This is a genomic window from Pseudomonas sp. GW821-FHT03A09 (assembly GCF_059421065.1).
Genome location: NZ_JBWKUX010000003.1, coordinates 170565 through 285907 on the forward strand (window position 1 = coordinate 170565; position 115343 = coordinate 285907).

At 60.1% G+C, this 115343-nt stretch carries 95 protein-coding genes and 4 tRNA genes (2 of these 99 cut by a window edge); 55 read left to right on the plus strand and 44 right to left on the minus strand.

Features of this window, described 5'->3' with window-relative positions; genetic code table 11:
- Positions 1-279 carry the 3' portion of a Bkd operon transcriptional regulator BkdR gene (bkdR, locus tag AC07V4_RS06085; RefSeq protein ID WP_078743488.1) on the plus strand. Its footprint begins 210 nt before the window's first position, so 279 of the gene's 489 nt are visible here — the last part of the coding sequence; its start codon lies off the left edge, out of view; it ends in the stop codon at positions 277-279.
- Between the two features lie 118 nt (positions 280-397).
- On the opposite strand, the gene AC07V4_RS06090 is transcribed toward bkdR, so the two are convergent.
- Positions 398-1261, minus strand: coding sequence for an MBL fold metallo-hydrolase (locus tag AC07V4_RS06090; protein WP_492635575.1), 864 nt, complete (start codon positions 1259-1261; stop codon positions 398-400).
- A 95-nt stretch (positions 1262-1356) separates the two neighbouring features.
- On the opposite strand from AC07V4_RS06090, the gene AC07V4_RS06095 reads away from it, so the two are divergent.
- From AC07V4_RS06095 to AC07V4_RS06125, 7 genes are all read left to right on the plus strand, one after another.
- Entirely contained in the window at positions 1357-1692 is a 336-nt protein-coding gene (locus AC07V4_RS06095; RefSeq protein WP_053256978.1) for an ArsR/SmtB family transcription factor, read from the plus strand.
- A 53-nt stretch (positions 1693-1745) separates the two neighbouring features.
- Positions 1746-2990, plus strand: coding sequence for an NAD(P)/FAD-dependent oxidoreductase (locus AC07V4_RS06100; RefSeq protein WP_492635574.1), 1245 nt, complete (start codon positions 1746-1748; stop codon positions 2988-2990).
- Positions 2991-3797 (plus strand): sulfite exporter TauE/SafE family protein, encoded by an 807-nt coding sequence (locus tag AC07V4_RS06105; protein WP_492635573.1) that lies wholly within the window; start codon positions 2991-2993, stop codon positions 3795-3797.
- Positions 3798-3935: 138 nt separating this feature from the next.
- On the plus strand, positions 3936-9230 hold the full coding sequence (locus AC07V4_RS06110; protein ID WP_492635572.1) for a YDG domain-containing protein: 5295 nt from the start codon (positions 3936-3938) through the stop codon (positions 9228-9230).
- Positions 9231-9233: 3 nt separating this feature from the next.
- A complete protein-coding gene (locus tag AC07V4_RS06115; RefSeq protein WP_492635571.1) occupies positions 9234-10895 on the plus strand; it encodes a ShlB/FhaC/HecB family hemolysin secretion/activation protein in 1662 nt (553 codons plus the stop codon).
- A gap of 114 nt (positions 10896-11009) precedes the next feature.
- Complete coding sequence (locus AC07V4_RS06120) at positions 11010-12653, plus strand: MFS transporter (RefSeq protein ID WP_492635570.1); 1644 nt, start codon at positions 11010-11012, stop codon at positions 12651-12653.
- On the plus strand, positions 12650-13795 hold the full coding sequence (locus tag AC07V4_RS06125; RefSeq protein ID WP_431752414.1) for an HlyD family secretion protein: 1146 nt from the start codon (positions 12650-12652) through the stop codon (positions 13793-13795). The genes AC07V4_RS06120 and AC07V4_RS06125 overlap by 4 nt, the downstream gene beginning before the upstream one ends.
- 67 nt (positions 13796-13862) lie before the next feature.
- Here AC07V4_RS06125 and AC07V4_RS06130 read toward each other — a convergent pair whose 3' ends face one another.
- The 7 genes from AC07V4_RS06130 to AC07V4_RS06160 form a co-directional block, all read right to left on the minus strand.
- Positions 13863-14759 (minus strand): aldose 1-epimerase, encoded by an 897-nt coding sequence (locus AC07V4_RS06130; protein ID WP_492635569.1) that lies wholly within the window; start codon positions 14757-14759, stop codon positions 13863-13865.
- A gap of 10 nt (positions 14760-14769) precedes the next feature.
- Positions 14770-15645, minus strand: a complete 876-nt coding sequence (locus tag AC07V4_RS06135) for an SMP-30/gluconolactonase/LRE family protein (RefSeq protein ID WP_492635568.1) — start codon at positions 15643-15645, stop codon at positions 14770-14772.
- A 3-nt stretch (positions 15646-15648) separates the two neighbouring features.
- Positions 15649-16467, minus strand: coding sequence for an NAD-dependent epimerase/dehydratase family protein (locus AC07V4_RS06140; protein ID WP_492635567.1), 819 nt, complete (start codon positions 16465-16467; stop codon positions 15649-15651).
- Between the two features lie 218 nt (positions 16468-16685).
- Entirely contained in the window at positions 16686-17945 is a 1260-nt protein-coding gene (locus AC07V4_RS06145) for an OprD family porin (protein ID WP_492635566.1), read from the minus strand.
- 181 nt (positions 17946-18126) lie between these two features.
- Positions 18127-18984, minus strand: coding sequence for a copper homeostasis membrane protein CopD (gene copD / locus AC07V4_RS06150; protein ID WP_492635565.1), 858 nt, complete (start codon positions 18982-18984; stop codon positions 18127-18129).
- A gap of 3 nt (positions 18985-18987) precedes the next feature.
- Entirely contained in the window at positions 18988-19353 is a 366-nt protein-coding gene (gene copC, locus AC07V4_RS06155) for a copper homeostasis periplasmic binding protein CopC (protein WP_431751270.1), read from the minus strand.
- Between the two features lie 17 nt (positions 19354-19370).
- Positions 19371-19814 carry a GNAT family N-acetyltransferase gene (locus AC07V4_RS06160; RefSeq protein WP_492635564.1) on the minus strand — a complete coding sequence of 148 codons (444 nt, stop codon included), beginning with the start codon at positions 19812-19814 and terminating at the stop codon, positions 19371-19373.
- A gap of 143 nt (positions 19815-19957) precedes the next feature.
- Between AC07V4_RS06160 and AC07V4_RS06165 the strand changes: the two genes are divergently transcribed.
- Complete coding sequence (locus AC07V4_RS06165; protein WP_431751272.1) at positions 19958-20578, plus strand: TetR/AcrR family transcriptional regulator; 621 nt, start codon at positions 19958-19960, stop codon at positions 20576-20578.
- Positions 20579-20700: 122 nt separating this feature from the next.
- On the opposite strand, the gene preA is transcribed toward AC07V4_RS06165, so the two are convergent.
- The 3 genes from preA to hydA all read right to left on the minus strand — a co-directional run bounded on the left by preA (position 20701) and on the right by hydA (position 24945).
- Entirely contained in the window at positions 20701-21975 is a 1275-nt protein-coding gene (gene preA, locus AC07V4_RS06170) for an NAD-dependent dihydropyrimidine dehydrogenase subunit PreA (protein ID WP_492635563.1), read from the minus strand.
- Entirely contained in the window at positions 21975-23342 is a 1368-nt protein-coding gene (locus AC07V4_RS06175; protein ID WP_492635562.1) for an NAD(P)-dependent oxidoreductase, read from the minus strand. The genes preA and AC07V4_RS06175 overlap by 1 nt, the downstream gene beginning before the upstream one ends.
- 163 nt (positions 23343-23505) lie before the next feature.
- Positions 23506-24945, minus strand: coding sequence for a dihydropyrimidinase (gene hydA, locus AC07V4_RS06180; protein WP_492635561.1), 1440 nt, complete (start codon positions 24943-24945; stop codon positions 23506-23508).
- A gap of 591 nt (positions 24946-25536) precedes the next feature.
- Between hydA and AC07V4_RS06185 the strand changes: the two genes are divergently transcribed.
- Positions 25537-27024 carry an NCS1 family nucleobase:cation symporter-1 gene (locus tag AC07V4_RS06185; protein ID WP_492635560.1) on the plus strand — a complete coding sequence of 496 codons (1488 nt, stop codon included), beginning with the start codon at positions 25537-25539 and terminating at the stop codon, positions 27022-27024.
- A gap of 143 nt (positions 27025-27167) precedes the next feature.
- Positions 27168-28451, plus strand: coding sequence for a Zn-dependent hydrolase (locus AC07V4_RS06190; RefSeq protein ID WP_492635559.1), 1284 nt, complete (start codon positions 27168-27170; stop codon positions 28449-28451).
- 134 nt (positions 28452-28585) lie between these two features.
- On the opposite strand, the gene AC07V4_RS06195 is transcribed toward AC07V4_RS06190, so the two are convergent.
- From AC07V4_RS06195 to AC07V4_RS06205, 3 genes are read right to left on the minus strand one after another with little or no spacing between them, the layout of a single operon-like run.
- On the minus strand, positions 28586-30004 hold the full coding sequence (locus tag AC07V4_RS06195; RefSeq protein ID WP_492635558.1) for an efflux transporter outer membrane subunit: 1419 nt from the start codon (positions 30002-30004) through the stop codon (positions 28586-28588).
- Positions 29988-31157: an efflux RND transporter periplasmic adaptor subunit gene (locus AC07V4_RS06200; RefSeq protein ID WP_492635557.1), complete on the minus strand. Its 1170-nt coding sequence runs from the start codon at positions 31155-31157 to the stop codon at positions 29988-29990. Before AC07V4_RS06200 ends, AC07V4_RS06195 begins: the two co-directional genes overlap by 17 nt.
- A complete protein-coding gene (locus AC07V4_RS06205; RefSeq protein ID WP_492635556.1) occupies positions 31147-34368 on the minus strand; it encodes an efflux RND transporter permease subunit in 3222 nt (1073 codons plus the stop codon). The genes AC07V4_RS06200 and AC07V4_RS06205 overlap by 11 nt, the downstream gene beginning before the upstream one ends.
- 219 nt (positions 34369-34587) lie before the next feature.
- Between AC07V4_RS06205 and AC07V4_RS06210 the strand changes: the two genes are divergently transcribed.
- A complete protein-coding gene (locus tag AC07V4_RS06210) occupies positions 34588-34998 on the plus strand; it encodes a PA0061/PA0062 family lipoprotein (RefSeq protein ID WP_492635555.1) in 411 nt (136 codons plus the stop codon).
- Here AC07V4_RS06210 and AC07V4_RS06215 read toward each other — a convergent pair.
- Positions 34995-35150: a hypothetical protein gene (locus AC07V4_RS06215; RefSeq protein ID WP_492635554.1), complete on the minus strand. Its 156-nt coding sequence runs from the start codon at positions 35148-35150 to the stop codon at positions 34995-34997. The two genes, AC07V4_RS06210 and AC07V4_RS06215, sit on opposite strands and share 4 nt — an antisense overlap.
- 197 nt (positions 35151-35347) lie before the next feature.
- Here AC07V4_RS06215 and AC07V4_RS06220 point away from each other — a divergent pair, with 197 nt between their 5' ends.
- The gene (locus tag AC07V4_RS06220) at positions 35348-36010 is read left to right on the plus strand and encodes a peptidase C39 family protein (protein ID WP_492635553.1); all 663 of its coding nucleotides are present in this window, start codon (positions 35348-35350) and stop codon (positions 36008-36010) included.
- 114 nt (positions 36011-36124) lie between these two features.
- On the opposite strand, the gene pbpG is transcribed toward AC07V4_RS06220, so the two are convergent.
- Positions 36125-37048, minus strand: a complete 924-nt coding sequence (gene pbpG, locus AC07V4_RS06225; RefSeq protein WP_492635552.1) for a D-alanyl-D-alanine endopeptidase — start codon at positions 37046-37048, stop codon at positions 36125-36127.
- A gap of 340 nt (positions 37049-37388) precedes the next feature.
- Between pbpG and AC07V4_RS06230 the strand changes: the two genes are divergently transcribed.
- Positions 37389-38087 carry an alpha/beta hydrolase gene (locus tag AC07V4_RS06230; protein WP_492635551.1) on the plus strand — a complete coding sequence of 233 codons (699 nt, stop codon included), beginning with the start codon at positions 37389-37391 and terminating at the stop codon, positions 38085-38087.
- Between the two features lie 81 nt (positions 38088-38168).
- Here the strand turns inward: AC07V4_RS06230 and folD are convergent, their stop codons facing one another.
- Positions 38169-39023 (minus strand): bifunctional methylenetetrahydrofolate dehydrogenase/methenyltetrahydrofolate cyclohydrolase FolD, encoded by an 855-nt coding sequence (folD, locus tag AC07V4_RS06235; RefSeq protein ID WP_492635550.1) that lies wholly within the window; start codon positions 39021-39023, stop codon positions 38169-38171.
- 275 nt (positions 39024-39298) lie between these two features.
- Here folD and AC07V4_RS06240 point away from each other — a divergent pair.
- The 10 genes from AC07V4_RS06240 (at position 39299) to AC07V4_RS06285 (ending at position 48726) form a co-directional block, all read left to right on the plus strand.
- Positions 39299-39375, plus strand: a tRNA-Arg gene (locus AC07V4_RS06240).
- 32 nt (positions 39376-39407) lie between these two features.
- Positions 39408-39483, plus strand: a tRNA-His gene (locus AC07V4_RS06245).
- Positions 39484-39539: 56 nt separating this feature from the next.
- Positions 39540-39624 (plus strand) — tRNA-Leu (locus AC07V4_RS06250).
- A gap of 79 nt (positions 39625-39703) precedes the next feature.
- Positions 39704-39779, plus strand: a tRNA-His gene (locus AC07V4_RS06255).
- Positions 39780-40180: 401 nt separating this feature from the next.
- Complete coding sequence (gene tig, locus AC07V4_RS06260) at positions 40181-41491, plus strand: trigger factor (RefSeq protein ID WP_431750989.1); 1311 nt, start codon at positions 40181-40183, stop codon at positions 41489-41491.
- A gap of 91 nt (positions 41492-41582) precedes the next feature.
- The gene (gene clpP, locus AC07V4_RS06265) at positions 41583-42218 is read left to right on the plus strand and encodes an ATP-dependent Clp endopeptidase proteolytic subunit ClpP (RefSeq protein WP_017129550.1); all 636 of its coding nucleotides are present in this window, start codon (positions 41583-41585) and stop codon (positions 42216-42218) included.
- A gap of 112 nt (positions 42219-42330) precedes the next feature.
- Positions 42331-43614, plus strand: a complete 1284-nt coding sequence (gene clpX / locus AC07V4_RS06270; RefSeq protein ID WP_003238279.1) for an ATP-dependent Clp protease ATP-binding subunit ClpX — start codon at positions 42331-42333, stop codon at positions 43612-43614.
- 189 nt (positions 43615-43803) lie between these two features.
- Positions 43804-46200, plus strand: coding sequence for an endopeptidase La (lon, locus tag AC07V4_RS06275; RefSeq protein WP_492635549.1), 2397 nt, complete (start codon positions 43804-43806; stop codon positions 46198-46200).
- A gap of 133 nt (positions 46201-46333) precedes the next feature.
- On the plus strand, positions 46334-46621 hold the full coding sequence (locus AC07V4_RS06280) for an HU family DNA-binding protein (protein ID WP_221034285.1): 288 nt from the start codon (positions 46334-46336) through the stop codon (positions 46619-46621).
- A 230-nt stretch (positions 46622-46851) separates the two neighbouring features.
- Entirely contained in the window at positions 46852-48726 is a 1875-nt protein-coding gene (locus AC07V4_RS06285; RefSeq protein ID WP_492635548.1) for a SurA N-terminal domain-containing protein, read from the plus strand.
- A gap of 68 nt (positions 48727-48794) precedes the next feature.
- Here AC07V4_RS06285 and AC07V4_RS06290 read toward each other — a convergent pair whose 3' ends face one another.
- Entirely contained in the window at positions 48795-49223 is a 429-nt protein-coding gene (locus AC07V4_RS06290) for a helix-turn-helix domain-containing protein (RefSeq protein WP_492635715.1), read from the minus strand.
- Positions 49224-49302: 79 nt separating this feature from the next.
- Between AC07V4_RS06290 and AC07V4_RS06295 the strand changes: the two genes are divergently transcribed.
- Together AC07V4_RS06295 and AC07V4_RS06300 are read left to right on the plus strand one after the other, a co-directional pair.
- A complete protein-coding gene (locus tag AC07V4_RS06295; protein ID WP_492635547.1) occupies positions 49303-49797 on the plus strand; it encodes a DUF2938 domain-containing protein in 495 nt (164 codons plus the stop codon).
- Positions 49798-49878: 81 nt separating this feature from the next.
- Complete coding sequence (locus AC07V4_RS06300; protein ID WP_495029358.1) at positions 49879-50403, plus strand: GNAT family N-acetyltransferase; 525 nt, start codon at positions 49879-49881, stop codon at positions 50401-50403.
- Here AC07V4_RS06300 and AC07V4_RS06305 read toward each other — a convergent pair.
- Positions 50379-51554 (minus strand): MFS transporter, encoded by a 1176-nt coding sequence (locus tag AC07V4_RS06305; RefSeq protein ID WP_492635545.1) that lies wholly within the window; start codon positions 51552-51554, stop codon positions 50379-50381. The two genes, AC07V4_RS06300 and AC07V4_RS06305, sit on opposite strands and share 25 nt — an antisense overlap.
- A gap of 116 nt (positions 51555-51670) precedes the next feature.
- Here AC07V4_RS06305 and AC07V4_RS06310 point away from each other — a divergent pair, with 116 nt between their 5' ends.
- Positions 51671-52570: a LysR family transcriptional regulator gene (locus AC07V4_RS06310; protein WP_431749321.1), complete on the plus strand. Its 900-nt coding sequence runs from the start codon at positions 51671-51673 to the stop codon at positions 52568-52570.
- A gap of 89 nt (positions 52571-52659) precedes the next feature.
- Complete coding sequence (locus AC07V4_RS06315) at positions 52660-53457, plus strand: DUF2242 domain-containing protein (RefSeq protein ID WP_492635544.1); 798 nt, start codon at positions 52660-52662, stop codon at positions 53455-53457.
- A gap of 254 nt (positions 53458-53711) precedes the next feature.
- On the opposite strand, the gene AC07V4_RS06320 is transcribed toward AC07V4_RS06315, so the two are convergent.
- The gene (locus tag AC07V4_RS06320; RefSeq protein ID WP_492635543.1) at positions 53712-54740 is read right to left on the minus strand and encodes an AraC family transcriptional regulator; all 1029 of its coding nucleotides are present in this window, start codon (positions 54738-54740) and stop codon (positions 53712-53714) included.
- 4 nt (positions 54741-54744) lie between these two features.
- A complete protein-coding gene (locus AC07V4_RS06325; RefSeq protein ID WP_492635542.1) occupies positions 54745-55875 on the minus strand; it encodes a carbon-nitrogen hydrolase family protein in 1131 nt (376 codons plus the stop codon).
- A gap of 212 nt (positions 55876-56087) precedes the next feature.
- Here AC07V4_RS06325 and AC07V4_RS06330 point away from each other — a divergent pair, with 212 nt between their 5' ends.
- A complete protein-coding gene (locus AC07V4_RS06330; RefSeq protein ID WP_492635541.1) occupies positions 56088-58127 on the plus strand; it encodes an oxidoreductase in 2040 nt (679 codons plus the stop codon).
- 57 nt (positions 58128-58184) lie between these two features.
- Positions 58185-59069, plus strand: a complete 885-nt coding sequence (locus AC07V4_RS06335) for a 1-aminocyclopropane-1-carboxylate deaminase/D-cysteine desulfhydrase (RefSeq protein WP_492635540.1) — start codon at positions 58185-58187, stop codon at positions 59067-59069.
- Between the two features lie 226 nt (positions 59070-59295).
- Here AC07V4_RS06335 and AC07V4_RS06340 read toward each other — a convergent pair whose 3' ends face one another.
- The 3 genes from AC07V4_RS06340 to AC07V4_RS06350 all read right to left on the minus strand — a co-directional run bounded on the left by AC07V4_RS06340 (position 59296) and on the right by AC07V4_RS06350 (position 61948).
- Positions 59296-59889, minus strand: coding sequence for a cytochrome b (locus tag AC07V4_RS06340; protein WP_492635539.1), 594 nt, complete (start codon positions 59887-59889; stop codon positions 59296-59298).
- Positions 59890-60002: 113 nt separating this feature from the next.
- On the minus strand, positions 60003-60830 hold the full coding sequence (phnX, locus tag AC07V4_RS06345; RefSeq protein ID WP_492635538.1) for a phosphonoacetaldehyde hydrolase: 828 nt from the start codon (positions 60828-60830) through the stop codon (positions 60003-60005).
- Positions 60827-61948: a 2-aminoethylphosphonate--pyruvate transaminase gene (locus tag AC07V4_RS06350; protein WP_492635537.1), complete on the minus strand. Its 1122-nt coding sequence runs from the start codon at positions 61946-61948 to the stop codon at positions 60827-60829. Before AC07V4_RS06350 ends, phnX begins: the two co-directional genes overlap by 4 nt.
- 111 nt (positions 61949-62059) lie before the next feature.
- Between AC07V4_RS06350 and AC07V4_RS06355 the strand changes: the two genes are divergently transcribed.
- Entirely contained in the window at positions 62060-62917 is an 858-nt protein-coding gene (locus tag AC07V4_RS06355; protein WP_492635536.1) for a LysR substrate-binding domain-containing protein, read from the plus strand.
- Positions 62918-63016: 99 nt separating this feature from the next.
- On the plus strand, positions 63017-63724 hold the full coding sequence (locus tag AC07V4_RS06360) for a YebC/PmpR family DNA-binding transcriptional regulator (protein WP_105695705.1): 708 nt from the start codon (positions 63017-63019) through the stop codon (positions 63722-63724).
- Positions 63725-63846: 122 nt separating this feature from the next.
- Here AC07V4_RS06360 and AC07V4_RS06365 read toward each other — a convergent pair whose 3' ends face one another.
- Positions 63847-65148 (minus strand): protein kinase, encoded by a 1302-nt coding sequence (locus AC07V4_RS06365; RefSeq protein WP_492635535.1) that lies wholly within the window; start codon positions 65146-65148, stop codon positions 63847-63849.
- A gap of 40 nt (positions 65149-65188) precedes the next feature.
- Positions 65189-66283: a cell division protein ZapE gene (gene zapE / locus AC07V4_RS06370; RefSeq protein WP_492635534.1), complete on the minus strand. Its 1095-nt coding sequence runs from the start codon at positions 66281-66283 to the stop codon at positions 65189-65191.
- A gap of 188 nt (positions 66284-66471) precedes the next feature.
- On the opposite strand from zapE, the gene AC07V4_RS06375 reads away from it, so the two are divergent.
- From AC07V4_RS06375 to AC07V4_RS06405, 7 genes are read left to right on the plus strand one after another with little or no spacing between them, the layout of a single operon-like run.
- On the plus strand, positions 66472-66999 hold the full coding sequence (locus AC07V4_RS06375; RefSeq protein ID WP_492635533.1) for a Csu type fimbrial protein: 528 nt from the start codon (positions 66472-66474) through the stop codon (positions 66997-66999).
- Positions 66993-67535, plus strand: coding sequence for a Csu type fimbrial protein (locus AC07V4_RS06380; RefSeq protein WP_492635532.1), 543 nt, complete (start codon positions 66993-66995; stop codon positions 67533-67535). Before AC07V4_RS06375 ends, AC07V4_RS06380 begins: the two co-directional genes overlap by 7 nt.
- Before the next feature lie 17 nt (positions 67536-67552).
- On the plus strand, positions 67553-68086 hold the full coding sequence (locus AC07V4_RS06385; protein WP_431751450.1) for a Csu type fimbrial protein: 534 nt from the start codon (positions 67553-67555) through the stop codon (positions 68084-68086).
- A 5-nt stretch (positions 68087-68091) separates the two neighbouring features.
- On the plus strand, positions 68092-68592 hold the full coding sequence (locus tag AC07V4_RS06390) for a Csu type fimbrial protein (RefSeq protein ID WP_492635531.1): 501 nt from the start codon (positions 68092-68094) through the stop codon (positions 68590-68592).
- Positions 68593-68618: 26 nt separating this feature from the next.
- The gene (locus tag AC07V4_RS06395) at positions 68619-69404 is read left to right on the plus strand and encodes a fimbrial biogenesis chaperone (protein ID WP_492635530.1); all 786 of its coding nucleotides are present in this window, start codon (positions 68619-68621) and stop codon (positions 69402-69404) included.
- 42 nt (positions 69405-69446) lie between these two features.
- Positions 69447-71843: a fimbria/pilus outer membrane usher protein gene (locus tag AC07V4_RS06400; protein WP_492635529.1), complete on the plus strand. Its 2397-nt coding sequence runs from the start codon at positions 69447-69449 to the stop codon at positions 71841-71843.
- Positions 71844-71859: 16 nt separating this feature from the next.
- On the plus strand, positions 71860-72840 hold the full coding sequence (locus AC07V4_RS06405) for a Csu type fimbrial protein (protein WP_492635528.1): 981 nt from the start codon (positions 71860-71862) through the stop codon (positions 72838-72840).
- Here the strand turns inward: AC07V4_RS06405 and AC07V4_RS06410 are convergent.
- Positions 72837-73574 carry an anti-sigma factor family protein gene (locus AC07V4_RS06410; RefSeq protein WP_492635527.1) on the minus strand — a complete coding sequence of 246 codons (738 nt, stop codon included), beginning with the start codon at positions 73572-73574 and terminating at the stop codon, positions 72837-72839. The genes AC07V4_RS06405 and AC07V4_RS06410 overlap by 4 nt on opposite strands.
- The gene (locus tag AC07V4_RS06415; protein WP_492635526.1) at positions 73571-74077 is read right to left on the minus strand and encodes a sigma-70 family RNA polymerase sigma factor; all 507 of its coding nucleotides are present in this window, start codon (positions 74075-74077) and stop codon (positions 73571-73573) included. The genes AC07V4_RS06410 and AC07V4_RS06415 overlap by 4 nt, the downstream gene beginning before the upstream one ends.
- Positions 74078-74244: 167 nt before the next feature.
- Here AC07V4_RS06415 and AC07V4_RS06420 point away from each other — a divergent pair, with 167 nt between their 5' ends.
- Together AC07V4_RS06420 and AC07V4_RS06425 are read left to right on the plus strand one after the other, a co-directional pair.
- Positions 74245-75327, plus strand: coding sequence for a catalase family peroxidase (locus tag AC07V4_RS06420; RefSeq protein WP_492635525.1), 1083 nt, complete (start codon positions 74245-74247; stop codon positions 75325-75327).
- Entirely contained in the window at positions 75324-75863 is a 540-nt protein-coding gene (locus tag AC07V4_RS06425; RefSeq protein ID WP_492635524.1) for a cytochrome b, read from the plus strand. The genes AC07V4_RS06420 and AC07V4_RS06425 overlap by 4 nt, the downstream gene beginning before the upstream one ends.
- 18 nt (positions 75864-75881) lie before the next feature.
- Here AC07V4_RS06425 and AC07V4_RS06430 read toward each other — a convergent pair whose 3' ends face one another.
- Positions 75882-77033: a M14 family metallopeptidase gene (locus AC07V4_RS06430; protein WP_492635523.1), complete on the minus strand. Its 1152-nt coding sequence runs from the start codon at positions 77031-77033 to the stop codon at positions 75882-75884.
- 463 nt (positions 77034-77496) lie between these two features.
- Positions 77497-77847 carry a DUF6124 family protein gene (locus AC07V4_RS06435; protein ID WP_492635522.1) on the minus strand — a complete coding sequence of 117 codons (351 nt, stop codon included), beginning with the start codon at positions 77845-77847 and terminating at the stop codon, positions 77497-77499.
- Positions 77848-77978: 131 nt separating this feature from the next.
- On the opposite strand from AC07V4_RS06435, the gene AC07V4_RS06440 reads away from it, so the two are divergent.
- Positions 77979-78617 (plus strand): LexA family protein, encoded by a 639-nt coding sequence (locus tag AC07V4_RS06440; protein ID WP_492635521.1) that lies wholly within the window; start codon positions 77979-77981, stop codon positions 78615-78617.
- Here the strand turns inward: AC07V4_RS06440 and AC07V4_RS06445 are convergent.
- From AC07V4_RS06445 to AC07V4_RS06460, 4 genes are read right to left on the minus strand one after another with little or no spacing between them, the layout of a single operon-like run.
- Positions 78614-80539 carry an acetyl/propionyl/methylcrotonyl-CoA carboxylase subunit alpha gene (locus AC07V4_RS06445; protein ID WP_492635520.1) on the minus strand — a complete coding sequence of 642 codons (1926 nt, stop codon included), beginning with the start codon at positions 80537-80539 and terminating at the stop codon, positions 78614-78616. The two genes, AC07V4_RS06440 and AC07V4_RS06445, sit on opposite strands and share 4 nt — an antisense overlap.
- Positions 80536-81342, minus strand: coding sequence for a gamma-carboxygeranoyl-CoA hydratase (locus tag AC07V4_RS06450; RefSeq protein ID WP_492635519.1), 807 nt, complete (start codon positions 81340-81342; stop codon positions 80536-80538). The genes AC07V4_RS06445 and AC07V4_RS06450 overlap by 4 nt, the downstream gene beginning before the upstream one ends.
- A gap of 15 nt (positions 81343-81357) precedes the next feature.
- On the minus strand, positions 81358-82965 hold the full coding sequence (locus AC07V4_RS06455) for a carboxyl transferase domain-containing protein (protein ID WP_492635518.1): 1608 nt from the start codon (positions 82963-82965) through the stop codon (positions 81358-81360).
- Between the two features lie 11 nt (positions 82966-82976).
- Positions 82977-84140 carry an isovaleryl-CoA dehydrogenase gene (locus tag AC07V4_RS06460; protein ID WP_492635517.1) on the minus strand — a complete coding sequence of 388 codons (1164 nt, stop codon included), beginning with the start codon at positions 84138-84140 and terminating at the stop codon, positions 82977-82979.
- Between the two features lie 158 nt (positions 84141-84298).
- Between AC07V4_RS06460 and AC07V4_RS06465 the strand changes: the two genes are divergently transcribed.
- The gene (locus tag AC07V4_RS06465; protein WP_492635714.1) at positions 84299-85924 is read left to right on the plus strand and encodes an AMP-binding protein; all 1626 of its coding nucleotides are present in this window, start codon (positions 84299-84301) and stop codon (positions 85922-85924) included.
- A 368-nt stretch (positions 85925-86292) separates the two neighbouring features.
- Entirely contained in the window at positions 86293-91173 is a 4881-nt protein-coding gene (locus AC07V4_RS06470; RefSeq protein ID WP_492635713.1) for an NEL-type E3 ubiquitin ligase domain-containing protein, read from the plus strand.
- 548 nt (positions 91174-91721) lie between these two features.
- Here the strand turns inward: AC07V4_RS06470 and AC07V4_RS06475 are convergent.
- The 3 genes from AC07V4_RS06475 to AC07V4_RS06485 all read right to left on the minus strand — a co-directional run bounded on the left by AC07V4_RS06475 (position 91722) and on the right by AC07V4_RS06485 (position 94035).
- On the minus strand, positions 91722-92621 hold the full coding sequence (locus AC07V4_RS06475; RefSeq protein WP_492635516.1) for a hydroxymethylglutaryl-CoA lyase: 900 nt from the start codon (positions 92619-92621) through the stop codon (positions 91722-91724).
- Positions 92622-92637: 16 nt separating this feature from the next.
- On the minus strand, positions 92638-93030 hold the full coding sequence (locus tag AC07V4_RS06480) for a MerR family transcriptional regulator (RefSeq protein WP_176998861.1): 393 nt from the start codon (positions 93028-93030) through the stop codon (positions 92638-92640).
- 69 nt (positions 93031-93099) lie between these two features.
- A complete protein-coding gene (locus AC07V4_RS06485; protein WP_431750946.1) occupies positions 93100-94035 on the minus strand; it encodes a LysR family transcriptional regulator in 936 nt (311 codons plus the stop codon).
- 166 nt (positions 94036-94201) lie between these two features.
- On the opposite strand from AC07V4_RS06485, the gene AC07V4_RS06490 reads away from it, so the two are divergent.
- The gene (locus tag AC07V4_RS06490) at positions 94202-95431 is read left to right on the plus strand and encodes an acyl-CoA dehydrogenase (protein WP_492635515.1); all 1230 of its coding nucleotides are present in this window, start codon (positions 94202-94204) and stop codon (positions 95429-95431) included.
- 125 nt (positions 95432-95556) lie between these two features.
- Here the strand turns inward: AC07V4_RS06490 and AC07V4_RS06495 are convergent, their stop codons facing one another.
- Together AC07V4_RS06495 and xthA are read right to left on the minus strand one after the other, a co-directional pair.
- A complete protein-coding gene (locus tag AC07V4_RS06495; RefSeq protein ID WP_492635514.1) occupies positions 95557-96888 on the minus strand; it encodes a substrate-binding domain-containing protein in 1332 nt (443 codons plus the stop codon).
- 213 nt (positions 96889-97101) lie between these two features.
- Entirely contained in the window at positions 97102-97914 is an 813-nt protein-coding gene (gene xthA / locus AC07V4_RS06500) for an exodeoxyribonuclease III (RefSeq protein WP_492635513.1), read from the minus strand.
- Positions 97915-98081: 167 nt separating this feature from the next.
- Between xthA and AC07V4_RS06505 the strand changes: the two genes are divergently transcribed.
- The 7 genes from AC07V4_RS06505 (at position 98082) to AC07V4_RS06535 (ending at position 109058) form a co-directional block, all read left to right on the plus strand.
- Entirely contained in the window at positions 98082-98723 is a 642-nt protein-coding gene (locus tag AC07V4_RS06505) for a GNAT family N-acetyltransferase (protein ID WP_492635512.1), read from the plus strand.
- Positions 98724-98787: 64 nt separating this feature from the next.
- On the plus strand, positions 98788-100515 hold the full coding sequence (locus AC07V4_RS06510; RefSeq protein ID WP_431749384.1) for an autotransporter assembly complex protein TamA: 1728 nt from the start codon (positions 98788-98790) through the stop codon (positions 100513-100515).
- Positions 100515-104186: a translocation/assembly module TamB domain-containing protein gene (locus AC07V4_RS06515; protein ID WP_492635511.1), complete on the plus strand. Its 3672-nt coding sequence runs from the start codon at positions 100515-100517 to the stop codon at positions 104184-104186. The genes AC07V4_RS06510 and AC07V4_RS06515 overlap by 1 nt, the downstream gene beginning before the upstream one ends.
- Positions 104187-104392: 206 nt before the next feature.
- Positions 104393-104866: a MarR family winged helix-turn-helix transcriptional regulator gene (locus AC07V4_RS06520; RefSeq protein WP_431752761.1), complete on the plus strand. Its 474-nt coding sequence runs from the start codon at positions 104393-104395 to the stop codon at positions 104864-104866.
- Positions 104863-106314, plus strand: coding sequence for an efflux transporter outer membrane subunit (locus AC07V4_RS06525; RefSeq protein ID WP_492635510.1), 1452 nt, complete (start codon positions 104863-104865; stop codon positions 106312-106314). The genes AC07V4_RS06520 and AC07V4_RS06525 overlap by 4 nt, the downstream gene beginning before the upstream one ends.
- A 15-nt stretch (positions 106315-106329) precedes the next feature.
- On the plus strand, positions 106330-107529 hold the full coding sequence (locus AC07V4_RS06530) for an HlyD family secretion protein (protein WP_492635509.1): 1200 nt from the start codon (positions 106330-106332) through the stop codon (positions 107527-107529).
- The gene (locus AC07V4_RS06535) at positions 107529-109058 is read left to right on the plus strand and encodes a DHA2 family efflux MFS transporter permease subunit (protein WP_492635508.1); all 1530 of its coding nucleotides are present in this window, start codon (positions 107529-107531) and stop codon (positions 109056-109058) included. The genes AC07V4_RS06530 and AC07V4_RS06535 overlap by 1 nt, the downstream gene beginning before the upstream one ends.
- Before the next feature lie 129 nt (positions 109059-109187).
- Here the strand turns inward: AC07V4_RS06535 and lpxH are convergent, their stop codons facing one another.
- Entirely contained in the window at positions 109188-109937 is a 750-nt protein-coding gene (lpxH, locus tag AC07V4_RS06540; RefSeq protein WP_492635507.1) for a UDP-2,3-diacylglucosamine diphosphatase, read from the minus strand.
- Complete coding sequence (locus AC07V4_RS06545) at positions 109934-110437, minus strand: peptidylprolyl isomerase (RefSeq protein WP_233891269.1); 504 nt, start codon at positions 110435-110437, stop codon at positions 109934-109936. Before AC07V4_RS06545 ends, lpxH begins: the two co-directional genes overlap by 4 nt.
- A 249-nt stretch (positions 110438-110686) precedes the next feature.
- Between AC07V4_RS06545 and AC07V4_RS06550 the strand changes: the two genes are divergently transcribed.
- Both AC07V4_RS06550 and cysS read left to right on the plus strand, forming a co-directional pair.
- A complete protein-coding gene (locus AC07V4_RS06550; RefSeq protein ID WP_492635506.1) occupies positions 110687-112387 on the plus strand; it encodes a glutamine--tRNA ligase/YqeY domain fusion protein in 1701 nt (566 codons plus the stop codon).
- A gap of 19 nt (positions 112388-112406) precedes the next feature.
- Positions 112407-113795, plus strand: a complete 1389-nt coding sequence (cysS, locus tag AC07V4_RS06555) for a cysteine--tRNA ligase (protein ID WP_492635505.1) — start codon at positions 112407-112409, stop codon at positions 113793-113795.
- On the opposite strand, the gene AC07V4_RS06560 is transcribed toward cysS, so the two are convergent.
- The gene (locus AC07V4_RS06560) at positions 113786-114163 is read right to left on the minus strand and encodes a hypothetical protein (protein WP_492635504.1); all 378 of its coding nucleotides are present in this window, start codon (positions 114161-114163) and stop codon (positions 113786-113788) included. The two genes, cysS and AC07V4_RS06560, sit on opposite strands and share 10 nt — an antisense overlap.
- A gap of 104 nt (positions 114164-114267) precedes the next feature.
- On the opposite strand from AC07V4_RS06560, the gene AC07V4_RS06565 reads away from it, so the two are divergent.
- Positions 114268-114726 carry an HIT family protein gene (locus AC07V4_RS06565; protein ID WP_492635503.1) on the plus strand — a complete coding sequence of 153 codons (459 nt, stop codon included), beginning with the start codon at positions 114268-114270 and terminating at the stop codon, positions 114724-114726.
- Positions 114727-114853: 127 nt separating this feature from the next.
- Here AC07V4_RS06565 and AC07V4_RS06570 read toward each other — a convergent pair whose 3' ends face one another.
- Together AC07V4_RS06570 and AC07V4_RS06575 are read right to left on the minus strand one after the other, a co-directional pair.
- Positions 114854-115192, minus strand: coding sequence for a Na+/H+ antiporter subunit G (locus AC07V4_RS06570; protein WP_492635502.1), 339 nt, complete (start codon positions 115190-115192; stop codon positions 114854-114856).
- Positions 115189-115343, minus strand: partial view of a K+/H+ antiporter subunit F gene (locus tag AC07V4_RS06575; protein ID WP_492635501.1) — the 3' portion only. 124 nt of this gene lie beyond the right edge of the window; 155 of the gene's 279 nt are visible here — the last part of the coding sequence; the start codon falls outside the window, past its right edge; it ends in the stop codon at positions 115189-115191. Before AC07V4_RS06575 ends, AC07V4_RS06570 begins: the two co-directional genes overlap by 4 nt.

The window sequence follows — 115343 nt, forward strand, 5'->3', positions numbered from 1 at the left end:
CATGTGAGCCTGGAAAAGCAGAACGAGTTGGCCTTGCAGCAATTCGAAGGGGCGATTTCGGACCGGCCAGAAGTGATGGAGTGTTACCTGATGGCAGGTGATCCAGACTATTTGATCCGAGTGCTGGTGCCGACGATCCAGTCGCTGGAGCGTTTCATGATGGATTTTCTGACCAAGGTACCGGGTGTGGCGAACATCCGGTCGAGCTTTGCGTTGAAGCAAGTGCGTTATAAAACCGCATTGCCGCTACCGGCCAACGGCATCAACCTGGGCACTTGATTCAACACCCTCCAAATGTGGGAGCTGACTTGCCTGCGATAGCGGATTGCCGGCTACCAATAATATTGCCTGATACACCGCCATCGCAGGCAAGCCAGCTCCCACAGGGTTCAGCATTTCAGAGTTGGTTCAGAGGGATTTTCAGGTAGGTCACCCCGTTTTCTTCCGCCGGCGGCATATTCCCCGCCCGCACATTTACCTGGATTGCCGGCAACAATAGCGTCGGCATTCCCAGGCCAGCGTCACGTTTGGTGCGCATCTCCACGAACGTCGTCTCATCCACGCCGTCATGCACATGAATATTCGCCGCCCGTTGCTCCGCCACGGTCGTCAGGCATTTCGCCTCGCGCCCTTCAGGCGGGTAGTCATGGCACACGTACAGTTCGGTTTCCAACGGAAAGGCCAGCAGCTTGCGCATCGACGCATACAGCTGCCGCGCATCTCCACCGGGGAAGTCGCAACGGGCCGTGCCGACATCCGGCATGAACAGCGTGTCGCCCACCAGAATCAAGCGATCGTCGATCAAGTACGCCATATCTGCCGGGGTATGCCCGGGTACATGCAGCGCCTGGGCCTTCAAGTTGCCGATATGAAAGATCTCATCCGGCGCGAACAGGTGATCGAACTGCGAGCCGTCCACGCGAAATTCCGGCTCCAGGTTGAACAGGTTCTTGAATACACCCTGCACCTTGCTGATGGATTGGCCAATGGCGATCTTGCCGCCCAAGGTGCGCCGCAAGTAGGGCGCAGCGGACAGGTGATCGGCGTGAGCGTGGGTTTCCAGCAACCACTGCACCTGCAAGTCGTGCTCACGCACAAACTCGATCACCTTGTCGGCCTGGGTGGTATCGGTACGCCCGGAAGCCGGGTCGTAGTTGAGTACCGAGTCGACGATGGCGCACGGGCCGCCGTCGGTTTCATAGATGACGTAGGTGTAGGTCGACGATGCCTCGTCCAGAAAGGCTTGAATCAACGCTGGCATGGCGGCTGTCCCCAGTGGCGAAAAAAAGTGGTTACAATCAGTTTACGTTTACACATAATGTTTTGAGCTTAAGTGACACAAAGGACCCGAAGCAAATGGAATCTACTCTGAGTGAAGGCGAAGTCGCCCAGTTGCGGGCCTCGGCGTCCAAGGCGTGTTCCTTGCTCAAGGCCCTGGCCAACGAGGACCGTTTGTTGATCCTGTGCCAGTTGACCCAGGGCGAACGCAACGTCGGCGAACTGGAAACCATGACCGGCGTACGCCAGCCCACCTTGTCGCAACAGTTGGGCATCCTGCGTGACGAAGGGCTGGTCGCTACCCGTCGGGAAGGCAAATACATTTTCTACGGCCTGGCCAGCCACGAAGTGATTCAAGTGATGAAGACCTTGTCCGGTTTGTACTGCGGCGCGGTCATGAAAAGCTGGGCGTGACGCCGTACGGCAACGACCCTTGTGTGCATTGACCATAAGAAAGGCGATTGACCATGAATGACCAACACTGGGGACCGACCATCAGTGGCGATATCGTAGTCATCGGCGGCGGCTCGGCAGGCATTGGCCTGCTGGCCAGTCTGCTCAAGCGCGACCCGCAGTTGAATATCACCCTGATCGAACCGAGCGAATACCACTGTTACCAACCGGCCTGGACACTGGTCGGCGGCGGTGCCTACGACGTGAAAAAGACCCGTCGCCGTTTAGCCGATGTGCTGCCCAACGGCGTCACCTGGGTGCAGGCTGCCGTCACTGAATTACTGCCCGATGAGCAGACCCTGGTGCTCGACAGCGGCCAGCGTATGACCTGGAACAACCTGATCGTCTGTCCCGGCCTGCGCCTGGCCTGGGAGAAAATCGAGGGCCTGCAAGACACTCTCGGCCACAACGGTGTCACGTCCAACTACAGCTACGAGCACGCCACTTACACGTGGCAATTGGTGCAGCAACTCAAGGGCGGCAAGGCGATCTTCACCCAGCCGGCCATGCCGATCAAATGTGCCGGCGCGCCGCAAAAGGCCATGTACCTGTCCTGTGATCACTGGCTCAAGCAAGGCCATCTGAAAAATATCGACGTCGAATTCAACCTGGCCGGTGCCGCGTTGTTTGGCGTGGCGACCTTTGTGCCGCCGCTGATGAAATACATCGAGAAGTACCAGGCGCGGCTGGCGTTCAATTCCAACCTGATCAAGGTCGACGGCCCGGCGCGCAAAGCCTGGTTCGAAGTGAAGGACGCCGAGGGCAACGTCAAGGTCGAAGAAAAATCCTTTGATGTGCTGCACGTGGTCCCACCGCAAGTTTCCCCTGGCTTTATCCACCAAAGCGCGCTGGCCGATGCAGCCGGTTGGTGCGAGGTCAATCCCCAAAGCCTGCAACACGTGCGTTACCCGCATATCTTCGGCCTGGGCGACGTGTGCTCCACCACCAACGCCAAGACCGCCGCGGCCGTGCGCAAGCAGATCGTGGTGGTCGCCGAAAATCTGTTGGCCCTGCGCAAACAGGCGCCGCTGCCGCTCAAGTACGACGGCTATGGTTCCTGCCCGCTGACGGTAGAGAAAGGCAAGGTGGTGCTGGCCGAGTTCGGCTACGGCGGCAAGCTGCTGCCGACCTTTCCCCTCGACCCGACCCAGGCGCGGCGTTCGATGTGGTTCCTCAAGGCTACGTTACTGCCGTGGTTCTACTGGAACGGCATGCTCAAAGGTCGTGAGTGGCTGACCCGCCTGAGCAAGGTGGACTGAATGCTGCTGGCGAGTGTGTTGGGTGTGTTGATGGGCCTGGTCATGGGCCTTACCGGCGCCGGTGGCGGCATCCTTGGAGTGCCGGCGTTGGTGCTGGGGCTGGGCTTGAGCATGACCCAGGCGGCGCCGGTTTCGTTATTCGCCGTGGGTGCGGCGGCGGCGGTGGGTGCGATCGATGGTTTGCGCCATGGGCTGGTGCGTTATCGCGCCGCGCTGTTGATCGCTTTGCTCGGTGCGTTGTTCTCACCCTTGGGCGTGTTCTTTGCCCACCAGTTACCGGAAAACCTGCTGATGGGCCTGTTCAGTGCACTGATGGTGCTAGTGGCCTGGCGCATGTTGCAGCGCGAAAAGGTCGAGCCCGGGCCCAGCGACCATGGCGCCGCGTCCTGGGGCCAGAAGAACTGCATGCTCAATCAACAGACCGGACGCCTGGCCTGGACCGCCAAATGCAGCGCCACCCTGGCTGCGCTGGGAGCCGTGACCGGCGCCGTGTCGGGCCTGCTTGGCGTGGGCGGCGGCTTCCTGATCGTGCCGGCGTTCAAGCAACTGACCGATGTGCAGATGCGCGGCATCGTCGCCACCTCGTTGATGGTGATCAGCCTGATCTCGCTGATTGGTGTAGCAGGTGCGATGCATGCCGGTGTCAGCATCGAGCCCATGGGCTGGGTGTTTATCGGTGCGAGCATCGTCGGCATGTTGGCCGGCCGGCGCCTGTGCGCACAGGTTCGTGCGCGAACCTTGCAAGTCGGGTTTGCCAGCCTGTGCGTGCTGGTGGCCGCTGGCATGTTGCTGCGGGCGCTGGCCTGAAGCTGGCAGCCGCGTCGGTAACGTAACGGTGCTGAAATATTTTTCCCTGGGGCGCATACAAATGCGTTTGGGCAAGGCAAAATCGCGCCTGAATTGATGGCACGGTGCCATTTTGAGCCTCCAGGGACGATTTGCTCTATGAACCGCATTTTCAGTGTGATCTGGAATCACAGCCTTAACGCATGGGTAGTTGCCAGCGAAAACGCTAGCCGACAGGGCAAGCGCGGCACTGTCGGCGCCATTTCAGACACTGAGAATACGCAGGGTAAAGGCCGCTTGCAGCGGCTGTCGGTGGCCATCGCGTTGACGCTCGGCGGCGGGTTGCTGGCGCCCATGCCGGCCCTGGCGGTGGACTTGCCCAGCGGTGGCAAAGTGGTACTCGGCAACGGCCAGATCCTCACGCCTGACCAGCAGAAAATGATCATCAACCAGTCCTCGCAAAAGCTCGCCATTGACTGGCAGAGCTTCAACATTGGCGCGGACAAGTCAGTCACCTTCGTGCAGCCGGGCAAGGACTCGGTCGCGCTGAACCGTGTGGTCGGCAGTGACGGTTCGAAGATCATGGGCCAGTTGAATGCCAACGGTCAGGTGTTCCTGGTCAACCCCAACGGCGTGTTGTTCGGTAAAGGCGCGTCGGTGGATGTCGGCGGGTTGGTGGCCTCGACCCTGGATATCTCCAACAAGGATTTCGCGGCAGGCAACTACCAGTTCAAGGGCCAGGGCGAGGCGGGCAATGCCGCTGTGGTCAACCAGGGAACGCTCAAGGCGGGTGATGGCGGCGCCGTAGCGTTGCTCGGCGGTACGGTCAGCAACGAAGGGGTGATTGTCGCCCGGCAAGGCAGCGTCGCCTTGGCCGCAGGCAATAAAATCAGCCTGGACTTTGTGGGCGACGGCTTGCTGAATGTGCAAGTGGACGAAGCCACCAAGAATGCCTTGGTGCAGAACAAACAACTGATCCAGGCCGACGGCGGCCAAGTGGTCATGACCGCCAAGGCCGGCGACGCGCTGCTGCAAACGGTGGTCAACAACACCGGGATCATCGAGGCCCGCACCTTGGGCGAGAAGGGCGGCAAGATCGTCCTGCTCGGCGGCTTCGAAGGCGGCACCGTGCAAGTCGCCGGCACCCTGGATGCCTCGGCCCCCACGGGTAATGGTGGCTTTATCGAGACCTCCGGCGCTCATGTGAAAGTCGCCGATTCGGCACAGATCAGCACCGCCGCCTCCAAGGGCAAGACCGGCACCTGGCGGGTAGATCCGACGGATTTCACCATTGCCGCCAGCGGTGGCGACATGTCCGGCGCCACCGTCACCCGCAACCTGCAGAGCACCAACGTGCAGATCCAGAGTGACGCCGGGAGTGTGCAGGGGCTGGGCGATATCCACGTCAATGACAGCATTACGTGGAGCGCCAACACGCTGACGTTCACGGCGCAAAACACCATCAATATCAACCGCGAACTGTTCGGCTCCGGCAGCGCCAGGCTGGTCCTGCAATATGGCCAGGGTGCGCCGGCGGCGGGCAATACCGCCAAAGTGAACGTCAAGGCCCCGGTGAACCTGGCGGCCGGCCAGAATTACAGCACGAAGCAAGGGCGCGATGGCGCTCAGGTCGACTACACCGTCATCACAGACCTGGGCGCGGCCGGCAGCACCAGTGGCGCTGATTTGCAAGGGATCAACGGTGCGCTCAATGGCCACTTTGTGCTGGGCGCCAACATTGATGCCGGTGCTACCAGCGGCTGGAACGGCGGGGCAGGTTTCGATCCTCTGGGCGGTAGTGCGGCGTTCACCGGTGTCCTTGAAGGCAACGGGCACTTTATCAAGGACCTCACCCTGAACCGTCCGGGCCAGAATGGTACGGGGCTGTTCGGTGCCATCGGCAGTACCGGGCGAGTCGGCAACCTGGGGCTCAACGGTGGCAGCGTCAACGGCGGTGCGCTCACGGGGGCCTTGGCAGGTTCCAGTGCGGGCACACTGAGCAATGTCTTTTCCAGCGCGGCGGTCTCGGGTTTATCCGGCGTGGGTGGTTTGGTCGGCGAGTTGTCCGCCGGCGGCGCCATTCGCGATGCTTACGCCAGTGGCGCAGTGAACGCCAGCCAGAACCAGGCGGGTGGCTTGGTGGGGAATCTGGCCGGTGGCCTGATCGACAAGAGCTATGCCAGTGGTGCCGTCACCGCGACCCAAGGCACAGTGGGCGGGCTGGCGGGCGGCAACGCCAACGGCCGAATCACCAACAGTTTCTGGAACATCACCGGGACCGGGTTGAGCGTTGGTACACCGAACGCAGAGGCGGGCGCGACCGGGCTGACAGATGACCAGGCCCACACCCGTGCCACCTTCGCCAATGCCGGTTGGGACATGAATGGCACGTGGGTGGTCTACGACGGTATTTCCGGCCCGTACCTGCGCAACTTCATGACGCAACTGACCTATACCGCCAACAGCGCGGCTAAAACATACGATGGCCAAGCCTATGCCGGCAGCTACAACGCTTCGGCGCAAGGCGATTCACGGTTGGTCGGCAATGTGGTGGTGGGCGGCACGGGGGCCGGGGCAATAGACGCCGGCGACTATAGTCTGCAACTGAGCGGCCTGGCCTCCACCGGCGGCCAGTATGGCTATTCGATCAACTACGTCGATGGCCGGCTTTCAGTGGGCAAGGCGCCGCTGAGCCAAGTCGGTGCGGCGGTGGCCGACAAGGTGTATGACGGCACGACCACTGCGTCGGTGAACGGTGCTGTTTTCAATGGCGTGATGGCCCGGGACGTTGGCCGCTTGACCACCACCGGGCAGTTCGACAGCAAGAACGTCGGCACCCGCATCGGCGTGACGCTGGGGCTCGGCGGTGAGGCAGCGGGTAACTATTTTCTCACACCGTCCTATGTGACCGGCAGAATCACGCCAAAGGACGTGACCGTCACCCAGGTATACGCCGACAAAGTCTATGACGGCTCCCAAGGCACTTCGGTGCACTTCGCAACCTTGCAGGGCGTGGTCAACGGTGAGCAGTTGGGGTTCACTGGTAACGGCATCTTCAATGACCGTAACGTCGGTCTGATAAAACCCCTGGTTGTCCTCAACGGCACGCTGTTCAGCACCACCGGATCAGCCTCCAACTATCGCCTTGTCACGCCTGTGGGGCTGACGTCGGCGATTACCCCAAGGCTGTTGACGGTCAGTGGGATTACGGTCAATGACAAGGTGTATGACGGCAACACCACGGGTAGCGTCAACCTGAACAACGTGCGCTTCAACAACGGTGTAGCGGGCGACTCCCTTTCGGTGGCCAACGCTATTGCGCTGTTCAGCGATAAAAATGTGGGCACCGGCAAGGCCGTCGACATCAGGGGGATCACGCTGGGCGGCCTGGACGCCGGCAACTACCAGTTGAATGCCTTGCCTGTGTTCGCAAACGCCACGATCACCGCTAAAAGCCTGGCGGTCAGCGGCATCACGGCCGCCAACAAGACCTATGACGGAAACGTCACGGCCGACCTGAATACCTTGAACCCCGTCTTTGGCGGCATCGTACCGGGTGATTCGCTCTGGATAGCCGGCGCTATTGGCCGTTTCACCGACAAAAACGCGGGCAGCGATAAAACCGTGGGTATCAGCAGCATCAGCCTCGGTGGCCAGGACCGCAACAATTATATGGTGCCCGGCAATGCCACGGCCCGCGCGAATATTTCACTCAAGAGCCTGTCCTTAAGCAACATCAGCGCTTACGACAAAATCTACGACGCCAGCACCTTTGCCTACCTGAATCTGAGCAACTACCGCCTTGACGGCCTGTTAGCAGGCGACTGGGTCGAGCTGGCCGGCGCTATCGGCAGCTTCACCGACAAGAATGTCGGCGCCGGTAAAATCATCAACGTCAGTTTCAGCCTGTTGGGCAATGGTGTGAGCAACTACCTGATCAATCCCAATGTAGTGCTCAGATCGAGCATCACGCCCAAGGAAATCACCGTTAATTCTATCTCCGCTGCCAACAAGGTTTACGACGGCACGACGCTGGCAGCGTTGGACCTGGGCACTGCAACCATTCGTGACAAGGTAAGAGGCGATGACCTCTCTGTAGGCGCCGCCACCGGTCACTTCAACGACAAGAACGCCGGCGCCAAGAACGTCACCATCAGCGATCTTTCCCTCAGTGGTGCGGATGCCGGTAACTATTGGGTGAGCGGTATTGGCGGGGCCAGTGCGTTTATCACGCCCAAAGACGTGATCGTCACGGGCATCACCGCCAACAACAAGGTCTATGACTCGCGCACGAGCGCCAGCCTGAACCTGGCCAATGCGGCTTTTAACGGCCTGGTCGCCGGGGATCAGTTGGCGGCAGATTTTGCCTCTGGCCGCTTCAGCGACAAGAATGTGGGCGTCGGCAAGACCGTCGATATCAGCAACTTCAACCTGACCGGCGCCGACGCGCGCAATTATCGGGCAAGCACCGGGCCGACGACGGCAGACATCACGCCCAAGGAAGTCAACATCTGGGGCGTGCGCGCTGCGAATAAAGTCTACGATGGGACCACGGTGGCCACCTTGAACCTTACGCGCGCAGGGGTCTATGGCGTGGAGCGGAACGATTACGTCTTTTTGACGGGGGCGACCGGCTATTTCCTTGACAAGAATGCCGAATGGTTCAAGCCTGTGGGCGCTCGTGACTTTACCCTCGGCGGCCAGGATGCGAGCAATTATACAGTCGGCGACATGATCACCCGGGTATCGGCCAATATCACACCCAAGTTTGTGACCGTCAGCGGTATCACCGCTGATAACAAGGTGTACGACACCACCTACAACACCACGCTGAACCTGGCCAATGCGCACATCAACGGCCTGGTCGAAGGTGATCATCTGGCGGTGGATTCCGCCTACGGCCGCTTCGCCAACCAGGAGGCTGGCACCGGTAAAGGTGTTCAGATCTACGAGATCAACCTGGCCGGCAGCGATTTGCGTAACTATACGGTCCATCCTTACGCCCACACGACAGCCGACATTACCAAGGCGGCGTTGACCGTCAGTGTCAACGACGCGAGCAAACTGCAAGGCCAGCCCAACCCGGTGTTCGGGGTGACCTACAAAGGTTTCCTGGGCGAGGACAGTGCCGAATGGGATTTGAACGGCCACCTGGCCTTCAGTACTGCGGCCACCGGCAGTTCCGCTGCCGGGGTGTACCGCGTCAGTGCGGCCGGCCAGTCAGCTACCAACTACGACATTGCCTACATCGATGGCCAATTGACGGTGGCCCCGCAGGTGCCCGTTCAACCGCCATTGCCGCAGCAGGTCCCTTTGGCAGAAGTCATCAGCACGGTGCGCCCGCTGCATAACCTGCCTGCGCCGGTGCTGCCGATCGCCCCGCCAGGGCCACGTCGCTCCAATGACCTCTACACCCTTATCGACCAAGGCCTGCGCCTGCCAGAAGGACTCTGATTCATGCGTTTGTGTTTAAACCCGATCACCCTTGCCTTAATGACCGTCGTGGCAGGGGCAGCCCATGGCGCCGAACGCGCCCCGGATGCCGGGCAGTCGATTCGAGAGATCCAGAACCAGCCTTTGACCCTGCCACCCCGGCAGACCCTGGAATTGAACCTGCCTGCGGCGCCAGACACTCGCGTTCAAGCCAGTGGGCCGACCCTGCAGGTCAATGCGTTCAAGCTGACCGGCAACACCGCCATTGGCAGCGACGAATTGCTGCCCCTGTTGGCCGACCTGCAAAACCGGACCGTCAGCCTCGGTGAGATCCAGGCGGGCGTAGCGCGGATCACCCAGCTGTATCGCCAGAAAGGCTACCCCTTGGCGCGTGCGTATTTGCCTGCGCAGGAAATTGACGGTGGGGTGGTCAGCGTCGCTGTGCTGGAAGGCCAGTATGGCCAGATCAAACTCAACAACCACTCCCGTGTGCGTGACTTCGCCCTGCGAGCGCCGCTCTCGGCGTTGGAACCTGGCGAAGCCGTGCGCGCCGCGCCGCTGGAGCGCAGTTTGCTTGAGCTGCAACAAACGCCGGGCGTGGCTATCCAGTCGACCTTGCAACCGGGGACGACGGTAGGCGCCACCGACCTGGTGGTCGACGTGAACTCTGCACCGCTGCTCTCCGGCCAGGTCGACCTGGACAACTACGGCAACCGCTTCACCGGCGAGTACCGCCTGGGCGGCACACTGAACCTGGCCAGCCCTTTGGGCATCGGCGACCAGGCGAGTGTGCGGGTGATGGGCAGCGATGAAGACCAGCACTACTATCGCGCCGCGTATCAGTTGCCGATCGGCCCCTGGTCGACGCAAGTGGGTGTGGCCTATTCGGACATGGACTACCAGTTGGCCAAGGACTTCAATGACCTCGACGCCAAGGGCAATGCGCGCATCGCCAGTGTGTTCGTGCAGCAGCCACTGATTCGCAGCCGCCAGTTCAGCCTGAATGCGCAATTGCAGTACGACCACAAACACCTGCGCGACGACATTGACCTGTACGACTCACAGAGTAAAAAGCAGTCGCGGGTCGTGACCGCGAGCCTCGACGGCAACCTGCGCGACACACTGTTGGGCGGCGGCGTCACTGCCTTCTCCCTGGCCTGGAGCGAGGGCAGCCTCAACCTGGATGAGGCGTTCGACAAGTTCTTCGACGGCCTCACCGCCAAAACCGCCGGGCGCTTCCAGAAGATCAACCCGAGCGTGGTTCGCCTGCAGCGCCTGAGTGACCGTTTCAGCCTGTATGGGCAAGTGCAGGGCCAGTGGGCGAACGGCAACCTGGACTCTTCCGAGAAAATCAGCCTGGGCGGTGCAACTGGGGTACGCGCCTACCCTCAGGGCGAGGCGTCCGGCGACCAGGGTTATGTGGCCAACCTTGAGCTGCGTTATGCCCTGACTGAACAGTGGAACCTGCTGACCTTTGTCGATCACGGCGCGGTGCGGCTGAACAAGGACACTTGGGCGAGCGGTGAGAACCACCGCAGCTTGTCGGCCACCGGTGTCGGCGCCAACTGGAGCCTTTCCGGCTGGCGGCTGAGCACCGTGGCGGCCTGGCGCCTGGGCAATGCCGATCCGCAGAGCGATGTGGCACGTACGCCACGGGTATGGGCGCAGGTCAGCAAGGCGTTCTGACCTTCAGTCAGGCCGGATGACCCTCGGAAACTGGCAAGATGAACTCCCCTCAGGTTTACTACTCCCTGAGTCACGGACCCACCGGCGCAAAGCGCCGGTCATCAAGGCCATCGAATGGACAAATACACCCCCCACACCTGGCAGCCCCACGAGCGACCGAGCTTGCCCGGCTCACCGTCGACGCCGCTGCATTCCACGCCCAGGCGCTGGCTGTTTGCGCTGGTCGGTGTGCTGGTGGCCATCACCGGGGGCCTGGGTAACGCGCTGGTGATCGCCAACCTGCAATACCTGCAAGGCGCACTCGGTGCGACCACCGCGGAAATGGCCTGGCTGCCTGCCGCCTATGTGATGACCAACGTGTGCATGAACCTGCTGCTGGTGAAGTTTCGCCAGCAGTTTGGCTTGCGCGCGTTTACCGAAGTGTTCCTGGTGCTGTATGCGCTGGTGACCTTCGGCCATTTATTCGTCAACGACCTCAGCTCGGCGATTGCAGTGAGGGCGGCCCACGGCATGGTGGGGGCCGCACTGAGTTCGCTGGGCTTGTACTACATGATCCAGGCGTTCCCGGCCAAATGGCGCTTGAAAGCGCTGGTGCTGGGGTTGGGCACGGCGCAACTCGCCTTGCCTCTGGCGCGGCTGTTCTCCGAGGACTTGCTGCAAATCGCCGAATGGCGCGGCCTGTACCTGTTCGAACTGGGCATGGCGCTGATCTGCCTGGGTTGCGTGTTCCTGCTCAAGTTGCCGCCGGGCGATCGCTTCAAGACCTTCGAAAAACTCGACTTCCTGACCTTCGCCATCCTCGCCACCGGCGTCGCCCTGCTGTGCGCGGTGCTGTCCCTGGGACGGATCGATTGGTGGCTGGAAGCACCGTGGGTCGGCATTGCCTCGGCCTGTTCGCTGGTGTTGATCATGGCGGGGCTGGCCATTGAGCATAACCGCGCCAACCCAATGCTGATGACCCGCTGGCTGGGCAGTGGTGTGATGATCCGCCTGGCGCTCGCGGTGGTCCTGATTCGCATGGTGCTGTCCGAGCAGTCCACCGGCGCGGTGGGGTTCATGCAGATGTTGAACATGAGCTACCAACAGATGCACACGCTCTACGTGGTGATGCTGGCCGGTGCGATCGCCGGGCTGGTGGTCAGCGCGTTGACCATCAACCCGGCGCACTTGCTGATGCCGTTGGTGATCTCCCTGGCGCTGATGGCCACGGGTTCCGTGATGGACAGTTTCTCCAGCAACCTGACCCGACCGCAAAACCTGTATATCAGCCAGTTCCTGTTGGGCTTTGGTGGCACCTTCTTCCTGGGACCGACCATGGTACTGGGCACCAAGAATGTGCTGACCAACCCACGCAACCTGGTGAGTTTTTCGGTGATGTTCGGTATTTGCCAGAACCTCGGCGGCCTGATCGGCGCGGCGTTGCTCGGTACCTTCCAGATCGTGCGCGAGAAGTACCATTCGAGCATGATCGTCGAGCACCTGACGTTGCTTGACCCGCGTGTGGCCGCGCGGGTACAGAGCGGCGGTTCGGCCTATGGCGGTATCGTCGCCGACCCGGAACTGCGCAACCTCATGGGCATTCGCAGCCTCGCCACGGCGGCGACCCGGGAAGCGAACGTAATGGCTTACAACGATGTCTTCATGCTGATCGCGATCATCGCGATGCTGACCATGATCTGGATCTTTATCCGCAGCCTATGGCTGTTAAGCACCACCAAAGCAGCCACTCCCGTTCAACCCAGCGGCGTATCTTCATGACTGAACCTTCAACGACCACCACCACTGCCATCGCCGCCACACCCGAAGGCAGCACGCCGCCCGGCGCCGTGCCCACCGAGCTGCGGCCGTTGCGGGTGCGGATTATTTCTTCCCTGGGCTTTGCCGCGATTGCCATCGTCGGCGTGCTGATCGTGCTGTATGCCTGGCAATTGCCGCCGTTCAGCAGCGCCGTGGAAACCACCGAGAATGCCTTGGTGCGCGGCCAAGTGACGATTATCGGCCCGCAACTGAGCGGCTATGTGTTTGAAGTGCCGGTGCAGGACTTTCAGTATGTGAAGACCGGCGACTTGTTGGTGCGCCTGGATGACCGCATCTACAAGCAGCGCCTCGACCAGGCGCTGGCGCAATTGGCCGTGCAGAAGGCCTCGTTGGCCAATGTGGTGCAGCAGCGCAACAGCGCCGAAGCCACCATCAAGCTGCGCCAGGCTGCGTTGGCGGACAGCGAGGCACAGTCGCGCAAGAGCACCGCGGACCTGCGTCGCAATGAAGAATTGATCAGCGACGGCTCGGTGTCCAAGCGCGAGCTGGACGTGACCCGTGCGGCGAATGCGCAGACGATTGCCTCGGTGGCCCAGGCCCAGGCCAGCCTGGAAATCGCCCGGCAGGATTTGCAAACGGTGATCGTCAATCGCGGTTCACTGGAAGCCGCCGTGGCGAGTGCCGAGGCGGCGGTGGAATTGGCGCGGATCGACCTGTCCAATACCCGCATTACCGCACCGCGTGACGGCCAGTTGGGGCAGATTGGCGTGCGCCTCGGCGCCTACGTCAATTCCGGCGCACAGCTGATGGCCCTGGTACCGCCGCAGTTGTGGGTGATCGCCAACATGAAAGAAACCCAGATGGACAATGTGCAGGTCGGCCAGCCGGTGACCTTCACCGTGGATGCGCTGAACCACCGCAAGTTTCACGGCACGGTGCAGCATATTTCCCCGGCGACCGGTTCCGAGTTCAGTTTGTTGCAGTCCGATAACGCCACCGGCAACTTCGTGAAGATCGCCCAGCGCGTGCCGGTGCGGATTACGGTAGACCCGGATCAGGCCGAAAGTGAGCGGTTGCGGCCAGGGTTGTCGGTGGTGGTGAGTATCGACACGGCAGGGCGCCTGAAAAACAGTCCGCCCTGATACACAAAGGACCAAAACTTGGGAGGGGGCTTGCCCCCCGATTGCAATAGGTCAGCCACTAATCATGTCACTGACCCACCGCTATCGGGGGCAAGCCCCCTCCCACATTTGTGGTGTATTTCAAGCTGAATTCGAGGTGGGTCGACTGGCCTTGTTCCAGTCGCTTCAAGCCTGGACGCCCAGGTAGATGGTGGGCATTCACCGGATGGCTCACCGGCTCAATGCAAAAGAACGCCAGCCCCGGTGGGCAATACAGCAGGAAGTAATCGGCGCCGGTGGCCTGGCATTCCAAGGCATACCCCAACTCCGGCTGCTCGATCAGACAGCGCCCGTCCCACTGGCAAAACCCATTATCCACCAAGCCTTCCGGCAATGCCTTGAGCTGCTGGAAATCCCAATCCACCGGAACCGGTGCCAGTCCGGTAGGCAGTTTGGACGCATCACTCATCCACACCTGCGATGCCTTGGCCTGTAACCGCGTTCCCGGCCTACGCGGCAAATAGGGATGCAAGCCCAACCCATGCCACGCTGCGTGTTCAGCCAGATGCGTCACGCTCAAGCCGATGCTCAGCTCGCCACCGTATAAGCGAAACCGCTGCTCGGCACGATAGGCAAACGGCGTGTCGCATTCCATCGCCAGCACCACTTCATCTGCCGTGTGGCTGATCACTTGCCACGCCTGTTGCCAGGCCGAGCCGTGAATCGGCAGTGGATCGGTGAGGCTGTTCGGCGTCAGTGCCAGCCAACCATCGGGGTTATCAAAGCCGCCTTGGGCAATCCGGTTTGACCAGGGCGCCAATGGAAAACATCCCAGCTTGCCTGGCAAACTGCTGCTCACCGCGTGCTCATCACTGTGACGCAACAACGGTTGCCCGGTGGCGCGCACATGCCAATTGACGATACTGCCACCTGTAGCCGGGGCCAGGGTGAGGTGGGTCAGGTGGTCTTCCAGTTCGATCAGCATGGTCATGCACCTAGAGTGCGAAGGTGGGTTCGGGCAACCCCTGGACACCGGGGTCGAGGGCGAATACACCGCCGGCCAGGGACTGCTCGCTCTGGTCATCACGGATCGACGTGACGAACAACGTGTCCAGGCGACTGCCGCCGAAAGCGCACATGGTGGGTTTCTTCACCGGCACGCTGAGGGAGCGGTCGAGGCGACCTTCTGGTGTGAAGCGGTGGACCAAACCTGCATCGTTGGCGCAGATCCAATAGCAACCGTCGGCGTCGACCGCCGCGCCGTCGGGACGGCCGGGATGCTGGTGCATATCCACAAATACGCGGCGATTGGACGGTGTACCGGTTTCGATGTCGTAGTCGAACCCCCAGATCTGTTGCACCAACGGGTGCGAGTCCGAAGCGTACATCGTGCGGCCATCGGGGCTGAAGGCCAGGCCGTTCAGGGTGATAAAACCACTCAGCAGAGCTTGGGGCGTCTTACCTGCGATGAAGCGGTACAGGCTGCCCTCGGCCGCATTCAAACCCATGTTCAGCACCATGCTGCCAGCCCAGAAACGGCCCTGGCGATCACAGCGTCCGTCGTTCAAGCGCATGTCCGCACGCGGGTGTTCGACGGTTGCCAAACGTGTGGTATCGAGGCTGCCGTCGTTGTGTGGGGTGAGTTGGAAAAAGCCGGTTTCCATGCCGGCGATCCAGTTGCCGGCATCGGTACGCGCCATGCAGGCGAGCATTTGCGGGGCTTTCCAGGCTGCGATATGCCCGGTAGTGGCGCTCCAACGTTGCAGGCCGCCGTTGGGAATGTCCACCCAGTACAGGGCATTTTCCTCGGGCACCCACACCGGGCATTCACCTACGGCATTGCGGGCATCGACGATCAATTGAGCGGTCATGGGTCAGTCACCGAACGGCCCGGCCGCGCAGAATGCACCGCCTTGGTAGACCTTGGCCGGATCGTTGTCAGCCACGGGGGGCTGGGTTTCGACTTGGGCGCGGAACACTTCGGAGCTGTCCTTGGGCACAAAACCCAAGTGCGCGGCGTAGCGGTTATCCCACCAGGTATCGAGGTTGTCCGACATGCCGTAGACCACGGTGTGGCCGACGTTGGGTGTGTACAACGCACGCTCCAGCAGTTGCGTGAGGTCGTCGAAACTCAGCCAGGTGTGCATCATCCGCCGGTTCTGCGGCTCGGGGAACGAGGAGCCGATACGGATGCTCACGGTCTCGATGCCGTAACGGTCAAAGTAAAAACTGGCCATGTCTTCGCCGTAGGATTTGGACAGACCATAGTAGCTGTCCGGGCGGCGAGGGGAGTGGGCGTCGAGGGTCTCGCCTTGTTTGTGGAAGCCGATCACATGGTTGGAGCTGGCGAAGATCACGCGTTTCACGCCATGGCGGCGGGCGGCTTCGTAGATATGGAAAATTCCGCAGATGTTGGCGCCCAGTACTTCTTCGAAGGAACGCTCTACCGACACGCCGCCGAAGTGCAGGATGGCGTCCACACCTTCCACCAACTGGTGCACGGCTTGTTTGTCGGCGAGGTCGCAAGGATGCACCTCTTCGGAGGTATCGGTGGCCGGAGCCATATTGGCGATGTCCGACAGGCGCATTACGCGGGCATAAGGGCGCAGGCGTTCACGCAGGACTTTGCCCAGGCCGCCGGCGGCGCCGGTGAGGAGCAGGCGATCAAAGGGGGCAGGCGTTGTGTTGGTCATGGGCGTTCCATTGTTGTTGTAGGTTGTCGTATGACTTAGCGAAGTATCGTTATGGATTCCCTGGATTGTCAACGTCCTTGTAGGCAGGCGAGACCAAACCTGTGGGAGGGGGTTTGCTCCCGATAGCGGTCTATCAGTAATGCATCCGGTGACTGACGCACCGTTATCGGGAGCAAGCCCCCTCCCACAAAGGATTTTTTGCGGTTGGGAACGCGATGCTACAACAGTGAAATCGGGTAGCTGATGAATATCCGGTTCTCATCGAACGCGTTATTGCTGAAATCCCGCCGCATCGTTGCGTTGCGCCAGCGCAGATTCAGATCCTTCAGTGCGCCGCTCTGCACGGTGTAGGCCAGTTCCGATTCGCGTCCCCATTCCTTGCCGTCGGTGATCGTTCCGGTGTGCACGTTATTGCCGCTGATGTAGCGGTTCATCATGGTCAAGCCGGGAATGCCGAGTACCACGAAGTTGAAGTCATGCCGCACCTGCCAGGACTTTTCCTTGGCATTGTCGTAGCTGGCGTTATAGCTGTCGTTGGCCAGGGTGCCGCCGCTGGTGCCGTTGACCTTCATCCAGGCACTGTCGCCGGTGAGCTTCTGCAGACCCACGTAGAAGGTGTTGCCGAAGTAGCGGGCCGAGAGCAGGGCGTAAGCGGTCTTGTTGTCGAGGTTGCCGGCCAAGGCGCGGCCATTTTCCTTGCCGTTGAAAAAACCGAGGTTGGCACCCAGGGTCCAGTCGCCGACCGGCTGGCTGTGGGTCAGGTTGAAAAATTGTTGCTGGTAGATATCGCTGAGTTCGGCGTACCACACACCGACTCGGGTGCGCTTGTCATTGAAGGTGTATTCGCCGCCGCCGAAGTTGAAGCGGTTCGAGGTGAACGCGGCTTTGCCGTTCATGAACATGTCTTCCATGCTCGAGTCGTTGCGCGGGCTGTTGCCGAGAAACTGCCCGCCGTAGAGGGTCAGCCCGGCGATTTCATTCGACGTGACCTGGCCGCCGCGAAAAGTCTGGGGCAGCGAACGACCATCGTCGGAGCGCAGGATTGGCAGCACCGGCATCCATTCGCCGACCTTCAGTTCGGTCTTCGACAGTCTGGTTTTCAACGCCACGCCCAGACGGCCGAAGTTGTCAGCGGGGCGCCCATCACTGTCGAGCGGCAGCAGTTGGGTGCCACCCGTACCTTTGCCGCCATCGAGCTTTTGCGAATACAGGCCGAGCACATCAAGCCCGAAACCCACGGTGCCCTGGGTGAAGCCGGATTTGGCATCGAGGATGAAGTTCTGCGTCCACTCCTGGGCCTTGGCCTGGGGAAACGTAGGGTCGGTGAAATTACGGTTGAAGTAGGCGTTGCGTAGATTGAGCGTGGCCTTGGCGTCGTCGAGAAAACCGTCGGCCTGGGCACTGAAGGGAAGCGTGAACGCCAGGCTACCGAGACCGAGAAAACCAAGACGCGAGGAATTGCGGGCGAGTGAACTCACAGTGAAGCTCCATTTTTTTGTTGTTTTTATTATTTGTTATACGTTGTCGTACAACATTGATGGAGATATTTGCGAGGTTTCTGGGGCTTGTCAACTAGAAGTTATACGATGACTTGATCGATATCGATCAAAAGTGTGGGAGGGCTTGCTTCCACATTTGAGTGCATTCCAACGTGAGGTCTTAGTTGGCAATGACCATCGGCGGGAGCGTGCCAAGCAGCGAAACGGCTGCCACCGCCGCCACGCCCAGCAACCATTCCAGCATCACACTGGCCTTTAAGCTGCCCAGGCGTTCTTCGCAGCGGTCGATACGCAAGCGGTTCAGGAGTGCCAGTGCCAACATGCCCAGCACCAACAGCACCTTGATCAACAGAATCAGCGCGAACCCACTGAACAACGGCGTAGGCCACAGCTGCCCGGTCAGCACGCGCACATTGATCAAGCCCGTGACCAGCAGACCGGCGACCAGACCATAACCCACCCCGCTGAAGCGTTTGAGAATCGCTGCCAGCGCATAGCGTTGCGGCTGCTTGAGGATCAGCACCAACAGCAACAACCCACCGAGCCAGGCGCCGACGCACATCAGGTGCACCACTTGGTTGAGGATCAGCAGTTGCCCGCTCAGGCCATTGAGCATGGCGCCATGGCCCACCGGTGCCAACGTCGCGAGCAGCAGCGCGAGGATCGGCAGGCGCATGGCCGGCCAGGGTCTACTCAGCACGACCACCAGCACAAGGTTCAGCAACAGGTGCCAGACCCACACCTGGCCAAAGAAGGTTTTACCCAGCACCAGTTGCACAGTGTCCGGTTGCAGCGCCGCGTCCCAGCTACCGGCCATGTTGGCGGTGATCAACAGCAACCAGTCCACGCCGGAGCACAACCCCAGCCAGGCGAGTACGCGGGTGAGGCGCAGCAGTTGCCGGTCGAGTGCCGGGTGCAGTTCAGTGCCCAACAGCCAGGGCCTGAAGGCACAGGCTCCGAACATCAACAGCACGACGATGAAATGCACAAAACGGCACAGGACCAGCAGCGTCGCCATGGGTTATTGGCCGACCTTGAAGCTGTATTCACCGTTGCTCTTGTGGGTATCGACCGACACCGCGTTCCACACCACTTTGTAGTTGCCGGCGGCAAGCGGTGCGGCGGGCGTGACCACCAATGTCTTCTTGTCGGCGTCGGGGGTTTCCAGGCCCTTGATCGCGACTTCGGTGCCGTCCTTGCTCAGGGAGACTTTGGTGAAGGTGGCTTCGACGCCCTCGCTGAAGGTCAGACGCAGGTCGGCGGGTGCCGCGACTGTGCTGTCGGCCGCAGGCGTCGAGCTTTTCAGGTGGGCGTGGGCGAACGCGGTAGAGGCGCCTAGCAGGGAAGCGAGCAGGGCGACGGTGGTCAGGGCTTTCTTGATCAACATTGTTCAATACCTTCAGGTTAGGAAGTCGGTAGAGCCATGTGCAGCAAGGGAAAGGGTTTGCCTTCGCCATCCAGCGGCGAGCGCGCGACCTGGATGAAACCATAGTGCAGGTAGAACCCCACGGCCTGTGGGTTTTGTTCGTTGACGTCCACCGTCAGGGTGTCATGGCGGGCGCGGGCATGGTCGAGCAATTGCCGACCGATACCCTGGCCACGACGGTCGGGGTCGATAAACAGCATTTCCACATTGTGCCCACCGGTGCCGATGAAACCGGCGATACCGTTTGGGTCTTCATACACCCACACATCCAGGGCCGGCATGGGCAGGTAAGTGTCGCGCACCAGCGGCAGCAAACGCTGGATATCATCCTCGGGGAGGAAGTCATGGGTGGCACGCACCGAGCGCTCCCACAGTGCGCCCAGCACTGCGTCGTCGGTGGCCACACGCGGTCTAATCGTCATGATCATGATCCTTCATAGGGACCGCGATGCTAACCAATCCGTTTTCCAGGGGAAAGCTTCGCGTCAGAAGTTTCATTGTGGCGTGTCGCCGCGGTCTAGAGCCGATGGTAGTCTTGGGGCCATGTTGTTGTCAGGGAGCCCTTATGGGCAATCACAAGATCGGAATTCGTCGGGTCAACGTCGAGAAAATCCTGCTGGCGGCGGAAAAAGTCTTCGCCGTGAAAGGCTATGGCAGCACCGCCATGGCCGATATCGCCGAAGAAGTGCAGCTGCCGCGTTCCAACCTGCATTACTACTTCACCACCAAGAGCGAGCTTTACAGCGCCGTACTCTTCGACCTGCTGGAGGTATGGAAGCAGGACGCCCTGAGCTTCGAAACCTTCGATGACCCGCGCGTGGTACTCAGCAGTTACATCCGCGCCAAGATGCAGCGCTCGCGGACGCGGCCCTATGGGTCGAAGGTCTGGGCCAACGAAATCATCCACGGCGCGCCGACCTTGGGTCAGGCGCTGGATGAAAGCCTGTACGACTGGGCCAAGATGAAGGAAGCGAAAATTCGCCAGTGGGTGGAAGATAAACGCATCCTGCCGGTGGAGCCGTCGAGTCTGCTGTACATGATCTGGGCGTCGACCCAGCACTATGCGGACTTTGATCACCAAGTGACGATTCTGAATGATCACCAGCCGTTGTCGGACATGCAGTTCGAGAAAGCGATCCAGACGGTGACCAGTGTGATTTTGCGGGGGATTGGGTTGGAGCCTTGAACTTTGTGGTAAGGCTGATGGCCTCATCGGGGGCAAGCCCCCTCCCACAGTTGACCGCATTTCACCTGAAGGAATACGGTCGAATGTGGGAGGGAGCTTGCCCCCGATAGCGATCTAAAGAATTACACAGCCTCCCTGTAGGGATTACGCGGGTCCTGCGTCCAATTCAAAAACGGCTTGCCCGTGTCCATCGGCACCATCTCGATACAGTCCGCCACCGGGCAGGTGATCTGGCACAGGTTGCAGCCCACACACTCATCATCGATCACCTCGTATTTATGCGTGCCATCCGCCTGTTTCAGACTCGCGATGGCTTGGTGCGATGTGTCCTCGCAAGCAATATGGCAGCGCCCGCAGCCAATACACGCCGCCTGATCAATCTTCGCGATCACCTGGTAGTTGATATCCAGGTACTTCCAGTCCGTGGTATTGCCCACCGCACGTCCGGAGAAGTCCTGCAGGCTCGTGTAGCCCTGACTGTCCATCCAACGTGACAGTCCATCCTTCATCTCTTCCACGATCCGAAACCCATGCAGCATCGCCGCCGTGCACACCTGCACCGCGCCGCAACCCAGGGCGACGAATTCCGCCGCATCGCGCCAGTTGCCGATGCCACCGATGCCGCAGATCGGCAGGCCTTGGGTTTGCGGGTCACGGGCGATTTCCGCGACCATGTTCAGGGCAATCGGCTTCACCGCTGAGCCGCAATAACCGCCGTGGGTACTTTGGCTACCGACCATCGGCAGGGCGACCATGCGTTCCAGGTCCACACTGGTGATGGAGTTGATGGTGTTGATCAGCGACACCGCATCCGCGCCACCGCGATAGGCGGCCCGCGCCGCCACACGGATGTCGGTGATGTTCGGCGTGAGCTTGACGATCACCGGCAGCGAGCAGTACGTCTTGCACCAGCGTGTCACTTGCTCCACATACTCCGGTACCTGTCCCACTGCGGCACCCATGCCGCGCTCGGGCATACCGTGGGGGCAGCCGAAGTTCAGTTCGATACCGTCGCAGCCGGTGGCCTCCACCCGGGGCAGGATGTTTTTCCAGGACTCCTCGACACAAGGCACCATCAGCGACACGATCAGCGCGCGGTCGGGCCAATCTTTTTTCACCTGGGTGATTTCCCGCAGGTTGATCTCCAGGGAGCGGTCGGTGATCAGCTCGATGTTGTTGATGCCCAACACTTCACGGTTGGCACCGTAGTGGGCCGAGTAGCGAGACGACACATTGACCGCTGCCGGGTCTTCGCCCAGGGTTTTCCACACCACGCCGCCCCAGCCGGCTTCGAAGGCGCGGACCACGTTGTAGGCTTTGTCGGTGGGCGGCGCAGAGGCCAGCCAGAACGGGTTCGGGGCTTTGATACCGGCGAACACAATCGAGAGATCGGCCATTACGCAGCCTCCACATTCAGCATGAGTTGGGCATGCATGGCCTCTGCGGCCAGCTTGCCGTGTTGCACGGCCTGCACGGTGAGGTCCTGGCCGAGGCTGACGCAATCACCGCCGGCATAGATGCCTGGAATGCTGGTACGCAGGTGTTCGTCGACGAAAATTCGCTCGCCGACGCGGCGCAGTTGCTGGGCCAGCGGGTCGTGCAGCGCCTCGCTGTCAAAACTTTGTCCGATGGCCTTGAAGATCGCATCGGCGGCCAGTTCGAAGGTTTCACCGGTGGGGTGCAGGCGGCCGTTTTCCATGCGCGTGCGCAGGAAGCGCATGCCGCGTACGTGGCCCTGATCATCGAGCAGCACTGTTTCGGGTTGAGCCCAGGTCAGCAGGCGGACCTGATTGGCTTTGGCAATATCCTGTTCGTGCTGAGTGGCGCCCAAGTCCGCCAGGCCACGGCGGTACACGAGGTTCACATCGCGAGCGCCGAGGCGGGCCATTTGCACGGCCATGTCGATGGCCGTGTTGCCGGCGCCGAGCACGATGCAGCGGTCGGCCAGGGGCAGTTGGGTGAGGTCGTCAGCCTGGCGCAGTTCGCGGATGTAGTCGGTGGCGGCAAGCAGGCCGGGGGCATCTTCGTGGGGCAGGCCGAGTTGTTTGCTGGCGGCCAGGCCGAGGCCGAGGAACACCGAATCGAATTGCTGGTGCAGTTCGCTCAAGGTCAGGTTGCCACCCAGGCGCTGGCCGTGGCGAATTTCAATGCCGCCGATTTGCAGCAGGAACTCCAACTCCTTCTGCGCGAAGTCATCCACCAGCTTGTACTTGGCGATCCCGTACTCATTCAGGCCGCCGGCCTTTTCCTGCGCTTCGAAAATCACCACGTCATGGCCGTGCAACGCGGCGCGATGAGCACAGGCCAAACCCGCAGGCCCGGCACCGATGACGGCGATGCGTTTGCCGGTGGACGCCGCGCGCTGGAACGGGTGCTCGCTGAAGTGCGCGTTGTCGATGGCGTAGCGTTGCAACAGGCCAATCAACACCGGGGCGCATTCCTCGGCGTTGTTACGCACGCAGGCTTGCTGGCACAGGATCTCGGTGGGGCAAACCCGGGCGCAGCTGCCGCCGAGGATGTTGGCCGAGAGGATTTTCTGAGCGGCACCCTGTACGTTTTCGGTGTGGATATTGCGGATGAACGACGGGATATCGATCTCGCTGGGACACGCGTTCACGCATGGCGCGTCGTAGCAATACAGGCAGCGTGAAGCTTCCAGTTGGGCCTGGCGGGCGTTGAGGGGCGGTGCCAGGTCGGTGAAGTGGCTGGCTAACGTTGCCCCATCTTCATGCGGGTGGGGGAGGTGGGTCAGGGTCTGGATCACGGTTTTGGCCTCACGGTTATTTGAGGTGCTGCCTCTGATGGGCATTGGTTTTTGTGTTGCCTGTGCTGGCCCCTTCGCAGGCAAGCCAGCTCCCACATTGGATCGGGTTCACATCGTTCAAATGTGGGAGCCGGGCTTGCCCGCGATAGGCCGAAGGCCGCTTTCAGCGTTTCACAGCAGTGGGCCTGGAATGCTCCGCCCGCTTGCTCAACTGCTCAAACACTGCCGGATACGCCGGCCGCTCCACATACCTCCCGGCCCCACGTTCGGCGCGCAGGTCGCCATCGACCCAGACCAGCTTGCCCTGGCTGATGGTGTGGCTCGGCACACCGCGTACGCTCTTGCCTTCGAAGATGTTGAAGTCGACCTTCTGATGGTGGGTCTTGGCGGAAATGGTCCGCGTACCCTGGGGGTCCCACAGCACCAGATCAGCATCTGCGCCAACACGGATCGCGCCTTTGCGTGGGTAGAGGTTGAAGATCTTCGCGGTGTTGGTGGAAGTCAGCGCGACGAAGTCCTGCATCGACAAACGCCCGCTGTTGACACCTTCGTCCCACAGCAACGCCATGCGGTCTTCGATGCCGGCGGTGCCGTTGGGGATCTTGCTGAAGTCGTCACGGCCGGCAGCTTTTTGCTCGGCGCAGAAGCAACAATGGTCGGTGGCGGTGGTGTGCAGGTTGCCCGATTGCAGGCCATGCCACAGCGCCTCTTGGTGCCCGCGTGGGCGGAAAGGCGGGCTCATCACGTAGCCTGCGGCGGTCTGCCAGTCGGGGTGTTGGTAAACGCTGTCGTCCAGCAACAAGTGGCCGGCGAGGACTTCGCCGTAGACCGGCTGGCCCTTGCCGCGGGCATAGGTGATTTCGTCCAGCGCTTCCTGGGTGGAGACGTGCACCAAGTACAACGGCGTACCGATGGTTTCAGCGATACGAATGGCGCGGCTGGCCGCTTCGCCTTCCACTTGTGACGGGCGCGACAGCGGGTGCGCTTCCGGCCCGGTGATGCCCTGGGCCATCAGCTTGCGCTGCAGGTGGTACACCAACTCGCCGTTCTCCGCATGCACCGTGGGCACTGCGCCCAGCTCCAGGCAACGTTCGAAACTGGCGACCAGCGTATCGTCCGCCGCCATGATCGCGTTCTTGTAGGCCATGAAATGCTTGAAGCTGTTGATGCCGTGATGGCTGACCAGCTCGGCCATTTCCTCGCGGACCTGCTCGCTCCACCACGTGATCGCGACGTGAAAGCCATAGTCGGCTGCGGATTTTTCCGCCCAGCCGCGCCATTGGTGAAAGGCCTCGAGCAGTGACTGCTGCGGGTTGGGAATCACAAAGTCGATGATCGACGTAGTGCCGCCCGCCAAACCTGCCGCCGTACCACTGAAAAAATCTTCGCTGGCCACGGTGCCCATGAAGGGCAGTTGCATATGGGTGTGAGGGTCGATGCCGCCTGGCATCAAGTATTGGCCGCTGCCATCGAGTATTTCAGTGCCTGCGGGAATATCCAGATCCGTGCCAATAGCGCGAATTAGACCGCCTGCGCATAAAACATCGGCGCGGTAACTTTCATCATGGGTAATAACGGTGGCGCCACGGATCAACAGCGACATGTCGAGTTCCTCACAGGCTTGACCGGCTTGTGCCAGTTCTAAGTGTTGTAATACTGCTTACCGATGGTCGGTTGATTCTTGTCATCGGTGACAGGAATAGAAGCTAGCCCGAGTTTTTCGATTGGGCAAGAAGATTTTTTATAAGCTTATATAGTGTTTAATATCATGATTTATAAGGATAAAAATAAAAAATCACCAAAATGAAGCGGTCTCTCACCATTTTGACGCGCTTGACAGGTTCATAAAATAAGCAACATTTCTTATTGCAAATCAGACGCTTGAGATATGCCTCTTGACGGGCATGGGAAATAAAAATAATTGTGTTGCACCAGATTGAGTCCTGACGGTTCGAGCAACTTTCACGTTATTTAGCCTGAGTAATGTGGCAAGTACCGAAGGCGCAATCGGAAAGCTGATAAACATCAGCAGGTTATATAAGCGGTGCGGGTTCGAGGGCAGTTGTCGGCACGGTTATTGAGTGCAGTGGCGGCTGTCCGGGCCCGTGATGTCATGTTGTTTACGCGGTACTCCGGCCACCCTGCGTCCAGCGCGGGGTGAGCAACAATAATTCGAAAAAACCGTGGAGCGGCCATGCAACAGAACAGATCGCAAGTCATAGAGCGCAACGGCCTGTACGAACTCGACGCCGGCCCCGACGTCCTCGACAGCCCACGCTACAACCACGACATGGCACCGACCAAGGTGCACGAACGAACCTGGAACAAATGGCACATCACCGCACTGTGGGTCGGCATGTCGATCTGCGTGCCCACCTATACGTTGGGCGGGGTGCTCACCGCGTATTTCGGGCTGTCAGTGGGGGAGGCGCTGATGGCGATCCTGCTGGCCAACATCGTCGTGCTGATTCCGCTGACCCTCAACGCGTTTCCTGGCACCAAGTACGGTATTCCGTTTCCGGTGTTGCTGCGTTCTTCCTTTGGCATCCTCGGCTCCAACGTGCCGTGCCTGATCCGCGCGCTGGTGGCGTGTGGCTGGTTCGGTATCCAGACGATGTTTGGCGGCTTGGCGATTCACTTGTTCCTGGGGTCGATTTTCGAGGGTTGGAAATCCCTCGGTGGCACCGGTGAAGTGATCGGTTTCATGATTTTCTGGACGCTGAATTTGTGGGTGGTCTTGCGTGGCGCCGAGTCGATCAAGCGCCTGGAAACCCTGTCGGCACCGCTGCTGGTGGCAGTCGGGATAGGCCTGTTGGTGTGGGCGATGCCGAATGTGTCTCTCAGCGAACTCATGGCGATCCCACCCAAACGTCCCGAAGGCGCGAGCCTCACCGGTTACTTTATGGCCGGCCTCACCGCGATGGTGGGTTTCTGGGCCACCTTGTCGCTGAACATTCCCGACTTCAGCCGCTACGCCCACAGTCAGAAAGACCAGATCCTCGGGCAGATTTTCGGCCTGCCGCTGACCATGTTCCTGTTCGCCGCCCTTGGCGTGATCATGACCGCCGCGTCGGTGAAACTGGTGGGTGTCAGCGTGTCCGACCCGGTGAGCCTGATCGGCCATATCCAGAGCCCGGTGTGGGTAGCGATTGCCATGGCGTTGATCATCATCGCCACCTTGTCCACCAACACGGCAGCGAACATCGTTTCGCCCACCAATGACTTCCAGAACATCGCCCCCAAACTGATCAACCGTACCACAGCGGTGATTCTCACTGGCCTGGTCGGGTTGGCGTTGATGGCCCATGAGCTGCTGAAAAAACTCGGGCTGATCGTCTCGGATGTGAGCCTGGAGACTGTGTATTCCAACTGGTTGCTCGGTTATTCAAGCCTGCTCGGCCCGATTGCCGGGATCATGGTGGTGGACTATTTCATCACGCGCAAACAGCAACTGGACCTGGCTGGCCTGTATCGCGACGACGTTTACCCGGCGTGGAACTGGAGCGGTTTCATCGCCTTCGGCGTGCCGGTGGTGCTGACCTTGTTGTCCCTGGGCAGTGACGCGTTCAGTTGGTTCTACAGCTATGGCTGGTTTACCGGTTCGGCGCTGGGCGGCTTGATGTATTACGGCTTGAATGCCAAGCGCGGGGTCAGCCCAATCTCCGTTAAAACTTCGTTGTAAACACGGTCAATGTGGGAGCTGGCTTGCCTGCGATAGCGGTGTATCAGGCAACACTGTTTCAGCTGACAGTCCGCCATCGCAGGCAAGCCAGCTCCCACCTTTGATTGAGCCAACCTATAAAAATGTAGCCTGAGGAGATCCCCATGAACGCTGCTCTCGACGTTCTGCAATCCACCCATCAGCACATCAACCGTGACCGCTTGTGGCAGTCCTTGATGGACTTGGCCAAGCTCGGCGCCACACCCAAGGGGGGCGTGTGCCGCCTGGCCCTCACCGACCTGGATCGCAAGGCCCGTGACCTGTTTGTACAGTGGTGCGAAGCCGCCGGTTGTACCGTGACCATCGACGGTATTGGCAACATCTTCGCCCGCCGACCGGGACGCAATCCCAACCTGCCACCGGTGATGACTGGCAGCCATATCGACACCCAGCCCACTGGCGGCAAGTTCGACGGTTGCTTTGGCGTGCTGGCGGGGGTGGAAGTGCTGCGCACCCTTAACGACCTCAAGGTGGAAACAGAGGCACCGCTGGAAGTGGTGGTGTGGACCAACGAAGAGGGCTCGCGTTTTCCACCGTGCATGATGGGCTCGGGGGTGTTCGCCGAGAAATTTACGTTGGCGGATACCTTGGCCAAGGTGGATGTGGATGGGGTCAGTGTGGGCGATGCATTGAATGCGATTGGCTATGCGGGAACCCGGCCGGTCAGTGGTCACAAAGTGGGGGCGTATTTCGAGGCGCATATCGAACAAGGGCCGATTCTGGAGGACGAAAAAAAGACCATCGGCGTGGTATTGGGGGCATTGGGGCAGAAGTGGTTCGACCTGAAATTGCGCGGCGTTGAAGCCCATGCGGGGCCGACGCCGATGCACCTGCGCAAGGATGCCTTGGTGGGCGCGGCGGCCGTTGTCGCGGCGGTCAACGCGGCGGCGCTGGGGCACCAGCCTCATGCGTGTGGGACAGTGGGCTGCCTGCAGGCTTATCCCGGATCGCGCAACGTGATTCCTGGTGAAGTGCGCATGACTCTGGATTTCCGGCATCTGGAACCGGCCCGGCTGGATTCGATGATTGCCCAAGTACGCAAGGTGATCGACGAAACCTGCGCCAAACATGGGTTGAGTTTCGAGATGGAGCCGACAGCTGATTTTCCGCCGCTGTATTTTGACAAAGGCTGCGTGGATGCCGTGCGCGATGCGGCCAATGGGCTGGGGCTGTCGAACATGGATATCGTCAGTGGGGCAGGGCACGACGCAATTTTCGTCGCCGAACTGGGCCCGGCGGGGATGATCTTCGTCCCGTGTGAGGGAGGCATTAGCCACAACGAAATCGAAAATGCTGCACCAGATGATCTGGCGGCGGGGTGTGCGGTGTTGCTACGGGCGATGGTGGCCGCTTCGGCCGCTATCGCCAGCGGCAAACTTGCCGCCTGAAATACATTTAAAAATGTGGGAGGGGGCTTTGCAGCGTTCGAACATTATGTGTCTGGCCGTAAACCCCCTGTGGGAGGTGGCTTGCTCCCGATAGCGGTGGTTCAGCTTATACCTGTATGACTGACACACCGCTATCAGGCACCGGGTTGCCAGCCGCCGCCGAGTGCCGTGATCAATCCCACACTCGCCTGTAACTGCCGCGTCTGTACTGCCTGCAATGTCCTTTGCGCCTGCAATGCAGCGGTCTGCGCGGTCACTACATCCAGATAACTTACGGCGCCTGCCTGGTAGCTGTTCATCGCCAGCGATTGTGTGTGCTGTGCTGCATCCGCTGCCGCTTGTTCATCCTGGGCTTCCTGCTGCAAATCCCGCAGTTGTGCCAGGTTGTCTTCCACTTCGCGCACGGCTTTGAGTACATGGCTGCGGTACTGTGCCGAAGCCTCCTCGAATTCGGCTTTGGCTTGACGCTCGTTGGCGCTCAGGCGGCCGCCGTCAAAGATTGGCAAATTCACCAACGGCCCCAGCGCCCAGTAACGGTTGCCGGCAGATAGCAGATTGCCGACACCTTGCGTCTGCCCGCCAATCAACCCGGTCAAGCTGAAGTCCGGATACCACGCCGCCTTCGCCACACCAATATTGGCATTGGCTGCAAACACCCGCCGTTCCGCCGCCGCGATATCCGGGCGACGTTGCAGCAGATGGCTGGGGAGTTGCGATGGAATGCCCGGTAGCGCGATCAGTTGCTGGCTCGGCGGCAAGGAAAAATCGCTGGCCGCCACCCCCACCAGTTCACCGATGGCATGTTCGGTCAGGTTACGTTGCCCGCGCACTTCATCCAGCTGTGCCTTGGCTTCGGCCAACTGGTTTTGTGCCCGGGTCAGGTCCAGTTCGGAAGCAATCTGGCCCTCATAACGACTGCGCGTGAGCTGCAACGCCTGGCTGAAATCATCCAGCGAGCTGTTGAGAATCCGGCTCTGCGCATCCAGCCCATTAAGCTGCACGTACAGCGTCGCCAACTGATGTTGCAGGCTCAACCGCGCCACCGCCAGGTCATCCCCGGATGCTTGCGCCTGAGCATCACCGGCTGCGACCTGGTTACGGATTTTGCCCCATAGATCCAGGTCGTAGCTCAGGGAAAACCCTGCGCTATTGCTGTTGTAAACCGATGGTTGGGTATCACCACGCAACGGCCGCGAGTCCGACTGCCGCTGGCGCAACGGTTGTGCGCTGGCAGTGATCTGAGGAAACAGACCCGCATGCAATTGGCTGGCGTACGCCTGGGACGCATCGAAGTGCGCCAGTGCCGCCGCCAGGTCTGGGTTGGCCTTGAGCAGTTGTTGTTGCAGGTCATCGAGGCGCGAATCGTTATAGAGCTTCCACCACGCTGGCGCAATCTGGTCGGACGGTTGTGCGCTGTGCCACGGGCCATCGCTGGTCTGTTCGCGGTAGCCGGCCGGCAGGTCCACCGCGGGCACCTTGTAGGTGGGCGCCATCGAGCAGCCTTGCAGCGCCAGTAGCATCAACGCGGCGAGGGGATTAAGCCTTGGGCGCATGTGCACCTCCGGAGGCGTCCGCCAGTTGCACGGGGTCACCTTCGCGCAGGGCGTCGGGCGGGTTGTCGACCACGCGGTCGGCGGGTTTCAAACCTTGGTCGATCACCAAGCGTTCGCCGAGGTCGAGGCCGATATGGATGTCTTGCAGGTGCACATGATTCTGCGCATCCAGTACCGCGACTTGAGTACCTTGGGCGCGGAAGATCAGCGCGCTGGCCGGGATGCTCACACCATGGGTGTCCGCTGGAATCGGCAGGGTGGCTTCGGCGTAATCCCCTGGCAGCAACTCGCCCTTGGGGTTGTCGGCGACGAACTGGGCGAGCAGGGTGCCGGAACGACGGTCGATGGCGGTGGAATCGCCGATCAACCGCGCCTTGAAGTGTTTGCCGGGGTGTTCAGGTACGGTCAACTCGGCTTCAAGGCCTGGATGGATCACCGCCGCGTAGTTCTGTGGTACTGGTACGTAGAGGCGCAGTTGGTGGGTATCGGCGATGTTGAACAGCTCGGGATCGCTGTCGGTATCGGCCTTGATCAACTGGCCTATGTCGGTGTTGCGTGCGGTGATGGTGCCGGCAAAGGGGGCACGGATGGTCTTGTAGCTTTCCAGCGCCGACAGGCGTGCGTAATCGGCGGCGGCGGCCTCGGCGTTGGCTTTGGCAGCGGCGGCGTTGGAGGTTTTTTCGTCGGCTTCCTGGCGCGACACCGAGTGGCTGGCCAGCAGGTTCTGCCAGCGCGTCGCCGTGGTTTCGGCCAGGCGCGCATTGGCCTGCTCCTGGATCAGGCGGGCGTGGGTTTGCGCCAGTTGCTGGTCCAGGTCCGGGCTGTCGATCTCGGCGAGGATTTGCCCGTCCTTGACCTGGCTGCCGATGTCGACTTTCCAGTCTTTCAAGTAGCCGCTGACCCGTGCGTGGATCGGCGCCTTGCTCCAGGCTTCCAAGTGCGCTGGCAAACGTAGGGTGTCACCGGCGGCGTTCTGTTTCGGTTGGAACACCACCACCTGTGGGATGGCCGCGGTTTCCGTCCAGGCAGTGACCGACTGTTCGTGCAGCGTGCGGGCGTGCAGGCCGTTGGCGACCAACAGGGCGGCCAATGTCAGGCCGCCGACACCCATGAGCATCAGACGCTTGCGCGAGGGTTTATGATCAGACGACATGTGAAGTTTCTCCAGCAGCAACGCGAGTAGGGTGACGACCGTGGACCAGGCTGAAGACCACGGGAACAAACAACAGTGTGGCGATGGTGGCGAAGATCAAGCCTCCGATGACGGCCCTGCCTAGCGGTGAGTTTTGCTCTTCGGACAAGGCCAGTGGCAGCATGCCGATGATCATCGCCAGCGCGGTCATGCACACCGGGCGGAAGCGCGTATAACCAGCCTCCATGGCGGCCTTCAGTGCATCGCCATGTTCGGCCAGGCGTTCACGGCAGAAGCTCACCACCAGGATCGAGTTGGCGGTGGCCACGCCCATGCACAGGATGGCGCCGGTCAGTGCCGGCACCGATAACGAGGTGCCGCTGAGGAACAGCATCCACACGATGCCCGCAAGTGCCGCCGGCAATGCAGTGATGATCACGAACGGGTCGGCCCAGGACTGGAAGTTGACCACGATCAGCAGGTAGATCAGCACCACCGCACCGAGCAGGCCGAAACTCAAACCGCTGAACGCTTCATGCAAGGCGTCGATCTGGCCATGCAGACTAATCACCGCTCCTTTGGGGCGCATGGACGCGGTGTCGTCCAACACTTTTTGTACATCGCGGGCCACACCGCCGAGGTCGCGGCCTTGCACGTTGGCGTACAGGTCCAGGGTCGGTTCGATGTTGTAGTGGGTCACCACCGCCGGGCTTTGCACGCGGGCGATGGTTGCCACGCCGCCGAGGATTTGCGACTGGCCATCGGCACCCGTGACGGGCAAGGCTTCCAGTGAGGGCAAGCTGTCCAGGCGGTACTGCGGCGTTGCCGCGACGATGGAGTACGACACACCGTTGGCCGGGTTGAGCCAGAACGTCGGCGCGGTTTGCGAGCTGCCGGCGAGGGAGGCAACCATGCTGTTGGTCACGTCTCTTTCGGTGATGCCCAAGCCATTGGCGCGCATACGGTCGACGTTGACTTGCAGCGACGGGTAGCCGGTGGATTGTTGGATACGCAGGTCGGCGATGCCAGGCACGTGTTGCAGTCGGCGCTCAAGCTCCACGGCATAAGCGCGGTTTTCTTCATCGCTGCGCCCGGAGATTTTCACATCCAGTGGCGCTGGTGCACCGAAGTTGAGGATCTGACTGCTGATGTCGGCGGGCAGGAACGCGAAGTGACTGCCGGGGAAACTTTCGGGCAGGGCTTCGCGTAGTTTTTTCACGTAGTCGGCGGTGGGCGCGTGGTCTTTTTTCAGGGTGACCTGAATATCGCCATCCTGCGGACCGATGGTGCCGCTGCTGCTGTAGGCCATGTCGATGCCGCTCAGCGGAATGCCGATGTTGTCGACGATGGTGTCCAGTTCTTCGGCCGGGATCACTTCGCGAATCCGCGCTTCAATCCGGTCGAACGCCGCCGCGCTTTCTTCGATACGGGTGCCCAGTGGCAAGCGTACATGCAGGGCGAGGGCACCGGCGTCGGTGGCCGGGAAGAAGTCCTGGCCCAGGCTCGGCAGCAACAGGAATGAGGCGAGCACGCAAGCCAGGAAACCGACGATAAAACGTTTGCGGTTGCCCAGGGCCAAGGTCAGCAGGCCGTGGTAGGTATCGCGGATATTCGAGAAGTGACGCTCGAACCCTTGCTGAAAATTCAGCACCGATTGCAGCAGGGCGTTGCGCGGTTTTTGGTGCTGCTCGCCCTCGTGGTGATTGATGAACTCATCTTCCGGGTGATGCCCCGCGCCTTGTTCCGGCATATGGGGCTTGAGCAGGAACATTGCCAGGGTCGGCACCAGGGTCCGCGAGAGGATGAATGAGCTGGCCATGGCGAAGATCACCGCTAGGGCCATTGGCCGGAACAGGTAACCGGCGATGCCTTGCAGCAAAAACATCGGCACGAACACGATGCAGATGCACAGCAGCGAGACGAATGCCGGGCCGACGATCTGCGCGGCGCCGTCGAGGATCGCGGTCTTCACCGCCTTGCCTTGCTCCAGGTGCCAGTTGATGTTCTCGATAGTCACCGTGGCATCGTCCACCAGGATGCCCACGGCCAAGGCCAGCCCGCCCAACGTCATCACGTTGAGGGTTTGCCCGGAGACTGCCAGCAGCGCGATGGCTGACAGCACTGCCAATGGAATCGAGGCGGCGATGATCAACGTGGAGCGCCAGCTGCCGAGGAACAGCAGGATCATCGCACTGGTCAGCAAGGCGGCGATGATGCCTTCCTGGGCCACGCTGCCCACCGATTGCTTGACGAACACCGAGGCGTCACCCAGCAATGAGGTCTTCAGCGATGGCGGCAGGGTTTCGTTGATGCGTGGCAGCATCTGGCGAATGCCGTCGATGATCGACAGGGTAGAAATGCTGCCGTTTTTCAACGCCGGCATCAGCACCGCGCGGTGACCGTCGACGCGCACGATGTTGGTCTGCGGCGGTGAGCCGTCACGCACGTGGGCCACTTGGCCGATGGTGATCAGCGCGCCGTCGACGGTCTTGATCGGCAGGTCGTTGAGTTCATCGATGGCCTTGGGGCTGTTGTTGAGCAGGATCGTGTATTCGTTGGGGCCGAGCTTGGCGGTGCCCACGGGGATTATCTGGTTCTGCAACGCCAGTGCGTTGCCTACGTCTTGCGCCGACAGGCCTTTGGCCGCCAGTGCCTGCGGGTCGAGGTCGAGGGTGATCTGGCGCTGTTTGCCACCCATGGGGGTGGGCATGGCCAAGCCGGGCAGGGCGCTTAATGGCAGGCGAATGTTGTTCTGCACCAGGTCGCGGATCTTGGCTTCCGAGAGCGTGGGGCTGGAAAACGCCATCTGCAAAATCGGCACCGTGGAGGCGCTGTAGTTCAGGATCAGCGGCGGCGTGATGCCCGGTGGCATCTGCTTGAGCACGGTTTGTGAAACGGCGGTCACTTGGGCGTTGGCGGTCCGGATGTCGACGCCGGGCTGAAAGAAGATCTTCACGATGCCCATGCCGGGCAGCGATTGCGATTCGATATGTTCGATGTCGTTGACGGTGGTGCTCAGGGAGCGTTCATAGGTGTAGATCACCCGACCGGCCATGGCATCCGGTGACAGGCCGTTGTACTGCCAGACCACGGCGACTACTGGGATACCGATATCGGGGAACACATCCGTGGGGGTTCGCAGGGCCGCCATCGGCCCGATGATGCAGATGAATATGGCCAACACGATGAACGTGTACGGCTTTTGCAGTGCGGTCTTTACCAGCCCGAGCATGCGTGAACCTCCGAGGGAGCAGGATTGCAAACCCCGGCAGTCTTGCCCGACCCACCTAACACGCACCTTTCAGCCAGGTGAAGGAACATTTAGTTAACGGCTGAAGATCGTTTCATATGTATTCATTTGTTCTACAAAGGGTGGCTCTCCAAGCTTGTAGCCCATCGGACGCGACACATTTCGCCTCGTCTTTTTACTGATGTCCTTTGGAGCCCTGCCATGTCACTTAAACCCTTGTTGTTGATTCCTGCCCTTGGTGCTGTATTGCTTCTGTCGGCGTGTGCCGGCCCGATCCCCAAGGCGGACCCGAGCGAAGCGTGGATTGGATTGCAAGAAGAAGCGCCGAATGACCTGATGGCCGAACGCGTCGACGGCAAGCGCGTGGATGACGGGCGCTTTTTTGAAGTGACCCCGGGTGATCATCGTCTGGATGTGACCTTATTTGAAGAAGAGCCAGGCGACGACAACCAGCAGGACTGCCAGGGGCGGGTCGAGTACAAGAATTTCAAGGCGGGTGAACATTACACCCTGGTGGAATCGAGCCTGGGCACTACCGTGCGCGCTGTGCTCAAGGACGGCCACGGCAAGGAAGTGGCGGCGACCCAGGATTTCAATTGCATGCCTGGCTAAGCGTGCCGTGCCGTCGCCACTTTAGGCGGCTTGGCAGGTTTGGCGTGGGGGTGATGATGGCGACGGGTCACGCGCATCACGCCCCACAGCATGGCGCCGGCAACGGCCAGCCAACCGCAGACCAACAGGAAAATCGTCGTTGCAAGGCTCATCTGGGCCTCCTTTCGCCCCATCGGGGGCACACACAGTCTTCTCAATGGACAGTCTAGCTACCTGGCGGTTGCCTGCTATTGACCAATGGTCGAGTCTGTCCAACTTGTTTGCTATATCAGCGCCGTCGTTCTCCTACCTAAACGCGATTGGGCTATGATCTGGGCCCTCACCGGCAGTTGATCAAGAGAGTAAGAAATTGCGGTTACGGTCGAACGTTAAAACCACCTTGTTGCTGGCCTGTGCCCTGGGGCTCGCGGCGTGTTCCGGGCACCCCTCGAAACTGCCGGGCCTGCCGGAGCGCGTCGAACTCAATGGCGTGCCGACCTTTCGCAGCGAGGCCTATCAGAGTGGTCCCAGCGCCTTGGCCAGCATGCTGTCGCAACAAGGCATTGTCATGACACCGGGTTTGCTGGATAAGCCGCTGCATCTGCCAGGCGGCGAAGCTGACCTTGAGCGCAACATGCAGGTGCTGGCTCGTGAATACGGGTTGATGGTGTACCCGCTGGATAACCAACTGACGGCGGTGCTGGCGCAGGTTGCGGCGGGTTACCCGGTGATGGCGCGGCTCAACCCGAGTTTCTGGTCTGGAACCCGATATGTCGTGGTGGTGGGGTTCAATCAGCAAAAAAGCACTGTGTTGCTGCGCTCGGGTATGGAGCGGCGAATGCTGATGAGTTTCAGCGACTTTGAGTCGGCGTGGAAAAGCGCGGGTCACTGGGCCATATTGACTCAACGCCCGAGCCAGTTGCCCGCCAATGTGGATACGCAACTCTGGCGCGCGTCGGCCAATGCCACGGCCCAGGCCGGGCAGGAGCAAGCGGCGGCGCAGGCGCTCAAGGTGCTGGCGGAACGCAAATAAAAATGTGGGAGGGGGCTTGCTCCCGATAGCAGTGGGTCAGTTGATACATATGTACCTGGGCCACCGCCATCGGGAGCAAGCCCCCTCCCACATTAGTGGAGTCAGCGCTGTCGCTTAGCGACGCACTTCAGCAGCATTCGGGCGGTTCTTCAGGTTCTTGTCAGCCTTGTAGCGCAACGCGACGTCCGGCACCGAGCCACCCTTGCCGGTCTCGACCCAGTTGCGAATGCGACCGGCATCGGCAAAGTGGGTGAACTTGCCGAAGGCATCCAGGATCACCAATGAAACGGGACGATTGCCCATGCTCGTCACCAGTACCAGGCAATGGCCGGCCTGGTTGGTAAAACCGGTCTTGGTCAGCTTGATATCCCAGTTGGCACGGTTGATCAGGTGGTCGGTGTTGGAGAAACCCAAGGTGTAGTTGGGCTTGCGGAACGACACCGTCTTTTCCTTGGTGGTACTGAGTTGGCTGAGCATCGGGAATTTGCGCGCGTAGGCCAACAGCTTGCTCAAATCTCGGGCGGTGGACACGTTGTGAATCGACAGGCCGGTGGGTTCCACGTAGTGGGTGCTGGTCATGCCCAGTGCCTTGGCCTTGGCGTTCATCGCCGCGATAAAGGCCGGGTAGCCGCCCGGGTAGTGGTGGGCCAAGCTGGCGGCAGCGCGGTTCTCAGAGGACATCAGCGCGATCAGCAACATCTCTTTGCGCGGCATTTCACTGCCGATTTTCACGCGGGAGAACACGCCTTTCATTTCCGGCGTGTCCTTGATGTTGATGTCGATGTACTCATCCATGTTTTGCTTGGCTTCCAGCACCACCAGGCCTGTCATCAATTTGCTCACCGACGCGATGGGCACCACCACGTCGGGGTTGCTGGAATAGATGACTTTGTTGGTCTGCAGGTCGACCAGCATGGCGCTGCCGGAGGCGATCTGAAGTTTGGACGTATCACGCGGAGCCTGGGTGGTTTCGGCTGCGTGCGCGAGGGTGCCTGTAAATGCAAAAAATAGGCTGAAGATAGAGAGACGAATTTTCACGCGGGTGAACTCGCTAAAAAAGTAAGGAAATGCCGTTTGGGAACGGGTTTTATGACAAATGCCGTTACATTTTAGGAGTATGGATCAGAAAACGATAGAGAGCTTTAAATAAAGGCTGTAAGCCGATGATTGGCAGAGGTTGTACCGATTATGTACCTGCCTTTGGTCGCGAGCTTTTCCGCTGCCTGACCGACGCCTTATTTCACATGTAATAGTACTTACTTAAGCTTTACTGAATACCTCAAGAAAATGTCTGAAGTCGGGTGGCTGAAGCCAACAATTGAGCGCCCCGACTTTTTGGTGCTGCGGGTTTTTCTCACTGACGAGCGGGGTTTCAACAATGAGTAGTAAGCCGACGATATTGCTAGTACATGGGTTTTGGGGTGGTGCGGCGCACTGGAGCAAAGTCATCGTTGAGTTGAATCGCAAGGGTTATACGTCCATACGGGCAGTAGAGATGCCTCTGACGTCACTTGCCGATGACGCTGAGCGAACGAGCAAAATGATTGCCCAGCAAAAGGGGCCGGTTCTGCTGGTGGGGCATTCCTACGGTGGCGCAGTGATTTCCGAGGCGGGCAACCAACCTAATGTCATTGGGCTTGTCTACATTGCGGCATTCGCCCCTGATGCTGGTGAGAGTCCGGGCGCGATCACCGAGCGCAATCTGCCGGAGGCAGCTGCAAACCTTGAGCCTGACACCGACGGGTACCTGTGGGTCAAGCAGGACAAATTCCATGAGAGCTTTTGCCAGGATTTGCCTGACAGCGAGGCTTTGGTGATGGCAGTCACTCAAAAGGCACCGCTGGCCAGCACTTTTGGCGATAAGGTCACTGCGCCTGCCTGGAAGAAGAAACCGTCCTGGTATCAGGTGTCCAGCGAAGACCGAATGATTCATCCTGAAAATCAGAAGTTGATGGCGGCACGGCTCAATCCCCGGAGCACGATCACCTTGGCGACCAGCCATGCTTCGCTGGCGACCAAGCCCGCCGAGGTTGCCGCGTTTATTGATGAGGCTGCGGTAGCTGCATCGAACGTCTGATCATCGACCCTTTTTTCAGCGTTTCTGTCAGGCAATAAAAAGCCCTGCGATAAGGCAGGGCTTTTTCAGTCCGCCTGATTATCAAGCGTGCAGGGTTTCTGCTGCGTACAGGGTGTTTTCCAGCAGGCAGGCGCGAGTCATCGGGCCGACGCCACCGGGTACTGGGGTGATCCAGCCGGCGCGGGGCAGGGCGGTTTCGTACACGACGTCGCCAACCAGCTTGCCATCTTCCTGGCGATTGATGCCTACATCGATGACGATGGCGCCTTCTTTGATCCATTCACCCTTGACCAGGCCCGGTTTGCCGGCAGCCACGACTACCAGGTCGGCGCGGCCGACATGGCCGGCGAGGTCCTTGGTGAAACGGTGGGTGACGGTCACGGTGCAGCCGGCCAGCAGCAGTTCCATGGCCATCGGGCGGCCGACGATGTTGGAAGCGCCGACAACCACGGCGTCCAGGCCATACAGGTCGACACCGGTGCTCTCGAGCAAGGTCATGATGCCTTTCGGAGTGCACGGGCGCAGCAGCGGGATACGCTGGGCCAGGCGGCCGACGTTATAAGGGTGGAAACCGTCGACGTCTTTGTCCGGGCGGATGCGCTCCAGCAACTTGGAGGCATCCAGATGTTCAGGCAGCGGCAGTTGTAGCAGGATGCCGTCGATGCTCGGGTCATCGTTGAGGCTGTCAATCAGGTCGGTAAGGGCCTGCTGGGTGGTCTCGGAAGGCAAGTCGTAGGCCTTGGAAATAAAGCCGACCTCTTCACAGTCTTTACGCTTGTGCGAGACATAAACCTGAGAGGCAGGATCGCTGCCGACCAGGATCACCGCGAGGCCGGGCGTGCGCAGGCCTTGCTGGCTACGCTCGGTGACGCGTTTGGCGATCTGCTGGCGCAGGCTGGCGGCGATTGATTTGCCGTCGATAAGTTGTGCAGTCATTACGCGTGATTAACCATCGAGAGGGGGAAGAAAAGTGCGCGCATTCTCGCACGCCATGACGTGAGGGCAAAGGCGCTTGGTCTGCAAATTGCCCTAACCCCTTAAATAAAATCAGTTTTTTTCAAAAAAGATTTGACGGGTATCAATGCCCTCTATACTATTCGTCGCACTTGTCGGGCACAGCCTAGCACTGGTTAAGAAGGTCGAGCAGAATAGTTGTTCTGCAAGGCTGGAAGCACTTAGTTTGTAATCCTCCAAGAGTACAGATTAATAAGGCGCCCGTAGCTCAGCTGGATAGAGCATCCGCCTTCTAAGCGGATGGTCGCAGGTTCGAGTCCTGCCGGGTGCGCCATTAGGCAGCTTTGGCACAAGTAGCGCTATATGGTGGGCGTAGCTCAGTTGGTAGAGCACGGGATTGTGACTCCCGTTGTCGAGGGTTCGATCCCCTTCGTCCACCCCATATTTTGAAAGGCGCCAGATTAATCGTCTGGCGCCTTTGCTTTAAGAGCTTCAAGCGCGGATGTGGTGGAATTGGTAGACACACTGGATTTAGGTTCCAGCGCCGCGAGGCGTAAGAGTTCGAGTCTCTTCATCCGCACCAATTTCAAGGCGTCACCCTGTCGCAAGGCGAGGTGAGGTTCAACAAAGAAGATGTTCGAGTTCTTTGTTAATGCAATATGGTGGGCGTAGCTCAGTTGGTAGAGCACGGGATTGTGACTCCCGTTGTCGAGGGTTCGATCCCCTTCGTCCACCCCATATTCGAAAGGCGCCAGATTTAACAGTCTGGCGCCTTTTTTGGTTTTAGCGCTTCGAAATATTCGGCGGCTGCAGGTGTTGGGTCGCAATGGCAGGGCTCGTCGTCGTATTTATGTATCTCGATGATGCTGTGCTGCCAGCCAGCCCTGTTTGAGGGGTTGGCCGTCAGGGAGATGGATGGCGACTTCTTCTATATATAGAAGGGGCGGCGCAGAGCCCTGGCGTGATGGGATGTATTTGTCACCGGGGCGAGGTCGTTCAGTGCCTTCGTACCGATAAATTGCCGGCTGTTTTCGGGCGTATTTGCAGTAGGGTGACTTCTTGAGTTTGACCCACTAGAATGCATGCCCTTGATTGGGGTCGGAAATGGCCGGCTAACGTCTGTGCAACGAGGAATATCCATGCAAGTTTCTGTTGAAAATACTACTGCTATCGAGCGTCGCCTGAGCATCACTGTGCCGGCTGAGCGCATCGAAACTGCGGTCAACAAGCGTCTGCAGCAGACTGCCCAGAAGGCCAAGATCGCTGGTTTCCGTCCAGGCAAAGTGCCAATGAGCGAAATCAAGCGCCGTTTTGGTGCTGACGCGCGTCAGGAAGCAGTGGGTGACGTGATTCAGGCTTCCTTCTACGAGGCCGTTGTTGAGCACAAGCTGAACCCGGCTGGTTCGCCTTCGATCGAGCCTAAGTCCCTGGAAGCTGGTAAAGACCTGGAATACGTTGCTGTATTCGAAGTGTTCCCTGAATTCACCGTTGCCGGTTTCGAAGATATCGCCGTAGAGCGCCTGAGCGCTGACGTAGCGGACTCCGACCTGGACAACATGCTGGAAATCCTGCGCAAGCAGAACACCCGTTTCGAAGTGGCCGATCGCGCTGCTCAGAACGAAGACCAACTGAACATCGATTTCGTTGGCAAGGTTGACGGCGAAGCATTCGCTGGCGGCTCCGCCAAGGGTACCCAACTGGTGTTGGGCTCCAACCGCATGATCCCTGGTTTCGAAGACGGCCTGGTTGGCGCAAAAGCTGGCGAAGAGCGCGTTCTGAACCTGACTTTCCCTGCTGACTACCAGAACCTGGACCTGGCCGGCAAAGCCGCTGAGTTCACCGTTACCGTCAACAGCGTATCCGAGCCTAAGCTGCCAGAGCTGAACGAAGAGTTCTTCGCTCAATTCGGCATCAAGGAAACCGGTATCGAAGGCTTCCGTACCGAAGTTCGCAAGAACATGGAGCGTGAGCTGCGTCAGGCCATCAAGTCCAAGGTCAAGAACCAGGTCATGGACGGTCTGCTGGCCGCCAACCCGATCGAAGTGCCTAAGGCCCTGCTGTCCAACGAAGTTGATCGCCTGCGTGTTCAAGCGGTTCAGCAGTTCGGTGGCAACATCAAGCCTGATCAACTGCCGGCCGAGCTGTTCGAAGAGCAAGCCAAGCGCCGTGTGGTGCTGGGTCTGGTCGTGGCTGAAGTGGTCAAGCAGTTCGATCTCAAGCCTGACGAAGATCGCGTTCGCGAGATGATCCAGGAAATGGCCTCGGCCTACCAGGAGCCTGAGCAGGTCGTGGCTTGGTACTACAAGAACGACCAGCAACTGAACGAAGTACGTTCGGTTGTGCTGGAAGAACAAGTTGTGGATACTGTTCTGCAGAAGGCTAAGGTGACCGACAAAGCGGTCTCTTACGAAGAAGCAGTCAAACCGGCGGAAGCAGCACAAGCCGACTGATTGTCCAACTCGTTGGAAATACAACCATAAGCCAGCCTCGCGCTGGCTTATGCGTTTTCAAGACATGACTATTTGGGAGTAACTGCAGAGCATGTTCCGTAATTCCTATATTCAGCAGAACTCTGATATCCAGGCCGCTGGCGGCTTGGTCCCGATGGTTGTCGAGCAATCTGCTCGTGGCGAACGCGCCTACGACATCTACTCGCGCCTGCTCAAGGAGCGAGTGATCTTTCTGGTTGGTCCGGTAGAGGACTACATGGCCAACCTGATCTGTGCGCAGTTGCTGTTCCTTGAAGCAGAAAACCCGGACAAGGACATCCATCTCTACATCAACTCCCCAGGCGGCTCGGTGACGGCGGGTATGTCGATCTACGACACCATGCAGTTCATCAAGCCGAACGTGTCGACCACCTGCATCGGCCAGGCCTGCAGCATGGGCGCATTCCTGCTGACTGCCGGTGCCGAAGGCAAGCGTTTCTGCCTGCCTAACTCGCGCGTAATGATTCACCAGCCACTGGGCGGTTTCCAGGGCCAGGCGTCGGACATTGAAATCCATGCCAAGGAAATCCTGTTTATCCGTGAGCGTCTCAATACGCTGATGGCCAAGCACAGCGGTCGCACCCTGGAAGAAATCGAGCGCGACACCAATCGCGACAACTTCATGAGTGCCGAAGCGGCGAAGGCATACGGGCTGATCGACGAAGTGATCACCCAGCGTCCCGCTTAATATAAGCCGCTCAAAATAGGGCTGGTCGGCGTATCCGACCACTGGCGGGCTTGAAAAAGCCCGCATAAGCCTTCATCTTGTGTTGCAAGCCTATCGGATTTGGATCGAACGAATGACTGACACCCGCAACGGCGAGGACAACGGCAAGCTGCTCTATTGCTCCTTCTGCGGCAAAAGCCAGCATGAAGTACGCAAATTGATTGCCGGCCCCTCGGTGTTTATCTGCGACGAGTGCGTCGACCTGTGCAATGACATCATCCGCGAGGAGGTGCAGGAAGCCCAGGCTGAGAGCAGCGCGCATAAATTGCCTTCGCCTAAAGAAATCAGCGGCATCCTTGACCAGTATGTGATCGGTCAAGAGCGTGCAAAGAAGGTTCTGGCCGTAGCGGTGTACAACCACTACAAGCGCTTGAACCAGCGTGACAAGAAGGGCGACGAAGTCGAGCTCGGCAAGAGCAACATCTTGCTGATCGGCCCTACAGGCTCGGGTAAAACCCTGCTTGCGGAAACCCTCGCTCGCCTGTTGAACGTTCCGTTCACCATCGCCGACGCCACCACCCTCACCGAGGCTGGCTACGTGGGTGAGGACGTCGAGAACATCATTCAGAAACTGCTGCAGAAGTGCGATTACGACGTAGAGAAAGCCCAGATGGGTATTGTCTATATCGACGAAATCGACAAGATTTCGCGCAAGTCGGACAACCCGTCCATCACTCGGGATGTTTCCGGTGAAGGCGTGCAGCAAGCCCTGTTGAAACTGATCGAAGGCACGGTCGCTTCCGTACCGCCTCAAGGTGGTCGCAAGCACCCGCAGCAGGAATTCCTTCAGGTTGATACGCGTAACATCCTGTTCATCTGTGGCGGCGCGTTCTCCGGCCTGGAAAAAGTTATCCAGCAGCGTTCCACCCGTGGTGGCATCGGCTTCAGTGCCGAAGTGCGCAGCAAGGAAGAAGGCAAGAAGGTGGGCGAGTCCCTGCGTGAAGTCGAACCTGACGATCTGGTCAAGTTCGGTCTGATCCCGGAATTCGTTGGCCGTCTGCCAGTGCTGGCCACGTTGGACGAGTTGGATGAGGCGGCTCTGATTCAGATCCTCACCGAGCCGAAAAACGCCCTGACCAAGCAGTATGCCAAGTTGTTCGAGATGGAAGGTGTGGACCTTGAGTTCCGTACCGATGCGCTTAAATCGGTGGCCAAGCGGGCACTGGAGCGCAAGACCGGTGCGCGTGGTTTGCGCTCGATCCTCGAAGGCGTGTTGCTCGATACCATGTACGAAATCCCCTCGCAGTCCGAGGTGAGTAAAGTGGTAATCGACGAAAGCGTTATCGAAGGCAAGTCCAAGCCACTGTATATCTACGAAAACAGTGAGCCGACTGCCAAGGCTGCGCCGGACGCGTAAGCGTTTTGCAGTTGCTGTGCAAGCAAGGGGCCTTTCGAGGCCCCTTTGTTTTTTGGGGCAGTTTTTCAGGACAGCTTTTAAATTCGCGTTTATTCATGCGTTTAAGTGCTGGCATTGAGCTTGTTTTTTTTGCATGCAGCCCCCATCTTGGTTTCAAGTTTATTTTTCAACTGTCATAGAGGCGAAATCATGAAGACAACCATCGAATTGCCTCTCCTGCCGTTGCGTGATGTCGTCGTCTATCCGCACATGGTTATCCCGCTGTTTGTGGGGCGCGAGAAGTCTATCGAAGCCCTCGAGGCTGCGATGACGGGCGACAAGCAGATCCTGCTGTTGGCCCAGAAGAATCCTGCTGATGATGATCCGGGCGAAGACGCCCTGTACCGCGTCGGTACCATTGCTACCGTGCTGCAACTGCTCAAGCTGCCTGATGGCACCGTCAAGGTGCTGGTGGAAGGCGAGCAGCGTGGCGCGGTCGAGCGTTTCATGGAAGTGGACGGCCACTTGCGCGCTGAAGTCGCGTTGATCGACGAAGTCGAAGCCCCTGAGCGCGAATCCGAAGTGTTTGTACGCAGCCTGCTCTCGCAGTTCGAGCAGTATGTGCAGTTGGGCAAGAAAGTCCCGGCTGAAGTCCTGTCCTCTCTCAACAGCATTGATGAGCCAAGCCGCCTGGTCGATACCATGGCTGCGCATATGGCGTTGAAGATCGAGCAGAAGCAGGACATCCTCGAAATCATCGACCTCTCGGCCCGTGTTGAGCACGTGCTGGCACTGCTGGATGGCGAAATCGACCTGTTACAGGTTGAGAAGCGCATCCGTGGTCGCGTGAAGAAACAGATGGAGCGCAGTCAGCGCGAGTACTACCTGAATGAGCAGATGAAGGCCATTCAGAAGGAACTTGGTGACAGTGAGGAAGGCCACAACGAAATCGAAGAGCTGAAAAAGCGCATTGATGCCGCAGGCCTGCCGAAAGACGCTCTGACCAAAGCGACCGCTGAGTTGAACAAGCTCAAGCAAATGTCGCCGATGTCGGCCGAAGCCACCGTGGTTCGTTCGTACATCGACTGGCTGGTGCAGGTGCCGTGGAAGGCCCAGACCAAAGTGCGCCTGGACCTGGCTCGCGCTGAAGATATCCTCGATGCCGACCACTATGGTCTCGAAGAAGTCAAAGAACGCATCCTTGAATACCTCGCCGTGCAAAAGCGCGTGAAGAAGATTCGTGGTCCGGTGTTGTGCCTGGTCGGTCCTCCAGGCGTGGGTAAAACCTCCCTGGCCGAGTCCATTGCCAACGCCACCAACCGCAAGTTTGTACGCATGGCCCTTGGCGGTGTGCGTGATGAGGCGGAAATCCGTGGTCATCGCCGGACTTACATCGGTTCGATGCCAGGAAGATTGATTCAAAAGATGACTAAGGTGGGGGTGCGCAACCCACTGTTCCTGCTCGATGAAATCGACAAAATGGGCAGCGACATGCGTGGTGATCCGGCATCCGCGTTGCTCGAAGTGCTCGATCCTGAGCAGAACCACAATTTCAACGACCATTACCTGGAGGTCGACTACGACCTGTCCGACGTAATGTTCCTGTGCACCTCCAACTCCATGAATATTCCGCCAGCCTTGTTGGATCGGATGGAGGTGATTCGTCTGCCGGGTTACACCGAAGACGAGAAGATCAATATTGCCGTCAAATACCTCGCGCCCAAGCAGATTTCAGCCAATGGCCTGAAAAAGGGCGAGATCGAATTTGAAGTCGAGGCGATCCGTGACATCGTGCGCTACTACACCCGCGAGGCCGGCGTTCGGGGCCTTGAGCGCCAGATCGCGAAGATTTGCCGCAAGGCGGTCAAGGAGCATGCGCTGGAAAAACGCTTCTCGGTGAAGGTGACGGCCGACTCGCTGGAACACTTCCTGGGCGTGAAGAAATTCCGCTACGGCCTGGCCGAGCAGCAGGATCAAGTAGGGCAGGTGACTGGCCTGGCGTGGACCCAAGTGGGCGGCGAATTGCTGACCATTGAAGCGGCGGTGATCCCGGGCAAAGGCCAGTTGATCAAGACCGGTTCGCTGGGTGATGTCATGGTCGAGTCCATCACTGCCGCGCAAACCGTGGTGCGCAGTCGCGCCAAGAGCCTGGGCATTCCCCTGGACTTCCATGAGAAGCACGACACTCACATCCATATGCCGGAAGGGGCTACCCCGAAAGACGGCCCTAGCGCTGGCGTAGGCATGTGCACGGCCCTGGTGTCGGCATTGACCGGCATCCCTGTGCGAGCGGATGTGGCCATGACCGGGGAAATTACCCTGCGTGGTCAGGTGCTGGCCATCGGTGGTCTGAAAGAGAAATTGCTGGCGGCACACCGAGGCGGTATCAAGACGGTGATCATTCCTGAAGAGAATGTCCGCGACTTGAAGGAAATTCCTGACAACATCAAGCAGGATCTGCAGATTAAACCGGTTAAATGGATTGACGAGGTCCTGCAAATTGCGCTGCAATACGCGCCGGAGCCCTTGCCGGATGTGGCTCCGGAGATTGTCGCGAAGGATGAAAAACGCGAGTCTGATTCCAAGGAAAGAATTAGCACGCATTAATGCGATTAAGCCTGGGGGCTTCCTTGACAGCTTTTTAGAGCCCTTGTTATAAAGCGGCTCTTAAGTGTCTGTAGGCCATTCAGCACTGGTTTTTGCTTTCACCAAAAAACTTAGAATCATACTCAATAGATATATAAGGGGACTTAGAGTGAACAAGTCGGAACTGATTGATGCTATCGCCGCATCCGCTGATATCCCGAAAGCTGCTGCTGGCCGTGCGCTGGACGCAGTAATCGAATCCGTCACTGGCGCTCTGAAGGCCGGCGACTCCGTGGTACTGGTAGGCTTCGGTACTTTCTCTGTGACTGATCGCCCAGCTCGCACTGGCCGTAACCCACAGACTGGCAAAGCACTGCAAATCGCTGCTGCCAAGAAACCAGGTTTCAAAGCCGGTAAAGCCCTGAAAGAAGCCGTTAACTAAGCTTCGTTCAAGCCTTACCTATCCGGGCCAGACGCAGTCTGGCCTGGCAGCGGAGCGGCAGCTGACCCAAGTATCCATCGGGTCGCCACGCCGGGGGTGTGGGTTCAAACCCCCGTCCGCTCCGCCAGTTACGAGAAGGCGCATCCTCGGATGCGCCTTTCTTCTATCCGGACTCTACCCACGCTCCACGGTTGCCTAATTTTTGAAGTTCAACCGTTTCTGGGGGACGCATGCTGCAGAATATCAGGGACAATTCACAAGGCTGGATTGCCAAGACCATTATCGGGATCATCGTCGCGTTGATGGCGTTCACCGGTATCGAGGCTATTTTCCAGGCTTCGACCAACAACAAGCAGGACGTGGCCAAGGTCAACGGTGAAGAAATCACCCAGACCGAATTGAGCCAGGCCGTCGACATGCAACGTCGTCAGCTGATGCAACAGCTGGGCAAGGATTTCGATGCTTCCCTGCTGGACGAGAAATTGCTGCGCGATGCGGCCCTCAAAGGGCTGATCGATCGCAAGCTATTGCTGCAAGGTGCTGCGAATTCCAAGTTCGGCTTCTCCGAAGCGGCGCTGGACCAAGTCATCCTGCAAACGCCGGAATTCCAGGTGGACGGCAAGTTCAATGCCGAACGCTTTGACCAGGTGATCCGTCAGCTGGGCTACAGCCGTATGCAGTTCCGTCAGATGCTGACCCAGGAAATGCTGATCGGCCAGGTTCGTGCTGGCATCGCCGGCAGCGGCTTCGTCACCGACGCCGAAGTGCTGGCATTCGCCCGTCTGGAAAAACAGACCCGCGATTTCGCCACCGTCAACATCAAGGCCGACCCTGCGGCGGTGAAGCTCACCGACGACGAGGTCAAGGCTTACTATGACCAGCATGCCAAAGAGTTCATGACCCCGGACCAGGTGGTCGTCGACTATCTGGAGCTGAAGAAGTCCTCCTTCTTCGACCAGGTCACCGTCAAGGACGATGAACTGCAGGCTGCCTATCAGAAAGAAACCGCCAACCTCGCTGAACAGCGTCGTGCCGCGCACATCCTGATTGAAGTCAACGACAAGGTGACCGAGGCGCAGGCCAAGGCCAAGATTGAAGAAATCCAGGCGCGCCTGGCCAAGGGGGAGAAGTTCGAAGCCCTGGCCAAGGAGTTCTCCCAGGACCCGGGTTCGGCCAACAATGGCGGTGACCTCGGTTTTGCCGGCCCTGGCGTGTACGACCCGGACTTCGAAACTGCCCTGTATGCCTTGAACAAAGACCAGGTATCGGCCCCGGTGCGCACCACCTTTGGCTGGCACCTGATCAAGCTGTTGGGCGTTGAGGCACCGCAAGTGCCATCGTTTGCCAGCCTGAAAGACAAGCTGACCCGCGAGCTCAAGACCCAACAGGTTGAACAGCGTTTTGTCGAAGCGACCAAGCAATTGGAAGATGCGGCATTCGAAGCCTCCGACCTGGCCCAGCCGGCGTCTGACCTGAAGTTGACCGTGCACACCTCCGCGCCGTTTGGCCGTGAGGGTGGTGAAGGTATCGCGGCTAACCGTGCCGTGGTCACCGCTGCGTTCAGCCCGGAAGTGTTGGATGAGGGTGCCAACAGCACCGCCATCGAACTGGACCCGGAAACCATCGTTGTGCTGCGTGCCAAAGAGCACCTCAAGCCTGCGCAGTTACCGTTGGAAAAGGTCTCGGCAGCGATCCGCACCCAGATGACCAAGGAGCGCGCCAGCGCGGCTGCCAAGGCGCACGCTGACGAACTGATCGCCAGCCTGCGTGATGGCAAGACCCCGCTGAACCAGCCAGTCGACGGCCAGGCCTGGAAAGTCACTGAAGCGGCGACCCGTAGCGCGGAAGCGATTGATCCGACTGTTCTGCAAGCCCTGTTCCGCATGCCTAAGCCTGCGGGCAAGGACAAGCCGACGTTCACTACCGTGACCCTGGCTGATGGCAGCCTGATGATCGTGCGTTTGAACGGCGTCAATGAAGCGGCTGCCCCGTCGGACGAAGAAAAGGCGCAGTACCGCCGTTTCCTCGCTTCGCGTATCGGCCAGCAAGACTTCGCGGCGTACCGTAAGCAGTTGGAAACCCAGGCTGACATCAAGAAGTTCTGATGGCGGCTTGAATAAGAAGCCCCCGGCCTGAAAAGACCGGGGGCTTTTTTATGGGGGCGGCGGAGCGCCTACGGGCAAGGTCTTACGGACGTTGCGGTCGTTCTGTTCCTTTTCACTTTTCCCGCAGCGGCCTTGAGCAGTCGTTGGAAATTCGGGCATTGCGTGTGATCGGGCGCCGGGCATTCTGCGGCGTGGCGCAAGCCTTGGCTCATGGCTTTCAGGCGCTTGATGGTCGCGTCGATGCTGTCAGCCTTGTCCAGCAACAGCGTCCTATCTATCTGCAGAACCCCCTCGGAGGGCAGCATGATGCGGATTTCGTCCAAGGACAGACCTCCGGCCTGACCCAGTGCAATCAGTGCCAGTTGATCGAGCACATTAGACGCGAAGTGCCGTCGTTCGCCGGGGGCGCTGGTCGCTGTGATCAAGCCCGTCTTCTCGTAGAACCGGACTGTGGAGGAGGGGAGCCCTGTTCGCCGGGAAACTTCTGAAATATCTATGATGCACCGCTTGACTTGAAGTTGACTTCAACTTCTATGCTGCCCGTAAACGAGTGTTTCATCAATCAGAGGGTAGGCAATGTTGTCGGTGGATGAGTGGGTAAGGTTGGTGTTGGTCGGTGTTGGCGCGACAGCCGTGATGGACGTTTGGTCAATGATCCTGAAGGGGTTGGGTATCGCGACACTCGACTACGCGATGGTGGGCCGATGGGTGGGGCATCTTCGCCAGGGCACGTTCGTCCATGCCAGTATCGGCAAGGCCCCACCGGTACAGGGCGAGCTGGCACTGGGGTGGTTGGTCCATTATGCCGTCGGCATTGGGTTCGCCGCGTTGTTGGTGGGTGTCTACGGCGTGGGGTGGTTGCATGATCCCGTGTGGTTGCCTGCAGTAGTGGTGGGTACGGTGACAGTGGTTATCCCCTATTTCGTGATGCAACCGGCAATGGGGGCTGGCATAGCGGCCTCTCGCACACCCACTCCTTGGAGGAATCGCTTGCGCAGCTTGCTAACCCATATGGTGTTTGGAGGCGGCCTCTATCTTTCGGGCGCTGTGCTCAAGCAAGTGTGGGCATAAACGCCGTTTGTAGGAAAAGGGGTTGTAGCGGTTGGCGTCCTACGTGGATGCTGGGTGTTTACCGAACCAGGAGTGTCATGCATGTTGCTTCAAGGAAGAGGGGACTTGGTCATACGTCGTGCCAGTGTGGCGGACGCCCCAGCGGTTCTGCGGGTGTTCGACGAAGTGATTGCCTGGTTTGTTGCCATGGGCAATGACGGCCAATGGGGCACTGAGCCCTGGTCGGCATCGCCCCAGCGGGTTGCGCGAGTTTCCGAAGCCTGCGCGATGCCCGGGGCATGGGTGGTCGAAGAACCGGGCGGCCGTGTTCGGGCCGCTCTGGTGTTGGGTGAGTCCATGTCATATGTACCTGCGGCGACGGAGCCGGAGGTGTATGTGCGCTTGTTGATCGCCGCGCGCGATGAGGGTGTGCGTGGCGTTGGCCGGCGGCTGATGGCCTTCGCCGATGACCGCGCCCGCGCCATGGGCGTAAACCGCTTGCGTGTGGACTGCTACGGCGGTGGGAGCGGCGCGTTGGTGCGGTTTTATGAGTCCTGTGGTTATGAGCGCATCTCCACGTTTGAAGTGGATGGATGGCCGGGTCAGTTGCTGGGGCGCAGCCTGTGATACGCCGCCAAGGCCAGTAGCATCAGGAGGACGACCGCCCACGGAAAGGTGGTGACGCCCCAGCCCTGGAGCAACATACCACCCGCCAAGCCACCGCCGGCGATCCCCAGGTTCCATACGGTCACCAGCATCGATTGGGCCGCGTCTGCCGACTCCCCTGCGGATTTGGCCAGCGCGGTTTGCAGCAATGCCGGCAGGCCGCCGAACGCAAACCCCCACAAGGCCACCGCGATGTAGATGACCAGGGGCACGTTGATCCAGAACGCCAGCGCCAGGGCGATCAGGCCGAACAGTGTGCAACTGATCAAAAGCAATGTGTTCAACCACCGATCGATCAGTGCACCCGTCAGCCAGATGCTTAACAGCGCTGCTACACCGAACACCAACAGTACCCGGTCGATGTCGGCAACAATACCGGCGGGCGCCAGTAGCGGCGCGATGTAGGTGTAGAGAATGTTGTGGGCCAGGACATAGGTAAAGGTCACCCACAGTACCGGGCGAATTCCGGGCAGGGTCAACACCTGGGCCAGGCCCAGGCGCTTCTGCGCGGTTTGCCCGGCAAAGTCCGGGAGCTGCCAGCGCGCCCAGATCAACAGCAACAGCGTCAAACCCGTCATGATCGCGAAACTCAGGCGCCAGCCCACGACGGTTCCGAGCCAAGTACCAGCCGGTACACCGAGGGATAGCGCCAGCGGGGCACCCAGCATGGCGACGGCAATTGCCCGTCCTTGCAGGTGCGGCGCGACCATCCGGCTTGCATAGCCCGCCAGCAGTGCCCAGAGCAGCCCGGCGAATACGCCTGCGAAGAAGCGCGCTACCAGGGTCAGCCCATAGTGGCTGGAAAGGGCAGTGACACTGTTGACCAATGCAAAGCCGCCGATGGCGATCAACAGCAACGGTCGCCTGCGCCAACCCCGAGTCAACAGTGTCAGGGGAATGGCTGCGAGCAGTGATCCCAAGGCGTACAGGGTGACCAATTGGCCGACCAGCGCGGGCGACACACCCAGGCCTTCGCCCATCTGCGGCAGGAGCCCGGCAGGCATGGCCTCGGTGAGGATGGTGATGAAGCCGGCGCTTGCCAGTGCCAGCAAACCTCCCAGCGGCAGTGCGTCACGTTGGGTGGCGGCTGGGCAATCGGTCAGTGATGTCATGATGCTCTATCCATGCAAGAGGGCAGGAAAGTAGCGTAGGGGGCTGCCGCCCGCGGAAAAACAGGCTAAGGTTCCGAACTTATCGGACGTTACTGTCCGTAATGCGGGGGCACATCATGGACAGTCTGGGCAACCTCTCGGTATTCGTGCAGGTAGCGGAGACCCGTAGCTTCACTGAAGCCGGGCGCGTGTTGGGGGTTTCGTCTTCGGCCATTGGTAAAAGCATTGCCCGGATGGAAGCGCGGCTGGGCGTGCGGCTGTTTCACCGCAGCACCCGCAGCATCACCCTGACCAGTGAAGGCGCACTGTTCCTTGAGCGTACCCGGCGCATTTTGGCCGAGGTCGAGGCGGCGGAACGAGAGCTGACCGAAGCCAGTGCAACGCCTCGGGGCAAGCTGCGCATCAGCGTTCCGCAAGTACGTGGTTTATTGATGCCGGTACTCAGCAACTTTATGCGCGCCTACCCTGAGATCGAGCTGGATGTGGACTTTTCCGACCGCATGGTGGATGTGATCGAAGAGGGCTTCGATGCGGTGATTCGCACCGGCAAGCCGGAAGACTCCCGGCTGATGGCTCGCCATCTGGGGCATTACCAATTGGTGCTGGTGGGCACGCCGGCTTACTTCCACGAGCACGGTACTCCGCAACATCCCTTGCACTTGAACGATCATGCCTGTCTGCGCCACAAGTTTTGCGCGACGGGCAAACTGGAGCCTTGGCCGCTGCGCCTCGACCCCGGTGGCGTGGAGCCAATCCTGCGCACCCCGCTGGTCAGCACCACCATCGAGTCCCTTAACCATGTGGTGCATGAAGGGTTGGGCATCGCCTGCCTGCCGGATTACATGGTCAACCAAGCCGTGGCACAGGGGCGCCTGCAACGGGTATTGGATGAGTACCTGGAACACCGTGGTAGTTTCTGGATGCTATGGCCCTCTAGTCGCCATGCATCGGTCAAGTTGCGCGTGTTTATTGATCATATGTGTGCAGGGCTTTTTCCGGCAGGCACCATCGCTTGAACCTGTGACGTTTTACCGACAGGAATACGCGCGCCAAGGCGTCGTTCTGTTGCACAATACCGCCCTGACTGTTTTCCTCAGGATTTTCGATGTCGACATCATTTCACGTGCGCAGCCTCGGGTTGGCGCTAGTGTTGGCGGGCGCCGCGGGCTGCTCGTCGCCCAAAACCGCTATTTATGAACATGAAAACTTCGACGATTCCGGTACGTTTTCCCGTGATTATCCGGTCAGCGCTACCGCGTCCTGCGAAGCTGCGCGTCGTGCATTGCTGAGCCAGGGCTACATCATCACCAGCAGCGATCCGAAACTGGTGGTGGGCAACAAGAGCTTCCAGCAAACCGGCGAAACCCACATGCAGATCAGTTTCAATGTGGTGTGCGCCAATGATGGCAAGGGCAACAATCACTCGACGATGTTTGCCAACGCCCTGCAGGACCGATATGCGCTGAAGAAGGTCAACAACTCCGCGAGCCTGGGGGTGGGTGTCCTGGGTTCTGTGTCGATGCCTATCGGCTCCACCGATGACTCGATGGTGAAGGTGGCGAGCGAGACCGTTTCGGCGCCGAAGTTCTACGAGCGTTACTTCGCACTGGTGGACGTGTTCCTGCCCCAGGAAGTGAAAGAGGCCGAGCATATTCCCGAGAAGCCCAAGACTGACCTGGGTGTGCCGGAGCCAAAGGCCGCACCGGCCGCCGTACCCGTAGAGAAGGTCGAGGCACCTAAAGTAGAGACACCGGCCCCCGTGGTGTCGGAACCGGTCGCACCACCGCCTCAGCCGGCGCCGATTGCCCCGCAGCCAGAGCCGGTTACAGCCCCTGCGGCAACGAACCCGTCGTTGCCCGCCCCGACAGAAGCCATTCCCCCTCTGCCGACTCCGGCGAAGTAAGTCCCGGCACCTGCGGGATAAATTCCCGCAGCCCTGCTACGTTTAATGTGCAAGTGCAGGAACGTCATGACGTCGACATTTTTTCGTCATCACGGCACTTTAGGCTGGTTGTGCAGGTCATTTACCTGCACCCACATTGAACCTGGCAAGGAGTGACCCATGGACGATTATCAAGAAGAACTGCTGGAGTACCACGCGTTTGAACTGGACCCGCTGGATCCGGTCGATGACGCCACCGAGCTGTAATACCGACTTCAGGCGGAATGCCGCTGACTGCGGCGAAATTCCCCTGGGGTCTGGTCGTTCCACCGTCTGAACGCCCGTTGAAACGCCTGGGCTGAGGCAAAACCGAGCAAGTAGGCGATCTCGCCGAACGCCAGCTCCGTATCGCGAATGTAGGTCATGGCCAGGTCGCGGCGGGTATCGTTGAGAATTGCGCGAAACTGAGTACCTTCTTCGGCCAGTTTGCGGCGCAGTGTCCAGGTCGGCAGCTTCAAGCGAGCCGCCACTTCTTCCAGGTCGGGTTCCCGGCCACCATTGAGCATCGGCCCGAGCAAACGGGTAATGCGCTCGCGCAAGCTGCGGGTGCGGGTCAACTGCTCCAACTCTCTTTCACACAGCTGCAACAACAGGTGCCAGGTGCTTGGGCAGTGCTGTGGGTTGCGCAGGGCCAAGGTTGGCTGGTTCAGGCGCAGTTGGTTGGCGTCGGCGCCGAAATGAACATCTCCGAGCGCGTTGTAGTGCTCGCTGTACTCCGGCGCTTCGAACTCGATGTCGATGCGCTGTGCACACACTGGTTGCTGGGCCACGCTGGACAACTGGTGCAGCCAGCCGGCGATGATCGAGTCCACCACAAAACGGTTATAGGTGTTGTAGGGGCTGATGGAATAGAACCGCAGCCAGGCCCCGTCGGCATCCTCATGAAAGCTCGACTGCCCGCGATAGTTGGAACCGTACAAGGCTTCGAAGCGTGTCAACGTACGTGCGGCCTCACGCACATTGGGCGCCTGGGCCGCCGTGACACCCGCCAGCCCGGCCTGGCTCAAGCGGCTGAGCCCGCCCATGCGCAGGCCCAGGCTTGGGTCGCCGGTCAGTTGGATGGCCGCATGGCCCAGGCGCATATAGCGCGGAATCGACAGGCGTGCACTAGCCTCGGCGAGGCGCGCCGGGTCCAGGCCGTATTGCAATAGCAGCGGTTGCGGGTCCAGGCCGTGGCTGTGGATAGCATCGGCCAGGGTGTGTACGAAGCCCACTGACAGATCCCCAAGGCGTACCGGCTTCAAGGTATTACAACCAGATATTCAACAGGCGCGCACCACGGGCGTCGCTGTCGGTGGTGATCTGCCCGCGGCTGCTCAGAAAGCTGTGCCCACCGGTGCCCAGGTCCCAGAACTGTCCACGCAGGAACACGCTCATGCCCGCCGTGGCTTGGCTGATGGGCTGCTGGCTGATCAGGGTGAGGCGGCGCCAGGCTTCACCTTCGCTGAGTTCTTCGGGCTTGAGGCTGATTTCGGATGGCGTGGACACGCTTTTGAAGCCACGCCATGGCCGATCCCAGGTGTCGCGGCCGATCACAAATGCAGGCACAGCGACCAGTTGCGCGCCGTGTTCGTTGAGCTTGCGGTAGTTGTCCGGGTACCAGCTGTCGCTGCCGATCAGGATGCCCAGGCGCCCGGCTGGCGTGTCGACCACGCTGATCTGATTTTCATCGCCCGGCTGGATAAAGCCACGCTCGTCATAGATGGGAAAAAGCTGACGCTGGGGTTGACCCATGGGCGCACCATCGGCACCGAATACCAGGCTGGCGTTGTACAGCGCGCCATGACCGACTTGCAGTTGGCCCTGGTTCACCACCGGATTGGGCAGGGCGATGGAGCCGGCCACCAGGGTGACGCCGAACTCTTTGGCGAGGCCGCCGAACAGTACCTGATAGTCGCGGGCCATCGCCGGGGCTTTCATGCGCAGGTAGGCATCGTCCATCCGATTGTCGCCGGTGGCGCTGAGCCAGGCACGGGCGAACAGGAATGGGTTGCTGGCCGACAGCCAGTTCATCGCGTCCTTGAGGTGGATGGCCTGGTACAGCTCGTTTTTTTCGCCGCCCAGCATCAGCCAGGTGCCGATATGTTCCGGCAGTACCACGACAGTCTTGTTGCTGATCAGACCCTGGTCCCGGGCCTTTTGCAGGTAGGCCGCGAGTTTCAGGTGCAGACGTTCGAGGCTCTGGTAGTCGGCGGGGAACAGCTCTGGCTGGATGCCTAGTAGATTACCGCGATCGGCCGGCACACCTTCGTTGACAGCCAGGGTGATGCGCAGGTCTGACAGGTAATGCGCCACAGGGCGCTCCTGGGTCCAGACCAGATACGCGGCGACGGCGGCAACCAGGGCCATGGTGACGGTGAAGGCTAGAAGTTTACGCATGGGGCAACAGACAACAGACCGGGTGCAGGGTTCGCCGACTAGGGTAGGGCCCATGGCGCGGCTTGCCAAGAGGCGCTGTGCATTTGGATCAATAACTTGTCAGTTTCAGTCATTGAGCCGTCACCCATGGCCTCTTAGTCTGTGGGACATAAACCGATGACGCGCCGTTCGAGCGCGCCACGTCCCGTGATGATCCGTTGTGGAGCTTGACCATGACCGCTGCTGCCTACCCGCACCTGCTGGCCCCGTTGGACCTGGGTTTTACCACCTTGCGCAACCGTACCCTGATGGGGTCGATGCACACCGGGCTGGAAGAAAAGCCCGGCGGTTTCGAACGAATGGCTGCTTATTTTGCCGAACGTGCCCGTGGCGGCGTGGGCTTGATGGTCACCGGTGGCATTGGGCCGAACGATGAAGGCGGCGTGTATGCCGGCGCAGCCAAGCTCACCACCGAAGAAGAAGCGCAGAAACACAAGATAGTGACCCAGGCCGTGCACGAAGCGGGCGGCAAGATCTGCATGCAGATCCTCCACGCCGGCCGTTATGCCTACAGCCCCAAGCAGGTGGCGCCGAGTGCGATTCAAGCGCCGATCAACCCGTTCAAGCCAAAAGAGCTGGACGAAGAGGGCATCGAGAAACAGATCCAGGATTTCGTCACCTGCTCGTTGCTGGCCCAGGTCGCCGAATACGACGGCGTGGAAATCATGGGTTCCGAAGGCTACTTCATCAACCAGTTCCTCGCTGCGCACACTAACCACCGTACCGACCGTTGGGGCGGCAGCTACGAAAACCGCATGCGCCTGGCGGTGGAAATCGTGCGCCGTGTGCGTGAAGCCGTTGGCCCGAACTTCATCATCATCTTCCGCCTGTCGATGCTCGACCTGGTGGAGGGCGGCAGTACCTGGGAAGAGATCGTGCAGTTGGCCAAAGCCATCGAACAGGCCGGTGCAACCATCATCAACACCGGTATCGGTTGGCACGAAGCGCGTATCCCGACCATCGCCACCAAAGTACCGCGTGGCGCTTTCAGCAAAGTCACCGCCAAGCTGCGCGGTGCGGTGCAGATTCCACTGATCACCACCAACCGCATCAATACCCCGGAAATCGCCGAGAAGATCCTTGCTGAAGGCGATGCCGACATGGTCTCGATGGCGCGACCGTTTCTCGCCGACCCGGAGTTCGTCAATAAGGCAGCGGCCGGGCGGGCCGATGAAATCAACACGTGCATCGGCTGCAACCAGGCCTGCCTGGACCACACCTTCGGCGGCAAGCTCACCACTTGTCTGGTCAACCCACGAGCGTGCTATGAGACCGAGCTTAATTACCTGCCGGTCAAGCAGATCAAGAAAATTGCGGTAGTCGGCGCCGGCCCGGCCGGTCTGGCGGCGGCCACGGTGGCTGCCGAGCGCGGCCATCAAGTGACGCTGTTCGATTCGGCCAGTGAAATCGGTGGCCAGTTCAACATCGCCAAGCGTGTGCCCGGCAAGGAAGAGTTCTTCGAAACCCTGCGTTACTTCAAGCGCAAATTGCAGACCACTCACGTCGAGTTGTGCCTGAACACCCGCATGGATGTGGCGCAACTGGCGGCGGGCGGCTATGACGAAATCATCCTGGCCACCGGTATCGCACCGCGTACTCCGGCGATCCCGGGCATCGACAACCCCAAGGTGCTCAGCTACCTGGATGTGATTCTTGAGCGCAAACCCGTGGGCAAACGCGTGGCGGTGATCGGTGCCGGCGGTATCGGTTTCGACGTCTCGGAGTTTCTCGTGCATCAAGGTGTGTCCACTAGCCTGGACCGTGAAGCGTTCTGGAAAGAGTGGGGCATCGACACCCAGCTACAAGCCCGTGGCGGCGTTGCAGGCATCAAGCCGCAACCCCACGCACCGGCGCGTGAAGTGTTCCTGCTGCAGCGCAAGACCTCCAAGGTCGGCGATGGCTTGGGCAAGACCACCGGCTGGATTCACCGCACCGGTCTGAAGAACAAGCAGGTGCAGATGCTCAACAGCGTCGAATACTTGAAGGTCGACGACGAAGGCCTGCATATCCGCATCGGTGCCGAGGGCGAACCTCAGGTGCTGGCGGTGGACAACATCATCATCTGCGCCGGCCAGGACCCACTGCGCGAACTGCACGATGGCCTGGTCGCCGCGGGCCAGAACGTGCACCTGATCGGCGGTGCCGATGTGGCGGCCGAGCTGGATGCCAAGCGCGCCATCAACCAGGGCTCACGCCTCGCCGCCGAGCTGTAAGCCCAGAAGCGGGGCGGTGTTAGACTACCGCCCCGTTTTTCATGCAGATCCCTCCCGATGGGTCCCTTCGATTGGCTGCCCCATGTCCCCCTTGAACCGCTGCCGCTGGATTGGCTGAACGGCGTCGAGTTGGCCGTGTTACGCCTGGATCGCATCGACCCGCTGATCAGCGGCAACAAGTGGTTCAAACTCCTCGGTCATTTGGCCCAGGCGCAAAACGCCCGTGGCATCATCAGCCTGGGCGGCGCTTATTCCAATCATTTGCACGCTTTGGCAGCAGCGGGCAAACGCTTTGGTTTCCATACCGTAGGCCTGTTGCGCGGTCATCCTCAAGACACCCCCACGGTGCTCGATCTGAAAGCCTTTGGCATGGAACTGCATTGGTTGGGGTATGGCGGCTATCGTGCGCGGCACGAGCCGGATTTCTGGCTACCTTGGCGCGAGCAATATCCCGATCTCCATCCCGTGCCCGAAGGCGGTGGCGGGCTTGCCGGTGCATCGGGTTGCGGGGTGCTGGTCGATCAGGTGCGCGCGCAGTTGGGCACGTTGGGCTGGGCCGACTACGATGGTTGGTGGCTGGCGGCGGGCACCGGCACCACATTGGCGGGGCTGGTGTTGGCGGAGGCAGGGGCAGGGGCGCACCCGGTGTACGGCGCCATGGCAGTGCCGGATGATCACGGTATCGCGCAGAACGTGCAGGCTATCGTGCAAGGTGGGTATGAGTTGCTGGATGCCAGCCGGGGCGGCTTTGCCAAGGCCGACCCGTTGTTACTCGACTTTATTGAAACCACGGAACACGCTTGCGGCCTGCCGTTGGAGCCGGTCTATACCGGCAAGGCATTGCTGGCGTTGAAGCAGCAGATCGAGACCGGGCGTTTTACGCCCGGCACTCGCCTGGTCTTCGTTCACACCGGTGGCCTGCAAGGCCGTCGAGGCTTTTAAGTTAAGCAGCGGGACGTAGAATACACATGTAGTGAGCGGGCTTGCCCCGCGCTGGGCTGCGAAGCGGCCCCACCCCCATGCACCTCGGCGTTTCTGAAACACCGCAGCGTCCTTGTTGGGGCGGCTTCGCCACCCAGCGCGGGGCAAGCCCGCTCACTGCAAGAGTTTGGCCGCGGTAGATTTTCTTAACTGACTGGCATTAGGGCTTGCCCCCGATAGCGGTGTTTCAGTCGACGAATTTGGTGGCTGGATCAGCGCCATCGCGAGTAAGCCCCTTCCCACCGGGCATCATTCGCAACGCGGTGTTATCGCGTATGACGTAGTGGTGGTAGATCCCTGCCAACGCATGCAGCCCGATCAGCCAGTAACCGACGGTACCGCTCAGTTCATGCCATTCCTTGATCTGCTTGGCCAAGTCTTTGTTTTCGCCGATCAGGGGGGGCAACTCCATCCCGTAGAACATCACGGTATGTCCCTGGGCACTGACAATCAACCAGCCCAGGATCGGCGTGCCGATCATGAACACATACAGCGCGATATGCATCAGGGTCGCCAGCAGTGATTGCCAGGCTGGCGGTGCGGGGACGATTTTCGGCGCAACGCCCAATGCGCGCGCGAACAGACGCAGCCAGACCAGTACAAATACGGTCAGGCCGAACATGAAGTGCATTTCCACGATCAACGCCCGACCGCCACTGCCTTTGGGAAAGATTCCTCGAAGTTCAATGCAGGCGTACACCACCGCCAGCAGCACCACCATCAACCAGTGCAACGCAATCGACATGGTGCTGTAGCGCGTAGCTGAATTTTTCCACGGCATCGCTGGGTTCCTCACTCATCAGGGCATACCTCCGTTCTTTGGCGACGGAGTCCTTGAACTGTATGCCGGTTTTGAGCGGTTTGCCTGGCGCAATGCCGTTGTCTTGACTTCTATCAGTGGCTTTGCGGCATTTCACCGCGGGCCAGGCGCTGGTTGATATCGGTAATGACCGCCGGCAGGTCGGTGATGGTGTCGATCAGGTAATGCGGACGTGAGCCTTTGAACATGGCCTCGATACGTGTGCGTTCGCTGGCCAGGGTCGCCGGGTCCAGGGCGCGGAACTGCTCGTAGGTCAGGCCCAGGGCGTTGCCGGAGCAGGTCAGGGCCACCGTCCACATCCCCGCGCGGCGGCCTTCAAGGATGCCCGGTACGGTGTCGTCGACCTTGACGCACGCGGCCACATCATCGATCCCCAGGGCGATCACGTTGGCCAGGGCCTGTGCCGGCCATGGGCGTCCGTTGGGGACTTCGTCGGTGGCAACCACGTGGTCGGCGATATAGCCGTTGGTGGTGGCCAGGGCGACGACCTTGTCCATGACCTGCTTGGGGTAGCCGGAGCAGGAACCGATCTTGATACCTTGCACCCGCAGTCGCGCAATGGTGTCGAGGGCGCCCGGGATCAACGCCGAGTGTTCGGCGATCTTCTCGATCTGCAGCGGCATGAAGCGCTGGTAGATGGCGGTGACGTCATCGTCGGTCGGCGTGCGGCCGAAGGCCTTGCGGTAACGCTCGGCGACCTGCGGCTGATCGCAGAGGGTACGGATATGGTCCCATTTGCCCATGCCCATCGGACCACGGGCTTCTTCGATGGACACTTGCACATCGAATTCGGCGAAGGCTTCCACAAATATCTGCGTAGGCGCAAAGGAACCGAAGTCGACCACGGTGCCGGCCCAATCGAGGATCACGGCCTGGAGGGTGTTGGGGTTTTGATAGTTCATGCGTGTGATCCAAGAGAAGAAAGGTTGATATTCATAGCGTTCAACACCTCGGCGATGGCGGCGACGGCGGCGTGCATTTCAGCGGCGTCGACATGGCCGATGCAGCCCACACGGAAGGTTTCCACCTGGGTCAATTTGCCGGGATACAAGATGAAACCCTTGGCCTTGACCCGCTCATAAAACTCCTTGAACTGGTAATGCGGGTCTTGCGGGGCGTGGAACGTGACGATGATCGGCGCCTGGATCGCTGCCGGCAGGAAGCTGCGCAAACCCAGTTCAGCCATGCCTTCCAGCAGCGCCCGGCAATTGTTGGCGTAGCGTTGATGGCGTGCGGGCAGGCCACCTTCTTCGGCGTATTGCAACAACGCTTCGTGCAGGGCGGCGACCACGTGGGTCGGTGGGGTGAAGCGCCATTGACCGGTCTTGGCCATATAGCTGTGCTGGTCGAACAGGTCCATCGCCAGGGAATGGCAGTTGCCTTGGGCGGCGGCCAGCGCCTGTTTGTCAGTGAAGACAAAGCCCATGCCCGGTACACCTTCCAGGCACTTGCCGGAGGCGGCGATCAGCGCGTCGAACGGCACTTCATGGGCATCGATCGGCAGGGCACCGAAGGAACTCATGGCGTCGATGATCAGGCGCTTGCCGTGCCGTTTCACCACCTGGGCGATCTCGGGCAGTGGGTTGAGAATGCCGGTGCTGGTTTCGCAGTGGATCAACGCGACGTGGGTGATGGTTCGGTCTGCTTGCAGCAGGCGCTCCACGTCGGCGGCGGTGGTGGGGTCGTTTTCAGCAGTTTCAAAGGTGCTGAACTCGCGGCCGAGCACTTCGCAGATCTTCGCCAGACGCTTGCCGTAGGCACCGTTGATCAACACCAGCACCTTGCCGTTGCGTGGCACCAGCGTGCCAATGGCGGCCTCGACGGCAAAGGTTCCGCTGCCTTGCAAAGGCACGCAATGGTGGCTGGCGGCGCCGTTGATGATCGCCAGCAACTGCTCGCAGACGCTGGCAGTGAGCTGGTTGAAGCGGTCATCCCATGAACCCCAATCCACCAGCATCGCCTGGCGGGTGCGAGCGGACGTGGTCAGGGGGCCGGGTGTGAGCAGAATCGGCGTGGTCATTGCGGCTCCTCGTGAAGCGGTCGAGTCAATCTACGGCGCCTAAATTGCAGTTTGGCTTGTCATCAATCAAATTGTTTGTTGTTATGCGAGCTATCAGTGAGGCCGATAGCTATGAACTTGTTCCAACTGCGTGCATTTGATGCCGTGGCCCGTGAGGGCAGCTTCACCCGGGCGGCGGCACGGCTGTTTATCAGCCAGCCGGCGGTGACCGGGCATATCAAGGCGTTGGAGGAGCACTACCAGATCCCGCTGTTGCGCCGTACGGCACGGCGGGTCGAGCTGACCGAGGAAGGTACGCGGCTGGCCGCCATCACCCGGGCAATCTTCGGCCTGGTGGATGAGGCACAGACGCTGCTGGAGGCCAACCAGCAACTGCTGACCGGGCGTCTGGAGGTGGCTGCGGATGGCCCGCACTTGGTGATGCCGATGATCGCCAGCCTGCGTGCGCGTTACCCGGGCATTACCGTCAACCTACGGCTGGGCAATGCTCAGGAAACGCTGGCGGCGCTGCTCTCCGAGCACGCGGATGTGGCCGTGCTGACCGAGGTGGAGCCGCGCAATGGCTTGCACCTGCAGCCTTTGGGCGAGTCGCGGATCTGCGCGTTGGTGCCGGCGGGCCATGCCTGGGCCTGTGAGTCCGGGGGGATCGGCCTGGAACAGCTCAACGACGTGATCATGGTGCTGCGTGAGCCAGGTTCCATTACCCGTCGTACCTTTGATGACGCCTGCCAGGCGGGCGGCGTACGACCGAAGGTGCTTCTGGAGCTGGACAGTCGCGAGGCGGTGACCGAAGCCGTCGCGGCTGAATTGGGTGTAGGGGTTGTGTCATCGATGGAGGTCAGCCCCGACCCGCGGGTGCGGGCGATTGCCTTGCAAGGCGGTGGGCTGGTCAACCGGCATATGCTCGGCTGCCTGGAACGGCGCCGGTCATTGCGCTTGATCCAGGCGTTTTTCGAGTTGGTGTCTTGACGGTTTTTTGGTGGATTGGAGCGTTTTTGCCCTATAAACTCTGCCCCCAAAGCGCCGGCCAGTAGACGTTTCGGCGCGATGGACAAAAGAGAGTGAGTCATGGGCGCACAGTGGAAAGTCAAACATAAAGAAGCGGCAGCCAATGCCAAGGGCAAGATCTTCGGCAAGCTGGTGAAAGAAATCACCATCGCCGCCCGTAACGGCGCCGACACCTCGACCAACGCCCACCTGCGTCTGGTGGTCGAGCAGGCCAAAAAGGCCTCGATGCCCAAGGAAACCCTGGACCGCGCCATCAAGAAAGGTGCCGGCCTGCTGGGTGAAACCGTGCAGTACCACCGCGTGACCTATGAAGGGTTCGCTCCGCACCAGGTGCCGTTGATCGTTGAGTGTGTGACCGACAACATCAACCGTACTGTGGCGGAGATCCGCGTGGCGTTCCGCAAGGGCCAACTGGGTGCTTCGGGTTCCGTGGCCTGGGACTTCAATCACGTAGGCTTGATCGAGGCTTCGCCGGACACCCCGGACGCCGATCCGGAAATGGCCGCCATTGAAGCTGGTGCCCAGGATTTCGAAGACGGTGAGGAAGAGGGCAGCACGTTGTTCATCACCGAAACCACCGACCTCGACGCGGTGCAGAAAGCTCTGCCGGAGCAGGGTTTCACGGTATTGTCGGCCAAGCTGGGCTACATCTCGAAAAACCCGGTCAGCGGTTTGACCGATGAGCAGATGGCCGAAGTCGAAGCCTTCCTGGAAGGCCTGGACAACCATGACGACGTGCAAGACATGTTCGTCGGCCTGGCTGGCTGATTTCCTGCTGAAGAGACACAGTCCAAATGTGGGAGGGGGCTTGCCCCCGATGGCGGTGATTCAGTCAATTCATGTATCGACTGATACACCGCCTTCGCGGGCAAGCCCGCTCCCACACTGGTTTAGTGGTGTGGGTCAGATTGCAGTATGGCTTCAATTTCTTCGAAACCAGGCCGTGCCAGCACCTCCGTTTGGCAGCATCTTTCCCTGAGCTCAAGCAGCTCCTCACTCACACCCGCTTCAACCCGCTCCAACAACTCCCCCAGCAACACCCCGAACGCCCGCACTTCAATCCGTTGCAACGCCCTGGTTTCCAGCGTGTCCGCCGTGGCATGGAACGACGCTGCGCCAAAATCCCCCAGCAAGCAGTCGCCCGCTGTATTCCACAAGATATTGTGAGCGTACAAGTCGCCATGGGTGATGCCGTGCCGGTGCAGGTGCGCGGCGACCGACGCAACGCCCCGGATCATGCGCAGCGCCACATCCAGGCTGAAACGGGTGTCGGCTGGGTAGATATCGCGAGTGCAGGAGTCCCAGCTGGGCAGGGCTGCCAGGTTGCGGTAACTCGGATCGATCAGGTCCATCACCAACGCGGCCTGGTCATCGGGATGGCCGACGACGCGACCTTCTACTTTGATCAGGTTCGGGTGCAGCCCGGCGGCGATGCAGGCTTGCATTTCGTGCAAGGGAGAGCCGTCGCTGGTGATGGTGCCTTTGTACAACTTGACCGCGACGGGCTTGGCAAGCGGCTTCCACACAGCCTTGCGGATGATCCCCGACGCGCCTTCCCCGAGCACCTCGGCCAGTTCCAGTTCCGCCCAGGGAATATTCGGCGTGGTGTCGTCGTCGGTCACCTCCACCGCCATTTCCACCGGGTTGCCGGCATAGGCCAGCCAGGTCAGGCTGGGCAGGTTCAGCAGCCATTCGGGCAAGTGGGTGAAACGGTTGGAGGCGATGCGGATCAGCTCCAGGTTGTGGCAGTGGGTCAGGCTTTGCGGCAAGTGCTCCAATTGATTGCCCGCCAGCATCAGCTTCTGCAGGAGCGGCCGTTCACCCAGTTCACTGGGCAATTGGCGGATGCAGTTATCCGTGAGAATCAGCCAGCGCAGGAGCGGTGGCAGGGCGGCGGCGGGCACGTGACGGATCTGGTTGGCCTTGAAGCCGATCATGCTCAGTTTGGCGCACTGGCCCAGGCATTCCGGTAATTGGGTAAAGGCGTTGTCCGAGCAGAACAGTATGCGCAAATGGGTCAGGCGGTGAAGGTCCTCGGGCAGGCTGCTGAGCGCGTTGCCGGTAAGGTTGAGGATCTCCAGAGTGTCGGCCAGTTCAAAAATTTCAGGTGGAAATTCAGTCAGCCCGCAGGACAGGTCCAGGCGTTTGGCGCCGGCCAATTGGCCAGCCTTGAGTTGGGCGAGGGTATTCATGAACGGCGCGATCACTCGGCAAGGTAGGCGTAAATGGCGCTCATGATACCGGGTCGGGCGCAGGTTGCGGGCAGACTGTTTGCAATTGGCTCAGCCGGCTGGCGGTACGGGCCAAGTCAATGGCCTGGCCTTCCAGGGCGTGCGCCAGGGGCTGGTGGCCGATCAGGGTCAGGCGTTTGTCGCGGTCGTAGAGCACGTCCACCAGGTTGATGAAGCGCTGTTGCACAGCAATCGGGCACTCGGCCAGTTGGGGCAGGCCGTCGATGATCCAGTGATCGTAGTCCTGGCACAGCAGCAGGTAATCCATCACTGCGGTGAGTTGCTCGCACAGGTCGTTGAAGGTGAAGGCGATGGTGCGCGCTTGTCGATGGCGAAACGTTAACTGCCGGGTGCCCACACTCAAGAGGTGTGGTGCGCAATCCGCGACGGGCAGTCCGAGGTCTGCGCGTTGCTGCGCGGTACCGGGCCAAATGTAGTGTCCTTCGGTAAAACGTTGTTCGGCATGGGCCTGGGGCAGGCTGCGAAAATCCTGCGGCGAGCTGACTTCCAGCACGTCCATGCGCGCAGCGATCAGGTCGATCACTGGCTTGAAGCGTTCGTGGTACAGCGGGTTGGGCAGCAAGCCTTCGGGTGGGTAATTGGACGTCACCAGCACCCACACGCCGCGTTGGAAAAGCGCCTTGAACAGGCGGCTGATCAGCATCGCATCGCCGATATCGTGGACATGGAACTCGTCGAAGCACAGCACACGACAGCCTGCGAGCAACTCATCCAGGGTGACAGCCAAGGCATCGGTCTGTCCGCGCTGCTGGAACATGCCCCGGTGCAGACGGGCGAAAAAATCGTGGAAGTGCACACGCTGCTTCTCGGCCATCGGCAGCGCCTGGAAAAATCCATCGAGCAGCCAGCTTTTGCCGCGTCCCACCGGGCCGTGCAGGTACAGGCTGCGTGTGGGGCGCCCGGCGAGCAGATGCCGGGTCTCGCGGTCCAGGGCGGCAACCGCCTGGGTTTGGCCAGCACTGAGGGTATAGCCCTGTTGTGCGGCTTTATTTTGAAAAAACGCAGGGATAGGCGAGGTATCCGGGGCGTCGGTTTTTTTACCCAGCAGGCGCCGGATCAGGGAAGGCACGGCCAATGCGAGTCGCTCTGTGTTTCAGTGATCGCTTACTTTAGGGGGGCAGCCGCGTTTTGACCAATAGAGAAGGCGGCGGGCAGTGATCTCGAAAAGGCATGACTCGGAGGTAATGCGGCCCAGACTGGCAGATTCTCTTTAAATGACTAACCTCATACAAGGTTGTCACCCCTGTACAAGGAATTGGGGCCGTGAAGGGACAAGCAGTATTGGCAGTCGTGGGCGCGATGCTTGGCAGTACGGTTTACGGTGCACAGCTCCAAGTGGAGGTGCGCATCGAGGTGCAGCGAGGCTGCCAATTGGTGGGCACCACCCGCAGCGCCGGTATCGAACAGCTGGGTGTGCTGGATTTTGGCCGTGGTGCGCGTCTGGACGACCCGGCCGGCCCTTTGAGTGCGGCCCTGATCAGCCAGCGCCAGCCGCGCCTGGAGTGCAACCCTGATACACCCTACCAAGTGCGCGTGGATGGTGGCTTGCACGGTGGTGTCGGTGAAGTGCGCTACCTCACCACCTCGGCACCCTCGACCGAATCCATTCCTTATCGCTTGTACGCCGACGCCGCGCGGCGTATCCCCTTGACCGTGAATGAGCCGCTGAGTGGGCGCGTGCCGGACTCCGGCAGCGTCGACTTGCCGCTGTATGGCCGTATCGAACCGCTCAAGGCCATTCCCGCCGTCGGTCGCTATTCCGATCTGCTCAAGGTCACTGTCACATGGTAAGCCGGAGCTGGGCCCTTGTGGCCATGTGCGGCTTGTTGCTGCTGGCGGATGACGCCCAGGCGGCTGTTAGTGGGCAGATTCATGCGCGCCTGGTGATCACCGCCAGTTGCGAAGTGAGTAAAGGCGTGGCGAGTGCCCCGGTCAGCCCCACTGGTGGCACCGCATTGCTCGATTTCGGCAGCCAGGGCCCGACCTGGAGCCACCCTTTGGACGCGGCCGTGACCGACGACGCCAAGGCACCGTTGTCGGTGTCCTGCAACCCGTCGGTGGTCAGCAGTTTTACTGTCACCATCGACGGTGGTGCCCATGGCGATGGCACCACGCGGCGTCTGAGCAACGGCCGCCAGACTATTCCGTATCGGCTGTCGGCTGACCCGCTGGGGCAAAGTGCCTACAGCATCGGCCAGCAACGCAATTTCGCCGTGACCAAGGGCGCACAAGTACCGATCCCGGTATTCGGCGCGGTGGTGGCGAATACCAGGGCCTTACCGGCCGGCATCTACACAGACACCCTGACGGTGACTCTGGATTGGTAAACATGAGGATGAACATCATGCACGCACTTGTATCCAAAGCGGTTTTTCCATTAATGGCGCTGGTGTGGGTGTCGGGTGCGCAAGCGGCCACCGTGGCCGGTACGGTCACCGCGACGCTGGTGTTGACCAGCAGTTGCCAAGTCAACGGCGCGGCGGCGACCGGCGGGATGAGTTTCGGTACGTTGAACTTCGGTACGGCCAATAGCCTGTTCACCGAAGCCGACGGTCAAGTGCTGGGCGGCGGCGGTGGGGCGTTGTCGATCCTGTGTTCGGCAGGTACTTCTCCCACATTGACGGTGTCTGCTGGTGCCCACGATGGTCAGTCCACCGGTGGTGGGCGTGCGCTGTACGACGGCGTGGCGAACTACGTGCCTTACGACCTCTATACCGACAGCGGTCACTCGAATCTGCTGGCTATCGGTGGGGTGATCAACCTGGCTCCCAGTACGGGGGTGGCCCAGGCCGTGAATATCTACGGCAAGGCCAATGGTAAGGCAGGCTTGCCGGCCGGTACGTACACCGACATCGTCAACGTGACCCTGACTTTCTAGGTGTTATGAACCGCGCAGGGTGGGCGGCGTTGGCGGTGTGCATCGGCTGGGGTATGCCGGTGTCGCTGTTGGCGGTGACCAGCCAGTCGTTCCAGGTCAGCGCGACGATCACCCCGGGGTGCCTGGTGGTCGGTGGAGGCTCAAATTACGGCAACTTGGCGTTCGGTACGTATTCAGCCCTGGCGACCAGCACGGCATCCGTCGCGCTCACCAGTGGCGTGACCCTGCAATGTACGCCGGGAGTGGCACTGAGCATGAGTGTCGATGGCGGTTTGCATAACAACAGCGGTCGGCGGATGCAGCTCAATAGCGGCACCGCCCAAGTGGTTTATCAGTTGTTTCGGGACGCGGCCTTCAGCCAGAGCCTGGGGATCAGCCAGAGCGTCAGCGTGACCTACAGCAATGCCAACAACATTACCTTGCCGATTTATGGGCGAGTGCAGTTACCGGGTAATCAGCCTGGGGGGACGTACAGCGACACGTTGCAGGTGCAGCTGTCGTGGTAAGGCGATCGTCAGAAGGAGTGGGATCTATGTATGCAGCTTCCCGGCGAGGGTGGATCGCGGGTGTTATCAGCTTGATGGCAGTGGGGGTTGGGAATGCGCAGGCGGCCAGTTCGGTGTTGATCTGGCCGATTGATCCGGTGCTGGAGGCCGATCAACAGGCCAGCGCGCTGTGGCTGGAGAACCGTGGCACCGAGACTGCCAACCTGCAGATCCGTGTGTTTGCCTGGACCCAGAGTGGCTTTGACGAGCAGTACCAGAACCAGCGCGACGTCATCGGCAGCCCGCCCGTGGCGAAGATCGAGCCGGGGCAGAAGCAACTGGTGCGCCTGACCCGTACCAAAGAGGTGCCACCAGGCCAGGAGCTGGCCTACCGCATCATCATCGATGAAATTCCCTCGGCCACGCCCATTGCGACGCCTGCCGATGGCAAGACCGCTGCCGCGATCCGCTTCCAGATGCGTTATTCAGTACCGCTGTTCGCCTATGGCCCGGGTTTGTGGAGCAAGGTCGACGGCACCCGTGATCGCGACCCCAAGAGTGCAGGCAAGCCGGACTTGAGTTGGAAAAAGGTCACGGTGGGCGGCCGCAACTACATCGAAATGCGCAACCAGGGCGCCGTGCACGCGCGTTTGACCGACGCCACATTCAAACAGGGCGGCCAGCCACGGCCGCTGGTGGAGGGCTTGATGGGCTACGTGTTGCCGGGTGCGACCATGCGCTGGCCAGTGCCGGACGGGTTGCCTGCCGATCAGCCGCTGCAGGTGCGGATCAATGGTGCGACGCAATTGGAGAGCCTCGCGCCGGGGCGGTAGAAGAATGCGGTAGGGCATGGAGCAGCCCCCTGAAGTTAACGGATGGAGATGTCCATTGATGGACACAAAGCCTTGGTGAGCCAAGATCGGGCTCGATATCTATGGCGAACGGTGTGGGTGGTGGGTGGTCTGTCCGGCCTGGCGCTTGCGCCGCTGGGCATGGCTGCGCCGTTGCCGCCCCCTCCGAGCAGTATGGAGGCTGTTGCCGATGCACAGTTGTTCCTGGAATTGGTGGTCAACCAGCGGGACACCGGTCGCGTGGTCGCCGTCAATCAGCGCGCCGGGAAACTGTTCCTGCCCGCGTCGGTGCTGCAAGAGGTGGGCATGAAACTGCCCGCCGACATCGGCAGCGAAGTCGCGCTGGATAATTTGCCGGGCCTGCACAGCGACTACGACAGCCAGGGCCAGCGTCTAATGCTTACGGTGCCGCCTACCTGGCTGCCGGAACAGTTTATCGGTAATCGCAGCAACTACCCGCGCACGCCCGCGCTGACCAGCTTTGGCGCGTTGCTCAACTACGACGCCTATCTGAACGACACCGATGACGCGGGCACCTACCTCGGCATCTTCAACGAGGTGCGGCTATTCGATACTTGGGGCACGCTGTCCAACACCGGGCAGTACCGCACCACCATTGGCCGCGAGACCGCTGGCAGCAGCCTGGACAATGGTTATCGGCGGTATGACACCACCTGGCGGTTTTCTGATGATGAACGACTGCTGACCTACGAGGCAGGGGACGTGATCAGCGGCGCGCTGCCCTGGAGCACTTCGGTGCGCCTGGGCGGGGTGCAGGTGTCGCGGGACTTTGCGGTACGTCCGGACCTGGTCACCTACCCATTGCCGCAGTTCGCCGGAGAGGCCGCAGTACCATCGTCGGTGGACCTGTTTATCAACGGTTATAAATCCAGCAGTGCCGATCTGCAGCCCGGTCCTTATACCTTGACCAACGTGCCGTTTATCAACGGTGCGGGCGAAGCGGTGGTGGTGACCACGGATGCCCTGGGCCGACAGGTCTCGACCACGGTACCGTTCTATGTCACCAGTACGCTGCTGCAACAAGGCCTCTCGGACTTTTCGGTGGCGGCGGGTAATCTGCGACGCGATTACACCGTGCGTGATTTTGGTTATGGCCCAGGACTGGTCAGCGGTACGTTTCGCTATGGGCTGTCTGACGCATTCACCCTGGAAAGCCATGCGGAAGCCTCCAATGACCTGAGCCTGGGTGGGGTGGGTGGCAACCTGCGGATGGGCAACTTCGGCGTGCTCAACACCGCTATTAGCCAAAGCCAGTACGACGGCCGGACTGGCCAGCAATTGAGCTTGGGCTACCAATACAGCAACCCGTTTTACAGCCTGTCGTACCAGCGGGTGGAGCGCCGTGATCAATACGCGGACCTGAGCCTGGTCGACACCCCTTACGCGAGCCTCAGCAAACGTAGTCAGCAAGCAACGTTGAGCCTCAACCTCAGCGATTTCGGCAGCCTGGGTGTCGGCTATTTTGATGTGCAGGCAGCGGATGACTCACGCACGCGCCTGGTCAACCTGACCTGGAGCAAGCCGCTGTGGCGCAACAGCAGTTTTTACCTGTCGGCCAACCATGAAGTCGGTGACAGCAGTTGGGCGGTACAGGCGCAGTTGGTCGTTCCATTCGATGTCTACGGCAGCCTCAGCGTCGGCAGCGAGCGCAGTAAAACCGGGCAAAGCCAGCAGCGCGTCAATTATAGCCGCGCCGTGCCGGCCGAAGGCGGGGTGGGTTTCAACCTGGGTTACGCCAGTGGCGATGGCCCGGCGTATCGCCAGGCCGACCTGACCTGGCGCTTGCAGTCCGTGCAGTTGCAGGCGGGTGTGTATGGCAGCAGCGACGCCGAGACCCGTTGGGCGGACGCCAGTGGCTCGCTGGTGTGGATGGACAATCAGGTGTTCGCCGCCAACCGCGTCAACGATGCGTTTGTGGTGGTGAGTACCGACGGCTTCAGCGGTGTACCGGTGCGCTATGAAAACCAGGTGGTGGGTGAGACCGACCGCAACGGGCACCTGCTGGTGCCGTGGACCAGTGCCTATTACCGCGCCAAATATGAGGTCGATCCGCTGAACCTGCCGGCCAACGTGCAGGTGCCCAACGTCGAACAGCGCGTGGCCGTGCGCCGGGGCAGCGGCTACCTGCTGGAGTTTCCGATGCGCCGGGTGCTCGCGGCGAGCATCACTCTGGTGAATGCCCAGCATGAGGATTTGCCCCTGGGCAGTCAGGTACGCCACGAGCAAAGCGGTGCGCTGGCGGTGGTGGGTTGGGATGGCCTGGTGTACCTGGAAAACCTGGCAGCCCATAACACCTTGCAAGTCACCGTCGGCAACGGCCAGACGTGCCAGGCCACGTTCGAGCTGGATATCACCCATGAACAGCAGGTGCCGTTGATTGGGCCACTGGTGTGCCAATGACAGAAGGAGTGTACGTGTGCGGGTCAAGCAATGGCTGTGGGGGCTGGCGAGCCTGGGCGTTTCAATGCAGGTGCAGGCCGTCTGCTCGGCGGTGGCCACGGTGCCGGCCAGCTTTGGTACGACGGTGAGCTCGATGACGGTACGCACCACTTCCCAGTCGAGCTCGACCACCAATGGCGGCATCAGTTGCACACCGGCGCTGCTGTCGGTACTGGCGTCCGGTGATCATTTCTACGCCACCATTACTGGCTCGGCGCAGGGCGGGATGCTCGGGCCGACAGGGGATGTGATCGGCTATACGATCTACGGCAACAACACCACGTCGTATCCCATAACCCGGGGCACCGCATTTGATTTTGGCGGCAGCGGCGGCATTGCCGCCAGTTTCGGGTTGGTGTTCGGTCCGGGTACGAAAACCCTGCCACTCTATTTCGCCACGACCGTCGGCAGTAACGTGGCGGCCGGGGTGTACAGCGAGACCTTGAGTATTTTCTGGAACTGGAACTATTGTTCGGGCATTGGCATTGGTGGCATCTGTGCGGGACGGGATATCAACAGCGGTACCACGACGCTGACTGTCAGCATGACCGTGGTCAATGACTGCCAGATCACCACGCCGGCGATCGCGTTTGGCAGTGCGCCGGTGGTCAGCGGCTTCGCCACCGTCAATGGCCAGGCCAGCGTGGCCTGCACCAAGGGCAGCGCCTATACCGTCGGCCTCAGCGATGGGCAGAACCCGGTAAGTGCAGGCGGGCGGCGGCAAATGATTTCCGGCAGTAATTTTCTCGCCTATGACATCTTCCAAGGCGCTGGTACCACCCGTTGGGGCAGCGTTGGCGCCGCACGGCGCGCCAGTTCCTCGGCTGAGATCAACCCCGGCAACGGCCTGGGCACCGGCAGCCAGGTGTTCAACTACAACGCCAAGATCTACACCGACCAGACCACACCACCGGGCGGAACTTACCTCGACAACGTGGTGCTGGATGTGGGGTTCTAGAACTCCAGCAGCGGTGTGGCCGGCTGATCTGTCGGGCTGACCATGGCGTAGTTGTAGCCGCCACCGGACCAGTACTGCGCCTCTAGGCCGTCGGCGCTGCGGCTACCACGGGGCAGGAAACCGTTGTTCGGGCCTGGCGGACGTATGTAAAAGCTGATGCGGTGACCTTGCGAATCTTCGTACAGCACCATGGCGGCCGCGCCTTGCTCGGTGGTGAGCAGGCGCCCGCTGACCGGTTTGAAGCCCGACTGGCTCAGGTCGGGCAAGCGATGGGCCTGGTTGAAGTAGCGATCCAGCCACGCCTGCATCGAGCTGCCGTCTTGGGCCTGGTAATCGGCGGGCATGATGCCGTCCTGGGCGAACAGGCGGAATGCCTGCATCGCATCGGTCATCGGCAGTATCGGCGGTTGAGTGGCTTTGCGGGCCTGCCAGCCGCCAAGGCCACCGAGGCTGATGGCGATCAATAGCACTGCGGCGCTGGCGAAGTGGCGGCGTGTTTGCTGTTTGATGCGTTGGCGAATCAGCGCCGGGTCCAACTCGGGGTTGGCGGGTTGTTGCAAGGCGCCGCTCAAGGACGCGCGCAGCAACTGCGCATCCTGCTGCCATCCCGCCACTTGAGCGGCGACATCGGGGTGGGCGGCCAGCCAGGTTTCGAGCACGCGACGGTCGCTCTCCAGCAACTGGTGGTCAACGTAGGCATGCAAATCGCGTTCGCTGGGGGGTAGGCTGATCATTTGAGTATCCGCAGGGAAGGGCTGGCAATTTCGCCATCACTGAGTTGACGCAAGGCTTGGCGCGCCCGGGACAGGCGCGACATCACAGTGCCAATAGGCACATCCAGAATCTCGGCAACCTCTTTGTAACTCAAACCTTCGACCGACACCCAGAGCAGCAGGGCACGTTGTTCGGTATTGAGTTGGTCGAACGCTTGCAACGCCGACTGGGCCATTACCGTGCGCTCTACCGAAGGCTGTGCATCTTCACGGCCGGTGAAAAACTCCAGCATGCGTGCGTAACGTCGGCTGCGACGATGGGCATCGAGGAACTGCCGGTAGAGGATCGAGAACAGCCACGCACGCAAGTCACCCTCGATGCGTTTGTCGGCCCATCGGGTGATTGCCCGTTCCAGGGTCGACTGCACCAAGTCGTCGGCGCTGCTGATGTTACGCGTCAAGGACACGGCAAAACGCCGCAACCTGGGGATGAGTTCACGTAACGGTTCGTCGAGTTCATGCATGGGTATCTGGCTGGTCACTACGCTGGGACTAGAGAGACGTCCGGCGTTGAAGGTTATTCCCTGTCCTGAGAAAGAAATTCAAGGCGGGGGAATAGAGTGTATCGGCGTTCGTCTTAATGCTCCGACCTTATGTTTCACCCTTAGGCCTCTGGCCCTGGAGTCACTTCATGGTAGATCACTCATCACCGCCCCGTCCTCCGTTGAGTACGGCGAGCCTGATCGCACGGTTCGCCGGGATCGGCGTCGTGGTAGCTGTTGTTGTCGGGGCTTTTGCCTACGTCAATGGCACCCTTGACCCGCAGCGCCTGCGCCCCAAAACCTTGGTCAATGCCCTGGAAACCAACAACGGTCTGCACCCAGGCTACCGGCGCAATCATGCAAAGGGCGTGTGTGTAGCCGGTTACTTCGAGAGCAGCCCTGAGGCGCGTGCGTATTCCAGCGCCCAGGTGTTCAACGAGGCGAAAACCCCGGTGATCGGCCGATTTGCCCTGCCCAGTGGCAACCCATATGCGCCGGACAGCAGCGTGCCGATCCGCAGCTTTGCCCTGCAGTTCAGTCAGGCCAACGGTCAGCAATGGCGCACGGGGATGAACAGCATGCCGGTGTTCCCGGTGGGCACGCCCGAGGCGTTCTACCAGATGCTCAAGGCCAGCGCACCTGACCCCACCACCGGTAAGCCGAACCCGGCGAACATGCCGGCGTTTTTTGCCGCACACCCGGAGACGGCGTCGTTCCTGGCGTGGGTCAAGACCGCCAAGCCGTCGGCCAGCTATGCCACTGAAACCTATAACGGCATCAATGCGTTTTACTTGGTGGCCGCTGATGGCAATCGTCAGGCTGTACGCTGGGGCGTGGTGCCGCAAAGCCAGGACGCAGCCACTGACAGCGCGCCGTCGGGCGGCGACTTCCTGGAGAAAGACCTGGTGCAGCGCTTGGCTTCGGGCCCGCTGCGTTGGCAACTGAACATCACCCTGGCCAACCCCGGCGACCCGGTGGATGACGCAAGCAAGGCCTGGACCGGTGAACACAAAGTGATCAACGCCGGCACCCTGGTGCTGCAAAGCAGCCAACCGCAGGCGGACGGTGATTGTCGTGATATCAACTTCGATCCACTGATTCTGCCCAGTGGCATCGAAGCGTCCAACGACCCGTTGCTGGCCGCGCGTTCGGCCGCGTATGCCAGTTCGTACCTGCGCCGCGCGGGTGAAGTCAGCCCCCTGCACAGCGCTCCACAGGAGTCGAAGCCATGAATGCTCAACCTCGGTTTTTCGCGCCGCTGGCTCGCCTGCTCCATTGGTTGATGGCGCTGATGATCATCGCCATGTTGTTTATCGGCGCGGGCATGGTGGCGTCGGTGTCGGAGCAGCATGAGTGGCTGATCCATCTGCACAAACCCTTGGGGATCGCGATTCTGGCGTTGGTGATCGTGCGGTTGGTGGTGCGCTTTTCCACCCGGCAACCGCCGTTACCCGCCGATTTACCACTGTGGCAAGTATTGGCGGCCAAGGCTTCTCATCTGGTGCTATACGCGTTGATGCTGGTGTTGCCGCTGCTGGGCTGGGCGATGATCTCGGCGGCCGGTGACCCGGTGATGCTCAGCAGTTCGGTGCAACTGCCTGCACTGGTGGGAGCCAATGCACCGCTGTTTGCGCTGTTGCGCAAGGCCCATGGTTATCTCGCCTACCTGTTGTTCCTGACGGTGCTGTTGCACCTGGCGGCGGCGTTGTTCCATGGGCTGATCCGGCGCGATGGCGTACTGCAAAGCATGACCGGCACCAAGGACTGATGCCGGTGGGGCAGGGGGTCAGCGCAGCGTCGTGACGATATCGGCGACGGTGCTCAAGACGTCCTTGCCCAGTTGCTTGGAGCGTTCACCTGACCAACCGGTTTTCGGGTTGGGTGCATCGTCGTTGTCCTTGAACGGCATTTCCAGGGTCAGGGAAAGGCAGTCGAACTTCTCTCCGACGGCGTTGCAGGCCAGGGTCATGTTGGCTTCGCCCGGCAGGTCGCGGGTGTAGCCGTGGGTGGTCTGGAAATCGCGGGTCAAACCGCTCAAGTGGCGGCGGAAGTGTTTTTCCAGTTCCTCGATCCGCGGGGTGTAACCGGGGTTGCCCTCGCAGCCGGCGGTGAAGACGTAGGGGATTTCTTCGTCGCCGTGGATATCGAGGAAAAGGTCGACGCCATACGTCTCCATCTGTTGCTGGACGAACAGCACTTCCGGGCTGGTTTCCTGGTTGGCACTCTGCCAAGCGCGGTTGAGATCCTGGCCCATGGCATTGGTGCGCAAGTGGCCATGGAAGGCGCCGTCGGGGTTCATGTTCGGGATCAGGTACAAATCGGCGACGGACAGGAGTTTTTTCAGCTCGGCATCACCGTCCTGTTGCAGGCGCTCGATGATGCCCTCCATAAACCATTCGGCCATGTGTTCGCCGGGGTGTTGCTGGGCGATGATCCAGACCTTGCGTCGGCCTTCGCCGCCTTTGCCGCGACGCAGCAGTTGGATATCGCGGCCCTCGGCACTTTTGCCGGTGGCGAGCAATTCGGTACCGGCGCGATTCAGGGCTTGATCGATCAGCCAGTCATGGCGTTCACGGCTGTAGGGTTCGAAGTAGGCGAGCCACACATGCTTTTCCCGGGTTTCGAGGCTGATGTGCAGGGTTTCGCCATCAAAGCGCGTGGGCACGCGGAACCAGTTGATATGGTCGTACGAGGCCACGGCGTTATAGCCGCTCCAGGCGTGTTTATAAGAGGACCGGCCCGCGTTGCTCAGACGAAAGGTGTGGGTGTGGCCCACGTGCATGCCTTCGGCCTTGAAGTGGAACCACTGGAAATGTGGGCTGCGGGTGTCGGGTTTGATCGCCAGTAGTAACTGGTAAGCGTCGCTGGCATCCAGGACCTGGATGTTGCCGCTGTCGAAGTCGGTGCTGATCTTGATGGAGGTCAAGGCCACGGTCATAGTCTGGTTGCCTGATTATGAGTGTTGTGGCGGATATCTTACACAGGCGTGGGGAAAAATCTGGATGCAAAATTGTTGCAGGGGAGGGGGCGTCATCCTTGACGCTTGGGCAGCTTAGAATCTATGAGATTGATTCTCAAGCGCTATTTCTCAAAGAACCGGGCTAGAGCGCTCGTTCGGCTTTCTTTTGACGATGCTCTTTTGCTACCATGCGCGCCATCAAGCAGCACACAGTCTTCATTAGCCTGAAGCTACGCCAGGGAAACTGGCAAAAAAAAGACCCGGCCAAAGAGCCGGGTCAAAAACCGTGATTAGCCTGATGAGGAGATATTCCAAGAGTCCGACCTAAGGTCCCTTGGTCTATCGACTGATCTCGCGATCAGCTGAGCCCAATAATAATCATTATCATTTGCAAGTCAAATGTTTTTATCCGTGTGATAGAAATATTTTTCCTTCGTGCCTGTCATGCTCGTGACTGAGGCACCGACGCCTGTAACGATCGCTCCACCATCGCTTTTGCCATATCAATCAAATACACCACTGAAAACGCCAGGTCCCGTTGGTTGCCTTGATGACTGCTCGCCGACTCGTAGGCCGTGGCCGCGGCGCTGCGCAATAGGTCCGAGGCGTGGACCAGGGCTTCCTCCTGGCTGATGCCCGGCTTGAGGATGAACAAGGTCCCATCCGGGATCGACACCGACATATCTTCTTTCAAGTAGTAGTCCAATGCGCGTTGGGCAGCGTCGCTGTTGCGCATGCCGTGTAATTCATTGTGTTCAAGTGTTTCAGGTAGTGGATCCGGGCTCGTCATCATAAGGGTCGGTACTCTGGGTGGGTGTCGAAAACCTTATGTTCGATGATAGTACGTATCGTATTTATGTCGTTTTATGGATTACTACAAACTGTTTATTGCCCCGGAGAATACGCAACGTATTGTCAGGCGCCATGGATAATTGGATAGCGTTGGTCAGAGCCAATATGAAAGACCGCAAGGTCACGCAGGATCAATTGGCGGAGCGTCTGGGCATGTCCCAGGGGGGCGTTGGCCATTGGCTGAACAAACGCCGTGTGCCCAGCCTGGCAGATATGAATCGGGTGCTGGAGGAACTCGGCCTGGGGTATCTGGAAGTTGCCCTGGAGATTCGCGAGAGAATCGATGAGCCGCAGGTAATCCAGGAGAAACACTACAACCCGTATTTCCGCTACCCGGTCAGTGACTGGACAGGCCTGTGTGAAGCTCGCGAAGAACGCGGCTCTTACGCTGCCATACGCTTCGAACTGACCGATTACCACGCCCAGGGCGAGGCGTTCTGGCTCCCCGTGACGGGTGACGCCATGACCGCTCCCAACGGCTTGAGCATCGGCGCTGGCATGATGATCCTGGTGGACCCGGCCATTGATGCCATACCTGGCAAGCTGGTGGTCGCCCGACGGGCTGACAACCCCCAGGCAACCTTTCGCCAATTGCAGGAAGAGAGCGGCCAGCTTTACCTGGTACCGCTCAATCCCACTTATCCCAAGCTGTTGTTCACCAACGACTGCCGAATCCTCGGCGTGGTGGTGCAAGCCGTGGCGAAGTTTTAACCCACTGTTTCAAGCTCCACCAAGGCACTGCCTTCGGCAACCATTTCACCTTCCTGGCAAAACAGCGCCTTGACCACTCCGGCCTGGGGCGCGCGGATGCTGTGTTCCATTTTCATCGCTTCCAGCACCACTAGCTGAGCACCGGCCTCCACGGTTTGGCCTGCCTCCACCAGTACCCGTACGATGCTGCCGTTCATCGGTGCCGTGAGGCCGCCTTGATGGGATTGGTTGGCCTCGACGGCCGCAATCGGGTCAAACAGGCTGACCGCGTGCATTTCGCCGCCCCAGCGCAGGTACAGCACCGCCCCGTTGCGCACTGCCAAGTGAGAGGAGCGTACGCCCTGATGCTCGACCAGCAACTGCTCACCGCATAATTGCGACGTCCCATCTGCCAGTGTCACTAGCTGATCCTGCCCACCACTGCTCAAATGCAGTGATACCTCGGCAGGCAGCCCGGCGCGAAATCCGCGCTTATCCACCCAAGGGCCATCGTCTGTCGGCAAGCTCTGCATGAAGGCCGCGCCGGCCACCTGCCAGAATTCATTGCTCAATTCACCCGGCAACGGCAACAGCTCATCCTGATAGCGCGGGATAAAACCGGTATCCAACTCCGCCGCCGCAAACGCCGGATGCCCGATGATCCGCCGCAGAAAACCCAGGTTGGTCTTGAGCCCGCCGACCGCAAACTCATCGAGCATGCTCAGCAACCGTAGCCGCGCTTGTTCGCGGTCTTCACCCCAGGCAATCAGCTTGCCCAGCATCGGGTCGTAGAATGGCGAGACACTGTCCCCTTGGGCGACACCGCTGTCCACGCGGCGGCCAGGGCCGGGCGCAGATTCGCGGTACAGCGCCAGATGCCCGGTGGCCGGCAGGAAATCATTTGCCGGGTCTTCGGCATATAACCGCACTTCAATCGCATGCCCAATCAGCGGCACCTGCTCTTGGGTGATTGGCAACGATTCGCCTTGGGCGACGCGAATCTGCCAGGCCACCAGATCAAGACCGGTAATCGCTTCCGTTACTGGATGTTCCACCTGCAATCGAGTGTTCATCTCCATGAAGAAAAACTCGCCGCGTGCGTCCAGCAAGAACTCCACGGTGCCGGCGCCTACATAACCGATGGCTTGGGCGGCACGCACGGCGGCCTCGCCCATGGCTTTGCGTTGCTCAACACTCAAGCCCGGTGCCGGTGCTTCTTCCACGACTTTTTGGTGGCGCCGTTGGATCGAGCAATCACGCTCATTGAGGTACAGGCAGTGACCGTGTTGATCGGCAAACACCTGGATTTCTACGTGGCGCGGCTTGAGCAGGTATTTCTCCACCAACATCTGCCCATTGCCGAAAGACGACAGCGCCTCGCGCTGGGCCGACGCTAAGGCTTCGGCCAACTGGCTGACGTCCTCGACCACCTTCATGCCCTTGCCGCCGCCACCGGCCGTGGCCTTGAGCAGCACCGGATAACCGATGCGTTCGCAGGCATCACGGAAGGTTTCCAGGTTTTGGGCTTCGCCGTGATAACCCGGAACCAGCGGTACTCCAGCCGTTTCCATCAGCGCCTTGGCCGCCGATTTGCTGCCCATGGCATCGATGGCGGAGGCGGGTGGGCCAAGGAAGATCAATCCGGCTGCTTCTATCGCACGGGCAAAGCTGGCGTTTTCCGAGAGAAAGCCGTAACCCGGATGAATCGCCTGGGCGCCGCTGGCCTGGGCGGCGGCGATCAGTTTGTCGATTTGCAGGTAACTGTCGGTCGCTTTGCTGCCGCCTAAGTCAACGCGAATGTCGGCCTCGCGACTATGGCGTGCGTCGCGGTCAGTGGCACTGTGCACGGCTACGGTGGTCAGGCCCATGGCCTTGGCGGTACGCATCACGCGGCAGGCAATCTCGCCGCGATTGGCCACCAATACGGTGGTCAGGTTGCTCATGAGCGTGGCTCCTGCGCTTGCCAGCTGGGCGGGCGTTTTTGCAGGAAAGAGCGCAAGCCTTCCTGGCCCTCGGCGCTGACACGAATACGGGCGATGGCATTTTCACAATAACGGCGCAGGGCGGTGGTGAGGGCGCCGTTGCCCACCTCGCGCAACAAATCTTTGCTGGCACGCATCGCCGCAGGGCTGTTCAGCAGCAGGTTGGCGATCCATTGTTCTACTTGCTGATCCAGCTCGGCGATCGGGTAGCTTTCCGCCAATAAACCTATCTCCCGTGCACGCTGGCCGCCAAAGCGTTCGGCGGTGAGGGCATAGCGCCGCGCCGCGCGTTCGCCAATGGCCTGTACCACGAACGGGCTAATCACCGCCGGGGCCAGGCCAATGCGCACTTCGGACAGGCAGAACTGCGCATCATCGGCGCCAATTGCCATGTCGCAGCAACTGATCAGGCCCAGCGCACCGCCATAGGCTGCGCCTTGCACCACGGCCAGGGTTGGGATCTTCAGCTTGGCCAGGTTGTACATCAACTCGGCCAGTTCGCGGGCGTCGTCCAGGTTGGTGTGGTAATCCAGCTCGGCCGATTGCTGCATCCAGGCTAGGTCGGCCCCGGCACTGAAATGCTTGCCGCGCCCGCGCAGCACCAGAAAGCGCAGGGTCGGGTCGGCCTGTACCAGGTCGAGGGCGATGATCAGTTCGCGGATCATCTCGGCGTTGAACGCGTTGTTCTTGGTTTCACGACTGAGCCACAGCGTGGCAAAACCACGGGTGTCGGTGACCAGTTCGAGGGTGTTGAAATCGCTCATGGGATACAGCTCCATTTACATGCGGAACACGCCGAAGCGGCTCGGCTCGATGGGGGCGTTCAGCGCGGCGGACAAGGCCAGGGCCAGCACGTCGCGGGTCTGCAACGGGTCGATCACACCGTCATCCCACAGGCGTGCGCTGGAATAGTAGGGGTGACCCTGGGTTTCGTACTGGTCGAGGATAGGCTGCTTGATCGCGGCTTCTTCCTCGGCGCTGAATACGCTGCCCGCGCGCTCGGCCTGTTCGCGCTTGACCTGCACCAGCACTCCGGCTGCCTGTTCGGCGCCCATCACACCGATGCGTGCGTTCGGCCACATCCACAAAAAACGCGGGTCGTAGGCGCGGCCGCACATGCCGTAGTTACCCGCGCCAAAACTGCCGCCGATGATCACCGTGAACTTCGGCACCTTGGCGCAGGCCACCGCCGTGACCAGCTTGGCGCCGTGTTTGGCGATACCACCGGCTTCGTACTTCTGGCCGACCATGAACCCGGTGATGTTCTGCAAAAACACCAGTGGAATGCCGCGCTGGCAGGCCAGTTCGATAAAGTGCGCGCCTTTTTGCGCGGCTTCGGCGAACAAGATGCCGTTATTGGCCAGGATCGCAATCGGGTAGCCGTGCAGGTGCGCAAAACCGCACACCAGCGTAGTGCCGAACAGCGCCTTGAACTCATCGAACACCGAACCGTCCACCAGCCGCGCAATCACTTCACGCACATCGAACGGCTGCTTGGCATCGGCCGGGATCACACCGTAGAGCTCTTCGCCGCTGTACAACGGTGCCAAGGATGGACGCTGCCGCAGCTCACCCAGTTTGCGCCAATTGAGGTTGGCCACACTGCGACGGGCCAGGGCCAGGGCGTGTTCATCGCTGTCGGCGTAGTGGTCGGCTACGCCGGAGATCTTGCAGTGTACATCGGCGCCACCCAGATCTTCGGCACTCACCACTTCACCGGTCGCAGCTTTCACCAGCGGCGGGCCGGCGAGAAAAATGGTGGCCTGTTGGCGCACCATGATCGCTTCGTCGGCCATAGCTGGCACATAGGCACCACCGGCCGTGCACGAGCCCATGACAACGGCGATCTGTGGGATGCCCTGGGCGCTCATATTCGCCTGGTTGAAGAAGATCCGCCCAAAGTGCTCGCGGTCGGGAAACACTTCATCCTGGCGTGGCAGGTTGGCGCCACCGGAGTCCACCAGATAGATGCACGGCAGGCGATTCTGCTCGGCGATGGTCTGGGCGCGCAGGTGTTTTTTCACGGTGAGTGGGTAGTAAGAGCCACCTTTTACCGTGGCATCGTTGGCGACGATCATGCATTCGACGCCTTCCACGCGGCCGATCCCGGCAATCACCCCGGCGGCTGGCACGTCTTCACCGTACACCTGATGGGCGGCCAATTGGCTCAGCTCAAGGAACGGCGAGCCCGGGTCGAGCAGGCGGTTGATCCGCTCGCGGGGCAGCAGTTTGCCGCGCGAGGTGTGCCGCTCCTGGGCCTTGGCGCCGCCGCCTTGCTGCACTTGGGCAAGCAGGGTGTGCAGAGCGTCGACCTGTTGGCGCATCGCTGCACTGTTGAGGGCGAACTCCGCCGAACGCGGGTTGAGCTGGGTGTGCAAGGTGGCCATGGCGCGCTCCTTCAGCGGGTTTCGTTGAAGAGTTCGCGACCGATCAGCATCCGGCGAATCTCACTGGTGCCGGCGCCGATTTCATACAGCTTGGCGTCACGCAACAGGCGCCCGGCAGGGAACTCATTGATGTAGCCATTGCCCCCGAGAATCTGGATGGCGTCGAGGGCCATCTGCGTGGCGCGTTCGGCGCTGTAGAGGATCACCCCGGCCGCATCCTTGCGCGTAGTCTCACCGCGCTCGCAAGCCTGGGCTACCGCGTAAAGATAGGCGCGGCTGGCGTTGAGTTGCGTGTACATGTCCGCGACCTTGCCCTGGATCAGTTGGAACTCGCCGATGCTCTGGCCGAACTGCTTGCGGTCGTGGATGTAGGGCACGATCAGGTCCATGCAGGCCTGCATGATCCCGGTAGGGCCGCCGGACAGTACCACGCGTTCGTAGTCCAGGCCGCTCATCAGTACTTTCACGCCGCCGTTGAGTACGCCGAGGATGTTTTCTTCCGGCACTTCAACGTCATCGAAAAACAGCTCACAGGTGTTGGAGCCGCGCATGCCCAGCTTGTCGAACTTGTTGCTGCGGCTGAAGCCTTTCCAGTCGCGCTCGACGATAAACGCGGTGATGCCGTGGGGGCCTTTCTCCAGGTCAGTCTTGGCGTAGATCACATAGGTGCTGGCGTCGGGACCGTTGGTGATCCAGGTCTTGCTGCCGTTGAGTACGTAGTGAGCTCCGCGTTTATCGGCGCGCAGTTTCATCGAGACCACGTCGGACCCGGCATTCGGCTCGCTCATGGCCAGTGCGCCGACGTGCTCGCCGCTGATGAGTTTGGGCAGGTACTTGAGTTTTTGCGCGTGGTTGCCGTTGCGGTTGATCTGGTTCACACACAGATTGGAGTGCGCGCCGTAGGACAGCGCCACCGACGCTGAGCCCCGGCTGATCTCTTCCATCGCCACCACGTGGGCCAGGTAGCCGAGGCCGGCGCCGCCGTATTCTTCCGGCACGGTGATGCCCAACAGGCCCATGTCGCCGAACTTCTGCCACAGGTCGGCAGGGAACAGGTTGTCACTGTCGATCTGTGCCGCGCGCGGCGCGATTTCCTTGCTCACGAAGGACTGCACCTGGTCGCGCAGCATGTCGATGGTTTCGCCGAGGGCGAAGTTCAGGGACGGGTAACTCATGGACAGGCACCTTTATGTGAGCTTTGTTTTTGTGTGGGTAAGGCGTCGGGGTAGGGCGCTCACCTTTACGTTAACGTAAGCTTGCCTTGCGACGCTGTCAATCGTAGTTTACGTTTACGTCAACCTAAAAAAAGACAACAGGGGTCGTTATGGATCAACTGCATCAGAGCTACAGCCGTGGCTCCCAGGACAAGACCTTACTGGCCATGACCATCGGTCAGGCTTTCGATCGCACCGTTGCGCAGTACCCTGATGGCGAGGCGCTGGTTGTGCGTCATCAGCAACGTCGCTACACCTGGCAGCAACTGGCTGAAACGGTAGATCTACACGCCCGCGCGTTCCTGGCCCTGGGCATGCAAATCGGCGACCGCCTGGGGATCTGGGCACCCAATTGTGCCCAGTGGTGCATCAGCCAGATCGCCAGCGCCAAGATCGGCGTGATTCTGGTCAACATCAACCCGGCCTATCGCACCAGTGAGCTGGAGTATGTGCTCAAGCAGTCCGGCTGCCAGTGGCTGGTGTGTGCCGGATCGTTCAAGTCCTCCGATTACCACGCCATGCTCCAGGAGCTGCAACCCGACCTGCGCGGTGTCATCAGCCTCGACCCCAGCCCACCTGCAGGATTCCTGCCGTGGTCGCAGTTGGCAGCCCTGGGTGCAGGCATCCCGCCTGAGCAGTTGCACACCCGCCAAGCCGGCTTGCACTTCGATCAAGCCGTCAACATCCAGTACACCTCCGGCACCACCGGCTTCCCCAAGGGCGCTACCCTCAGCCACCACAACATCCTCAATAACGGTTACATGGTCGGTGAGAGCCTGGGCCTCACGGCGCAAGATCGCCTGGTGATCCCGGTGCCGCTGTATCACTGCTTCGGCATGGTCATGGGCAACCTGGGCTGCATCACCCACGGCACCACCATGATTTATCCGAATGACGGCTTCGATCCGCTGCTGACCCTCACCGCCGTCGCCGAAGAACGCGCCACCGGCTTGTACGGTGTGCCCACCATGTTCATCGCCATGCTCGATCACCCTCGTCGAAGCGAGTTTGACCTGTCCACCTTGCGCACCGGCATCATGGCCGGTGCTACGTGCCCCATCGAGGTGATGCGCCGGGTCATCAGCGAGCTGCACATGGGCGAAGTGCAGATTGCCTACGGCATGACCGAAACCAGCCCGGTGTCGCTACAGACCGGTCCGGATGACGATCTGGAACGCCGCGTCACCACCGTTGGGCGCACCCAGCCGCAACTGGAAAACAAGATCATCGACGCTGACGGCAACACCGTTGCACGGGGCGAGATTGGCGAACTCTGCACCCGTGGCTACAGCGTGATGCTCGGCTACTGGAACAACCCCGAGGCCACCCGCGAGGCCATCGACGACGCCGGCTGGATGCACACCGGCGACCTGGCGAGCATGGACGAACACGGTTACGTGTGCATCGCCGGGCGCAACAAGGACATGATCATCCGCGGTGGCGAGAACGTGTACCCGCGTGAGCTGGAGGAATTTTTCTTCACCCATCCGGCGGTGGCGGATGTGCAGATCATCGGCATTCCGGATGCGCGCTACGGTGAAGAGATTGTCGCCTGGATCAAGTTCCATCCCGGTCATGCGGCCAATGAGCTGGAACTGAAAACTTGGTGCAAGGGCCGTATTGCCCATTTCAAGACACCCAGGTACTTCAAGTTCGTGGATGAGTTTCCCATGACGGTGACCGGCAAGATCCAGAAGTTCCGCATGCGCGAGATCAGCATCGAGGAGCTGTGCGACGACTGTTGAAACGCAGCGCATGTCTACCGCTCTGTGCTGAGGCCGGGTGCCTAAAGTGGTGAATTACTTCGCCACTTGAAGGCCATGCCGATGACAAACCCTACGATTGCCCCTGCGACGCGGCCTGTTCAGGATGAACAGAGTCCCCATGCGCGCGTTATCAACGACAACACGCCTGACTGGTACACCGATGCGCTGGACCCGCGCAAAACCGAATTGGGGGCGTTGGCGCTGCGTATCCCTGATTGGTACAAAAAGGCTTCGACAACTGCGCGCGATCGCCTGAGGGCGGTCCACCTACGCAGCAGGACGTCATTGAACCAACTCGATCAGCTGTTCAGTGAACTCAAGGGGCCGGCAGAGTATGCCGAGCCGCTATTGGTGGCTGCGATCGAAAAAAGTTCGGGCAACGGTTGGACACCAGAACCGTGTTCTATGCCCGCAAGATGGAGCAGAAAGAGTGTGAGCCCGGTCCCAGAGAGCTCCCGACCACCCATGCCAGCACCTTGGCCCCGCAGTTCTACTTCTACCGAGGTATCAGCCTGCTGGAAGCAGCGCTGAACAACTTTACCTCGGACGAAGCCAGTGAACCGGTTTGCGAGGACTGCCACCTGATCACCTATTACAATTTTTACAAGTACCCAAGTACCAAGCTGCATGCCCCCGGCAACGTCCAATCACTCCCGCTGGGTATCAAGGCGCATGAGTTCGCCAAACTGTGCCGGGACCTGGACCTGGGAAGTTCCTACTACGAGTACGTGCGTACGTTTATCAATAGCCAGATTCGGATAACCACCACACCCGCGGGAATTGGCAAGCTTTACAGCACTCTGATCACCAGCCATCGGAACCAGTTGAAACTGGCAGCCGAGATCGCCTTGATGAAGGGGGATATCGGGACCGATTCCCACCAGTTGGTCAACGATCTGCTGATTGATCAGGCGCAGAGCCGGTGGGAAGGGGAGGTGGTCAAGTGTTCGCCGTTGCGGTTACTCAACGTTGTGATTGAGAACATTCTTATCATCGGTCCGGTTGTGTGGCGGGCAAACGTGAGGAATGCAGAGCTTGTACCCCTGCCGTGCTTGGTATACATCCCCGGCGATCCGCTCCATCCGCTCAAGGCCTATGACCATGTCGCGGCCTTTACCGACCACCTGACGACGCGGTTGTGTCGTGTCGAATATCGCAAGTTCTTCAGCCAGTTCGTACCGCTTGCCGATCAGAATGCATTTTTCACGCAACTGAAGGCATTGCTGGACCCGGGCGCGCTGTACGCCCACGACCAGGATTTTGCCCCGACGCAAAAAAGCCGCATCCACCATCAGGGCACCTACGCGCCACCGTGGCGCGATGTCTGGATGGACTGCGCGATGCAGCGAATACGCCTGATCATGAGCAATGCCAGCACCAGCGTGATGGCTACCCAGGATGTCGACGATCGTGTGTTCAACGCTTGGCTCTGGTCATTCGGCAGTACGGCACTGGATATTCTCAATCTTGCTTCTTTCGTGGTGCCTTTTCTGGGTGAAGTGATGCTGGTCGTCGCCGCCGTGCAGGTGGTGTATGAAATAGGTGAAGGCATTGATGCCTGGTCCCACGATGACACCCAAGCGGTCTGGGCACACTTTTCGGCGGTGGGCTTGAATCTGGCGGGGCTGGCTGTGCCCAAAGTGCTGGTGGCCGCGAAAGACACGGCGTTCATCAAGCGCCTGGCCCATATAGAGCTTGGCGGGCGTCCGCGTTTGTTTGATTTCAACCCGAGCCACTATGTGCACCGAATCGCGTTGTCCGAAGGGCAGCGACCAAACGCGCAAGGTCTGTATGCCCATGAATCAGGCCTGTACTTGCCGGCGCGGGACGGCGGTCACTACAAGGTCCAGGCCAGCGGCGCCAATAATGAATTCAGGCTGCTGCACCCTGACGGAGATTCCCGTTATGCGCCACGCCTGCGACACAACGGCGAGGGTGCCTGGGTGCATGAGTTCGAAGACCCTTTGACGTGGGATCGCAAGACCCTGTTGCGTCGCATGGGGCATACCGTCGATCAACTGAGCGATAGCCAGCTTGAGCAAGCCAGGGTGATCAGTGGCGTGACGGATGACGAGTTACGTCGCGTGTTCATCGAGCATCGAGCGCCTGCGCCACTGTTCAAGGACATGCTTCGGCGGTTCGAATGCACGAACAGGTTTGAGGCATTTATCGACCAATTAATGCACCCTAATCCTGAGGTTTTCAGCCAAGTCGATTGGTATACACAAGTGCAGTTGTTGATTGAATGCGGCAGGTGGCCCGAGTCGCGTGTGCTGGTGGCGCTGGATGAAAAAGGCAGCCAGGTGTGGTGTTCAGCTGCCCCGAGTGATTCAACCCCGGCGGTCACGCTTGAGCATGAAGAATTGGCCAGTGGTCGCCTCTTTTCATCATTCAGGGAGCAGTTGACGGAGACTGAAATTCGCCACTTGCTGGGTGAGAAGACGATGACGCAAGAGGCAATCTCAAACCTGTTCTTAAGGACCCGAGACGTTTCATCCGACTCTTCTGCATCCTCTGGCGAAGAACTTGAAGATGAAGATGAAGATGAAGATGCTGATTCGCTGATGCAATATTTGCGCACACCCTTCGCAAGGGTGATGCGGTACCGGGACTGTTTGCTGGAAGCGGCCTACAGCGCCAAAGGCAAGCTGTTCAATCGCGAGATATCCGCCGGTGATGTCTCCAGTGACGCCAATGTTCAACTGATCCAGCGCGATTTTCCTGGTCTGCCTAAACTGGCCGCCGAAGAAATAGTGAGCCATGCCAACAGTCAGGAGTTGGCCAGCATGCAGTCCCGCTCACGTTTGCCGTTGCGCCTGGCCGGGGAAGCGCGCGTTTACTTGCAGAAGGCACGTGTCATGCGGGCGCATGCAGATCTTTTGTTCGATAACCAACTCACGTTGGACGTCGTACGCCTGGCCTTGCACAAGATGGCTTCCCTGCCCGGACTTCTGGAGGGTATGTCCGTGGAGCTACGCGAGGGGGCTTACGAAGGTCGTCTACTGGACCGGGTGGGCGATACGGGTGCCCCCAGGCAACTGCGTCTTATCCATACCGACCTCAAGGAGTGGAGGCTCTACAGCAGTTCGGAAAAAACAGAGTACTGGCGCAGCGACAAGGACGCTTTCTTCAACGCGCTCTGGATGGCGAGCAGTGGCAAATTCACTCGGTGGGCCGAGTTTAACAGGGCTGCGCAACGCTTAAAGGTGCGGCTTGCGCAGCAGCCGTTGAGCGAGCCGGCGAGCCGACGGGCACTTGGCTTGCAAACGATCAAGCCCGGCTTCAAATCACCCATGCGCCTGGCTGACGGGCGCATGGGCTATCCACTCAGCCCATTGGGCGGTGCGGCTGAGCGTCCTTCTGTTTGTCGAATGAAAGCAATGTCGCTTTATCCGTCAAAGTCGATGGAAGAGGTCGAGGCAATGCTTGGGCTGGGTAATGCAGACGATGCTGTGTTGCTGGCGAGGCTGACCCAGCTTGAGGCGGAGTTTGCTGAGCTGGATACGACGTTGATCCAGTGGCAGCAGGAAGGAGGGTCGGGCTATGCAAGCGCCAGGCGCAGAGTGTCGGGCACTCTCAAGGCTTCCTGGCGCAGAATGGGTGCCCAGGAGTTGGCGGGGGACGGTACGCCGATCGGTCATGCACTGAACCTGTCGGATGAGGTGATCGGCGAGTTGCCGGCGATTACCGCGAATATGGATCATGTGGGCAGCCTGGTTTTGCGTCGAATGGCACTTTCGGACAGTTCACTGCCGTTTCTGAAGGCATTCGGCGGTTTGCGCTGGCTGAATATGAGCGATAACAACCTCACGCAACTACCGGAATTCGCCAATGGTGGGGCAGGGCTGACGAAACTCAACTTGAGTAGGAATGACATCCAACTGACCGCCCCGAGCCGCCTGCGCCTGGAGGGCATGCAGAGTTTGAAGATTCTGAACCTGGCAGATAATCGTCGCCTGGGATGGCAGGCCGACCTGCGCCGCCTGCGCAACTTGAACCAGCTTTATCTGGCTGGCACCGACACCGGCACCTTTCCCGACGGCGCCGAACAATTGCCTCACCTGGCCCGCATCGATCTGCATGCCAATCGGATCACCACGTTACCTGAATACGCTTACCAGCATCTGGAGCGCATCAATGTGCATGACAACCCATTATCGGTGGCCACGCTCGCCCGGTTGGGTGAGCCTTTTAACCCGGCGCAGTGGGGGGAGCACATCACCGTGGACGAAGCGCGCGGCTTGTGGTTGGAGGGGATGTCACCCACGGAGTTGGTGCTGCGCGGCGGGGTCTGGGATGACCTCAGGATCAGCCCGGAGTCGGCCGCTTTTTTTACCGTCGTGGCCGATATCACCCGCAGTGCCGAGTATGCCAGTGAAGTAGCCCGCCCAGTCTTGGCCGAACGGGTATGGGACATGCTGGAGGCCGCGAGCGAAAGCCAAGGCATTCGCGAGGCGTTATTTACCGCCGCCGATGATCGTGTGACCTGCGGTGACGGCAGTTCGGTCGAGTTCATGAATCTTGAGAGTGAACTGATGGGGGCAAGGGCACTTGAGCTGGCAGAAACGGAAAATGCCGAGGGCGCACTGATTGCCACCGCCAGAAAGCTGTTTCGCTTAATGCTGGTAGACGCCATCGCTCTACGGGATGTTGCGGCAAGAGGACCTGGATTCACCGAGCAGGTTGAAGTCGTCCTGGCTTATCGAACGCGGCTTGCAGAGCGGTTGGAGCTGGCGGTCAAATCCCGCGGCATGTTGTTCCCCCAGCAGGCGAATGTGGCCCAGGTGGCTGTCGATGCAGCTTATGAGCAGGTGCTCAGGGACGAGCGTAACCCTGATGCGGAGGAGGCCTTTTTTGTTGGGCGTATGTTCTGGGAGAAGCATCTTCGCGCGCGCTACTCTCAAGAACTCAACGCGCTGATGGCGCAGGATCTCGAGCGGATTGACGCGAAAAGTGCTGCGCTGTTCGAACTGTCGGATTTGCAAGGCCAACAGGACACAGGTGCTGACTGGCAATCCAAGCATGATGAGGCGGCCGACCGGCTGGCGGGTCTGTTGGGCAAGCGCAGGGATGAAATCCTGGTGAATGGCTCGATGCAAAGTGCATTTTACGAGCGAGAACTCAATCTGCTAGGGACTGAGCGGCAGATGTTGGAGCAGAGCGTCCTGAAAGTGTTGACGCGCAGGGTGCTGAACAATTTCGCGGCGGCGAGTGGAACATTGCTCTGAACGGGCAGGCCAGACAGCACAAAGGGGACCCGAGGGTCCCCTTTAATTTGTCGTTGCGTGCTCTTTTTTTATTATTGAGGGGCGGTCTATTGTTGTTTTTGGCAACCGTTACCCTTTACCGCTGTTTTTGGCGACCCCCATCCGGGGTCAAGAGCAAACGTATTTTTTTGAGCGCTGACTTGCTTCTTCGTTATCGATCCAACCAGTGGGTAGCTACCTGAGGTAGTTTTATTTTTCTCTAACCGGTTGCGGGTTTCGGCACGCCGTACCCTGCGAAGCACATCTTCTCCAAAAAAATCTGTTAGCTGCGTCTCTGCCGTGTTGTTTTTGTTATGTCAGAGTCGTTTCGTCTTATTTTTATTAGGTTTGGCGCTTTTTATTCTTGTTATGCCATAGAGATAGCAGAAGCCGTGCCAACTTTTTTAAATCCTTTAAAATCAATGAGTTATATTTTTTGTAAGAAATGGCCTACGGCAAAGATGACAAAATATGTTCCCGTGTTACTCGATGTGTAGCTGTGCGGTAACACATTGTCATGATCACGCTACTCAAACGGCGTTACGCGCCTTGGCTACACGCGAGCCGGTGGGCCGGCCCAATACTTGGCTGATTTGTTGGCCAGCACGCATCAATGTGTCCAGGTCGATACTCGTCTCGATTCCCAGGCCGTTGAGCAGGTACAGCACATCTTCAGTGGCGACGTTACCGCTGGCGCCCTTGGCGTAAGGACAGCCGCCGAGGCCTGCGATAGAACTGTCGAACACGTTGATACCTTCCAGCAGGCTGGCGTAGATATTGGCGATGGCCTGGCCATAAGTGTCGTGGAAGTGACCTGCCAACTTGTCCCGTGGCACCTGTGCCCCGACCACTTCGAACAACCGCCGCGTAGCGCCCGCAGTGCCGGTGCCGATGGTGTCGCCCAGGGACACTTCATAGCAGCCCATGGCATGCAACTCGCGCGCGACCGCCGCGACTTGTTCCGGTGCAATTTCACCTTCGTAAGGGCAGCCCAGCACACAGGACACATACCCGCGCACGCTGATGCCATGCTGCTTGGCCGTCGTCATGATGGGCGCGAAGCGCTCCAGGCTTTCGCTGATGGAACAGTTGATGTTGCGCTGGGAAAACGCCTCGGACGCCGCCGCAAACACCGCGACTTCTTTCACCCCGGCAGCCAGCGCGTCTTCAAACCCACGCAGGTTCGGCGTCAGGGCTCCGTAGGTCACGCCGGGCTTGCGCTGGATCTGCGCAAACACTTCTGCCGACCCGGCCATTTGCGGCACCCACTTGGGGGAGACAAAACTGCCGACTTCGATGTAGCTCAAGCCCGCAGCACTGAGGGCGTCCACCAATTGAACCTTATCGGCCACGCTGATGGGTTGGGCTTCGTTCTGCAATCCGTCGCGTGGGCCGACTTCGACCAGGCGAACAGAGGAGGGGAGGGACATGGCTATTACCTTCTGATCAATGGCCAACCTGGCTCATGGTGTGCGCCAGGGCCTGGGTGCAGCGCTCTTCGGCGGTGTCCAGTTCCAGCTTCATCTGTTCGATATCCAGCAGTTGTTGCTCCAACTGCTCACGGCGCTCGGCGATCTTAGCCAGCATGCTGTTGAGCTGGATGTGATTGCCGCTGGTGGGGTCGTAGAGTTCGATCAGCTCGCGGCATTCGGCCAGCGAGAAACCGATGCGCTTGCCGCGCAAGATCAGCTTGAGGCTGACTTTGTCCCGCGCCGAGTAGATGCGCTCCTGGCCCCGGCGCTCGGGGCTCAGCAGGCCTTGTTCTTCATAGAAACGAATGGCGCGGGTGGTGATGTCGAGCTCGCGGGCGAGGTCGGAGATGCTGTAGGTCGTGCTCATGCGAGTACCCAAGAGATGGCTTGGGCGTTAGGCTAGTGGCTGGTTGACGTTAACGTCAAGGTCGACAGGTCAGGTTTGTTTGCCGTCCAGTTTCTTGTCCTGAGCCATGACCTGCTGGCACAACTCAATCATCTGCTCACGCATCCAGCGGTTTGCCGGGTCCTGGTCGGTGCTTTCATGCCAGTACAGATGGGTTTCCACGGGAGGCACGTCGTTGACCGGCAGGTTGAACCAGTGCAGCTCATGGCGGCGGGCGAAGCGTTCGGGCACGGTCATCACCATGTCGGTCTGCTGCAACACCTGGGAAGCCATCAAGTAATGCTGGGAACGCAGGGCGATCTTACGCTGGATGCCCATCTTGCCCAGGGCCAAGTCGACATGGCCCAGGCCGTTACGGCGGCTGGAGATATGGATATGGGTCAGCGACAGGTAGTCGTCCAGGGTGAATTTGTCCTTGCCCGCCAGCGGATGGCCCTTACGCATCGCGCATACATAGCGGTCTTCCATCAGCTTGACGTGGCGCACTTGTGGGTCGGTGTTCAGCGGTGCGTCCACGGCAAAGTCCAGGCGCCCGGCGGCCAATTCTTTAGTGGTCTCGCGACGTTTGGACAGGAAGCTTTCAATCGCCACCGTGGGTGCCAGGCGGCGCAAGCGCTGGAACAACAGAGGCAGAATCACCGCCTCGGTGAGGTCGGTCATGCTGATGCGATAGGTCTTGGCCGCCTGCTGCGGGTTGAAAATCCGGCTTTCCTGCACCGACACCCGTAGCAACGACAACGCATTGCGCACCGGGCCGATGATGTTCTGCGCCATGGGGGTGGGCACCATGCCTTGGGCGGTACGTACGAACAGCGGGTCGTTGAAGGTTTCGCGCAGGCGCGCCAGGGCGTTGGACACCGCCGGTTGGGTGATACCGACAATCTGCCCGGCGCGGGTCAGGTTGGCTTCGGTGTAGATCGCGTCAAAGACGATAAACAGGTTGAGGTCGACCTTGCTCAGATTCATTTCATTGCGCTCTTATTGTCAGGTGGCGATTTGTCAGGTGTCCATGCGCCGATCATATATCGGTGATGAATGTTAATACACGCCGAGAATAGGCTAGGTAAATTATCAACGCTGTTCTAGCATCGAATGCATGACCTAAACAACCTCTCAAAGAAGGGAGCTGCTCATGGATTTCGCCTATTCGCCCAAGGTTCAGGAACTGCGTGAGCGCGTCACCGCGTTCATGGACGCTTACGTCTACCCGGCCGAGCCGGTGTTTGAACGCCAGGTCAGCGAAGGTGATCGCTGGCAGCCCACCGCCATCATGGAAACGTTGAAAGCCAAGGCCAAAGCCGAAGGCCTGTGGAACCTGTTCCTGCCGGAATCCGAACTGGGCGCTGGGCTCACCAACCTTGAATACGCGCCGCTGGCCGAAATCATGGGCCGTTCCTTGCTCGGCCCGGAGCCGTTCAACTGCTCCGCTCCCGATACCGGCAACATGGAAGTGCTGGTACGCTACGCCAATGAAGAACAGAAGCAGCGTTGGCTCGAGCCGTTGTTGCGCGGTGAGATCCGCTCCGCCTTCGCCATGACCGAGCCGGACGTGGCGTCCTCGGACGCCACCAACATGGCCGCCCGTGCCGAGCGCCAGGGCGACGAATGGGTGATCAACGGTAAAAAGTGGTGGACTTCCGGCGCCTGCGACCCGCGCTGCAAGATCCTGATCTTCATGGGCCTGAGCAACCCTGATGCGCCGCGTCACCAGCAGCACTCAATGATCCTGGTGCCGGTGGACACACCTGGCGTGAAAATCGTGCGCCCACTGCCAGTATTCGGCTACGACGACGCCCCCCATGGTCACGCCGAAGTGCTGTTCGACAACGTGCGGGTGCCGTATGAAAACGTGCTGTTGGGTGAAGGTCGCGGCTTCGAAATTGCTCAGGGCCGGCTTGGCCCGGGTCGGATTCACCACTGCATGCGCTCCATCGGCATGGCCGAGCGTGCGCTGGAATTGATGTGCAAACGCTCTGTCAGTCGTACCGCGTTCGGCAAGCCGTTGGCGCGCTTGGGTGGCAACATCGACAAGATCGCCGACTCGCGCATGGAAATCGACATGGCGCGCCTGTTGACCCTGAAAGCCGCCTACATGATGGACACCGTCGGTAACAAAGTGGCGAAAAGCGAAATCGCCCAGATCAAGGTAGTGGCGCCGAATGTGGCGTTGAAGGTGATCGACCGTGCCATCCAGATTCATGGCGGCGCGGGTGTCTCCAACGACTTCCCGCTGGCCTACATGTACGCCATGCAACGCACCTTGCGCCTGGCCGACGGCCCGGATGAAGTGCACCGCGCGGCAATCGGCAAGTTCGAGATCGGCAAGTATGTGCCTCGGGAGCTGATGCGCAGCGGACAGTAAGTAAGACCGCGTCGCCTGCAATCGCGGGCAAGCCCGCTCCCACATGGGACCGCATTCCTACTGGAGGCGTGGGAGGGGGCTTGCCCCCGATGAGGCCAGTATCACTAGCACAAATCCCCCAGGGCTCAGTACACCCAGACCTCCACCCGCCGATTCTTGATCCGCCCCTCATCCGCCGTATTCGCCGCCACCGGCATCTGCGCGCCAAACCCACGGATATCGCGCAGCACCACGCCACTCTTGACCAGTTCCCGCCGCACGGCCATCGCCCGCAGCTTCGACAGTAATGCCGCTCGCTGTGGATCATTCTTCACATCACCAAACCCCACCAGCGTGACCTGCTTATCGAGTTTGTTGTGGCTTCTGATATAGGCCACCACTCGCTGCAAATCCTGGCGAGCCTTGTTGTCCAGGCTGGCGCTGCCTTCCTCGAAGCGGAAGTTCACGGTCAAGCGCTGTGCGTCCCGGACGATGGCTTGATAATCCTCGGGCATCGACGGGCGTGGCTCCACGCCTATCGCCTGCACTTGCTGGGCAATAAAACCATTGGCCGCCACGATCGCCTGGCCTTTGTTGCTCTGGGTAAAGTCCACCAGTGCCTTGGCCCAAGGGTTATGGCTCGACGGCGGCAGATAAAAGAACAGCCGGCGTGACAGCGGGTAATCCTCGGTGGCAATCAGGCTGGTCAGCGGCAACATGGGCTGCGAGTCGCCGTCGACAATCGCCACGGCTTTGGCCTGGCGCACGTAGGGCAGGCCGATAAAGCCGATACCTTGGGGATCATGGCTCACGGCATCGGACAAGGCTTCGCTGGATTCGAAACGCTTGGCACTTGAGGCCAGCGGTTTACCGCGCCGGTTCAGTACCAATTCCTTGAGCGTGTCATAGGTGCCGGATCGATCATCCCGCGCATATAAATGAATGGCGCCGCCGACTCCGCCCAGTGCTTCCCAAGTACTGACGTCACCGTTGAAGATCTGCGCCAATTGCTCGGTGTTCAAGGTAGTGAGCGGGTTGCGCGGGTTGAGGATGATGGCCAGGCCGTCGATGGCGATCACCTGTTCGGCCTCGGGACTTTTCAAATCGCCCAAGGGTTCAAGGTCCACCAATTCGCTGTCCTTGATCGGGCGCGATGAGGCGGCGAGGTCGGCATTGGCTTTTTTCAATGCGGCAAACCCGGTGCTGGAACCGTGGGCCGCCACCTCGATCGTCACCGTCTTGCCTTGGCGAGTCTTGCCGATCACGCGCTGTTCATTGGCGCCTTCACTGGGTTCGCTGTGTACGCCCTGCAAACCCTGATGTTCCATCAGGCCTTTGACCAATGCCGGCCCCAGTGCAGCGCCAATGGTGTTGGAACCCTGGATGCGCAGCGCAGGGCCTTGGTCGGGAACGGGTAGGGGGGCGGCGACAGCGAAGAGGGGCAAAAGGGTCAGCAGGAACAGAACGCGCAGCATCATGCCGGCACCTTCTTAAGCCAAAGGGAGTGCCGCGAGATTAAGTCAGGTAGGTTGCATAAATATGACCAAGGCACCGCAAGGCTAAAGGTGGGAGGGGGCTTGCCCCCGATGGCGGCTTGTCAGCTACAGATAAGCTGGCTGACCCACCCTTATCGGGGGTAAGTCGAATCGTCGCACCGCCCCTCCCACATTTTGACCCAGTACAGCCATGGATCAGCTCAATTCCAACCAGATCGGCGCATGATCCGACGGTTTTTCCAACCCGCGCAGTTCGTAATCCACGCCCGCATCCTTGACCCGCGACAGCAAGCCGTTGGACGCCAGGATCACGTCAATGCGCAGGCCACGCTTGGGCTCGTCCTCAAAGCCGCGGCTGCGGTAGTCGAACCAACTGAAGCGGTCGGTCACCTGGGGGTTCAGGTGGCGGAAGCTGTCCACCAGGCCCCAGTTCTTCAAACGCGCCATCCATTCGCGCTCTTCCGGCAGGAAGCTGCACTTGCCGGTTTTCAGCCAGCGCTTGGCGTTGTCGGCACCGATGCCGATATCGCAATCTTCCGGGGAAATATTCACGTCGCCCATCACCACCAGTGCCTGTTCATTGTTGAACTGGCTTTCCAGCAATTGCTGCAAGTCTTCATAGAAGCGCTGCTTGGCCGGGAATTTGGTGGGATGGTCGCGGCTTTCGCCCTGGGGGAAGTAGCCGTTCATGATGGTGACCGGGTTGCCGTCTTCATCGGCGAAGGTGCCCCAGATAAAACGGCGCTGGGCATCTTCTTCGTCGGTGGCAAAGCCTTTGTGTACGCTCAGGGCTTCTTTGCGCGAAAGCAGCGCAACGCCGTAGTGGCCTTTTTGCCCATGGTAGTAGACGTGATAGCCCAGGGCCTGTACTTCGGCCAGGGGGAACTGGTCATCGTGGACCTTGGTTTCCTGCAGGCCAATCACGTCGGGTTGGTGTTTCTCGATCAGTGCCGCCAGCTGATGAGGGCGCGCGCGCAGCCCGTTGATATTGAAAGACACGATTTTCATGGTCGGCAGTCCAGTCTGGCAAAAGGGCGATGCTAGCCGACAAGTCGGACGGGGGCCAGCGTGGCGGTAGGACGAATGCACTGCTAATGTCTGGGAACGACTCGCGCCGTACAAGTTCGTACCCATAAGAACGCCACCTTTCAATGGCGCCCAGGGAGATTGAACGTATGCCCGATACCATCGCCCAAATTCATATGCTCGACAGTGGTTATTCCCGCGAAGCCCGTTCGTTGTTGTACCAGGCCTATCGACATGAGCCGACCTTTGCCTACATCTTCGAAGCTGAGCGCCCGGGCTACGAGCAGCGGGTGCGGGCCACGGTACGCGAGTTGGTCAAACAGCACTTCTTCCAGAACTTGCCGGCTATCGGCCTGTTGGTGAATGACCGGTTGATCGGTATCGCCCTGATCGCGCCACCGCAACGGCGCCTGGGGATCACCGAGAGCTGGGCCTGGCAATTGCGCATGTGGCTGAGTACCGGGGTACGTGGCACGCGGCGCTACCTGGAATACCATCACGCGGTGTTGGCGTGCCTGTCGGGTGAGTCGGTGCATGTGCTGCCGCTGTTGGGCATTCATCCGCAATTCCAGGGCAAACACTACGGCGAGCAACTGCTGGAGGCGGTGCACAACTGGTGTGCCGAAGATCCGCACTCATCGGGCGTGGTGCTCGACACCGGCAACTCCCGCTACCTGGATTTCTACAAGCGCCAAGGCTATGAGGAGATCGGCGAAGTCGCCGTGGGACCGATCCTGGAGCACGTGTTTTTTCATCCCAATCCCCAGGCGTTACATGCTGCAACGGCTTAAGACAGAATTATTCAGACAAATCCGAGTTCAAAGAGTCTCCCTAGCTCGTGTAGCATCCGCGCCTATGAAGTTTCCAGGAAGATTTACCAGCGGCTTGATTCTGCTGTTCACAAGCTGCGGCGCCTTGGCGCAAAGCGAACTGGACGTGCGGATCAAACCCTCAAACGACGCGTTGAAAGCCAACATCGAAGGCTATATCGGCGGGGTAGGCGATCGTGATGAAGAAGCGTTGCTGCGGTTCAGCCGTGGCGCCGAGGAGCAGGCGCGCAAAGCGGCCCAGGCTCTGGGTTTCTATCAGCCACAGATAGCCAGTGATGTGACGGGCGGCAAGAACCCGCGCCTGGTCCTCAACATCGACCCCGGCGAACCGGTGCATTTGCGCAACGTGACCATTCGGGTCGACGGCCAGGCGGCGAGCCTCAAGGCGTTCCGCGTGCCGGCCAGTGACGACCTCAAGCCCGGCGCGGTACTCAACCACGGCCACTACGAAGACGCCAAGCGTCTGATCCAGAACCAGGCGTCGCGCTACGGCTTTTTCAGCGGGCGCTTCACCAGCCAGAAACTGTCGGTGGACCCCCAGGCGGGCGTGGCCGATATCGAACTCATTTATGACAGTGGCAGCCGCTACACCATGGGTAAGGTCAACTTCACCGGCGACACGCCGTTCGATGAAGACCTGCTGCAACGTATGGTGCCGTTCAAAAGCGGCACCCCTTACGACTCCGAACTGATCGCCGAACTCAACCAGAACCTGCAAGCGAGTGGGTTCTTCGAAGGCGTGCGCGTCGACGCCGCGCCCGCTGCCGCCACCCAGGATGTGATCCCGGTGGCCGTGCAGTTGGAAACCCGCAAACCTCGCACCATGGGACTGGGCCTGGGGTTCTCCACCGACGTCGGCCCGCGCGGCAAGGCAAATTGGACCCGCCACTGGGTCAACCCCCAAGGCCACAGCTATGGCTGGGAAGCCGAATTGTCGGCACCGCGCCAGAACGTCGGCCTCTGGTACGACGTGCCGCTTGACCCGCCGCTGACCGACAAGTTGCGCTTCGCCGGCGGCTACCAGAACGAAGAGCTGGCCGGCACCGACACCCTGAGTAAATTGCTCACCGTCGGTCCCGAATGGCACAGCAAGTTGCCCAGCGGCTGGACCCGTATCATCTCGCTCAAGTACCAGCGTGAAGAATATCGCCTGGGCAATGACTCCGGCCTCAGTAACCTGGTGATGCCGGGGATCAGTTACTCCTACCTGCGCAGCGACAACCGCATCGATCCGCACAATGGCTACCGCTTGATGTTCGACACCAAGGTCGCCAAGGAAGGGCTCGGTTCCGACACCAACCTGCTTTACGGCACGGCCACCATCAAGGGCTTGACCACGCTGTGGGATAACCACCGTTTCCTGGGCCGGGCACAGTTCGGCGGCAGCGCCACCAACGGCTACAAATCCGTGCCGCCTTCACTGCGCTTCTTTGCCGGTGGTGATCAGAGCGTGCGCGGCTACGAGTACCAGACCTTGTCGCCCGAGAATGATCGCGGTGACCGTATCGGTGGCCGCTACATGGTGGCGTTGAGTGCCGAGTATCAATATTCCATCGCCGAAAAATGGCGGATCGCGACCTTTATCGACCAGGGCAACTCGTTCAACACCCTGGAAATGCCCAGCCTGAAAACCGGTGTCGGCGTCGGTATCCGTTGGGTCTCGCCGGTGGGACCTATCCGCCTCGACCTGGCCCATGCCCTCGAAGATCCGGGCGGCATTCGTTTGCACTTTTCCATGGGGCCTGAGCTGTGATGCGTGGTTTGAAAATAGCGGGGCTGGCCGTGGTGGCTGTCCTCGCTTTAGTATTTTTGGCGTTGTGGACGGTTCTCGGCACCCAGGCGGGCAGCCGCTGGGCGCTGGGCCAGGTGCCGGGTTTGACCGTCGAGAATTTCCAGGGCCGTTTGGGTGGCCAGTGGAGTGCCGATCACCTGCTATGGCAACAGGACACCAGCCGCGTCGAGCTCGCTGCGCCGAAATTCGATTGGTCACCGGCCTGTCTGCTGCGTATGACGGTGTGCATCAACCAGCTGGATGTGGAGCAGGTTCTCCTGCAATTTCCACCCAGCACGGAAGAAAGCAGCGGGCCAATCCAATTGCCTGAGTTGAAGTTGCCCGTTGCCATTCAACTGGGTGAGGTTCGCGTTGGCAGCCTGCTGTTCAACGGCAGCGAACAACTCAAGAGCCTGCAATTGGCGGCGCACTGGACGGCGGCCGGCATGCAGATCGACTCAGTGCACCTGCAGCGTGACGATCTGGTACTGGACCTCAATGGCCTGCTGCAACCTACTGGCGACTGGCCTTTGAGCGCCACCGGCAACCTCAGCCTGCCGTACGCCCCTGGCGGTGCGCCGTGGCAAGTCGCGCTCAAGGTCGACGGCGACTTGCTCAAGACCCTCAAGCTCGACGCCGACAGCAGCGGCTACCTGCCGGCCAAGCTCAGCGGCGAGCTGCAACCCCTGGTGGAAAACCTGCCTGCGCAGCTGCATATCACCGCTGATGGCTTCAAGGCCAGTACCGAGCTGCCCGACACCCTGCAACTCAACCAACTGGACCTCACCGCCAAGGGCGATTTGCACAACGGTTACCAACTGATGGGCAAAGCCGTGTTGCCCGCGGAAAAAGGCCCGGTTGGCCTGCTGCTGCAAGGTAAGGTCGACGCCAAGGGCGCGCAGATCGCCGGCCTGGACCTGACTGCCAGTGACAAGCAAAGCCTCAAGCTCAGCGCCAACCTGGACTGGCAAAAAGGCTTCAGTGCCGACGCCAAGATCGACTGGCTCGACTTCCCGTGGCATCGCCTTTATCCATTGATCGACGAACCGCAGGTTGCCTTGCGTACCTTCAATGGTGAAGTTGCCTACAAAGACGGCAACTACCTCGGCAACCTCAAGGCCGATCTAGACGGCCCGGCCGGCAAGTTCAATGTGGTCACACCGTTTAGCGGCGATCTCAAGCAAGTCTTCCTGCCCGAATTCAAACTGACCGCCGGTCAAGGCAAGGCCGAGGGCCATGTGAATGTGCAGTTTGCCGACGGCATCGCCTGGGACACGGCCTTGGACCTCTCGGCGCTGAACCCGGCGTACTGGGTTGCCGAATTACCGGGCACCCTGGCTGGCCCCCTGCGCAGCAAGGGCGAGTTCAAAAATGAACAACTCAAGCTGAACGCCGACCTCGACCTCAAGGGCCGCCTGCGTGGGCAAACCGCCGTGCTGGCAGCCAAGGCCGAAGGCGCGGGCGAGCAATGGACCCTGGCCAACCTGGATATCCGCTTGGGCGATAACCGCATCAACGGCAGCGGCAGCCTGCAACAACGCCTGGCCGGGCAGATCGATATCAAGTTGGCGCGCCTGGCCCAGTTGTGGCCGCAGTTGCGCGGGCAGATCAATGGTCGGGTCGACGTCGCCGGTAGTCTGAAGGCGCCCCAAGGCAAGCTCGATCTCAAAGGCCAGCAATTGGCATTCGCCGACAATCACCTGCAAAGCCTGAGCCTCGACGCCACCCTCGACAACGCCCAGCGCGCCAAGCTCGACCTCAAGGGCAGCGGCATCCAGGCCGGCGAGACCCAGGTCGGCACCCTGACGGCCAGTGCTCAAGGCGATATCAAGAGCCAGAAGGTCCAGTTGGATCTGGTCGGCCCGTTGGTCAAGTTGGCCCTGGCCCTGGACGGCAATCTCGACAAGGGCAACTGGCGCGGGCGCCTGGCCAGTGGCGATGTACAAGCCGGTGGCCAGGACTGGAAGCTGCAAGCCCCGGCGAAGATCGAACGGCTGGCCGACGGCAGGCTGACGTTCGCGGCGCATTGCTGGGTGTCCGGCCCAGCCAGCCTGTGTGGTGAAGACCAGCGCCTGATGCCTGAGCCCAAGTTGCGCTACCACCTCAAACAGTTCCCCATCGACAGCCTGGCGGCCTTCTTGCCGAAAGACTTCGCCTGGCAGGGCAAGCTTAACGCCGACGTGCAACTCGACTTGCCTGCCAGCGGTCCCAAGGGTGTGGTTGCGGTCGACGCCAGCGGTGGCACCTTGCGCGTCAAGGACAAAAACCAGTGGCTGGATTTCCCCTACGACACGCTGAAGCTGGAGACCACCCTCAACCCCAAGCGTATCGACACCCAACTCAACTTCCGTGGCGGCAAGCTCGGCGAGTTGCTGTTGCAGGCGCAGATCAATCCGCTGCCGAAAAACAAGCCGCTCACCGGCAATTTCAGCCTCACCGGCCTGGACCTCGCGGTGGCGCGCCCCTTTGTGCCGATGGTGGAAAAACTCAACGGCAAGCTCAACGGCAGCGGCCGTATTTCCGGTGGTTTGCTCGCGCCGCAGGTCAACGGCAACGTGAACCTGGTGGGCGGCGAGATCTCCGGGCCTGAGTTGCCGGTAAGCCTGGAAGACTTGAATGTGCAGGCGTTGATCGCCGGTGAGAGCGTGCAGCTCAACGGCGGCTGGCGCAGCGGCAAGGCCGGGCAGGGCAGCCTCAAGGGCCATATCGGTTGGGGCCAGGCCCTGGCGGTGGACCTCAGCTTGCAAGGCTCGCAACTGCCGGTGACGGTGGAACCCTACGCCGTGCTGGAAGTGGCACCCGACCTCAAGATCAGCCTCAAGGACGACAAGCTGGCCATCGCAGGCAAGGTCCACATCCCGCGTGGCGACATCACCGTGCGCGAATTGCCGCCGTCGACGGTCAAGGTCTCGGACGATACGGTCATCGTCGGTAGCCAGACCGAGGAAGGCAAGCCGCCGATGGCAATGGCCATGGATATCGACGTGGTGGTGGGTGAAGACCAGCTCAACTTCGCCGGCTTCGGCCTCACCGCCAAAGTCCAGGGTCATGTCCATATTGGCGACAACATGGACACCCGTGGCGAGCTGTGGCTCAACGACGGTCGTTACCGCGCCTATGGCCAGAAGCTGGATGTGCGCCGGGCGCGTCTGTTGTTCGCCGGCCCGCTTGACCAGCCGTACCTGGACATCGAAGCCATTCGCAAGACGGGCGACGTCACGGCGGGTATCCGCTTGAGCGGCAGCGCCGAACAGCCCACCACGCAGATCTTCTCCGAGCCGGCCATGAGTCAGGAACAGGCGCTGTCCTACCTGGTGCTGGGTCGTCCGCTGAGCACCACTGGTGAAGATAACAACATGCTTGCCCAAGCGGCCTTGGGCCTGGGCTTGATGGGCAGTGCCGGTGTGACTTCGGACATCGCCAAGAACCTGGGTATCCAGGACTTCGAACTCGACACCCAGGGCAGTGGCAACGCCACGGCAGTGGTGGCCAGCGGCAAGATCACCGAGAAACTCAGCCTGCGTTACGGGGTAGGGGTGTTCGAGCCGGCCAACACCATTGCCTTGCGTTATCTGTTGAGCAAGAAGGTGTACCTGGAAGTGGCGAGTGGCGTGGCCAGTTCGCTGGATATCTTCTACAAACGGGATTTCTAGGCCCGTACGCTGTACAAAATCTGGGAGGGGGGCTTGCCCCCGATGGCGGTGTGTCAATCAGCTCATCTGTAGCTGAGCCACTGCTATCGGGGGCAAGCCCCCTCCCACATTAGCAAGCAAGCTAATAATTCCATTTGACATTCGCTGCCTAAGCAGTAACATCTTGTCATACATTCACTGCCTAGGCAGTAATAAGGTGACTTTCGATGGCCCACTTCACCCCTGACAGTTTTCGCAACTGTCACCTCGGTCTCCTGCTTGGCCGAGCCGCGCTGCTCAAAGACCGCATTATCGACACCCACATGGAACCCCATGGCGTGACCGCCGCGCAGTTCAAGGTGTTGATCATCATTGCCCAATTCGATGTCGATACCCCGGCCGAGCTGTGTCGCAACCTGTCCCTGGACAGCGGCTCCATGACTCGCATGCTTGATCGCTTGGAGCAGAAGGGCCTGCTGGCGCGCAAACGTTCCGAACAGGATCGGCGCCAGGTGCAACTGGTGCTCACGGACGATGGCCAGCGCCTGGCGGACATGCTGCCGTACATCGGCGCCCAGTCGATGAACGAACTGGCCGGCTCCCTGGAGCCTGGCGAGTTGCAAACCCTGGAACGAATCCTCAAGAAAATTCTGGTAGCTGCCGGTGACGCCATCGTCATCCAGCGGGTAGGTGATCAATGAACACGCGCGCACTCAGCCTGGTGCTGGTGGCGATGACCCTGGCCGGTTGCGCTAACTACAGCGGCCTCGACACCCAGGGCAAACGCCTGGACGCCAACACCTTGCAAACCGGCAAGTCGTTGAGCGGCGTCACCCTGTCGATCGCCGCATGGCCCGCCGCCGACTGGTGGAAAAGCCTCGGCGATCCCCAACTCGACGGCCTGATCCACGAGGCCCTGCAAAACAGCCCCGACATGCAAGTGGCCAGCGCCCGTGCCCACCAGGCCGAAGCCGCCGCCTTTGCCGCCGACGCTGCGCGCATGCCGACCCTGGATGCCAGCGCCGGCATCAGCCGCTCACGCCTGGCCAAGGATCAGGACCCGCGAGGGCAGGGCGATGCCTACGCCACCGTGCGTAACATCAGTGCCGGTTTCAACTACAACTTCGATCTCTGGGGTGGCCAGCGCGCCGCCTGGGAAGCTGCGTTGGGCCAGGCCCGTGCCGCCGAAGTCGACCAGCAAGCCGCACGCCTGACCCTGGCCGCCAACGTGGCCAAGGCTTACAGCGACTTGGGCCAGGCCCATATCGTGCGTGACCTGGCCAATGATGACCTCAAGCGCACCCGCCAGATGCTCGACCTGAGCAAGCGCCGCCTGAGCTCGGGCATCGACAGCGAGTACCAGTACCAGCAGACCGAAAGCCTGGAAGCCAGCTCCCAGTCGCAACTGATCGATGCGGAAAAGCAACTGCAAAGCGCCAAGATCGCCCTGGCCGTCTTGCTCGGCAAAGGTCCCGATCGTGGCAATGAGCTGACTCGTCCGAATGTGTTGAAACCCAGCGCCGTGGCCGTGCCATCGGTGTTGCCGGCCGAACTGCTGGGCCGTCGCCCGGATCTGATCGCTGCGCGCTGGCGCGTAGAGGCGGCGAGCAAAAATATCGACGCAAGCAAGACCCGCTTCTACCCCAACCTCAACCTGAGCGCGAGCGCCGGGGCCGAGTCGTTGCTGGGGGATGCGATGTTTGGTTCGGCCAGCCGCTTCTTCAGCATTGCGCCGACAATCTCATTGCCGATCTTCGATGGCGGCCGCCTGCGTGCCGACCTCGATGCCCGCGATGCCGATTACGACCTGGCGGTGGCCCAGTACAACAAAACCCTGGTGCAAGCCTTGGGTGATATTGGCAACACGCTGTCCCAGCTACGCGACACCGGTCGGCAGATCCAGGCCCAGCAACACGCCGCGGATATTGCCAAGCAGTCCTTTGATACTGGCGTGCAACGCTACAGCTCCGGGATCGGTAACTACCTGGACGTGCTCAGCATCGAGCAGCAACTGCTGCAAGCCCAGCGTCAGTTGGCGACGCTGAATGCCGCGCAAATCGATCTGTCGATTCAATTGATGCAGGCCCTGGGTGGCGGGTTCAACGCCAACAGCGTGGCCGCGACCGCCCCAGCCACACGCACGGAATAATTTGAGGTATTTGTCATGGCCACTGCCGACAGCAACAACGCAAACGAACAAGCGAACGACAGCAACCCACGCAAACGCAAGGTGATGCTGTTGCTCCTGACACTCATCGTCATCCTCGGCGCCGTGGGCGTGTGGGGCTGGTATGAGTTCTACGGCCGCTTCAGCGAAAGCACCGATGACGCTTATGTGAACGGCAACGTGGTGGAAATCACCCCATTGGTCACCGGCACCGTGGTCAGCATCGGCGCCGACGATGGCGATCTGGTCCATGAAGGCCAGGTGCTGGTCAACTTCGACCCGAACGACGCCGCCGTCGGCCTGCAAAGTGCCCAGGCCAACCTGGCCCGTACTGTGCGTCAGGTGCGTGGTTTGTACAGTAACGTCGACGGAATGAAAGCTCAGGTCAATGCGCAGAAAGCCGACGTGCAAACTGCCCAGGACAACTTTAACCGTCGTAGAACCCTGGCCCAGGGCGGGGCGATTTCCCAGGAAGAACTGTCCCACGCCCGTGACAGCCTGACCGCAGCGAAAAACGCCCTGACCAACCTTGAGCAGCAACTGAAAACCACCAACGCGTTGGTGGATGACACCGTGATTTCGTCTCATCCAGACGTGCAGGCCGCCGCCGCGCAACTGCGCCAAGCCTATCTGACCAACGCGCGCAGCACCCTGATCGCGCCGGTTACTGGCTACGTGGCCAAACGTACCGTGCAACTAGGCCAACGCGTGCAGCCGGGCACAGCGTTGATGGCCGTGATCCCCCTGGACCAGCTGTGGATCGACGCCAACTTCAAGGAAACCCAGCTGCGTAATATGCGCATCGGGCAGCCGGTGGATATCGAAGCGGACATCTACGGCAGCGACGTGAAGTTCAGCGGCACCGTCGACAGCCTCGGCGCCGGCACTGGCAGCGCGTTCGCCCTGTTGCCGGCACAGAACGCCACGGGCAACTGGATCAAGATCGTGCAACGAGTACCGGTACGCATCCACGTCAACGCCGAGGAGCTGGCCAAGAACCCGCTGCGTGTGGGCTTGAGCACCCTGGTCAATGTGGACCTGCACGACCAGAGCGGCCCGGTGCTGGCGCAACAGGCGCCGCAAAAAGCCTCGTTCACCACCAGTGTGTATGACCGCCAATTGGCCGAAGCCGACGCCATGATCACGCAGTTGATCCATGACAACAGCCTCGCCGCACCCAAGGCTGTGCAACGCTAATGAGCAATAACGCCTCCTTCACGCCACCCAGCCTGTTGATGGCCACTATTGGCCTGTCGCTGGCGACCTTTATGCAGGTGCTCGACACCACCATCGCCAACGTGGCGTTGCCGACCATTTCCGGCAACCTCGGCGTGAGTTCGGAGCAGGGTACCTGGGTCATCACCTCGTTTGCGGTGAGCAACGCGATTGCCCTGCCGCTCACCGGCTGGTTGAGCCGGCGCTTCGGCGAGGTGAAGCTGTTTTTGTGGGCGACGATCCTGTTCGTACTGGCGTCGTTTCTGTGCGGTGTGTCTACCTCGATGCCTGAGCTGATCGGCTTCCGGGTGCTGCAAGGCTTGGTGGCGGGGCCGTTGTACCCGATGACCCAGACGCTGCTGATCGCGGTGTACCCGCCGGCGAGGCGGGGCATGGCTCTGGCGCTGCTGGCGATGGTCACGGTGGTCGCGCCGATTGCCGGGCCGATCCTCGGCGGATGGATCACCGACAGCTACAGCTGGCCGTGGATCTTCTTCATTAACGTACCCATCGGCATCTTTGCGGTGATGGTGGTGCGTTCGCAGTTGAAGAAGCGCCCGGTGGTCACCAGTCATCAGCCAATGGACTACGTCGGGTTGCTGAGCCTGATTGTCGGCGTCGGCGCCTTGCAGATCATCCTCGACAAGGGCAACGACCTGGACTGGTTCGAATCCAACTTCATCATCATGGGCGCCGTGATTTCGGCAATTGCCCTGGCGGTGTTCGTGATCTGGGAAATGACCGACAAACACCCGGTGGTCAACCTGCGGCTGTTCGCCTACCGCAACTTCCGCATCGGCACCATCGTGTTGATCCTGGGTTATGCAGGCTTCTTTGGCATCAACCTGATCCTGCCGCAATGGCTACAGACCCAGATGGGCTACACCGCGACCTGGGCCGGCCTGGCGGTAGCGCCGATCGGGATTCTGCCGGTGTTGATGTCGCCGTTCGTGGGCAAGTACGCGCACAAGTTCGACCTGCGCCTGCTGGCCGGCCTGGCGTTCCTGGCGATTGGCTTGAGCTGCTTCATGCGCGCGGGTTTTACCAATGAAGTGGACTTCCAGCACATCGCCCTGGTGCAGCTGTTCATGGGCATCGGTGTAGCGCTGTTCTTCATGCCGACCTTGAGCATCCTGATGTCCGACCTGCCGCCGCATCAGATTGCCGATGGCGCCGGGCTTGCGACCTTCCTGCGTACCCTGGGCGGCAGCTTCGCGGCCTCGTTGACCACCTGGATCTGGATTCGCCGGGCGGACCAGCACCATGCGTACATGAGCGAAAACATGACCACCTACGACTCGGCGACCCGTGATGCCCTGAGTGCATTGGGTGGGGCAGGGCAGAAGGCTTACACCCAGTTGGACCAGATCCTCACCAGTCAGGCATACATGATGTCCACCGTGGATTACTTCACGTTGCTGGGGTGGATGTTCATGGGCTTGATTCTGCTGGTGTGGCTGGCCAAACCACCGTTTACCGCCAAGGCGGGGCCTGCGGCCAGCGGCCACTAGCGGATGTACTCAATCAATGTGGGAGCTGGCTTGCCTGCGATTGGATCACCTCGGTATATCTGATACACCGAGGTGTCTGCATCGCAGGCAAGCCAGCTCCCACATTTTGATTGGTGTTGAGGCTGAGGTTTAGGCTCCGGGCAATGCCAGTTGCGGGTTCACAAAATCAAACGCCGCCAGCTGAAACCCTTGCTCATCCACCTGCAGCGCCCATCCCTGCTTGTCCCAATCCCCCAGCACAATGCGCTTGGCCGCCTGATCACCAATCTGCAGCTTATGAATGGCGGGACGGTGGGTATGGCCGTGGACCAGGGTACGCACGCCAAACTGCTGCATCACGCGCGGCACTTCTTCGGGCGTGACATCAACAATGTCGTTGGCCTTCATGCGCGTCTGCGCACGGCTTTCGCTGCGCAGCTTGCGCGCCAGCTTGTGCCGGGCACTCAGGGGCAGATGACGCAGGATAAACAGCACAATCGGGTTGCGCAGAGTGCGCCGCAGCTTCATGTAGCCGACGTCGCGGGTGCAGAGGCTGTCACCGTGCATCAATAGCACCGGCTCGCCATAAAACTGCACGACACTCGGGTCCTTGAGCAAGGTGGCACCTGCTGCTTTGCAGAACGCCTTGCCGATCAGGAAATCGCGGTTGCCATGCATGATGAAAATCGGGGTGCCGCTGTCGCTCAGCTCACGCAGAGCCTCGCAGATGGAACGCTGGAAGGGGGTCATCCCATCGTCGCCAATCCAGGCTTCAAAGAAGTCCCCCAGAATGTACAACGCCTGGGCGCCACGGGCGCGGCCTTGGAGCAGATCCAGAAACGCCCGGGTAATGTCCGGGCGCTCCTCTTCCAGATGCAAATCTGAAATCAGCAATATCACCCAACGATCTCGGCTTTCTCGACGATAACGTCTTCTACCGGAACGTCCTGGTGACCGGCTTTACCGGTGGTCTGCACGCCTTTGATCTTGTCAACGACGTCCTGGCCTTCGGTCACTTTACCGAATACCGCGTAGCCCCAACCCTGCACGTTCTTGCCGCTGTGGTTCAGGAAGGCGTTGTCGGCGACGTTGATGAAGAACTGTGCGGAGGCCGAATGCGGCTCCATGGTACGGGCCATGGCGACGGTGTACTTGTCGTTGGAAAGGCCGTTGTCCGCTTCGTTCTGGATGCTTGGACGCTTGTCTTTCTTTTCTTTCATGCCAGGCTCGAAACCGCCGCCCTGGATCATGAAGTTACCGATCACACGGTGGAAAACCGTGTTTTCGTAGTGACCGGCCTTAACGTATTCGATGAAGTTGGCGACGGTGATCGGCGCTTTCTCGGCGTTCAGCTCGATGACGATGTCACCGTGGTTGGTGGTCAGTTTGACTTGAGTCATGGTCGTTTCTCTTTCAAGGAATTCGTGGGTATGGACGCCGGGAGCGCCGTGACCGGTTTGGCTAAATGACAGCCAAGGCGCGCAGTTTAGCGTGACCTGCAGGAATTTCGAGGTGGTTTTTTACCGCCGGTGCATTAATTGCAGCAGTTTTCGGCCGTACTCTGTCAGCGACTTGACAGCATCAGCTATGATAACGGCTTTGTTTTATCTGGCCCCATCCGGCCACGTACCTGTCTGTTCAAGGATCCTATGAGCAAGCCCACTGTCGACCCTACCTCGAATTCCAAGGCTGGACCTGCCGTCCCGGTCAATTTCCTGCGCCCGATCATCCAGGCGGACCTGGATTCGGGCAAGCACACGCAGATCGTCACCCGCTTCCCGCCAGAGCCCAACGGCTACCTGCACATTGGTCACGCCAAGTCGATCTGTGTGAACTTCGGCCTGGCCCAGGAGTTCGGTGGCGTCACGCACCTGCGTTTCGACGACACCAACCCGGCCAAGGAAGACCAGGAATACATCGACGCCATCGAAAGCGACGTGAAGTGGCTGGGCTTCGAATGGTCCGGTGAAGTGCGCTATGCCTCGCAATACTTCGACCAGTTGCACGACTGGGCCGTCGAGCTGATCAAGGCCGGCAAGGCCTACGTCGACGACCTGAGCCCGGAACAGGCCAAGGAATACCGTGGCACCCTGACCGAGCCAGGCAAGAACAGCCCATTCCGCGACCGTTCGGTGGAAGAGAACCTGGACTGGTTCGCCCGCATGCGCGCCGGTGAGTTCCCGGACGGTGCTCGCGTGTTGCGCGCCAAGATCGACATGGCCTCGCCGAACATGAACCTGCGCGACCCGATCATGTACCGCATCCGTCATGCCCATCACCACCAGACCGGTGACAAGTGGTGCATCTACCCGAACTACGACTTCACCCACGGTCAGTCGGATGCCATCGAAGGCATCACGCACTCCATCTGCACCCTGGAATTCGAAAGCCATCGCCCGCTGTATGAATGGTTCCTGGAGCATCTGCCGGTGCCTGCACAGCCGCGCCAGTACGAATTCAGCCGCCTGAACCTGAACTACACCATCACCAGCAAGCGCAAGCTCAAGCAACTGGTGGATGAAAAGCACGTGCACGGCTGGGATGACCCACGCATGTCCACGCTGTCGGGCTTCCGTCGTCGCGGCTACACGCCTGCGTCGATCCGCAACTTCTGCGACATGGTCGGTACCAACCGTTCCGACGGCGTGGTCGACTTCGGCATGCTCGAATTCAGCATCCGCCAGGACCTGGACGCCAACGCACCACGCGCCATGTGCGTGTTGCGTCCGTTGAAGGTCGTGATCACCAACTACCCGGAAGACCAGGTCGACAACCTCGAACTGCCGCGTCATCCGCAGAAAGAAGAACTCGGCGTGCGCAAGCTGCCGTTCGCCCGTGAAATCTACATCGACCGCGATGACTTCATGGAAGAACCGCCAAAAGGCTACAAGCGCCTGGAGCCGAACGGCGAAGTGCGCCTGCGCGGCAGCTACGTGATCCGTGCCGACGAAGCGATCAAGGACGCCGATGGCAACATCGTCGAACTGCGCTGCTCCTACGATCCGGACACCCTGGGCAAGAACCCGGAAGGTCGCAAGGTCAAGGGCGTGATCCACTGGGTACCAGCGGCTGCCAGCATCGAGTGCGAAGTGCGTCTGTACGATCGCCTGTTCCGTTCGCCGAACCCAGAAAAGGCCGAAGACAGCGCAAGTTTCCTCGACAACATCAACCCTGACTCCCTGCAAGTTCTCACAGGTTGTCGTGCCGAACCTTCGTTGGGCGACGCACAGCCGGAAGACCGTTTCCAGTTCGAGCGCGAAGGTTACTTCTGCGCGGATATCAAGGACTCGAAACCAGGTGCTCCGGTATTCAACCGTACCGTGACCTTGCGAGATTCGTGGGGCCAGTGATTAAGTCAAGGGATTCATCGTGCTAACGATCTACAACACGCTCAGCAAGACCAAAGAAGTCTTCAAGCCGCTGGACGGCAATAAGGTGCGCATGTACGTGTGCGGCATGACCGTGTACGACTACTGCCACATCGGCCACGGCCGCAGCATGGTTGCCTTCGACCTGGTGACCCGCTGGTTGCGTTTCAGCGGTTATGACTTGACGTACGTGCGCAACATCACGGACATCGACGACAAGATCATCAACCGCGCCAACGAAAATGGCGAGTCGTTCGATGCGCTGACCGAGCGCATGATCGCCGCGATGCACGAGGACGAGGCCCGCCTCAACATCCTCAAACCGGACATGGAGCCGCGTGCCACGGACCACATCCCTGGCATGCACGCGATGATCCAGACCCTGATCGACAAGGGTTACGCCTACGCCCCGGGCAATGGCGACGTGTACTACCGCGTCGCCAAGTTCATGGGCTACGGCAAGCTGTCGCGCAAGAAAATCGAAGACCTGCGCATCGGCGCACGTATCGAAGTGGATGAAGCCAAGCAAGACCCACTGGACTTCGTATTGTGGAAAGCCACCAAACCGGGCGAGCCGAGCTGGGAATCGCCATGGGGCGCGGGCCGTCCGGGCTGGCATATCGAATGCTCGGTGATGTCCACCTGCTGCCTGGGCGAGACCTTCGACATTCATGGTGGCGGCAGTGACCTCGAGTTCCCGCACCACGAAAACGAAATCGCCCAAAGTGAAGCCGCCACCGGCAAAACCTACGCCAACGCCTGGATGCACTGCGGCATGATCCGCATCAATGGCGAGAAGATGTCCAAGTCCTTGAACAACTTCTTCACCATTCGTGACGTGCTGGAAAAGTACCATCCTGAGGTTGTGCGTTACCTGCTGGTGTCCAGCCACTACCGCAGCGCCATCAACTACTCGGAAGACAACCTCAAGGACGCCAAGGGCGCCCTGGAGCGTTTCTACCATGCGTTGAAAGGCTTGCCAGTGGTTGCCCCAGCCGGCGGCGAAGCGTTCGTCGAGCGTTTCACCCAAGTCATGAACGACGACTTCGGCACCCCGGAAGCGTGTGCGGTGCTGTTCGAGATGGTGCGTGAGATCAACCGCCTGCGTGAGAGCGATCTTGATGCAGCGGCGGGTCTGGCGGCACGCTTGAAAGAACTGGCCAGCGTGCTCGGGGTTCTGCAAATGAAGCCTGAGGATTTCCTGCAAGCCGGCGCTGAAGGGCGTGTGGATGCGGCCGAGGTTGATGCGCTGATCCAGGCACGTCTGACTGCGCGTACCAATAAGGACTGGGCGGAATCCGACCGTCTCCGTGACCAACTGACCGCAATGGGTGTGGTGTTGGAAGACGGGAAGGGTGGGACGACGTGGCGGTTGGCTGATCAGGCTTGATCGGCAAACGCTGAATGAAAAACGCCCCGACTGGTTCGGGGCGTTTTTTTGCACACCGTTTTAACGGTCCACTCTATCCACTGTGGGAGCTGGCTTGCCTGCGATGACGGAGTGCCAATCACCGAAAATGCTGGCTGATGTACCGCTATTGCAGCGATGCGAGGCCCGACAAGCCAGCTCCCACATTTTTTACCGTGCCCGCTCAACACCGCAAGAGGCTGCGCGGCGTACATAATCCACCCACTCATATTCAAACACCCCATGATCACCAGCTTGCCAATGGTCTTGGCGGCGTAGCGGCGCATGTCGTCGGGCACCATTCGCAGTATCCCGACGGCTTTGCCGATGGAGCGGTTGCGACGGCCCATGGTCTGTTCCTTCAGAGATATTTTCATTTGTTTTGACGCCTGCCCAATCCTGGCTTTAGATAGTCGCCACGACCCAACCCACGACTGAAATGGCAGCGACTAAAATGGATTGTATTTTCTGCAGCATTGTCCGCAAAACCGCCCCAGCCCACATCCTGTGGGAAGACGACCAGCACATGGCCTTCCTCTCGATCTTCCCCAACACCCCGGGTTTCAGCGTGGTGATCCCCAAGCAGCATTACGGCAGCTATGCGTTTGCGCAGGCGGATGAAGTGCTGGCGGAGCTTATTGTGGCAACTAAGAAGACCGCACTGCTGATCGACCGGGCGTTTGCCGATGTGGCACGCACGGGGATGATGCTGGAAGGGTATGGGGTGGATCACCTGCACGCGAAGTTGTTTCCCATGCATGGGACGGGGTCGGACAGTGCGTTCAAGCCGCTGAGTTCGAAGGTGGACAAGTTCTTCGAGGCGTATGAAGGCTATATCTCATCCCATGATCATGTGCGGGCGGATGATGACGAGTTGGCGAAGTTGGCGGCACGAATCCGATCCTTCGCCTAGCACCAATCAACATGTGGGAGCTGGCTTGCCTGCGATGAGGGCGTGTCAGTCACCGAAGAGGTTGGCTGATCCACCGCTATCGCAGGCAAGCCAGCTCCCACATTTTCGACCGTGTTCACATCAGGCGTCAGCGACGGCTGCTGACCTCGGCCGGCACATCATCACCGGCCATGCGCTTGCGGAACAGCGCAGTACGCGCCAGCAACAACGTGGTCACCGGCACCGTGATCGACAACAAGACCGGTATCAACCACCCGTGCAACACCGGCCCGGACTTGAGCACCGAAAAATAGATAATCGACGCCAACGCTACACACCATGCCCCCAGCGTCGAGGCCAGTGCCGGCGGGTGCATGCGCTGGAAGAAGTCCTTCATGCGCAGCAGCCCAATCGCACCAATCAGTGCAAACGCGCTGCTCAGCACCAGCAGCACTGCCACGATCACTTCTACCCATAACGGCATCATTCAATCACCTCGCCACGCAGCAGGAATTTCGCCAGGGCAAACGAGCCTACAAAACCGAACAGCGCAATCAGCAGCGCCGCTTCAAAGTAGGTGTCACTGGCATAACGAATGCCCAGCACCAGCATCATCAGCATCGCCAGGATGTACAGGT

Bases quoted from the DNA above. Each gene is read 5' to 3' on its own strand.
- AC07V4_RS06090 (WP_492635575.1), bottom strand. From the start codon at position 1,261: ATGCCAGCGTTGATTCAAGCCTTTCTGGACGAGGCATCGTCGACCTAC.
- AC07V4_RS06095 (WP_053256978.1), top strand. From the start codon at position 1,357: ATGGAATCTACTCTGAGTGAAGGCGAAGTCGCCCAGTTGCGGGCCTCG.
- AC07V4_RS06100 (WP_492635574.1), top strand. From the start codon at position 1,746: ATGAATGACCAACACTGGGGACCGACCATCAGTGGCGATATCGTAGTC.
- AC07V4_RS06105 (WP_492635573.1), top strand. From the start codon at position 2,991: ATGCTGCTGGCGAGTGTGTTGGGTGTGTTGATGGGCCTGGTCATGGGC.
- AC07V4_RS06110 (WP_492635572.1), top strand. From the start codon at position 3,936: ATGAACCGCATTTTCAGTGTGATCTGGAATCACAGCCTTAACGCATGG.
- AC07V4_RS06115 (WP_492635571.1), top strand. From the start codon at position 9,234: ATGCGTTTGTGTTTAAACCCGATCACCCTTGCCTTAATGACCGTCGTG.
- AC07V4_RS06120 (WP_492635570.1), top strand. From the start codon at position 11,010: ATGGACAAATACACCCCCCACACCTGGCAGCCCCACGAGCGACCGAGC.
- AC07V4_RS06125 (WP_431752414.1), top strand. From the start codon at position 12,650: ATGACTGAACCTTCAACGACCACCACCACTGCCATCGCCGCCACACCC.
- AC07V4_RS06130 (WP_492635569.1), bottom strand. From the start codon at position 14,759: ATGCTGATCGAACTGGAAGACCACCTGACCCACCTCACCCTGGCCCCG.
- AC07V4_RS06135 (WP_492635568.1), bottom strand. From the start codon at position 15,645: ATGACCGCTCAATTGATCGTCGATGCCCGCAATGCCGTAGGTGAATGC.
- AC07V4_RS06140 (WP_492635567.1), bottom strand. From the start codon at position 16,467: ATGACCAACACAACGCCTGCCCCCTTTGATCGCCTGCTCCTCACCGGC.
- copD (WP_492635565.1), bottom strand. From the start codon at position 18,984: ATGGCGACGCTGCTGGTCCTGTGCCGTTTTGTGCATTTCATCGTCGTG.
- copC (WP_431751270.1), bottom strand. From the start codon at position 19,353: ATGTTGATCAAGAAAGCCCTGACCACCGTCGCCCTGCTCGCTTCCCTG.
- AC07V4_RS06160 (WP_492635564.1), bottom strand. From the start codon at position 19,814: ATGACGATTAGACCGCGTGTGGCCACCGACGACGCAGTGCTGGGCGCA.
- AC07V4_RS06165 (WP_431751272.1), top strand. From the start codon at position 19,958: ATGGGCAATCACAAGATCGGAATTCGTCGGGTCAACGTCGAGAAAATC.
- preA (WP_492635563.1), bottom strand. From the start codon at position 21,975: ATGGCCGATCTCTCGATTGTGTTCGCCGGTATCAAAGCCCCGAACCCG.
- hydA (WP_492635561.1), bottom strand. From the start codon at position 24,945: ATGTCGCTGTTGATCCGTGGCGCCACCGTTATTACCCATGATGAAAGT.
- AC07V4_RS06185 (WP_492635560.1), top strand. From the start codon at position 25,537: ATGCAACAGAACAGATCGCAAGTCATAGAGCGCAACGGCCTGTACGAA.
- AC07V4_RS06190 (WP_492635559.1), top strand. From the start codon at position 27,168: ATGAACGCTGCTCTCGACGTTCTGCAATCCACCCATCAGCACATCAAC.
- AC07V4_RS06195 (WP_492635558.1), bottom strand. From the start codon at position 30,004: ATGCGCCCAAGGCTTAATCCCCTCGCCGCGTTGATGCTACTGGCGCTG.
- AC07V4_RS06200 (WP_492635557.1), bottom strand. From the start codon at position 31,157: ATGTCGTCTGATCATAAACCCTCGCGCAAGCGTCTGATGCTCATGGGT.
- AC07V4_RS06205 (WP_492635556.1), bottom strand. From the start codon at position 34,368: ATGCTCGGGCTGGTAAAGACCGCACTGCAAAAGCCGTACACGTTCATC.
- AC07V4_RS06210 (WP_492635555.1), top strand. From the start codon at position 34,588: ATGTCACTTAAACCCTTGTTGTTGATTCCTGCCCTTGGTGCTGTATTG.
- AC07V4_RS06215 (WP_492635554.1), bottom strand. From the start codon at position 35,150: ATGAGCCTTGCAACGACGATTTTCCTGTTGGTCTGCGGTTGGCTGGCC.
- AC07V4_RS06230 (WP_492635551.1), top strand. From the start codon at position 37,389: ATGAGTAGTAAGCCGACGATATTGCTAGTACATGGGTTTTGGGGTGGT.
- folD (WP_492635550.1), bottom strand. From the start codon at position 39,023: ATGACTGCACAACTTATCGACGGCAAATCAATCGCCGCCAGCCTGCGC.
- tig (WP_431750989.1), top strand. From the start codon at position 40,181: ATGCAAGTTTCTGTTGAAAATACTACTGCTATCGAGCGTCGCCTGAGC.
- clpP (WP_017129550.1), top strand. From the start codon at position 41,583: ATGTTCCGTAATTCCTATATTCAGCAGAACTCTGATATCCAGGCCGCT.
- clpX (WP_003238279.1), top strand. From the start codon at position 42,331: ATGACTGACACCCGCAACGGCGAGGACAACGGCAAGCTGCTCTATTGC.
- lon (WP_492635549.1), top strand. From the start codon at position 43,804: ATGAAGACAACCATCGAATTGCCTCTCCTGCCGTTGCGTGATGTCGTC.
- AC07V4_RS06285 (WP_492635548.1), top strand. From the start codon at position 46,852: ATGCTGCAGAATATCAGGGACAATTCACAAGGCTGGATTGCCAAGACC.
- AC07V4_RS06295 (WP_492635547.1), top strand. From the start codon at position 49,303: ATGTTGTCGGTGGATGAGTGGGTAAGGTTGGTGTTGGTCGGTGTTGGC.
- AC07V4_RS06300 (WP_495029358.1), top strand. From the start codon at position 49,879: ATGTTGCTTCAAGGAAGAGGGGACTTGGTCATACGTCGTGCCAGTGTG.
- AC07V4_RS06305 (WP_492635545.1), bottom strand. From the start codon at position 51,554: ATGACATCACTGACCGATTGCCCAGCCGCCACCCAACGTGACGCACTG.
- AC07V4_RS06310 (WP_431749321.1), top strand. From the start codon at position 51,671: ATGGACAGTCTGGGCAACCTCTCGGTATTCGTGCAGGTAGCGGAGACC.
- AC07V4_RS06315 (WP_492635544.1), top strand. From the start codon at position 52,660: ATGTCGACATCATTTCACGTGCGCAGCCTCGGGTTGGCGCTAGTGTTG.
- AC07V4_RS06325 (WP_492635542.1), bottom strand. From the start codon at position 55,875: ATGCGTAAACTTCTAGCCTTCACCGTCACCATGGCCCTGGTTGCCGCC.
- AC07V4_RS06330 (WP_492635541.1), top strand. From the start codon at position 56,088: ATGACCGCTGCTGCCTACCCGCACCTGCTGGCCCCGTTGGACCTGGGT.
- AC07V4_RS06335 (WP_492635540.1), top strand. From the start codon at position 58,185: ATGGGTCCCTTCGATTGGCTGCCCCATGTCCCCCTTGAACCGCTGCCG.
- AC07V4_RS06340 (WP_492635539.1), bottom strand. From the start codon at position 59,889: ATGCCGTGGAAAAATTCAGCTACGCGCTACAGCACCATGTCGATTGCG.
- phnX (WP_492635538.1), bottom strand. From the start codon at position 60,830: ATGAACTATCAAAACCCCAACACCCTCCAGGCCGTGATCCTCGATTGG.
- AC07V4_RS06350 (WP_492635537.1), bottom strand. From the start codon at position 61,948: ATGACCACGCCGATTCTGCTCACACCCGGCCCCCTGACCACGTCCGCT.
- AC07V4_RS06355 (WP_492635536.1), top strand. From the start codon at position 62,060: ATGAACTTGTTCCAACTGCGTGCATTTGATGCCGTGGCCCGTGAGGGC.
- AC07V4_RS06360 (WP_105695705.1), top strand. From the start codon at position 63,017: ATGGGCGCACAGTGGAAAGTCAAACATAAAGAAGCGGCAGCCAATGCC.
- AC07V4_RS06365 (WP_492635535.1), bottom strand. From the start codon at position 65,148: ATGAATACCCTCGCCCAACTCAAGGCTGGCCAATTGGCCGGCGCCAAA.
- AC07V4_RS06380 (WP_492635532.1), top strand. From the start codon at position 66,993: ATGGTAAGCCGGAGCTGGGCCCTTGTGGCCATGTGCGGCTTGTTGCTG.
- AC07V4_RS06385 (WP_431751450.1), top strand. From the start codon at position 67,553: ATGCACGCACTTGTATCCAAAGCGGTTTTTCCATTAATGGCGCTGGTG.
- AC07V4_RS06390 (WP_492635531.1), top strand. From the start codon at position 68,092: ATGAACCGCGCAGGGTGGGCGGCGTTGGCGGTGTGCATCGGCTGGGGT.
- AC07V4_RS06395 (WP_492635530.1), top strand. From the start codon at position 68,619: ATGTATGCAGCTTCCCGGCGAGGGTGGATCGCGGGTGTTATCAGCTTG.
- AC07V4_RS06400 (WP_492635529.1), top strand. From the start codon at position 69,447: ATGGAGATGTCCATTGATGGACACAAAGCCTTGGTGAGCCAAGATCGG.
- AC07V4_RS06410 (WP_492635527.1), bottom strand. From the start codon at position 73,574: ATGATCAGCCTACCCCCCAGCGAACGCGATTTGCATGCCTACGTTGAC.
- AC07V4_RS06415 (WP_492635526.1), bottom strand. From the start codon at position 74,077: ATGCATGAACTCGACGAACCGTTACGTGAACTCATCCCCAGGTTGCGG.
- AC07V4_RS06420 (WP_492635525.1), top strand. From the start codon at position 74,245: ATGGTAGATCACTCATCACCGCCCCGTCCTCCGTTGAGTACGGCGAGC.
- AC07V4_RS06425 (WP_492635524.1), top strand. From the start codon at position 75,324: ATGAATGCTCAACCTCGGTTTTTCGCGCCGCTGGCTCGCCTGCTCCAT.
- AC07V4_RS06430 (WP_492635523.1), bottom strand. From the start codon at position 77,033: ATGACCGTGGCCTTGACCTCCATCAAGATCAGCACCGACTTCGACAGC.
- AC07V4_RS06435 (WP_492635522.1), bottom strand. From the start codon at position 77,847: ATGATGACGAGCCCGGATCCACTACCTGAAACACTTGAACACAATGAA.
- AC07V4_RS06440 (WP_492635521.1), top strand. From the start codon at position 77,979: ATGGATAATTGGATAGCGTTGGTCAGAGCCAATATGAAAGACCGCAAG.
- AC07V4_RS06445 (WP_492635520.1), bottom strand. From the start codon at position 80,539: ATGAGCAACCTGACCACCGTATTGGTGGCCAATCGCGGCGAGATTGCC.
- AC07V4_RS06450 (WP_492635519.1), bottom strand. From the start codon at position 81,342: ATGAGCGATTTCAACACCCTCGAACTGGTCACCGACACCCGTGGTTTT.
- AC07V4_RS06455 (WP_492635518.1), bottom strand. From the start codon at position 82,965: ATGGCCACCTTGCACACCCAGCTCAACCCGCGTTCGGCGGAGTTCGCC.
- AC07V4_RS06460 (WP_492635517.1), bottom strand. From the start codon at position 84,140: ATGAGTTACCCGTCCCTGAACTTCGCCCTCGGCGAAACCATCGACATG.
- AC07V4_RS06475 (WP_492635516.1), bottom strand. From the start codon at position 92,621: ATGTCCCTCCCCTCCTCTGTTCGCCTGGTCGAAGTCGGCCCACGCGAC.
- AC07V4_RS06480 (WP_176998861.1), bottom strand. From the start codon at position 93,030: ATGAGCACGACCTACAGCATCTCCGACCTCGCCCGCGAGCTCGACATC.
- AC07V4_RS06485 (WP_431750946.1), bottom strand. From the start codon at position 94,035: ATGAATCTGAGCAAGGTCGACCTCAACCTGTTTATCGTCTTTGACGCG.
- AC07V4_RS06490 (WP_492635515.1), top strand. From the start codon at position 94,202: ATGGATTTCGCCTATTCGCCCAAGGTTCAGGAACTGCGTGAGCGCGTC.
- AC07V4_RS06495 (WP_492635514.1), bottom strand. From the start codon at position 96,888: ATGATGCTGCGCGTTCTGTTCCTGCTGACCCTTTTGCCCCTCTTCGCT.
- xthA (WP_492635513.1), bottom strand. From the start codon at position 97,914: ATGAAAATCGTGTCTTTCAATATCAACGGGCTGCGCGCGCGCCCTCAT.
- AC07V4_RS06505 (WP_492635512.1), top strand. From the start codon at position 98,082: ATGCCCGATACCATCGCCCAAATTCATATGCTCGACAGTGGTTATTCC.
- AC07V4_RS06510 (WP_431749384.1), top strand. From the start codon at position 98,788: ATGAAGTTTCCAGGAAGATTTACCAGCGGCTTGATTCTGCTGTTCACA.
- AC07V4_RS06515 (WP_492635511.1), top strand. From the start codon at position 100,515: ATGCGTGGTTTGAAAATAGCGGGGCTGGCCGTGGTGGCTGTCCTCGCT.
- AC07V4_RS06520 (WP_431752761.1), top strand. From the start codon at position 104,393: ATGGCCCACTTCACCCCTGACAGTTTTCGCAACTGTCACCTCGGTCTC.
- AC07V4_RS06525 (WP_492635510.1), top strand. From the start codon at position 104,863: ATGAACACGCGCGCACTCAGCCTGGTGCTGGTGGCGATGACCCTGGCC.
- AC07V4_RS06530 (WP_492635509.1), top strand. From the start codon at position 106,330: ATGGCCACTGCCGACAGCAACAACGCAAACGAACAAGCGAACGACAGC.
- AC07V4_RS06535 (WP_492635508.1), top strand. From the start codon at position 107,529: ATGAGCAATAACGCCTCCTTCACGCCACCCAGCCTGTTGATGGCCACT.
- AC07V4_RS06545 (WP_233891269.1), bottom strand. From the start codon at position 110,437: ATGACTCAAGTCAAACTGACCACCAACCACGGTGACATCGTCATCGAG.
- AC07V4_RS06550 (WP_492635506.1), top strand. From the start codon at position 110,687: ATGAGCAAGCCCACTGTCGACCCTACCTCGAATTCCAAGGCTGGACCT.
- AC07V4_RS06560 (WP_492635504.1), bottom strand. From the start codon at position 114,163: ATGGGCCGTCGCAACCGCTCCATCGGCAAAGCCGTCGGGATACTGCGA.
- AC07V4_RS06565 (WP_492635503.1), top strand. From the start codon at position 114,268: ATGGATTGTATTTTCTGCAGCATTGTCCGCAAAACCGCCCCAGCCCAC.
- AC07V4_RS06570 (WP_492635502.1), bottom strand. From the start codon at position 115,192: ATGATGCCGTTATGGGTAGAAGTGATCGTGGCAGTGCTGCTGGTGCTG.